This window comes from Nannocystis bainbridge, from assembly GCF_028368995.1.
Classification (GTDB): Bacteria; Myxococcota_A; Polyangia; order Nannocystales; family Nannocystaceae; genus Nannocystis; species Nannocystis bainbridge.
In genome coordinates, this window is sequence record NZ_JAQNDL010000003.1 from 230,292 (window position 1) to 345,634 (window position 115,343).

81 protein-coding genes (2 of these 81 cut by a window edge) are annotated in these 115,343 nt (G+C 71.3%); 43 read left to right on the top strand and 38 right to left on the bottom strand.

Going from position 1 to position 115,343, the window contains the following annotated elements; all coding sequences use genetic code 11:
* Nucleotides 1-1,059, top strand: partial view of an ATP-binding response regulator gene (locus POL25_RS26385; RefSeq protein WP_272088964.1) — the 3' portion only. It extends 900 nt beyond the left edge of the window; only the last 1,059 of its 1,959 coding nucleotides appear in the window; the start codon falls outside the window, past its left edge; its stop codon occupies nucleotides 1,057-1,059.
* Between the two features lie 14 nt (nucleotides 1,060-1,073).
* On the opposite strand, the gene POL25_RS26390 is transcribed toward POL25_RS26385, so the two are convergent.
* On the bottom strand, nucleotides 1,074-2,018 hold the full coding sequence (locus POL25_RS26390; RefSeq protein ID WP_272088965.1) for an SMP-30/gluconolactonase/LRE family protein: 945 nt from the start codon (nucleotides 2,016-2,018) through the stop codon (nucleotides 1,074-1,076).
* A gap of 226 nt (nucleotides 2,019-2,244) precedes the next feature.
* Here POL25_RS26390 and POL25_RS26395 point away from each other — a divergent pair, with 226 nt between their 5' ends.
* Nucleotides 2,245-3,633, top strand: coding sequence for a cytochrome P450 (locus tag POL25_RS26395; RefSeq protein WP_272088966.1), 1,389 nt, complete (start codon nucleotides 2,245-2,247; stop codon nucleotides 3,631-3,633).
* Here the strand turns inward: POL25_RS26395 and POL25_RS26400 are convergent.
* Complete coding sequence (locus POL25_RS26400) at nucleotides 3,606-4,451, bottom strand: HAD family hydrolase (RefSeq protein ID WP_272088967.1); 846 nt, start codon at nucleotides 4,449-4,451, stop codon at nucleotides 3,606-3,608. The two genes, POL25_RS26395 and POL25_RS26400, sit on opposite strands and share 28 nt — an antisense overlap.
* Between POL25_RS26400 and POL25_RS26405 the strand changes: the two genes are divergently transcribed.
* Together POL25_RS26405 and POL25_RS26410 are read left to right on the top strand one after the other, a co-directional pair.
* Complete coding sequence (locus POL25_RS26405) at nucleotides 4,450-6,090, top strand: prenyltransferase/squalene oxidase repeat-containing protein (RefSeq protein ID WP_272088968.1); 1,641 nt, start codon at nucleotides 4,450-4,452, stop codon at nucleotides 6,088-6,090. The two genes, POL25_RS26400 and POL25_RS26405, sit on opposite strands and share 2 nt — an antisense overlap.
* Before the next feature lie 154 nt (nucleotides 6,091-6,244).
* The gene (locus POL25_RS26410; RefSeq protein WP_272088969.1) at nucleotides 6,245-6,733 is read left to right on the top strand and encodes an efflux RND transporter periplasmic adaptor subunit; all 489 of its coding nucleotides are present in this window, start codon (nucleotides 6,245-6,247) and stop codon (nucleotides 6,731-6,733) included.
* An 82-nt stretch (nucleotides 6,734-6,815) separates the two neighbouring features.
* Here POL25_RS26410 and POL25_RS26415 read toward each other — a convergent pair whose 3' ends face one another.
* A complete protein-coding gene (locus tag POL25_RS26415; protein WP_272088970.1) occupies nucleotides 6,816-7,499 on the bottom strand; it encodes a DUF899 domain-containing protein in 684 nt (227 codons plus the stop codon).
* A 393-nt stretch (nucleotides 7,500-7,892) separates the two neighbouring features.
* Here POL25_RS26415 and POL25_RS44535 point away from each other — a divergent pair, with 393 nt between their 5' ends.
* From POL25_RS44535 to POL25_RS26430, 3 genes are all read left to right on the top strand, one after another.
* The gene (locus tag POL25_RS44535; RefSeq protein ID WP_272088971.1) at nucleotides 7,893-9,098 is read left to right on the top strand and encodes an HTH domain-containing protein; all 1,206 of its coding nucleotides are present in this window, start codon (nucleotides 7,893-7,895) and stop codon (nucleotides 9,096-9,098) included.
* A gap of 9 nt (nucleotides 9,099-9,107) precedes the next feature.
* Nucleotides 9,108-9,791 carry an NHL repeat-containing protein gene (locus POL25_RS26425; RefSeq protein WP_272088972.1) on the top strand — a complete coding sequence of 228 codons (684 nt, stop codon included), beginning with the start codon at nucleotides 9,108-9,110 and terminating at the stop codon, nucleotides 9,789-9,791.
* A gap of 190 nt (nucleotides 9,792-9,981) precedes the next feature.
* The gene (locus POL25_RS26430; protein ID WP_272088973.1) at nucleotides 9,982-10,719 is read left to right on the top strand and encodes a hypothetical protein; all 738 of its coding nucleotides are present in this window, start codon (nucleotides 9,982-9,984) and stop codon (nucleotides 10,717-10,719) included.
* Between the two features lie 90 nt (nucleotides 10,720-10,809).
* On the opposite strand, the gene POL25_RS26435 is transcribed toward POL25_RS26430, so the two are convergent.
* From POL25_RS26435 to POL25_RS26450, 4 genes are all read right to left on the bottom strand, one after another.
* Nucleotides 10,810-11,760: a hypothetical protein gene (locus POL25_RS26435; protein ID WP_272088974.1), complete on the bottom strand. Its 951-nt coding sequence runs from the start codon at nucleotides 11,758-11,760 to the stop codon at nucleotides 10,810-10,812.
* Nucleotides 11,761-11,890: 130 nt separating this feature from the next.
* Nucleotides 11,891-13,366: a hypothetical protein gene (locus POL25_RS26440; RefSeq protein ID WP_272088975.1), complete on the bottom strand. Its 1,476-nt coding sequence runs from the start codon at nucleotides 13,364-13,366 to the stop codon at nucleotides 11,891-11,893.
* A gap of 108 nt (nucleotides 13,367-13,474) precedes the next feature.
* A complete protein-coding gene (locus POL25_RS26445) occupies nucleotides 13,475-14,077 on the bottom strand; it encodes a hypothetical protein (RefSeq protein WP_272088976.1) in 603 nt (200 codons plus the stop codon).
* A 128-nt stretch (nucleotides 14,078-14,205) separates the two neighbouring features.
* Complete coding sequence (locus POL25_RS26450; protein WP_272088977.1) at nucleotides 14,206-15,312, bottom strand: hypothetical protein; 1,107 nt, start codon at nucleotides 15,310-15,312, stop codon at nucleotides 14,206-14,208.
* A 650-nt stretch (nucleotides 15,313-15,962) separates the two neighbouring features.
* Between POL25_RS26450 and POL25_RS26455 the strand changes: the two genes are divergently transcribed.
* From POL25_RS26455 to POL25_RS26470, 4 genes are all read left to right on the top strand, one after another.
* Nucleotides 15,963-17,447 (top strand): M23 family metallopeptidase, encoded by a 1,485-nt coding sequence (locus tag POL25_RS26455; RefSeq protein ID WP_272088978.1) that lies wholly within the window; start codon nucleotides 15,963-15,965, stop codon nucleotides 17,445-17,447.
* Nucleotides 17,448-17,691: 244 nt separating this feature from the next.
* The gene (locus tag POL25_RS26460) at nucleotides 17,692-18,588 is read left to right on the top strand and encodes a hypothetical protein (RefSeq protein ID WP_272088979.1); all 897 of its coding nucleotides are present in this window, start codon (nucleotides 17,692-17,694) and stop codon (nucleotides 18,586-18,588) included.
* Nucleotides 18,589-18,900: 312 nt separating this feature from the next.
* Nucleotides 18,901-20,592 carry an RCC1 domain-containing protein gene (locus POL25_RS26465; RefSeq protein WP_272088980.1) on the top strand — a complete coding sequence of 564 codons (1,692 nt, stop codon included), beginning with the start codon at nucleotides 18,901-18,903 and terminating at the stop codon, nucleotides 20,590-20,592.
* 465 nt (nucleotides 20,593-21,057) lie between these two features.
* A complete protein-coding gene (locus POL25_RS26470) occupies nucleotides 21,058-21,684 on the top strand; it encodes a CAP domain-containing protein (protein WP_272088981.1) in 627 nt (208 codons plus the stop codon).
* Nucleotides 21,685-21,762: 78 nt separating this feature from the next.
* On the opposite strand, the gene POL25_RS26475 is transcribed toward POL25_RS26470, so the two are convergent.
* Nucleotides 21,763-23,004 carry a metallophosphoesterase gene (locus tag POL25_RS26475; RefSeq protein WP_272088982.1) on the bottom strand — a complete coding sequence of 414 codons (1,242 nt, stop codon included), beginning with the start codon at nucleotides 23,002-23,004 and terminating at the stop codon, nucleotides 21,763-21,765.
* A gap of 343 nt (nucleotides 23,005-23,347) precedes the next feature.
* Nucleotides 23,348-24,472 carry a mechanosensitive ion channel family protein gene (locus tag POL25_RS26480; RefSeq protein WP_272088983.1) on the bottom strand — a complete coding sequence of 375 codons (1,125 nt, stop codon included), beginning with the start codon at nucleotides 24,470-24,472 and terminating at the stop codon, nucleotides 23,348-23,350.
* A 306-nt stretch (nucleotides 24,473-24,778) separates the two neighbouring features.
* On the opposite strand from POL25_RS26480, the gene POL25_RS26485 reads away from it, so the two are divergent.
* The 3 genes from POL25_RS26485 to POL25_RS44540 all read left to right on the top strand — a co-directional run bounded on the left by POL25_RS26485 (nucleotide 24,779) and on the right by POL25_RS44540 (nucleotide 29,349).
* Nucleotides 24,779-27,841 carry an ATP-binding protein gene (locus tag POL25_RS26485; RefSeq protein WP_272088984.1) on the top strand — a complete coding sequence of 1,021 codons (3,063 nt, stop codon included), beginning with the start codon at nucleotides 24,779-24,781 and terminating at the stop codon, nucleotides 27,839-27,841.
* Nucleotides 27,838-28,245, top strand: coding sequence for a response regulator (locus POL25_RS26490; protein ID WP_272088985.1), 408 nt, complete (start codon nucleotides 27,838-27,840; stop codon nucleotides 28,243-28,245). The genes POL25_RS26485 and POL25_RS26490 overlap by 4 nt, the downstream gene beginning before the upstream one ends.
* 270 nt (nucleotides 28,246-28,515) lie before the next feature.
* Nucleotides 28,516-29,349: an EamA family transporter gene (locus tag POL25_RS44540; RefSeq protein ID WP_272088986.1), complete on the top strand. Its 834-nt coding sequence runs from the start codon at nucleotides 28,516-28,518 to the stop codon at nucleotides 29,347-29,349.
* A 246-nt stretch (nucleotides 29,350-29,595) separates the two neighbouring features.
* Here POL25_RS44540 and POL25_RS26500 read toward each other — a convergent pair whose 3' ends face one another.
* The 3 genes from POL25_RS26500 to POL25_RS26510 are packed head-to-tail and all read right to left on the bottom strand — an operon-like array spanning nucleotide 29,596 to nucleotide 35,781.
* Nucleotides 29,596-31,074, bottom strand: coding sequence for an Ig-like domain-containing domain (locus POL25_RS26500; protein ID WP_272088987.1), 1,479 nt, complete (start codon nucleotides 31,072-31,074; stop codon nucleotides 29,596-29,598).
* Nucleotides 31,075-31,127: 53 nt separating this feature from the next.
* A complete protein-coding gene (locus tag POL25_RS26505) occupies nucleotides 31,128-32,798 on the bottom strand; it encodes an RNA polymerase sigma factor (protein ID WP_272088988.1) in 1,671 nt (556 codons plus the stop codon).
* Nucleotides 32,799-32,820: 22 nt separating this feature from the next.
* Entirely contained in the window at nucleotides 32,821-35,781 is a 2,961-nt protein-coding gene (locus POL25_RS26510) for a carboxypeptidase regulatory-like domain-containing protein (protein ID WP_272088989.1), read from the bottom strand.
* Between the two features lie 476 nt (nucleotides 35,782-36,257).
* Here POL25_RS26510 and POL25_RS26515 point away from each other — a divergent pair, with 476 nt between their 5' ends.
* From POL25_RS26515 to POL25_RS26525, 3 genes are read left to right on the top strand one after another with little or no spacing between them, the layout of a single operon-like run.
* Nucleotides 36,258-37,700 (top strand): serine/threonine-protein kinase, encoded by a 1,443-nt coding sequence (locus tag POL25_RS26515; protein ID WP_272088990.1) that lies wholly within the window; start codon nucleotides 36,258-36,260, stop codon nucleotides 37,698-37,700.
* Nucleotides 37,701-37,715: 15 nt separating this feature from the next.
* Nucleotides 37,716-39,482 (top strand): protein kinase family protein, encoded by a 1,767-nt coding sequence (locus tag POL25_RS26520; protein WP_272088991.1) that lies wholly within the window; start codon nucleotides 37,716-37,718, stop codon nucleotides 39,480-39,482.
* 6 nt (nucleotides 39,483-39,488) lie between these two features.
* Nucleotides 39,489-41,204: a serine/threonine protein kinase gene (locus tag POL25_RS26525; RefSeq protein WP_272088992.1), complete on the top strand. Its 1,716-nt coding sequence runs from the start codon at nucleotides 39,489-39,491 to the stop codon at nucleotides 41,202-41,204.
* Between the two features lie 9 nt (nucleotides 41,205-41,213).
* Here POL25_RS26525 and POL25_RS26530 read toward each other — a convergent pair whose 3' ends face one another.
* Nucleotides 41,214-42,878: a hypothetical protein gene (locus POL25_RS26530; RefSeq protein WP_272088993.1), complete on the bottom strand. Its 1,665-nt coding sequence runs from the start codon at nucleotides 42,876-42,878 to the stop codon at nucleotides 41,214-41,216.
* A 262-nt stretch (nucleotides 42,879-43,140) separates the two neighbouring features.
* Between POL25_RS26530 and POL25_RS26535 the strand changes: the two genes are divergently transcribed.
* Nucleotides 43,141-44,904 (top strand): serine/threonine protein kinase, encoded by a 1,764-nt coding sequence (locus POL25_RS26535; protein WP_272088994.1) that lies wholly within the window; start codon nucleotides 43,141-43,143, stop codon nucleotides 44,902-44,904.
* 14 nt (nucleotides 44,905-44,918) lie between these two features.
* On the opposite strand, the gene POL25_RS26540 is transcribed toward POL25_RS26535, so the two are convergent.
* The 6 genes from POL25_RS26540 to POL25_RS26560 all read right to left on the bottom strand — a co-directional run bounded on the left by POL25_RS26540 (nucleotide 44,919) and on the right by POL25_RS26560 (nucleotide 54,450).
* Nucleotides 44,919-45,806 (bottom strand): hypothetical protein, encoded by an 888-nt coding sequence (locus POL25_RS26540; protein WP_272088995.1) that lies wholly within the window; start codon nucleotides 45,804-45,806, stop codon nucleotides 44,919-44,921.
* A gap of 431 nt (nucleotides 45,807-46,237) precedes the next feature.
* Complete coding sequence (locus tag POL25_RS45005; protein ID WP_373372114.1) at nucleotides 46,238-46,639, bottom strand: DUF6960 family protein; 402 nt, start codon at nucleotides 46,637-46,639, stop codon at nucleotides 46,238-46,240.
* On the bottom strand, nucleotides 46,617-50,081 hold the full coding sequence (locus POL25_RS26545) for an RHS repeat-associated core domain-containing protein (RefSeq protein ID WP_272088996.1): 3,465 nt from the start codon (nucleotides 50,079-50,081) through the stop codon (nucleotides 46,617-46,619). Before POL25_RS26545 ends, POL25_RS45005 begins: the two co-directional genes overlap by 23 nt.
* A 2-nt stretch (nucleotides 50,082-50,083) precedes the next feature.
* Nucleotides 50,084-50,965 (bottom strand): PAAR domain-containing protein, encoded by an 882-nt coding sequence (locus POL25_RS26550; protein WP_272088997.1) that lies wholly within the window; start codon nucleotides 50,963-50,965, stop codon nucleotides 50,084-50,086.
* Nucleotides 50,962-52,155: a tetratricopeptide repeat protein gene (locus tag POL25_RS26555; protein ID WP_272088998.1), complete on the bottom strand. Its 1,194-nt coding sequence runs from the start codon at nucleotides 52,153-52,155 to the stop codon at nucleotides 50,962-50,964. The genes POL25_RS26550 and POL25_RS26555 overlap by 4 nt, the downstream gene beginning before the upstream one ends.
* A 6-nt stretch (nucleotides 52,156-52,161) precedes the next feature.
* Nucleotides 52,162-54,450, bottom strand: coding sequence for a type VI secretion system tip protein TssI/VgrG (locus POL25_RS26560; protein ID WP_272088999.1), 2,289 nt, complete (start codon nucleotides 54,448-54,450; stop codon nucleotides 52,162-52,164).
* Nucleotides 54,451-55,130: 680 nt separating this feature from the next.
* Between POL25_RS26560 and POL25_RS26565 the strand changes: the two genes are divergently transcribed.
* Complete coding sequence (locus POL25_RS26565; RefSeq protein ID WP_272089000.1) at nucleotides 55,131-56,222, top strand: MBL fold metallo-hydrolase; 1,092 nt, start codon at nucleotides 55,131-55,133, stop codon at nucleotides 56,220-56,222.
* A gap of 100 nt (nucleotides 56,223-56,322) precedes the next feature.
* Here the strand turns inward: POL25_RS26565 and POL25_RS26570 are convergent, their stop codons facing one another.
* Nucleotides 56,323-58,071, bottom strand: a complete 1,749-nt coding sequence (locus tag POL25_RS26570; protein WP_272089001.1) for an FG-GAP repeat domain-containing protein — start codon at nucleotides 58,069-58,071, stop codon at nucleotides 56,323-56,325.
* 435 nt (nucleotides 58,072-58,506) lie between these two features.
* On the opposite strand from POL25_RS26570, the gene POL25_RS26575 reads away from it, so the two are divergent.
* A complete protein-coding gene (locus POL25_RS26575; RefSeq protein ID WP_272089002.1) occupies nucleotides 58,507-60,444 on the top strand; it encodes a M23 family metallopeptidase in 1,938 nt (645 codons plus the stop codon).
* A 37-nt stretch (nucleotides 60,445-60,481) separates the two neighbouring features.
* Here the strand turns inward: POL25_RS26575 and POL25_RS26580 are convergent, their stop codons facing one another.
* Nucleotides 60,482-61,870 carry an FHA and sigma-54 interaction domain-containing protein gene (locus POL25_RS26580; protein ID WP_272089003.1) on the bottom strand — a complete coding sequence of 463 codons (1,389 nt, stop codon included), beginning with the start codon at nucleotides 61,868-61,870 and terminating at the stop codon, nucleotides 60,482-60,484.
* Nucleotides 61,871-62,097: 227 nt separating this feature from the next.
* Here POL25_RS26580 and POL25_RS26585 point away from each other — a divergent pair, with 227 nt between their 5' ends.
* From POL25_RS26585 to POL25_RS26610, 6 genes are all read left to right on the top strand, one after another.
* A complete protein-coding gene (locus POL25_RS26585; protein ID WP_272089004.1) occupies nucleotides 62,098-63,069 on the top strand; it encodes an ADYC domain-containing protein in 972 nt (323 codons plus the stop codon).
* 61 nt (nucleotides 63,070-63,130) lie between these two features.
* Entirely contained in the window at nucleotides 63,131-64,138 is a 1,008-nt protein-coding gene (locus POL25_RS26590) for an ADYC domain-containing protein (protein WP_272089005.1), read from the top strand.
* A gap of 3 nt (nucleotides 64,139-64,141) precedes the next feature.
* The gene (locus tag POL25_RS26595) at nucleotides 64,142-66,862 is read left to right on the top strand and encodes a serine/threonine-protein kinase (RefSeq protein WP_272089006.1); all 2,721 of its coding nucleotides are present in this window, start codon (nucleotides 64,142-64,144) and stop codon (nucleotides 66,860-66,862) included.
* A 422-nt stretch (nucleotides 66,863-67,284) separates the two neighbouring features.
* Complete coding sequence (locus POL25_RS26600) at nucleotides 67,285-68,256, top strand: ADYC domain-containing protein (protein WP_272089007.1); 972 nt, start codon at nucleotides 67,285-67,287, stop codon at nucleotides 68,254-68,256.
* 98 nt (nucleotides 68,257-68,354) lie between these two features.
* Complete coding sequence (locus tag POL25_RS26605; RefSeq protein WP_272089008.1) at nucleotides 68,355-69,842, top strand: alpha/beta hydrolase family protein; 1,488 nt, start codon at nucleotides 68,355-68,357, stop codon at nucleotides 69,840-69,842.
* Between the two features lie 221 nt (nucleotides 69,843-70,063).
* Nucleotides 70,064-70,783, top strand: coding sequence for a helix-turn-helix transcriptional regulator (locus POL25_RS26610; RefSeq protein ID WP_272089009.1), 720 nt, complete (start codon nucleotides 70,064-70,066; stop codon nucleotides 70,781-70,783).
* A 9-nt stretch (nucleotides 70,784-70,792) separates the two neighbouring features.
* On the opposite strand, the gene POL25_RS26615 is transcribed toward POL25_RS26610, so the two are convergent.
* The 5 genes from POL25_RS26615 to POL25_RS26635 all read right to left on the bottom strand — a co-directional run bounded on the left by POL25_RS26615 (nucleotide 70,793) and on the right by POL25_RS26635 (nucleotide 74,921).
* Nucleotides 70,793-71,743, bottom strand: a complete 951-nt coding sequence (locus POL25_RS26615) for an NADP-dependent oxidoreductase (protein ID WP_272089010.1) — start codon at nucleotides 71,741-71,743, stop codon at nucleotides 70,793-70,795.
* A 259-nt stretch (nucleotides 71,744-72,002) separates the two neighbouring features.
* On the bottom strand, nucleotides 72,003-72,794 hold the full coding sequence (locus tag POL25_RS26620; RefSeq protein WP_272089011.1) for a hypothetical protein: 792 nt from the start codon (nucleotides 72,792-72,794) through the stop codon (nucleotides 72,003-72,005).
* Nucleotides 72,795-72,796: 2 nt separating this feature from the next.
* Nucleotides 72,797-73,564, bottom strand: coding sequence for a hypothetical protein (locus POL25_RS26625; RefSeq protein ID WP_272089012.1), 768 nt, complete (start codon nucleotides 73,562-73,564; stop codon nucleotides 72,797-72,799).
* Complete coding sequence (locus tag POL25_RS26630) at nucleotides 73,561-74,301, bottom strand: ABC transporter ATP-binding protein (RefSeq protein ID WP_272089013.1); 741 nt, start codon at nucleotides 74,299-74,301, stop codon at nucleotides 73,561-73,563. Before POL25_RS26630 ends, POL25_RS26625 begins: the two co-directional genes overlap by 4 nt.
* A complete protein-coding gene (locus tag POL25_RS26635; RefSeq protein ID WP_272089015.1) occupies nucleotides 74,298-74,921 on the bottom strand; it encodes a TetR/AcrR family transcriptional regulator in 624 nt (207 codons plus the stop codon). Before POL25_RS26635 ends, POL25_RS26630 begins: the two co-directional genes overlap by 4 nt.
* A gap of 193 nt (nucleotides 74,922-75,114) precedes the next feature.
* Here POL25_RS26635 and POL25_RS26640 point away from each other — a divergent pair, with 193 nt between their 5' ends.
* The 4 genes from POL25_RS26640 to POL25_RS26655 all read left to right on the top strand — a co-directional run bounded on the left by POL25_RS26640 (nucleotide 75,115) and on the right by POL25_RS26655 (nucleotide 79,903).
* On the top strand, nucleotides 75,115-75,573 hold the full coding sequence (locus POL25_RS26640; protein ID WP_272089016.1) for an SRPBCC domain-containing protein: 459 nt from the start codon (nucleotides 75,115-75,117) through the stop codon (nucleotides 75,571-75,573).
* Entirely contained in the window at nucleotides 75,570-76,721 is a 1,152-nt protein-coding gene (locus POL25_RS26645; RefSeq protein ID WP_272089017.1) for a phytochelatin synthase family protein, read from the top strand. The genes POL25_RS26640 and POL25_RS26645 overlap by 4 nt, the downstream gene beginning before the upstream one ends.
* A gap of 34 nt (nucleotides 76,722-76,755) precedes the next feature.
* On the top strand, nucleotides 76,756-78,555 hold the full coding sequence (locus POL25_RS26650; protein WP_272089018.1) for an acyl-CoA dehydrogenase: 1,800 nt from the start codon (nucleotides 76,756-76,758) through the stop codon (nucleotides 78,553-78,555).
* 133 nt (nucleotides 78,556-78,688) lie between these two features.
* Complete coding sequence (locus POL25_RS26655) at nucleotides 78,689-79,903, top strand: PAS domain-containing protein (RefSeq protein WP_272089019.1); 1,215 nt, start codon at nucleotides 78,689-78,691, stop codon at nucleotides 79,901-79,903.
* Between the two features lie 56 nt (nucleotides 79,904-79,959).
* On the opposite strand, the gene POL25_RS26660 is transcribed toward POL25_RS26655, so the two are convergent.
* Nucleotides 79,960-80,376, bottom strand: coding sequence for a Rid family hydrolase (locus tag POL25_RS26660; RefSeq protein WP_272089020.1), 417 nt, complete (start codon nucleotides 80,374-80,376; stop codon nucleotides 79,960-79,962).
* Nucleotides 80,377-80,878: 502 nt separating this feature from the next.
* Here POL25_RS26660 and POL25_RS26665 point away from each other — a divergent pair.
* On the top strand, nucleotides 80,879-81,991 hold the full coding sequence (locus POL25_RS26665) for a vWA domain-containing protein (RefSeq protein WP_272089021.1): 1,113 nt from the start codon (nucleotides 80,879-80,881) through the stop codon (nucleotides 81,989-81,991).
* Between the two features lie 36 nt (nucleotides 81,992-82,027).
* On the opposite strand, the gene POL25_RS26670 is transcribed toward POL25_RS26665, so the two are convergent.
* Nucleotides 82,028-85,549, bottom strand: coding sequence for a LamG domain-containing protein (locus POL25_RS26670; RefSeq protein WP_272089022.1), 3,522 nt, complete (start codon nucleotides 85,547-85,549; stop codon nucleotides 82,028-82,030).
* Between the two features lie 450 nt (nucleotides 85,550-85,999).
* On the opposite strand from POL25_RS26670, the gene POL25_RS26675 reads away from it, so the two are divergent.
* From POL25_RS26675 to POL25_RS26690, 4 genes are all read left to right on the top strand, one after another.
* Complete coding sequence (locus POL25_RS26675; protein WP_272089023.1) at nucleotides 86,000-86,590, top strand: RNA polymerase sigma factor; 591 nt, start codon at nucleotides 86,000-86,002, stop codon at nucleotides 86,588-86,590.
* Between the two features lie 67 nt (nucleotides 86,591-86,657).
* The gene (locus POL25_RS26680; protein ID WP_272089024.1) at nucleotides 86,658-87,323 is read left to right on the top strand and encodes a hypothetical protein; all 666 of its coding nucleotides are present in this window, start codon (nucleotides 86,658-86,660) and stop codon (nucleotides 87,321-87,323) included.
* A 173-nt stretch (nucleotides 87,324-87,496) separates the two neighbouring features.
* Nucleotides 87,497-92,401: a DNA topoisomerase 3 gene (locus tag POL25_RS26685; RefSeq protein WP_272089025.1), complete on the top strand. Its 4,905-nt coding sequence runs from the start codon at nucleotides 87,497-87,499 to the stop codon at nucleotides 92,399-92,401.
* A gap of 179 nt (nucleotides 92,402-92,580) precedes the next feature.
* Entirely contained in the window at nucleotides 92,581-93,270 is a 690-nt protein-coding gene (locus tag POL25_RS26690; protein WP_272089026.1) for an SMI1/KNR4 family protein, read from the top strand.
* Nucleotides 93,271-93,272: 2 nt separating this feature from the next.
* Here the strand turns inward: POL25_RS26690 and POL25_RS26695 are convergent, their stop codons facing one another.
* A complete protein-coding gene (locus tag POL25_RS26695; protein WP_272089027.1) occupies nucleotides 93,273-93,818 on the bottom strand; it encodes a hypothetical protein in 546 nt (181 codons plus the stop codon).
* Between the two features lie 174 nt (nucleotides 93,819-93,992).
* On the opposite strand from POL25_RS26695, the gene POL25_RS26700 reads away from it, so the two are divergent.
* Entirely contained in the window at nucleotides 93,993-96,209 is a 2,217-nt protein-coding gene (locus POL25_RS26700) for a CapA family protein (RefSeq protein WP_272089028.1), read from the top strand.
* Between the two features lie 33 nt (nucleotides 96,210-96,242).
* Here POL25_RS26700 and POL25_RS26705 read toward each other — a convergent pair whose 3' ends face one another.
* The 4 genes from POL25_RS26705 to POL25_RS26720 all read right to left on the bottom strand — a co-directional run bounded on the left by POL25_RS26705 (nucleotide 96,243) and on the right by POL25_RS26720 (nucleotide 99,672).
* Nucleotides 96,243-97,463 (bottom strand): serine/threonine-protein kinase, encoded by a 1,221-nt coding sequence (locus POL25_RS26705; protein ID WP_272089029.1) that lies wholly within the window; start codon nucleotides 97,461-97,463, stop codon nucleotides 96,243-96,245.
* Between the two features lie 65 nt (nucleotides 97,464-97,528).
* Entirely contained in the window at nucleotides 97,529-97,765 is a 237-nt protein-coding gene (gene rpmB / locus POL25_RS26710; protein WP_272089030.1) for a 50S ribosomal protein L28, read from the bottom strand.
* 529 nt (nucleotides 97,766-98,294) lie between these two features.
* Nucleotides 98,295-98,978: a hypothetical protein gene (locus POL25_RS26715; protein ID WP_272089031.1), complete on the bottom strand. Its 684-nt coding sequence runs from the start codon at nucleotides 98,976-98,978 to the stop codon at nucleotides 98,295-98,297.
* A 118-nt stretch (nucleotides 98,979-99,096) separates the two neighbouring features.
* Nucleotides 99,097-99,672 carry a hypothetical protein gene (locus POL25_RS26720; RefSeq protein ID WP_272089032.1) on the bottom strand — a complete coding sequence of 192 codons (576 nt, stop codon included), beginning with the start codon at nucleotides 99,670-99,672 and terminating at the stop codon, nucleotides 99,097-99,099.
* Nucleotides 99,673-99,854: 182 nt separating this feature from the next.
* Between POL25_RS26720 and POL25_RS26725 the strand changes: the two genes are divergently transcribed.
* Nucleotides 99,855-100,808 (top strand): C13 family peptidase, encoded by a 954-nt coding sequence (locus POL25_RS26725; RefSeq protein WP_272089033.1) that lies wholly within the window; start codon nucleotides 99,855-99,857, stop codon nucleotides 100,806-100,808.
* A 359-nt stretch (nucleotides 100,809-101,167) separates the two neighbouring features.
* Here the strand turns inward: POL25_RS26725 and POL25_RS26730 are convergent, their stop codons facing one another.
* Nucleotides 101,168-103,909 carry a serine/threonine-protein kinase gene (locus POL25_RS26730; protein ID WP_272089034.1) on the bottom strand — a complete coding sequence of 914 codons (2,742 nt, stop codon included), beginning with the start codon at nucleotides 103,907-103,909 and terminating at the stop codon, nucleotides 101,168-101,170.
* 64 nt (nucleotides 103,910-103,973) lie between these two features.
* Between POL25_RS26730 and POL25_RS26735 the strand changes: the two genes are divergently transcribed.
* The 3 genes from POL25_RS26735 (at nucleotide 103,974) to POL25_RS26745 (ending at nucleotide 105,986) form a co-directional block, all read left to right on the top strand.
* Entirely contained in the window at nucleotides 103,974-104,204 is a 231-nt protein-coding gene (locus POL25_RS26735; RefSeq protein ID WP_272089035.1) for a thioredoxin domain-containing protein, read from the top strand.
* A gap of 12 nt (nucleotides 104,205-104,216) precedes the next feature.
* Nucleotides 104,217-104,540 (top strand): peroxiredoxin family protein, encoded by a 324-nt coding sequence (locus POL25_RS26740; RefSeq protein ID WP_272089036.1) that lies wholly within the window; start codon nucleotides 104,217-104,219, stop codon nucleotides 104,538-104,540.
* A gap of 120 nt (nucleotides 104,541-104,660) precedes the next feature.
* Nucleotides 104,661-105,986 (top strand): outer membrane protein assembly factor BamB family protein, encoded by a 1,326-nt coding sequence (locus POL25_RS26745; RefSeq protein WP_272089037.1) that lies wholly within the window; start codon nucleotides 104,661-104,663, stop codon nucleotides 105,984-105,986.
* A gap of 42 nt (nucleotides 105,987-106,028) precedes the next feature.
* Here POL25_RS26745 and POL25_RS26750 read toward each other — a convergent pair whose 3' ends face one another.
* Together POL25_RS26750 and POL25_RS26755 are read right to left on the bottom strand one after the other, a co-directional pair.
* Nucleotides 106,029-107,624, bottom strand: a complete 1,596-nt coding sequence (locus tag POL25_RS26750) for a PAS domain-containing sensor histidine kinase (RefSeq protein ID WP_272089038.1) — start codon at nucleotides 107,622-107,624, stop codon at nucleotides 106,029-106,031.
* A 129-nt stretch (nucleotides 107,625-107,753) separates the two neighbouring features.
* Entirely contained in the window at nucleotides 107,754-108,740 is a 987-nt protein-coding gene (locus tag POL25_RS26755; RefSeq protein ID WP_272089039.1) for an SMP-30/gluconolactonase/LRE family protein, read from the bottom strand.
* Nucleotides 108,741-109,325: 585 nt separating this feature from the next.
* On the opposite strand from POL25_RS26755, the gene POL25_RS26760 reads away from it, so the two are divergent.
* From POL25_RS26760 to POL25_RS26770, 3 genes are all read left to right on the top strand, one after another.
* Nucleotides 109,326-109,883, top strand: coding sequence for a hypothetical protein (locus POL25_RS26760; protein WP_272089040.1), 558 nt, complete (start codon nucleotides 109,326-109,328; stop codon nucleotides 109,881-109,883).
* Nucleotides 109,884-111,244: 1,361 nt separating this feature from the next.
* Nucleotides 111,245-111,628: a Co2+/Mg2+ efflux facilitator ApaG/CorD gene (gene apaG / locus POL25_RS26765; RefSeq protein WP_272089041.1), complete on the top strand. Its 384-nt coding sequence runs from the start codon at nucleotides 111,245-111,247 to the stop codon at nucleotides 111,626-111,628.
* A gap of 111 nt (nucleotides 111,629-111,739) precedes the next feature.
* Nucleotides 111,740-112,534 carry a hypothetical protein gene (locus tag POL25_RS26770; protein WP_272089042.1) on the top strand — a complete coding sequence of 265 codons (795 nt, stop codon included), beginning with the start codon at nucleotides 111,740-111,742 and terminating at the stop codon, nucleotides 112,532-112,534.
* A gap of 129 nt (nucleotides 112,535-112,663) precedes the next feature.
* Here the strand turns inward: POL25_RS26770 and POL25_RS26775 are convergent, their stop codons facing one another.
* Together POL25_RS26775 and POL25_RS26780 are read right to left on the bottom strand one after the other, a co-directional pair.
* Nucleotides 112,664-113,440, bottom strand: a complete 777-nt coding sequence (locus tag POL25_RS26775; protein WP_272089043.1) for an alpha/beta fold hydrolase — start codon at nucleotides 113,438-113,440, stop codon at nucleotides 112,664-112,666.
* 117 nt (nucleotides 113,441-113,557) lie between these two features.
* Nucleotides 113,558-115,343 carry the 3' end of a tetratricopeptide repeat protein gene (locus POL25_RS26780; protein WP_272089044.1) on the bottom strand. 5,987 nt of this gene lie beyond the right edge of the window, so only the last 1,786 of its 7,773 coding nucleotides appear in the window; its start codon lies beyond the right edge, outside the window; it ends in the stop codon at nucleotides 113,558-113,560.

A 115,343-nucleotide genomic window follows, 5' to 3' on the forward strand; every position in this document is an offset into this window, starting at 1 on the left:
GCGCGGCTCAGCGACTTCAACCACCACGCCGGCGACCAGGCGATCGAGGGCGTCGATTGCGTCGATTTCGTGGTCGCCGACTCGGGCATCGGCATGACGCCCAAGCAGATGGAGCGGCTGTTCGAGCCGTTCTCGCAGGTCGACGACACCGGCGGGCGCCGCTTCGGCGGCTCGGGCCTCGGGCTTGCGATCAGCCGCCGGCTCGCGCGGGCCATGGGCGGCGAGCTGCGGGCCCGCAGCGAGATGGGCCGCGGCTCCTCGTTTCGCCTGTCGCTGCCCTCGGACAGCACCGCCGCAGCGCGCTGGCGCGGCCTCACCCCCGAGCGGCAGTTCGCCACCGGCGAGCGCGGTCAGCTGCCGATCGTGTTCGTGCTCGGGCCGTCCGACGCGTTCGGTCGCCAGCTGCGCGACCAATTGGCCGAGGTCCAGCTCGACATCGTCGTCGAGGCCGACCTGCGCCGCGGCGTCAAGTTGGCGCGCGCGCTCGGGCCCTCGCTGTTGGTGGTCGAGCTCAACGTCGGCTCGCCGGCCACCCTCGTCGCCCTCGGCCAGCTCGCGCGCGAGCCCAGCCTGCAGGAGGCCGACGTGTTGGTCTACCTGGTCGACGAGCCGGCCCAGTTCGGCTGCCTGCTCCACTGCGACGGGGTCGTCAGCGCCCCGCTGCAGGCGCTGCAGCTGCAGCGCCTCGTCGAGCGCCTGTCCCCGGGGACATCTCAGCCGCTGCACCTGTGGTCAAACAGCGCCGGCCTGCTGCAGGAGGCCACCGAGATGATTCGCCACACCCGCCGGCTCGCGGCCGCCGGCGGAGGCCTCGATGCCAGCGAGCTGCACCTCGTGCACCTGGCCGCGCCGGGGGCCTCGTGGGGCCTCACCGCCGCCCGCCCCGACGCGGGCACCGGCGGGCCCGCGGTCGTGCTGGTCGCGCCCGACGACCCGCGCGCCGTCCCGCCGAGCTTCGCCGCCGAGATGCGCGCGCTCGTCGAGCAGACCGGCATCCCGCGCCAGGAGCTCGCGCGCGAGGTCAGCAGCGCGCTCGTGTCGCGCATGACCCGCGAGTGACCCGCGAGGCACGCTCACAGCAGCGGCAGCCCCTTGTGCTTGACCGGCAGCTTCAGCAGCGCCGGCTTCGGCGTCCCGGGGAAGATGCCGTAATGGCGGGTGATGGCGAAGCTCGCCACGTACAGCGTCTTCTTGCTCGCGTGCGTCGCCCCGAACACCAGCGACGACGGCGCGTCGAGCAGCCCGCCCTCGGCGATGATGTCGATGTCGCCGTGCTTGTCGATCGCCACCAGCCGGTCCTGCCCGTTGACCGCCACGAACAGCGTGCCCTTGTCGTCGAACGCGAGCCCGTCGGCCCCGGCCAGCGCGTCGTAGTCGTCGGCCCACACATCGATGTCGCCGGGTGAACCGTCGCACTCGACCTCGACGCGGAGGATCGTCCCGTAATCGAGGTTGCTGACGAACAGGTGGTTCTTGTGACGATCGAAGGCGATGCCGTCGACGCCGAAATGCGAGAGCACCAGGTACGGATCGTCCTCGTTGCCCGCGAACGCAGCGTCCTGCAACCACACCTCGGGCGTGCCGTCCTCGTCGATCTTCCAGATCCGCGCGTGCAGCGGATCGGTCACGAACAGCCCGCCGTGGTCGTCGAACGCCAGATCGTTGGGGTAGCCGGTCGGGTCGAGGGTGGCGTGGGTCGTCACCCCGCCGTCGGGGTCGACGCGGAACACGAACGCGACCGGCGGCACCGGCGAGATGCTGCCGGTGGCGACAAAGAGGTCGCCGTCCTCGCCGAACTTGAGCCCCGCCGCCAGCACCCCCGGCGGCAGCGGCAGGGTCGCGAACACGCTCACGTGGCCCCAGGGGGTGATCCGCTTGATGTGGGCGCCCATGGACGCGTAGATGTTCCCGTCGGCATCCGTGGTGATCGACTCTGGCAATTCGCCGAGGCTCGGGTCGAACTTGGCGACTGTCGAAAGCTTGCCGCCCGCCGCCGCCACCCCCGGCGAGAGAGACATGAAAAGTCCTACGGACAATAAAACGAACAGGCTTCGACCCATGACAAATCCCCCCATTGACGACCGGGCTTGTAGTGAAACAGTACGCTGTCAAGGATCAACAAGAACACCGTGAAGGACGCACTGCGATGATCGGTGGGCGCGACGGCGAGCGCGGCGACGACGCGCCACGGATTTCGCGAAAGGATAGTGGGTCGATCGGGTGCGGCTTGCTATCCTGGCGACGATGACACGCTCTGGAATCGTCGCTCACCTGATGCGGCGCACCGCCCCCGGGCCGCGCGGCGGCCTCGTCCTCGGCAACCTCGCGGAGGTCGCCCAGGGCCGCATGTTCGAGCTCCTGCAGCATATGTGGCGGGCCCACGGCGACATCAGCTGCGCCCGGGTCGGCACTCGACTGGTGTATCTCGTGGTCCACCCCGACCAGATCCAGCATGTGCTCGTGACGCGCCGGGAGAACTACACCAAGGCGTCGCACCGCGCCCGGCCGCTCATCGGCGACGGCCTGCCGGCCAGCAACGGCGAGCTGTGGGCCCGCCAGCGCAAGCTGCTGACCCCGCGGTTCCAGGTCGGCGCCCTGCCACAATTCGCCCCGCCGCTGCGCGGCGCCATGGAGCGCCAGCTCGGCCGCTGGCAGCAGGCGGCCGCCCGCGGCGACGAGCTCGACCTCGCCGACGAAATGATCGCCCTCACCCTCGACGCGATCCTCGGCTCGCTGCTCGGCGAACGGCTCGACGACGAGGAGGCGCGGCTGCGCGCCGCCATCCGCGACGCCGTCGAGTTCGTCGCCGCCAGCAGCCAGCTGTTCCGCATCCCGCTGTCGTGGCCGACCCGGCGCAATCAACGTTTCCTGGCCGCCCTCGCGGTGATCGACGATTTCATCCTGCAGGCAATCGCGGCCCACCGGGACCGCCCCGCCGACGATCCTGACCTCCTCACATTCCTGCTCCGCCACGTCTCCGCCGATCCGCAAGCGCCCGACGCGGCGCGGCTGGTGCGCGACGAGGCGGTCAGCCTGCTGCTCGGCGGCCACGAATCGACCGCGCAGGCGCTGACATGGTTGCTTTATTGCCTCGACCTCCACCCGGAGGCCAGGGCGCGGGTGATGAGCGAGGTCGATACATTCGGCGACGCCCTGCCGACGGTCGCCGACCGCCAGCGCTTCCCGTTCCTCGCCGCCGCGGTGCAGGAGGCGCTGCGCCTGTACCCGCCGTTCTGGGCGTTCCCGCGCCACGTCGCCGCGGACGACGAGCTGGGCGGCTACCTCGTGCCCGCCGGCGCGACGGTGATGCTGTGCCCGTACCTCACGCACCGCCACCCGGCCCTGTGGGACGCGCCCGAGCGCTTCCAGCCCGAGCGCTTCCTCGGCGGCGTGGCCCAGGGCCGGGCGCGGGCCGCCTATCTGCCGTTCGGCTACGGCCCGCGGACCTGCATCGGCAACCACATGGCGACCACCGAGATCGTGCTGGCCACGGCGGCGATCCTGCGCCGCTTCACCGTCGAGCGCGTCCACCACGCCCCGGTCGCCCCGGAATTCTCGACGACCCTGCGACCGCGCGGCGGGATTCGCGTCAAGCTGACGTCCCGTCAGGGCGCCAGCGCCAGCTCCAGCTGATCGAGAACATTGATACGATCGACCTGTGGCCAATTGTTGCGTCGTGCGATTGCCGACAGGGGCGGCCCCGCCTCGAACACCAGGGGCCGACCGACGGCGGCGAGCACCTCGCAGTCGCCGGGGCCATTGCCCAGCGCGAGCGACCGTGACAGCCCGGCGCCGCGGGCCGCCGCGAATGTACGTAACAATGTCAACTTGCCCCCGCGCGCCCCGGGCATGCTGTAGCATTGACCAGTGTAGCGACCGGCGTCGACCGTGAATCGCGAACCATCACAGTCGGTTACGCCCAGGTCCGCGGCCAGCAGCGCGACGATCTCGTGGGGACTGGACGACACGATATAGGGAGTTACCCCGACCTGCTCGAGCCGCGCGATCAGCGGGCGCACGAAGGCGAACAATTCACCGCGCAGCCGCTGCCACGTCGCTCGCGCCAGAGCCTCCAGCGCGGCCTGCTCCGCGCCCGCCAGCGCCGCCGCGTAGGCCGCGGTGCTGCGGGTCACCATCTCCGGGAAATCGATGGATCCAGCCCGATGCTGGCCGACCGCGGTCATCACCGCCGCCATCGCGTCGGCCCGCCCGAGCCCGTAGCGGCCCATGTCGTCGAGCAGCGCGAGCCCGATCGACCGCGGGTGCATCGTACCGTCGACATCGAGGATCGCCACGCGCCCCGCGGGTTCGTCGTACGTCATGCCGCGATCATAGCGGAGCGGCGACGCATGCTCCAGACCCCAGACACGCGGGCCGCCGGATAATTCGTCGGTCCGCGCGATGGTCGTTGATCGTAACCAATAATTCGAGTAGCTCTGATCAAAGGTCATGCTCACCGGAATTGGCGTGCTCGAACAGATCGAGCCGGCGCTAGAGCGCGCCGTGCAATTCATGCTCGATCATCGCTTGCCCGACGGGCGCCTCGCGGCCGGCTGCGCCGGGCGGGCCCTGGAGAGCGCCCTGGCGTTGCACCTGCTGCGCACCTGCGGCCACGGGCCGGCGCTCCAGGCCGAGATCGCGGGCTTCTGCCGGCGCTGGCTGGCCGATGACGACGATGAGTCGAGTCATGCCAGTCGGCTCGACCGCACGCTTTCGCGCATCCTCTGCGAGCTGGTGGTGCACGGCCGGCTCGGCGCCGAGGGCCTGGTCGCGCTCCAGCAGACCCTGGCCGCCTTCGATCACCCCACGCTTTGGCGCAAACGCGTGCTGGTCGAGGTGCTGCTGGTCGAACTCGGGGCACTCCCTCCGGGTCCGGCCGTGTTGCCGCTCGCGGTCGTGCGCGCCGAGTCCTCGCATCTGTGGGTGACGATCCTGCTGGCATCGATTCGCGTGCTCCAGCTGTGCCAGTCGGGCCGCGCCGACGAGGTCGGCGACGCCGAGCTGGCGCCGATCCTCGGCGCCCAGGCGACCGACGGCAGCTGGGAGCAGCACGTGCTCGTCACCATCGTCGCCCTGCTGGCGCTGACCCGCCTCGGCCGCGCCGCGCCGCACCGCGCCCTCGGCCTCAATTTCATCGCCGGCCAGCTGCGGCCCGGCGGCGGCGTCCCGTTCATCACCAACGAAGACGTCTGGGTCACCTGCCTCGCCGGGCTCGTGCTGACCGAGGCGCGGCGGCCCGCGCACGAGCTGCAGCGGTGCGAACAATTCCTCGTATCACAGCAGCAGCCCGACGGCGGCTGGGCCTACGCCGAGGGCGTGTCGCAGACCGACGCCGACGACACCAGCATCACCCTGTCGCTGCTGGTCCGCCGCAATCCGGTGATTCATCGTCCCAGCATCCGCCGCGCGGTCGCCCACCTGCTCGCGCTGCAGAACAGCGACGGCGGGTTCCCCACGTTCGTGCGCGGCGCCGCCTCCGAGGCCGAGATCACCGCCAAGTCGATCACCGCCCTGCGCGCCAGCCACATGGCCCCGCCCGGGGTCCTCGAGGCCGCGTGGGCCTGGCTGGCCCGCGCCCAGCAGGCCAACGGAGGCTTCCGCGGCGAGTGGAAGCTGTGCGCCACCTACCCCGCCTTTCACGTGATCAACGCCGCCGCCGGCGAGCGCCACGGCAGCCACGGCGCCGACATCCGTCGCCGCTGCGTCGGCTTCCTCCGCGGGCTCCGCCGGCCCGACGGCGGCTGGCCGATCCACCCCGACGACGACCGCAGCCACGTGCTCAGCACCGCCTACGCCCTCGGCGGCCTCGCGGCCTGCCCCGGCAGCCTCACGTCCGGCGAGCTCTACGCCTCGGCCCAGGTCCTGCTGGCCGGGCAGGGCCGCAGCGGCGGCTTCACGGCCGAGGCCGACTCGCTCGGCCCGCGCCCCTTCGTCTACGACGTCCCGCTGCTCGCCACGCTCTACAGCGTGTGGGCGCTGTCCCGCGTCCGCGACCAATTGTCCGGGCGCGCGCACGAGGTCCCGTTCGGCGCGCTCGCACCGCGGCTCTCGCTCCTCAGCCACGACCGCGCCTGGATCTCCACCACCTGAGGCCAATGCTTACAGTCCCGCAATCGTGTGGGATCGCCCCGTACTGACATGAATTGTCCGTCATGCAGGCCCGCTCGCCGTCACGCGGCGATCGGCGGCGACGTCGTATGCTCGAGTTTCGCCGGGCGTGTGCCAGCTTGAGATCCTGCTTCTCATGTCTTCGCTTCGCCGTGAGGGCGCGCTGTGGGTCGTCGCCGACGTTTTCGAGGCCGACCTGCTGCAGGTCCGCTCGGGCACCTCGGTCAAGCTGCGCTTCCCCGCCGACCCGGAGCCGATCGCCGGCCGCGTCGTCGGCGTCGGCGGGCTGGTCGACGTCGGCCAGCGCCGCGCCCCCGTCTACATCGCGCTCACCGACGAGGCCGTCGCCTCGCGCAACCTCACCCCCGGCATGTTCGTGCGCGCCGACATCACCGGCCCCGTCGGCGTCGGCGTCACGCTGCCCAAGCAGGCCGTCCTGATCAAGGACACCGACACCGCGACCGCCTACTTCGAGGTCGAGCCCGGCACCTTCGAGGCCCGCCACGTGGTCCTCGGCCACACCTCCGGCGACCACGCGCAGATCGTCTCCGGGGTGAACCCCGGCGAGCGCGTGGCCGTGGCCGGCGCGCTGCTGATCGGTCAGCAGCTGGCGTCCCGGCCCTGAGGCCTGTCCGTTCGGGCATGTCGCCGAGGACATGCCCGTTCGCGCATGCCCCTACGGACATGTCCTCAGCGACACGTCCGTCTCAAGGCGCGTCGTAGCGATCGTGGTGGCGCACCCACGCCATCGGTTCCGCCAGCCCCTCCTCCTGGCGACCGAGCGGCGTCAGGTCGAGCATGTGGTAGGTCCCCATCAGCACCTCGACGCCGCGGCCGTACGACGAATAGGTGTGATAGACGGCCTCGCCATCGCGCACGAACGCGCTGATGCCCGGCGCCTCGGGGTGCGGGAACGGCCTCGTCGCGTAGTTGTAATCGACCGCGGCCAGCTCGGCCGGCGCGAACGACACGTGAAAGTCGTAATTGAAGCGGCTGCCGGCCGACGACACCCACGGGAACGTCCAGCCCATGCGCGCGCGAAAAACCAGCAGCTTGGCCAGCGGCGCCCGCGAGACGGCCACGAACGCGGTGTCGCGGGCGGCCAGGTGGGCCACCGTGCCCGACAGATGATCGCCGATGAACGAGCAGCTCTTGCAGCCCGCCTCCCACGCCGGGTCGAACATGAAGTGATACACGACCAATTGCTGCTTGCCGGCGAACAGCTCGACCAGGCTGCGCTCGCCGTCGGGCCCGGCGAACGCGTACGGGGTGTCGACGCGGACCCGCGGCAGCGCGCGGCGGGCCGCGCTCAGGGCGTCGCCCTCGCGGGTGTACGCCTTCTCGCGGGCCAGCAGCTCGCGGCGGGCCGCCAGCCAGACTTCGCGGCTCACGACATCAGTGTTCACGGGGTTCATGACGTTCTTCCTTTCGCGGCTCGGACGAGGGTCGCAGCGCGGGCGAGCGGATCGCTCGCACCACCCACGGACTCAGGGCAGCGCCGAACCCGGTCGCGGTGGCGACGGTCAGCGCAATCGATTGCCAACAGGCGGGACACATGACGACTGTGTAAAACAACCCCGCCCGCGCCGCCCGTAACATTCATGGCGCGACCGCCTCGCGCGGCCGGCCCCGGCCCTCGTGACAATCACCGCCCGACGCCCCGCGCCCTCGTGACATTGTCTCGCCCGCCCGCCCCGCGGCCCTCGTGACATTGTCCCGTCCGCTCCCGCCTTCACCGCCGCGGCCCTCGTGACATTTCCCGGCCGACGGCCCATCCTCGCCGCGTGTCCTCCCTCCTCGACGCGGCTCGCGCGCTCGCCGGTGGCGACCCGCTGCGCGCCCTCGCCGGCGTCGGTCGCGACGACAGCGCGCGCGGCCTCACCCTGCGCGGCATCGCCTACGCCCAACTCGGCGACCTCGAGCTCGCGCGCAGCGCCCTCGAGCTGGCGGTCACCCGCGCCGACGATCCGCTGCTCGTCGCTCGCGCCCGCGCCGCGCTCTGCGAGGTCGAGCTCGGCAGCGGCGCCCCGGCGGCCGCCGCCAGCGCCGCCCGGGCCGCCGCCGACGCCCTCGAGCGCCTCGGCGACTCCCGCAACGCCGCCATGCAGCGGCTCGTCCTGGCCCGCGCCGAGGTCCTGCTCGGCCGCCTCAACGAGGCCCGCCGCGTCGCCGGGGCCGTGCTCGCCCGCGACCTCGGCCCCGACCTGCGCGCCGTCGCCTCGCTCGTGCAGGCCGAGATCGCCGTGCGCGCGCTGGCCCCCACCGACGCCAGCGAAGCCCTCGCGCGCGCCCGCGAGGCCCTGACCCTCGCGCCCCATCAATTGCTCGCGCGCACCGTCGAGGCGCTGGAGCACGAGCTGGCCCGCCCGGTCGCCTCGGTCTGGCGCGCCGGCGCGACCTCCGAGGCCGACCTGTTCGCCATCCAGGCCCTCGCGCGCGGCCACGTGCTGCTCGTCGACGCCTGCCGCCGCCTCGTCCTCGCCGGCCGCGTCACCGTCCCGCTGGCCCGCCGCCCGGTGCTGTTCGCCCTCCTCCTCGAGCTCGCGCGCGCCTGGCCGGCCGCGCTCGCGCGCGACGAGCTGGCCGCCCGCGGCTTCGCCGTCCGCCGCGTCAACGACTCGCACCGGGCCCGCCTGCGCGTCGAGCTCGGCCGCCTGCGCAAGCTGATGGACGGCCTCGCCGCCGCGCCCACCGCCCGGGCCGACGGCTACGTGCTCGACTCGCAGCGCGAGGTCGTCATCCTGACGCCGCCGACCGACGACGAAACCGCCCGCCTCGGCCTGCTGCTCGGCGACGGCGCGGCGTGGTCGGCCCAGGCGCTGGCCGAGCACGCCGGCGTGTCGCGGCGGACCGCCCAGCGGGCCCTGCAATCGCTCGTCGAGCGCGGCGTCGTGGTCCGCACCGGCAAAGGAAAAGACATCCGTTACACCCGCCCCGGCGCCCCGATCGCGTCACGGATGTTACTCCTCGGCCTCGTCCCGGCCGGCTAGACCTGCTGCATGCGACAGGAAGTCATGACCCGCGACAATCACGACACTCGCCACCACGCCGCCGAGATCGTGCGTGAGCACGTCCCGCTCGACGACGGCCAGATCCACGGCGTCACCTTCGACGGCAAAAAGGTGTGGTTCGCCCGCGACGGCGAACTCGTCGCCTTCGACCCGGCCGCGAACGCCGTCGTGCGCCGCTTCACCGTCCCCGGGGCCGACGCCGGCACCGCATTCGACGGCCAGCACCTCTATCAGCTGGCCAAGGGCGAGATCCTCGTCATCCGCCCGAGCGACGGACAAATTGTCAGGCGATTGCCCGCCCCCGGCAAGGGCGAGGACAGCGGCATGGCCTGGGCCGACGGCTATTTGTGGATCGGTCAATGCTACGGGGCGCGGATCCACAAGGTCGACGCCACCACCGGCGAGGTCGTGAAGACCCTGGCGTCGGACCGCTTCGTCACCGGCGTGACCTGCGTCGACGGCCAGCTGTGGCACGGCGCGGCCGCCGACGACAAGCCCTGCGAGCTCCGTCGCCTCGGCCCCGACGGCGCGCCGGAAGAGGTCCTGGAGGTGCCTGTGGCCATGATCGCGGGGGTCGAGGCCGCCGGCGAAGCGGGCGCTTTCTGGTGTGCGGGCGAGCAAGGAAAGCTGCGCCTGGTCCGCCGCAAGTCCGAAGGCGACGCCGCCGTGTGAAGTCACGGCAGATAAATCAATTGCCCCCAATTGAAATCTCGCATGATTCCCGGGTGTGTGTGGCGGGCCTGACAAGGTGCTACCGATTTCGGGCTTGTGAAGCCAGGCGCTGATCCGCAGCGCCGTCGGCGAACACTCATTCCATGGAACCCACGCCGCTCCGACTACGGGGCGAGACCATGGAGACATCATGCGTAGAATCATCGCTACTACCATTCACCGCCTCGTTATCGGCCTCGTGCTCGTCGCTGCCTGCGACGAAGGCATTATCGACTCCGGGCAGCACGCCACCCCCGCCTCGCTCGCTTGCGGCGGCGCCGTCGGCTTCGAATGCCCAGCCGGCCTCGAATGCATCGACCACAGCGGCGCCGCCTGCCACCCCGAGCAGGAGGGCTCCGATTGCTCCGGCATCTGCGAGCCGATCGATGGCCTCTGCGGCGGCTTCGCCGATGTCGCCTGCGACGAGGGCTGGATCTGCGTCGACCTCGCCGACGCCTGCGACCCCGCAATGGGCCACAGCGATTGCCTCGGCGGCTGCCGCCCGGCCCCGCAGGAGCCCGACCCGCGCCCCGAGCCCGATCCGCGCCCCGACCCGCGCCCCGAGCCCGACCCGCGCCCCGACCCGCGCCCCGAGCCCGAGCCGCGCCCCGAGCCCGAGCCCGAGCCGCTGCCCGAGGGCCTCTGCGGCGGCCCGACCCACGGCGAATGCGAGGAGGGCTGGGTCTGCCACGACCTCGCCGACGATTGCGTGCCCGCCCGCGGCGACAGCGATTGCCTCGGCGGCTGCCGGCCGCTCGAGGTCGACATCGAGCCCGCCCGCATCTACGTCAGCCACGACCGCGAGGAGTGCGCCGTGGTGCAGTTCGAGTGCGACCCGGACGAGCGCCAGTTCTTCGAGGAGTCCGGCTGCGGCTGCGAGAAGCTCTGACCGGCGCGGCGGCCTCACGGCCGATGATCACACATGTCTATTGGGACATGTACAATCATCGGCGAGTCTGCCCGCCCAGCCGACGACGGCTCAGCCCGGCTCGAGCGCGTGGCAGCAGCCGGTCTTGCAGTACTGGTCCTCGGGGCAGTCGCTCTGGCCCTTGTCGTCGATCTCGCACGGCTGGGCGTCGCCCTCGCAGGACGCCTCGTCGCAGCCCGGCGGCGGCTCGGTCTCGCCGAAGCACACCTCGCACTCCTCCGGCTGGCACTCGTCGTCGCAGTCGAGGTTCTTCGTGCACAGCTGGCACGAGCCGATGTCCGACAGCGCGCAGTCCAGGTCGCCGAGGAAGATGTCGTACGTCATCCCCTCGACCACCACGGTGCAGCAGCCGAAGCAATCGCAGCCGTTCGGCACCTGACACTCGTCGATGCACTGCTGCGGCTGCTCCTGCGGGCAGTTGTTGAAGTTCTCGTCGTACGGGCACTTGTCGCCGCCCGGGCTCTTCGGGTCGCACTTCAGGTCCCACGCGCAGTCGCCGTTGCCGCCGCCCGAGTTGCCGTCGAAGAAGCAGTCCTGCTTGCACGGGTCCATGTTGTCGCCCGGCAGGCCGGTGGCGAACGTCTCCTCGCGGTCGTCGCACGGCGAGACGCACTCCGGGTCGGCCTGGTCGACCAGGCCGTCGCCGTCGTTGTCCATGCAATCGCCACAGGCGTAGAGCGTGCCGTTGCACAGCAGCGGCACGCAGGCCCCGCCCCCGGTCGTCGTCGTCGTCGTCTCGGTCGCCGTCACCGGCCCCGTCGAAGCATCGGTCGTCGAGGTCGAGGTCGTCGTCGTGCTGGTGCCCGTGGTCGGCCCGGCCGTGGTCGGCTCCGCCGTCGTGCCCGTCGTGTCCTCCGTCCCGGAGGTCGGCCCCGCGGTCGTCACCGTCGTGATCTCCGACGCTGTGCCCGTCTCGCTCGCGACCTGCGTCTCCGTCTCGCCTTTGCTCGGGCTGTTGCAAGCCAGCAGCGCACACACTCCGAGGATGTGTATCGTTTTCATGCGAGGATCCTGGCGTCAGTCACGATAAAACGCAAATTCATTGTTTCGCCGGAGCACCGGCGGCGGTTCACAATAGATATATCCGCACGACGGCCGCGCCGCCGTGCTCCGCCGCGCGAGCGGCCTGCGATCATTCGACCACGAACACGCCGCGCAGATCCTCGGTCGCCGACAGCGGCACGCCCTTGCCGTCGAGCGAGACGGCCCGGAATTGATAGTACAGCCCCGAGGTCAGCGCCGGCCCCTCGTACGGCACTTGCACCGTCGCGCTGCCCGACACGCTCGGGACCATGGCGTCTTCCCACACCAGCTCGCCGAACACGTCGAACACGCGCACGAGGTAGCTCTTCTCGCTCGAATCGTCGGCGAACTCGAACACCGGCGCGGCGCTGGTCGCCGTCGGCGCGGTCTCTCCGGGCGCGACGACCGCGAGCGCCTCGGTGATCTTGAACCCCGCGTCGACGGTCACCGCCTGGCCGGCCGCGACCGTCACCTCCTGCAACTCGGTGCCGCCGATCGAGGTGTCCGGGTCGCGCACCAGCCGGTCGTTCTCGAACGCGGCCAGCACCTTGTACGTGCCCGCGGGCACGCCGGCGATCGTGAAGTCACCGGTGACGGCGGGATCGAGCCCCGGGTCCGGCGCCCGCAAGCCCAGCGGCACCGGCCCGCGCTCGAGCGTCGGGTTGAACACGCTGACGGGCACCAGCACCACGCTCGTCACGCTGTCGCCCGGGGCGTTGACGATCTGCACCGACCCGGAGACCGCCCCCAAATTCTCCTCGCCCTCCGCGCTGGCCGTGAGCGCGACCGCATCGAGGTCCGCCGTCGCCACGCTCGCCGTCGCCGCCGCCAGCTCGAGCCCGCGGCGATACCCGCGGATCGTCGCCTCGCCGGCCTGCACGTTGAAGATCGTGAAGTCCCCCGACCGATCGGCCACCCCGTACTGCGCGACCGCCTCGCCGCTCACGCCCTCCGCGACCACCAGCGTCCCGCCCGGCTGGACCCCGCCGACCGTGCCCGTCACCGTCACCCCGCCGCGCAGCGCGTCCGGCAGCATCACCAGCCCGACCGTCGTGAGCGGACCCTCGATCACGTGGGCCGCCCGCGCCTCGTCGTATTCCGCCTCGTCCGCGTGGATCGGCAGCGCCACGCGGATCCCCGACGGGAACGGCAAGTAGTCGCGCGCGAACGCCTGCAGCGTGTAGCTCGCGTCGCTCGCCAGCTCGCCGTCCGGGAGGCGCGGCGCCGCGACCTGCAATTCATAGCGGCCCGTCGCGTCGGTCTCCGCGACCTCGCCGAGCGGCGCCCCGGTGCGGTCCAGGCCGTGGACGAGCGCCCCTGCCAGCGGCTCGCCGGTCTGCAGATCGATCACCGCCCCGTGGATCTGCAGCGGCTCGCCGCACACCCACGCGTCGGCCTCGCCGGCCACCGGATCGCAGGCGAACCCCTCGGCGCAATGCGGACCGTTCGCCGCCGCGGGATCGACGATCGGATCGCAGGGCCCGCCCTTGACCGAAGGATCGGTCACGTCGAGCTGCTTCTCCGCGCAGCTCACGACACCGAACGCGAGCAGCGCCCCCCACCTCAAAATTTCAATCGTTCGCATCGGGATTGGACCTCTCCTGCGACCGCGATGGCGGGCCGCGCCGCGCGCCGCCCCGTCGGGTCACATCCTGGGTTTCGACCGACGCGCGAGCGCCGGTTCCAACGCTCCTCACAACATGACGTCGATCGCAAACACCCCGTAGTCGGAGGTCGCAGTGCCGGTCACATGAATCGTCCCCGCCCTGCGGCGAATCGTCCCGTCCGGCGCCTCCTCGGTGTCCCCCGTGATGTCGACGTCGAGCGCGACCACGCCGGCGAGCTCGCCCGTCATCACGAACTCGCCGCTCAAATTGCCCGTCAGCGTGCCGTCCGGCAGGTCGCGCAGCTTCAGATCGAAGGCGGCCGGCCCGCCGTCGTAGGCGACCTCGACCATGCCCTCGACCGGTCCGTCCGAGTAATCCTCGAGCGTGACCTGCAGATCCATCCCCTTGTTGGCCGACGCACCCTGGTCGACCTTGCCGCCGACGATCATCGTCCCCGACAGCGCGCCCGCGGCCGTCTGCTCGGGGATGTTGGCGCTCGAGGCCGCGTTGAAGCCGGCGAAGCCGAGCTCGATCGCGCGGTCGACCGCGCGGTCGAGCCCCAGGTAGGCGCGCCGCGCCGCCTCCGGGTCGGCCACCCCGACCGCCGGCGGCTGACAACCCACCACCAGCCAAGAAAACATCGCGCAGGTCGCGGCGCGCGCGAGGATTCGTCGAGAGAACGAGGGCATGTTCTATTCGCTGGGACAGACCTGTTGGCCGAGATTCCAAGCGGATCCACCCGCACCCGCTTCGATCTCCAGGGGGTTCCTCTGCATGCGCAGGACACCCGCGTTTCGCCGGCGCCAGCCGCGCCGCCTCAGCCCGGCGGCACGAACCCGTCACACGCCTCGGCGATGCCCGCGATCGCCTCGTGAAAGAACATCTGATAGTTCTCGGCGCAGATCTGGCCCACGCTGCCGTATGTGAACAGCTCGGTGAATGCGATGAGGCGCTCGCCGACCTCCGCCGCGTCCTCGCAGGCCGGATCCTTCGGCCCGATCAGCGACAGCACCACCACGTTCGACTCGACCCCGCCCTTGAGCCCCGTGATCGCCTCGAACCATTGCGGCGGATCGCCGGCCGAGCCCTCCTCCTCCTCGTCGGTGATCAGCACCAGCACCAGCAGCGCGTCCTCGCGGACGAACTGCTCGTTGCACCCGCCGGGCCCTGCCAGCTCCGGCCCGAGCGCCGCCAGGGCCGCGTCGATCGGCATCTCGTCGCCGCTGCCGTCGATCCCGACCTGGGCGGCGCAGGTGAAGCGCGTCGGCAGATCGTCGGCCTCGGTCATGAAGCGATGGCCGCTGACGAACGGCCCGCACTCCGCGTCGCTCGCCCCCTTGGCGCCGGTCGTCTGCGTCACCAGGGCCCCCAGCGTGTCGGCGCAGCCCGGCTCGTTGTGCTCGTAATCGTCGGTCGTGACCACGCCGAGGTGCAGGCTCTCGGCGTCGGCGAGCTCTTGCTGGATCTCGCTGACGAACGTCGGGAAGCTGGCCACCAGGTTGACCTGCTCCTGCTTCATGCTGCTCGAATTGTCGACCACGAACAGCAGATCGATCTTGACGCACGGCTTGTCCGCCTGCGGCTCGCCCGGAGCCGGCGAATCGCCGAGGTCGAACTTCGGCCCCGAGTCGTCCGGCTCCTCGCCGCCCGCCGGCGCCTCCTCGGGCTCGCCGGGGTCGCCGCTGGAGCCCGTGCTCGCGCCCTCCGGGCCCGTGGAAGCCGGTTCGGGCGCCTCGCCCGTCGTCGACGACGACGATACGTCGGCCGGGTCCCCCGGTGAGGCCGTCGTCACCGCCCCGAGCGAGCCGCCCGCCGTCGCCGAGTCCCGCCCGCCGTCGTCCCCGCAGCCCGCGATGAAAAGACCGACGCTCACTGGCGCCACCAGAGCCGCGCGACGGATGAATTGTCGATTGCCACGATTCATCAGACCACCTCCACTCCCCACAATCCGTCGCGCGCCGTCCCGCGGTCAACGCCGCGGCCTCGACGCCCGGAACGAGACCGCGCCCCGGCCCAATACCTACATAACTTTTAAGACATGTCCTTTCAGCCATATCCTACCATGCCTCCCGGCGGCGAGCCCGGCCCAGCGGCCCGTCCTCCGCGGCGGCCCGAGCGCTTGCTTTCGCAGTCCTTGAATGAAGACCACCAAACCTGGACACAAACCCCGCGGAACCTCACTTTGAATCCAGGTTCTCACCGCTCGCTCCGGCGTCGGCGCGCAACGGCCGCCGGGCGGAGGTTCAATCGATCGCACCCTCGCCCCGCAGAGCCCGCTCCGGCGTGACCGCGACCATCGATCCGCCACGCATTGCACATACGACACCGCCCACGGCAGAGGTTCGCCGCCAGCCAGCCCCTGCAGCGCAGGGCCCTCGCCGCAATCACCGGTGAATCACCCTGTCCTCATTCACCGCTGGGCACTTCCCCGATCTGCGGCTTCGCCCCGGTCCCGCGAAGCTGTCTTTCATCGGCTCCGCGTCACGCTGGCCCGGCCGAGGGGGCCGGACCCCGCTGCGCGCCCGACCACGATCGCTTGACCTGCGGCCGCGGCCTCCTTCACCCTGGCCCTCCATGCCCGCTCGACCTGCCCGCGCCCGCGAGACCCGGCTCGCCCTCGCTCGCCTCGCCGCCCTCGCATTGGTGGCAGCGCCCGCGGCCACCGCCCACGCTGCCGTCTGTTATCAGCTGCCCTTCCCCAACCCCAACCTCTCCGACGGCTGGGGCAGCACCTGTTGCGGGCGGACCAGCCCGCACCGCGGCGTCGACTTTCCCCAGGGTGCCGGCACCCCGATCCCCGCCGTCGCCGACGGCGTCGTCGTCGTCAATCAGTGGTCCGGCTGCCTCGGCAACGTCGTCGTCCTCCAGCACGGCGACGGCATGTTCTCCGGCTACAGCCACATGATCGCCGGCTCGCCGCTCGGCATCGGCGCCGCCGTCGGCAGGGGCCAGCAGGTCGGCCAGGTCGGCAACACCGGCAGCTGCTCGCAGGGCGCCCACCTCCACCTCACCATGGCGCCCGCCGCCAATGGCGTGTTTCAGGGCACCACCGTCGACCCGTACGCCTACATCATCGAGCGCCTCGAATGCAACCTCGCCCCGATCGGCTACCTCGATCAGGCCGGTTGTGACGACATCGTCGGTTGGTCGCAAGACCCTTCCGCGCCCGACGCCGTCATCCCCACCCACCTCTACTTCGGCGGCCCTGCCGGCGATCCCGCCGCCGTGGGCATCGCCGTCGACGCCGACGTGACCCGCGACGATCTCTGCATGGCGATCGGCTCGTGCCAGCACGGCTTTCGCATGCCCACGCCCCTGAGCGTGCAGGACGGCCAGCCGCGCCCCGTGCACGCCTACGGCATCGACACCCAGGGCGGCGCCAACCCCGAGCTCGGCTCGAGCCCGCAGGTGCTCGAGTGTCCGCTGCCGCAGCTCCGCGGCGTGCGTCGGCGCGTCGCCGACCTCGAAGTGTTCGGCGCCTGGCAGTTCTCCGCCTTCACCGACCTCGTCACCCTCACCGACGCCCAGGTCGAGGTCTTCGCGCTCAGCATCGACATCCCCGCCGCGCCGACCCTCGCGCGCGCCGACGACGGCAGCCCCGACGTCTGGCTGCTCGACGGCGAAGGCCTGCAGCGCCGCCGCCACGTCCCCGACCTCGCCACCGCCGCCGCCTGGCACCTCGCGCTCGACACCGCCGCCCTGTGGCCCGCCGCCGACCTGCTCGCCCTGGAGGAGGCCCCGCCGCTCGGCGAGCGCCCCACCCTCGTGCGCGGCGATCGTGACACCGTGTGGCTGCTCGACGTCGACCTCGACCCGGCTCCCGCCGGCACCGGCAGCGACAGCGCCGGCGAGCCGACCACCAGCGACACCGGCACCAGCGGCACCGGCGACGAGCCCGACACCGGCACCAGCACCGGCACCCCCGGCCCGGCCACCGCTGGCCTCCCGCCCGGCTTCGGCAGCGAGGACGGCTGCGCCTGCACCACCGGTTCGCGCCCCGCCCCCGCCTGGCTCGGCGCCTTCGTCCTGCTGCTCCTGGCCCGCCGCCGCCGCGCCTGAGCGGGCCTGCGGCGATCTGTCCCGAAAGACAGCCCGCCACCGCTGCGACCCGAGGCGTTCGCAAGGCTCCTCGCGCCCGCGACTTCGCGCCGCATTGGGGCCTCCCGAGCAGGAGTGAATGGCCGAGCGCCGACGCCGCTGCGCACGCTCGCCACACCCGATGCGATCGGCAGCACGCGCGGCTGCGGGCCCGCGCGCGGGCCATCACTTGCCGCGCTCGCGGCCGTCTGCCAACCTCCGACGCATGCATTGTCTTGGTTTGAATTATCGTCGCTTCACCCTGCTTGCCTGCGCCCTCGCGCTCGCCTGCGTGCCCAAGGGGCCAGGCGGCGACGACACCACCGCGGCGACCTCCGAGACCTCCGAGACCTCCGAGACCTCGTCGGCCACCACCACCCTTACCACCACCACCATCACCACGACGGCCCCCACGACCACCGACGCCACCACCGAGACCACCGGCGGCCCCGAAGCCATGTGTGAAGTCGATGGCAGCGAGAACTACCCCGACGAGGGCATGTTCGCCGTCTTCCCCGAGGGCGACGTCGACGAGCCCTGCACCCTCGCCAGCGCGCTCGAGGTCGGCAGCGCGCTCGAGCTGACCCTGCAATGCCCCGACTTCGCCGCCCAGTTCGGCGGCGATTTTGTGGTCCGCATCGAGCACGGCCCGCGGCCCCAGCCCTCGCCGCCGGCGGGCAGCATCCTCGACGTGTTCGCCACCGGCTTCGACCCCGGCTATCCCTTCACCAGCCACGCCTGGCTGTCGCTGCGCCACGACGGCGCCTTGCTGTACGCGGTCACCCAGGGCGAGGCGCTGCTGTCCGAGGTCGGCGACCCCGCGGCCTACGAGCCCTTCACGTTCACCCGCCTCGACGACTGCCCCTTCGTCGACGGCGTCGACACCGGCGTCGTCGACGCCACCCTGCTCTGCCAGACCATCGCCCGCGCGCACCTGCAGGTGCTCGTGGGCGGCGACGAGGCGCTCGTGATGTCCGAGGGCGAGACGACCACCGTGCTCGCCGACGCCGTCCCCTACGCCATCGACCTCGTCGCCCTGCGTCGCCTCAAGGACTGCTACATCGAGCCGCCCGCCGACGACTTCCCCCGCTACGACTTCGCCATCGCCGCCCAGGCCGAGTGACCGCGCGGCGCCGCGGCGCCCTCGTCATCACCTGTCCCTTCGGCCATGCCCCGCGCGCGCCGGAGCGGACCTGTCCGTTGGGACATCCTCACGACCTGTCGTTTACGACATGCCCCGCGGGGCATGTCCGAAGCGCCATTCATTCCAGGATCCGGTCAGCCGTCCGAATTTTGAAAATGAAAGCCAAAGTTGATGCTACCTCACGCATCCCCTACCAGCCTACCCGCCCCGGCCCGTTGACCCGTCTTTTTGAAAACTGATATCAACAGCTCGAACGCGAAACCGTGCACCCCTTCGCGTCCGGGGCCCCTCATGATCGTCCGTTCGACCACCGTCCTCCTCACTGCTGTCGTCTCGCTCGCCGCCTGCGGCGACGACGGGTCCACCAGCGCCAGCGACACCGCGGGCACCACCGACACGACGGGCACCACCGACACGACCGGCACCACGGTCACCCCCGGCACCACCGACGACGATCCGACGACGGTCGCGCCGACCACGACCTCGGTCGACACCACCGGCCCGGACACCACCACTCAGCCGGTCACCTCCACGACCGACGACACCACCACGACCGACGGCACCACCACGCTCGACACCACGAGCGACACCACCACGCTCGACACCACGAGCGACACCACCGACACCACCGGCGACACCTCGACCTCGACCGGCGCCGTCGACGAGACCCCGCCTTCCGTGACCCTCGCGCGTCCGTTCGACAACGTCTACGTGGCCAGTCGGCGGCTCATCCTCACCGGCGAGGCCAGCGACGACCTCGAGGTCGTCGCCGTCGAGCTCGTCGTCAACGGCGAGGCCCCGGTCGCGCTCCCGATCGGGCCCGGGCCGGTGCTCGAGTTCAGCGCCGACGTCCGCCTCCGCCGCGGCTGGAACTCCCTGCAGTTGATCGCCCGCGACGCGGCCGACAACACCGGCAGCAGCACGCGCCACGTCCACCTCGGCGTGCCGGTGGCCGCCGGCGGGGCCCACTCGCTCGCGGTCGTCGACGGCGCGGCCTGGGGCTTCGGCCGCAACAACGAGGGCCAGCTCGGCGCCGGCGACCTCGTCGATCACCACCTCCCCACCGCGATGATGGGCCTCGACGACGCGGTCTCGCTGTCGGCCAACCTCAACCACTCGCTGGCGGTCCTGCCCGACGGCAGCGTCAAGGTCTGGGGCCGCAACGACGAGGGCCAGCTCGGCCAGCCGCCCCCCGTCGACGTCGCGGTCCCGGCGACCCTCGCCGGCCTGCCCGAGGTCGTGCTCGTCGCCGCCGGCCAGCGCCACAGCCTCGCGCTCACCGAGGACGGCCACGTGTGGTCGTTCGGCTTCAACAACGCCGGCCAGCTCGGCCGCGCCGGCGACTCGCTGCCCGCCGTCGTGCCCGGCCTCGAGGACATCGTCGCCATCGCCGCCGGCGGCACCTACTCCGCCGCGGTCGACGGCACCGGCGTCGTGTGGGCGTGGGGCAACAACACCGACGGCCAGCTCGGCGACGGCATGACCGTCGACTCACCTGTCCCCAAGGCCATCTCGATGGTCGACGCCGTGGCCGTCGCCGCCGGCAAGGCCCACACCCTCGCCGTCGCGCCGCTCGGCAGCCTGGCCGCCTGCGGCCTCAACGTGTCCGGCCAGCTCGGCGACGGCCTCAGCGCCGACAACGTCCTGCTGCCGGTCGCCGTGCCCGAGTTCGCCGACCTCCTGACCGTCGCCGCCTCCGGCAACCTGTCGCTCGCGCTCGCCGGCGACGCCCAGCTGTGGGCCTGGGGCCAGAATTTCTCCGGCCAGCTCGGCCTCGGCGACAACGCCGATCGCCCCGCGCCGACGATCGTGCCCGGCCTGCCGCCCGTGCGGGCGATCGCCGCCGGCCTCGCCCACACCGTCGTGTTCGACGAGAACGGCGGCGTCTGGGCCTGGGGCCTCAACTCGTTCGGCCAGCTCGGCAAGGGCGACGCCGGCAACCCGACCAACAGCGCCGTGCCGCTGCAGGTCGCCCTGCCCTGATCCGCCGCCGCGGCGCGAGGCCGGCGGGTCACCGCCGGCCTGCTCCCGTCTCGCCGCGACCACCGGCCGATGCACGCCTCTGCGAGGTCGCGGCCCCGCGCTCCGCGATCGAGCCGAGCGCGACGCCGCCGTCTCTGCCACATGTCCCGAAGCACAGATGCACGAATCTCCGCCAGCTCCGCATTCGTGCATACGCCACAGTAGGCGCGAGTAAGGCGAATCGCCTACACGCACCCCGGAATGCGGCGCGCAAATGCCACTGGGCCGCTCTGGCCTCACCGCGTTGCCTCGCGGCCTCACCAGACCGCACGCCCCGAATAGACATAGGTCTTTTGGGACATATTCTCGCTCGTGATCGCCAAGAGCGGCGTTCTGCGGCCCGCGCGATCGCCGGGGCGCGCCCACGCCCGCGGCGCCGGGTGCACGCCCGGCGACGGCCGCGTCCTGGATGATATAGATGCAAGCATGCACAACACCCCGCGCATTCTCGCCCTCCTCGCCCTCCTCGCCCCCGTCGCCTGCGACGTCGACGACGACACCGCGAACGCCGTCGGCGAGGGCGTCATCGGCATCGGCATCGAATCGACCGAGTTCGCCGAGCTCGACATCGACGAGCTGACCGACGCGACCGACCCCTCGTTCGCCTGCAGCGACGCCGGCTGGAACTCGTCGTGGGCCACGCTCGAGGACCAGGTGCTCACCCTCGTCAACCAGAAGCGCGCCGCGGGGGCGGTCTGCGGCGGCGTCACCAAGCCGCCGGTCCCGGCCCTCACCGCCCAGGCCCAGCTGCGCTGCGCCGCCCGCAACCACTCGAAGGACATGGGCGACAACAACTTCTTCAGCCACACCGGCTCGAACGGCTCGGCCTTCAGCGCGCGGATCACCGCCGCCGGCTACGTGTGGAAGGCCGCCGGCGAGAACATCGCCGCCGGCTACGCCACCGCCGCCGCGGTCGTCAACGGCTGGATGACCAGCACCGGCCACTGCAACAACATCATGAACGGCAACTACAAGCACCTCGGCATCGGCTACTACAACGCCCCGAGCTCGACCTACAAGCACTACTGGACGCAGGACTTCGGCAAGAACTGAGCCCGCCGCGGTCCGCTCTCGGGGCATCGCCGTCCACCCGGTGGATCGGCGGTGCCCTCATTCGTCGCCGCGCCGCCCTCAGCCGACGTCGAGCTCGATCGTGAAGGTCTGATCGGACCCGGTGAGGTACTGGTCGTACCACGGCGAATAGGTGCGGACGTGCATCGTCCGCCCGTCGGGCTCGAGCTCGAGCAGGCGCAGGTAACCCTCGCCGCCGAGGTCGCGGTGCTGATAGTTGGAGAGCATCTGGTGCACCACCCGGCCGTGGTCGTTGACGCTGGCCAGGTAGCCGGAGCCGTCGCCGAGCACGTGGCCGTTGAGCGTGAGCACGAAGCGGTGCTGGCGGACCAGCTTCTGCCACAGCTCCTCGCCGTCGTTGACCCCGCCCGCCGTGCCGTAGCCGTGCGGGTTGTAGGCCTGCGGGTGCGCGCTGTCGTTGTGATCGTAGCGGCGGTCGTTGTGGTTGAGGTACGCGTGGGTGACGAGGATCCCGAGCCGCTCCGGGTACAGCGACATCACGTCGTTGGCCCACGCGATCACCTCGTCGCGCGGGCCCCACTCGAGCAGCAGCGCGACCCATTCGTGGCCCGCGGCGTCGAACAGGTGGAACGTGTTGTCCAGCTTGCCCGCCTCGTACGACCCGCCGAAGCTAGGCATCAGCTCGCTGTCGTCGAACGAGAACCACTTGTTGAGCAGCGTCTCGCGCGTCGAGGCGTTGCCGTGCGGCCCGTAGTCGTGGTTGCCGGGGACCACCCCATACGGCACCAGCCCGTCGAGTTCGGCCATCGCCGCGCTGGCCCGCTTCCACTCCGAATCGACGTTGTTGTGGACCATGTCGCCGAGGTGAAACGCGAAGACGATGTTGCGCTCCACCGCCTTGCGGGCGATCCATTTGGTCTGGGTCGAGAACACGCTGGGGTAGCGCAGCGAGTAGTACTGCGTATCCGGCAGGACCGCGAAGGTCGTCGAGCCCTCGACGAACAGCGGCAGCGACGGCGGCCCCGGCGGCCCCGGCGGCGGCTCGGGCTTCGGCTCGCCCGGCGGCAGCGGCCCGTCCGGCATCGTGTTCAGCGAGCAGCCGGCCTTGACCTGGCTGACGAACTCCGCGTCGCGCGTGCTGACCAGGTCGGCGTCGACCTCATGGTTCGGCCACACCTCGCACGCGCCGCGCGGATCGTCCGCGTCGCCGCCCTCCTCGCCCTCCTCGTCCATCAGCGCCGGCGAACCACCGGGATAGTCCTGAAGCATGTCCTGACACGCGACGAGCGACAGGGCGGCGGTGACGAGGCCGAGGTACCCGCGACGAGGAGCATCCACCATGTCCCGATCGTACCGGCAACGCCGCCCGCTCCGCCGCGCGTCCGCTGGGATTCACGCCCTCACGCCTCGCAGACACGCTGTCTCGCGCGACAGGTTACTGTCACGAGAGGTGCTCGCCGCGGCGATCCTGCGCGACGTCGGCGAGCGTGCGTCGCGACGATCGCCGCGATCGGCGAGCGCTCCCCTCGGCGCTCGTCGACGAAATTCTCTCGCGCCCCTCGCTGCCTGACCGCGACGAAAGACGCCGCAGACTGTCTGCATCGATTCGGCGCAGCCGAGGTCGTGCATCGGAGATCTGCGCTCCCGCCTCGCCGACCGGGCGCTTGCAGCGCCAGCGCGGAAATCAGCTCGCCGGGCTCGCCGGCTCGGTCGGGTTCGCGGGCAAGCCCTCCTCCGGCGGCACCACGTAGAGCGTGCGGCTGGGGAACGCGAACTCGTAGCCGAGCCCTCGCATCTCGCGGAGCAGCTCGAGCAGCAGCTGCTGGTGGAGCGCGACGAACACCGAATAATCGGCGGTGGTCACCCAGTACACGACCTCGTATTCGATCGCCGATTCGCCGAGGTTGACCAGCGCGGCGCGGTCGAGGCGGACGTGCTCGCGCCGCTCGACGGCCGCGCGCAGCAGGTCGGGCAGCCGCTCGAGCAGCTCCTGCGGCGTGGTGTAGACGACGCCGATGCGCAGCACGACCCGCCGCTCCTGCATGCGGGTGAAGTTCTGGATCCGGCTCGACAGCAGGTCGTTGTTCGAGAGCACCAGCTCCTCGCCGCCAGAGGCCGCGAGCACGGTGCTGCGCATCCCGATCCGCCGCACCGTGCCCGACAGCTGGCCGACCTGGATCGAGTCGCCGGGGGCGAACGGCTTGTCGACGATGATCGAGACCGACGCGAGGATGTCGCTCAGGACCTTCTGCACCGCCAGCGCGATCGCCACGCCGCCGATGCCGAGGCCGGCCACCAGCGCCGTGATGTCGATGCCCATCGCCGACAGCGCCACCAGCATCACGATCGACCAAACGATCACCAGCCCGACCAGGCGCAGCAGCGCCTGGGCGATCGGGGTGACCTGCGGCGACGCGCCCTCGGCGTGCACGTGGCGCGCGAACCGGCGGTCGACCAGATAGCGCACGATCGTGCTGGCCCAGATCCCGCCCTGGACCATCCCGCCGATGATCAGCGCCACGTGGATCCGGTGGTCCCACCGCTCCGGCAGGTCGAGCGTCACCGACGCCAGGCGCATGCCGATCAGCGTGAAGAACCACCCGCGCGTGCGCTCGATCAAGGACGCGAGCGTGTCGTCGACGTCCGACTCCGTCCGCACCGCGTGCTTGCGCAGCCGCCGGGTCGCCACCCGCCGCACCAGCATCAGCGTCGGCGTCAGCGCCACCAGGATCACCGCCGCGGCCAGCCACTGCAGGCCCGTAATTCCCAGCCAGGTCCGCTCCAAAAGCGATTCGACAGCCTCTACCATGGCGCGGCGAGCATAGCCGAATTCGCCGCGCGCGCCACGCCTGCGCGCGTGCGTGAAGCGTCAGAGGACATGCCTTTGAGGACATGCCCGAAAGAGCATGCCCGAAGAGACATCCGGTCTGGCGCCGACTCGGTCTCCGTATACGGGCCGGCGGGTCGGCGCGGGGCCCTCGTCGCGCGCCGGCGCGGGGTGCGGCGAACCCGCGGGCGCCGATGCGGAGCCCCCGCGCGGCCTCTGGCGGGGGGCTACGCTGTTTTCGCGAGCGGGACGGAGGAGCCGGCGGCGCTCACGTATCCTTGTCCCGCCGTGATCCCGGGGACAGAGCTGGCGGAGCTGCTCGACGACGGCCTGCTGGTCGTGTCCCACACCGGCGAGGTGCGCTCCGCCAACCCCGCGGCCGAGCGCATGCTCGGGGCGGAGCGGTCGGCGTTGCTCGGGCGCGACCTGGCGTCGCTGCTGCCCGGGGCGCCCGAGGGCGCGCTGCACGACGCCTGCGCCGGCGCCCGCGAGTCCAGCCTGCGGGCGACCGACCGCCGCGGCTTCGGCCTGGCCGTGCGCGTCGTCCCGCGCGCCGCCGACGCGTGGGTGTTCCTGCGCGGCGAGGTCGACCCCACGCCCGCGCCGATCACCAACGCCGACGTCGTGCGCACCATCCTCGACCACGCGCCGGTGGTCCTGTTCGCCGTCGACGCCGACGCGACCATCACCCTGAGCGAGGGTCACGGCCTCGCCATGCTCGGCCGCGCCCCCGGGGCCAACGTCGGCCGCTCGTGCTGGGACGCCTACCACGACGTGCCGTGGATCCTGGACAGCGTCCGCAAGGCCCTCGCCGGCGAGCCGGTCACGATCGTCGGCGAGCTGCGCGGCCGCGTGTTCGACGTCCACTACGCCCCGGTCCGCGAGGGCGCCGGCGACGTCACCGGCGTGCTCGGCGTGGCCCTCGACGTCACCGAGCGCGAGCGGGCGATGGAGAAGCTGGCCTCGCAGCGCTCGGTCCTCAAGTACCTGCTCGCCAACGTGCCGCAGGCGATCTTCTGGAAGGACCGCCAGTGCCGGTTCCTCGGCTGCAACCAGAAGTTCCTCGAGCACACCGGCCTGACCGACGAGCGCCAGCTGCTCGGCAAGACCGACCACGACATCTGGGCCAGCCCCGAGGAGTCCGATTTCTTCCGCCTGATGGACGAGCGGGTCATGTCGAGCGGCGTGCCGATCCTCGACATCGAGGAGCCGCTGCGCCGCCCCGACGGCCGCCAGACCTTCATCCTCACCAGCAAGGTCCCGCTCCGCGACGACGCCGGCCAGGTCACCGGGCTCCTCGGTATCTACGTCGACATCACCGAGCGCAAGCGCATCGAGCTCGAGAGCCAGCGCGCCAAGGAGGCCGCCGACGCGGCGCTGCGAGCCAAGAGCGAGTTCCTCACGGTGATGAGCCACGAGCTGCGGACCCCGCTCACGCTGATCCTCGGCCCGCTCGAGGCCCTGCTCGCCGACCCGGCCGAGCCGCTCAGCCACGCCGCTCGCGCCTCGCTGTCCCGCACGTGGCGTAACGCCGCCCGCCTCGGCCGTCTCGTCGACGACATCCTCGACTATCAAAAGCTCGAGGCCGGCAAGATGAAGGTCGTGTGGGAGCCGGTCGACGTCCACGACCTCGTCGAGGACCTCGTCGCCGACGCCGAACCGGCCGCCCGCAGCGCCGGCATCACCCTGCGCCACGACCTCGCGCCCGACGTGCGGACCGTCCCGCTCGACCCGCGCATGTTCGAGAAGATCGTCCTCAACCTGCTCGGCAACGCCCTCAAGTTCACGCCCGCCGGTGGCACCGTCACCGTCTCGCTCGAGCGCGCGGACGACGGCCAGCTGCGCCTCGAGGTCGCCGACACCGGCCCCGGCATCGCCCCCGAGGAGCACGAGCGGGTGTTCCAGCGCTTCCAGCAGCTCGACACCGCGAGCAGCCGCAAGCACGAGGGCCTCGGCCTCGGCCTCGCCATCGTCCGCGAGTTCGCCGAGGCGATGGGCGGCCGCGTGCGCCTGTGCAGCGAGCTCGGGGACGGCGCCTGCTTCGTCGTCGAGCTGCCGATCGACGCCGACCGCCTGGCCCGGATGGGCCCGCCGCAGACCCGGACCTCGCGCCTCCCGCTGCCGGTCGAGCCCGCCGCCCTCGAAGCCGTCGAGCCTCCCTCGCCCGCGCCCGGCCGCCCGCGGGTCATCGTCGCCGAGGACAACCCCGACATGCGGGCCTTCATCGCCGCGGTCCTGCGCCCCGACCACGACATCGTGCTCACCGTCAACGGCGCCGAGGCGCTGGCGGCCGCCCGCGAGCGCCGGCCCGACGTCATCGTCTCCGACATCATGATGCCGGAGATGGACGGCTACGAGCTCGTCACCCGCCTCAAGCGCGCCCCCGACCTGCGTGACATCCCGGTCATCGTCCTCAGCGCCAAGGCCAGCCGCGAGGAGACCGTGCGCGGCCTCGAAGTCGGCGCCGACGACTACCTGCCCAAGCCGTTCGCCCCCGCCGAGCTGCGCGCCCGCATCGGCGCGGCCCTCCGCTTGCACCGCGTCCACCTCGAGATCGTCGCCCAGAAGCAGGAGCTCGAGCAGACCCTGCGGATCCTCGAGGAGACCCAGGACCAACTGGTACAGTCGAGCAAGATGGCCGCCGTCGGCACCCTCGTGGCCGGCCTGTCGCACGAGCTCAACAATCCGGTCGCTATCATTCGCATGAGCGCGCAGATGCTGCTGCGCCGCGGCTCGCGCGACCCATTCGTACGCCGCACGCTCGAGCGGATCGAGCGGCACTCGCAGCGCTGCGCCGGCCTGGTCGAGGCGCTGCTGGCCTACAGTCGCCGCCGCCCGCAGGTCGCCGAGCGCTGCGAGCTCGGCCAGGTGCTCTCGTGGCTGCTGGAGCTCGCCCGCCCCGAGGCCCTGGAGCGAGGGATTCGCCTCGTCGCCGAGTTCGTGCCCGAGAAGCTGCCCGCCCTGGTCGTCCACCGCCCCGCGCTCGAGTCCGCGCTGCTGAATGTGATCGGCAACGCCGCCGACGCCACCGGTCGTGGTGGTATCATCGAGGTCACGGCGCGCGCCGCCACCGGTGACGACGACGTCGAAGGCGCCGAGATCCTCGTCCGCGACAGCGGCGTCGGCATCGCCCCGCAGGCCCTCCCCCACGTGTTCGAACCGTTTTACACCACCAAAGCCCCGGGCAAGGGCACCGGCCTCGGCCTGCCGATGACGCAGAAATTCGTCCAGGCCCACGGCGGCTCGATCCGCGTCGACAGCGAGCTCGGTCGCGGCACCGCGGTCCGGATCTGGCTCCCGCTGGTCCCGTCCGGGCCCTCCGAGCCGCCCGAAGCCCAGGAGGCCCCGTGACCGCCGTCGACGCCGGCGGCGCCACCGAGGCCTGCGCCATGCCGCGGGTGCTGGTGATCGACGACGAGCGCGACATGCTCGAGATCCTGCAAGACTTCTTCGAGAGCGAGGGCTACTCGGTGCAGGTCGCCGACAGCGGCGAGCGGGCCATCGAGCTGTGTCGCCGCGACAGCTTCGACGTCGCCATCACCGACATGCGCATGCCCGGGATCGACGGCCTCCACACCCTCATCGGCCTGCGCCAGCTCGACCCCCGCCTGCAGGTCATCGTCGTCACCGGCTACGCCTCCGACGACACCGAGCAGCGCTGCCGCAACGCCGGCGCCTTCGAGTGCGTACAAAAGCCGGTCGACCTCGACACCCTGCTGCGCCTCGTCGGCGCCGCCGTCCAGGCCCGCGACTGAGCCCCGAGCCCGGCGAATCACCGCCGCCCTGGCCCGCGACCGAGCCCTCCGCGCCCGGCGAATCACCGCCGCCCTGGCCCGCGACCGAGCCCTCCCGCGCTCGGCGAATCACCGCCGTCTTCGCGGCCCGGCGACCGAGCCCTCCCGCGCTCGGCGAATCACCGCCGTCTTCGCGGCCCTGAGCCGCCGCCTGCCCATTCGCAGGTCGTGGCGCGCCCCCTCGCCGCCGGCCCGTGGCGGACGCCGTGGCGAGCGACTATCGTCGCCCGCGTGAGCGACACCGACCTCGCCTATGGGCTCGTGCTCTTGTCGGGCGTCCTGCACGCCACCGTCAACGCGATCCTCAAGGCCGGCAGCGACAAGTTGGTCGGCCGCGCCCTCATCGACGCCGCCAGCGCCGCGGTCGTCCTGCCCGCCCTCGCCTTCGTCCCGCTGCCCGCGGGCGCGTGGCCCTGGCTGCTCGTCTCGCTGGTGATTCACCTCGTCTACCTCTATTCGCTGGTGCGCGCCTACGAGGTCAGCGACTTCTCGGCCGCCTATCCGGTGGCCCGCGGCAGCGCCCCGCTGCTCACTGCGGTGGTCGTCCTCGGCGTGTTCCACGAGCCCGCGCGCCCGCTCGAGCTGGTCGGCATCCTCGCCATCGGCGCCGGCATGCTCGCCATGGGTTTCGGCCGCCACCTCAGCCGCGCCGCGCTCGGCTGGTCGCTGCTGACCGGCGTGTGCATCGCCGCCTACACCGTCATCGACGCCTCGGGCGTGCGCGCGGCCCCGTCCGCCGCCAGCTACATCGCCTGGCTGTTCGTCCTCCACGGCACCGTCATCAGCACCGTGTTCGCCGCCATCCGCGGCCGCGGCGTGCTCGCGGTCGCCCGCGAGCAGTGGCGGCCCGGCGTCGTCGCCGGCGTCCTCAGCATCGGCACCTACGGCCTCGCCCTCGCCGCCTATCGCCTCGGCCCCACCGCCCCGCTGTCGGCCCTGCGCGAGACCAGCATCCTCGTCGCCACCGTCATCGCCGTCGTCTGGCTCAAAGAGCGCGTGACCCCGCTGCGCGCCGCCGCGGCCGCCGCGATCGCCCTCGGCGCGGCGCTGATCCTGGCCGCGTGAGCGCGCCGCCGATGGCATGTCCTTCGAGACATGCCCCCGAGAACATGCCCCCATGAACATGCCCTCGGGGACATGCCCCAGAGCACCTGTCCTCGCAGACATCAAGCCGAGCCGCGCTCCGGTCGCGCGAGCACTCCCGCGACGCTCGCCCCGAGCCGTGCCGTCACAACAAGCTCACGGGACGCGGTGCAATTCGAAGACCGCCCACGGGCGGATGGACGACCTCGATCTGGTTGCGGCATCGACCTATCGCCGACGACCCCGCCCGCGCCGCCCCAGCAGCGGCGCCAGCAGCCACCATCCCGACGCTCCCGCCCGGCCCTCCGTCGCGCACGCGCAGCCGCTCTCCGCCATGTCCGTCCCGGCCGTCGCCGCGTCCTCCACCGCCGTACTCGACGCATCCCCGCTGCTGCTCGCCTCTCCCGAGCTGCCCGCCCCCGTCACCACCTCGCCGCCCGTGCTCGAGCTCGTCGGCTCCGGCCCGCCGCTGCTGCTCGTGCTCTCCTCCCCGCTGCTGCTGCTGCTCCCCTCTTCCGGCCCATAATCATCCGCCACGTCCCAGAACCCGTCGTCGTTCACCGGCGGCGGCCCCATCGCCCCGGTCGAGAACGTGAAGCTCCAGCCCGCCAGCGCCTCGCCGTGGATCGTCTGCACCCCGGCATCCACGGTCACCACATACACCTCGTCGGCCAGCAGGTCGCTCGTCGGCTTGACGTGGACCACGTGCGAGTCGCTGCCATAGAACAGATCGATCTCGATCGGCACCTCCACCGCCGCCGAGTCGACCACATGGAACTGACTCGCGCTCAGCGTCGCCTCGTCGAGCCCGCGCGCGAACACCACCGAGATCCACGACTCGATCGACGCCGCCGCCGTCGCGTGCCCGCTCGCCCCGTCGGCCGGGAATGTCCAGAGCACCGACCGCGGCAGCGGCTGCTCGTGGATCAGCGCCCAGTTGCTCTGCCAGTAGCGGCGGGCGATCTCCGCCTCGCTCGGCGGATTGCCCGGGACCGCCGGATCGTCGTCGTGCGCCGCCGCCCACGGGAAATCCGCCTCCGCGTCCGCCAGCCCCTCCGGATCGGCCGCGATCGCCGACACCGCGTGGATCGCAAACCCGACCAGCCCCACCTTCTGCCCCATGCTCCCGCCGTCGATCGCCTTGCCCACGATCGACTCGAACAACGGAAGCAGCGCCGCCGTCGGCAGCCACAGCATCGGCACCTCGCCCGGCCCCTTCGCGCCCGCCCACATCACGTCCGAGTCCTGGTCGAACTCCGCGTGGTCCTTCGCCTCGTAGAACCGCGAGCGCTCGAAGAACATCGCGTCGTACGTCTGGTCGGCGATCCCGTGCGACGTCATCCCCAGGTAGAACGCCAGGTGCAGCCGCGCCTCGTCCGACCACGGCGGCGCGAAGTTGTCGCCGATCCACCGGCGATATGCCTCCTGCACCGGCTCCCAGTGCGACGATTCCCCCGCCGCTCGCTCGTCGGTCGTCGCCCCCGGCGTATAGCCCCAGTCGGGGAACATCGTCCCGGTGAACAGCGCCTGCCGCAGCGCCGGGTCGCCGACCAATGCCCGTAGCGACCCCTCCGGCGGCACCAGCTCCGCCGCGGCCTTCGAGATCCACTGATGCGACACGTTGCCGTTGGCCGTCGCTACCGCCGGCCGAAGCGCCGCACACACCACCCCGAGAGCGAAGAGCCACGATCGTCGCCGACGCGCCATGCCCGGAAATTACCCGACCTCGCCCTCGCTCACCAGCCCTCGCTCGCCGACCTTCACTGCCGGGCCGCGGGCGGCGGGTGCTTCTCCTTCGACGAAATCCAGTCGCAGTCGGCCCCATAGAACGTGATCACGGACCCATCGCTCCCGGCCGCCGTGCTCTTGATGCTGCCGTCTTCTCGCACCCGCCCGAAGCACATCGCCGCATCGACCGTGAGCGGGTGGACCGCGCCGGCCGCCAGGTGAATCTTCGGCGCATCCGGCGGCGGCAAGTCGAGCTCGCACGGCAGCACCACCACCTCGATGTCCATCGCGCACGTGTTCTTCAGCTCGGTCTGGACCGACTCGCCGATCGCCGCCTCCTCGATCGAATCCCCGGTGCGGGCGCACTCCTGCTCCCGACACGGCCGCAGTCGCCCGCCTTCGTGGACGAACCAAAACCCCATCATGCCGGTCGGGATCCCCATCTGCGGCCCGTGGGCGTACATGGCCCGCACCACCCCTTCTCGCGTCGCCCGCATCCGCAGCGTGATCGTCCGCTTCTCCTCCGGTCCCAGCGTGAGCGGCCACGAGCCCGGCCCCTCGACCCGCGTCAACCCTTCGAGCTCGACCCAGCCGATCCCGTCGTCGATCTCGCCCGCCGCCGGTCCGTCATAATCGATCGCCACCTCGAGCACGTCCTCGCTCGTGCGAGCTCGCAGCGCGTGCTTCCACATCCTCCCCGAGAGGTTCGCCGAACCGCGTGGTCCCCGGATCCACTCCGATGATTCTGTCGCGTCCGATCCCCCTGCAGCAACCTCCCCCGTTCGTGCCGCCGAGCCCGCCGGATCGGCCTCTCGCGCCGGCACGCCGGCCATCCTCGCCTCTCTTGGCAATCGCTTGCTCGCCCGCACCTCGCCGCCTTCCGCGACCGTTCCGGCCTCCGCATCCCTACAACCGCGCAGTGCCAACATTCCCCCCGCGCTCGTCGTAATCAACGTCAGCAGCACCAGCGGCGTCGTGAACGCCGCGCTACTGCGCAGCGACGGCTCCCCGAACAGCGGCAGCCACGACCACGAGCGCCACCGCTCCCCTCGCCGCCGCGCCAACCTCTTTTCAAAGCTCTCCTTCGCCACCCGCAGCCGCGCATACACCGTGCTGAGGTTGACCCCCAGCTCCGCCGCGATCTCCGTCCCGCGCAGCCCCTCGATCTCCGACAGCACGAACACCGCCCAGCGATCCGGGTCCAGCTCGCCCAGGAACCCCTGCAGCTCCGCCAGCGCCTCCTGCCGCGCAGCCCAGCCCTCCGGGTCCGGCCCCGGCGCTGCCACCTCCGCCTCGTCCAGCACCCCCGGCGCCCGCACAGCCCGCTCCCGATGCCTCCGGGCGATCTTGCGCGCCACTCCGGCCATCCACTGCCGCAGCGAGAACCGCGGGTCGTACGCCCCGATCCGCCGCACCAGCACCTCGAACACGTCCTGCACCGCGTCGTCGAGCCCCGCCTCCGGCACCCCCAGCCCGCGCAACCGCCCGCGCAGGTACGCCTCGTGACGCGCACACGCCTCGCTCAGGGACTCACTCGGACGGCTCGGCAGGTTCTCGTTCATGCAGGCTCCTCGCCCCCCTCCTTGCAGGCAGCCCGCCAGGATCGTAACGAAAAATGCACCCCTCCGCCGCGCACTTTCGCCCCTCAGGCTTCGCATGAAAAATGGCGGCTCCACCGCCCTCCGCGCCCCGGCGACCATCATTCATCAGGCGCTGACCTCCCATTCACTTCATCGCATCCGCCACCACCTCGATCGTCGCGCCGCGCCCGAGCCCCAGCTTCACCGCCGTCCCTGCCGGTACTGCTGACATTTCCTGGAACAGATATCCATTCGCCCCTGTCACGTCCTGCCCATCGACGCTCACGATCTCGTCGCCGATCTGCAGCCCTGCGCGCATCGCCGGCCCGCCCGGGCGCACCGACCCCACGATCAGCTTCGCCTCGCCCGGCTCCGTCCCCGGGGCAGAGGGCTGCACCCGCAGCCCCAGGTCTCCCGGCGCCTCGTTCTCCGAGCGGCGCTTCTTGGCGATCCGCAGCGGCGGCAGCTCGACCGACGTAGCTCCTGTCGTCGGCAACTCGAGCGCGATCGACGACCAGCCGTACCCGTTCTCGACCCAATCTTTCGGCAGCACCATCGCGTCGACCGGGCCGGCCGCCACCTTCTCGACCTCGAAGCGGCCCTCCGCGTCCGAAGTCTGCCCGCGCGGCGTTTGGTCGTACGGCGTGAACATCTGCACCTGCCCGCGCGCGCGGATCCGGACCTCCATCCCCGGCACCGGCTGGCTCGACGCGGCGTCGATCACTCGCCCGCGCACTGTCAAGAGTGGCAGCAGCTCGATCTGCACCTCCGCCCGGCCGCCCTCGCCCACGCTCGTCTTGGCCGAGCTCGAGCCCTCGGCCGCCTCCACGATCACCCTGTAGTCGCCGCGCGGCACCTCCGGGAAGCGAAACACACCACCTGTCCGAAAGAACCTGTCACTGCTGCGCCAGCCCGTGCTCGGCTCGTGCAGCGACACCTCGAATTTCTCCGGCGCGCCCCCGCCCTGGATCCGCACCGTCCCGGCGATCGACCCAGCGTCCGCGATCTTGATCTCCACCTCGTTCCCGGTCGCCACGTGCTCGACCGAGCCCTCGCCGCCGCCGCGCCGCTGGGCCACCAGCGTGTACTTCCCGTCGCTCAGCCCCGACAGCTCGAAGCGGCCGTCCTGGTCGGTCAGCTTGCGCGTCTCGGCCCCGAAGAACGACCACCGCGAATCGCGGAGCGCGTCGCCCATCCCTGCCGCCGGGCTGTCGCTCTCGCGCGTCGCCTCGACGAACGCGTCCGACAGCGGCCCGCCGGCGGAGTCGACCACGCGCCCGCCGATCCGCCCGTGCTGCGACTCCACCACCAACTGCACCTCGCGCACCTCGCCGGTCGCGATCGTCACCGCCGTCCCTTGCACATCGTCGTCGGTGGTCCCCGGCGCCTGCAGCGGCACCCAGCCCTGGACCGCCTGCACCCGATACGAGCCCGCCGGCACCTGCTTCAGGCGGAAGCTGCCGTCGTCGAGCGTGCGCGTCGTCGGCAGCTCCTGCTGCTCCCCGCGCAGCGTCACCTCGACGCCCTTCACTGCCAGCCCCTCGCTGTCCTTCACCGTCCCGCGCAGCTCGCCCGTCGCCGGCAGCGTCAGCAAGATGTCCTCGAGGTCCTGTCCCGCAGGCAGCTCGACCTCCAGCGGCGGCTCCGGGCGCGGGTGCTCGTTCGACGACGCGCTCACGCGATAGCGGCCCGGCAGCAGCCCGAGCAGCTCGAAGCGGCCATCGTCCGCCGTGCGCTCCGACCACGCCCGCGTCGCCTGGGCCCGCGGCGCCGACGGATCGGGCTGCGGCTCGGCGCCGACGTGGAGCCCGCGCGCACCTGTCCCTCCGGACAGCACCACCCGACCGCGGATCGCCTGGCCCGGCTGCACCTGCCAGCGCAGCCCGCGGATCGCCGCGTCGACCACCGCCACCGGCGCGTACGTCGGCTCCGCCACGTACGTGTCGCACTCGACCTGCGGCTCGTACGACCCCGGAAGGACCCCGCGGATCCGCACCAGCCCATCGGCCTCGACCTCGCCCGCGCGCGACCCGACCGCCGTGTCGGTGATGCGCACCCACCCTTGCTCGCATGATTCGCCGCCCGCGACCGTGACTGTCCCTTCGACCAGGTACGCCGGATGCGCCCGGATCACGATCGGCTCCGAAGTCTCACCCAGCCCCAGCACCGCGCTCTCGGCTCCTACCCCATAGGCCTCGTCGTGGAATGCCTCGAGTCGGTACGCCCCCGGCTTCAAGCCCTCGATGCGGAAATTGCCGTTCGTATCGCTGATCGCCTCCGCGGAGCTCTCCATGGGTTTCACCGCGAGCACGCTCGCGCCCGCCACCGGCGCCCCGTCCTCCGCTCGCACCACGCGACCGACCAGCACCGACTCCGGCGTCAACGCGATCTCGAACGTCATCCCTGGCGCCACGCCCATCATCCAGCCGCGCGCGTAGCCATCGGCGTGCGCCTCGAGGTACGCCTCGCCCGGCGCCACCCACAGCGTGAACCGCCCGTCCGCCCCCGTACGCCCGTGGGCGAAGCCCGACGACACCTGTGCCCCCTCGAGCTCGCCGCCGCTGAGGTCGCGCACCACTCCCTTGAGCTCGACCCCGCCGGCCAATAGCACCACATCGACCTCGCGCGTCTCCTGCCCCGCGCGCAGCGTCACCAGCGTGCGCGCGCGCTGGCCAGGACCCGCACGATACTGCCCCGGCACATGCCCCGCCGCGCTCGCGTGGACGAATTGTGGCACCGGCAACAACCCCTCGACGCGATAGCTGCCGTCGCCCGCGCTCGTCGTACACGTGCGATTCGCCTGCTCCTTGCTGTCGAGCCCCGACGCCGAGCTACCCACACAAACCGTCGCCCCGCCGATCCCACGACCGTCCGCCTCGCGCACGCGGCCCGAGATCGCCGCCCGGTCCACCAGACGCAGATCGAGCCGCCCCGGCCCCGCCCCGTCGACGCGCGGACCGTTTGCAAACACCGGCCCACCGCCGTCCGGCGCCTCCTCCGGTCCCGCGACCTCTTCGCGGCCCCGCACCGTCCACCACCACCCCAGGAGCAGCGCGATCACCCCGATCGCAGCCGCAGTCACGAACTTCCGTGTCGTTTGGGTCATGTCTGAAAGGTCCTGTCGCAGCCGCCTTGCACATTTGTCCAGCCCTGGCGTGCCGCAGCACCGCGACCGTATCACGGACTTCATCGCCTGGCTCGCGCACCACGCAGCGCCGCGGTGCGGCCTTCACGCCTGTCGGCCCCATTCGCCGCTCTCCGCTGCGGCGCAGTCCTCGATCCTCGTCCGCGAGACGGGCAACCGTGCGGCCAATCGACAGACCCGGCATCCGATGCCAATGACATCGCGGCCTGACGCGTCACTCCTTCGCACGCATCGCCGAGCATTTTCGCCCGAGCCGTTCGTCCGGCGCTGTATTCGCGGGTAGGCAAGCGGACAGGAAGCTCATCCGTCGTCCCGCTCGGAACGCCGCTCCCGAGCCGACCGAATCCGCCCGCCGCGAAAATGGATTGATCACCTCGGCGAGGCGGCGCAAACTAGGCCCAGGCTGGAGCTCTCGTTATCGTGGGGGATGGGCGGCCATGAGTGAAGACATCGATATCCTGCGTCTGCGCGGAACCACATTAAAGGGCACGTATGCCCTCGATCGCGCGGTCGCAAGAGGCGGCTTCGGCGTCGTCTATCGCGGCCGCCACCTCTCGCTGCACAAAGAAATCGCCGTCAAGGTGTTCTGCCCGCTGGCCACTCCCGAGGCCTCCATCGAGCAGGAGGCCATCTCGCACTTCTTCCAGGAGATCAAGATCCTCTCCGCGCTCGAGCACCCGGCGATCGTGCGACCCTACGACTGCGGGACGATCAGCCTGCCCGAGCGCGGAAACGTGCCGTGGATGGCGCTCGAATGGATCGAGGGCCGCACGCTGGCGGAGCTGTTGCGCCAAAGCCCGCGCGTCGAGTGGTCCCCGCGCGACGCGCTCGAGCTGTTGAGGCCGGTGATCGAGGCGCTCGCCGAGGCCCACGCCCACGGCATCGCCCACCGGGACGTCGCGCCCAACAACATCATCGTGTCTGAATCCGCCCACGGTCGGCGTATTCGTCTGATCGACTTCGGCATCGCCTGTATTCGCCCCGCCTACGAGGAGCCCGCGGCGCCGGAGGACGCGCCCACCGGCTCGGTCCTGATCGCCCACTCACCGAAGTACCCCGCCCCCGAGCAATTGCTGCAGCACCGCACGGGCACCTTCACCGATGTCCACGCGCTCGGGCTCATCCTCTATCACCTGCTCACCGGATACCTGCCCTACCCCAATTCGGCCAGCGACGCGGAGCACGGCGCCTGCGCCTTGCGAAGGCCGACCCCTGGGCTCGTCGGGCTCGACGTCGGCGCCTGGGAGCCGGTGCTCTCGCGCGCCGTCGCCATCAATCCGCGCGACCGCTACGCCACCGCCCGCGAGCTGCTGGAAGCGCTCGAGCAGTCGCTCGCCGCCGCCGTGCCCGCGCACGACGAATTCGAGGTGGCCCTGCCCGAGAACTGGCGCGTGGTCGAGGTGACGCCGTCGACGGTCCCGATCCTGCTCAACACCCCGGAGTTCACGGTGATCTTGCATCCTGTCGCCCTGAGCGCCGGCGAGCTGCGCCACGGGTTCGAGGTCCCGATCAACGCCGGCCTGTCGTGCAAGCTCGTGCTGCAGCGCTACGCCGAGGTCTCGCTCGCGCTGACGGTCGTCGGCCACCCGGGCGAGCGGCCCGGGCTCTACTCGAACCCCAACGGGGTCGGCTCGCGCCTCACGCGGGCGATGCTCGACCCGGGCGCCGAGAAGCTCGTCTATTGCGGTCAGCGGGACTTCGGCCTGCGCGAGGTCATCTGCTACGCCACCCAGGCCAAGCTCGGCGAGCGGCTCTCGATCGACGTCACCCGCCTGAACCTCACCGTCTGCTTCGCCACGCCGGTGCGTGACTTCATCGTCCTGCAAGTCGACGAACCGGAGCTGGCCCGCGCCCACCTCGCATGTATCGGTATCACCTGAGAGATCGACGACAACATGGCACAACCGACAGACACCTCCGTGGCGAGGGCCGCCGCGTCCGCGCAAGCGGCCCTCCCTCCCGAGGCCGCGATCAGCCGCGAGACGGTCGACTCGCAGCTGCGTTACGCCTTTCGCATGACCCGCAACCGCGGCGGGCTATGGGTCCCCGTGGAGCTCGGTCAGGGCAAGTTCGCCCGCGTGCTGTGTGGCCAGCAGCAGATCGGCAATCAGCCGGCCCGCAGCGTGGCGATCAAGATCTTGCACAGCCACGCGACGCTGGCCCACGAGCGCCTGTTCTCCACCGAGATCGCGCACCTGCGCAAGCTGAGCGACGCCGACAACGTCAACGTCCTGCACATCCTCGACGTCCTGCAGCTGCGCCCGCTGGTGCTGTGCGGCTGCGGCAAGGTCTATCACCCGCGCTGCCCCAATTGCGGGCAGGAGCTGCTGACCCGCGTCGACCTCGACGCGCACCCCGGCCTGCAGTGCAACGCCTGCAAGTACGTGCTGCCGGCCAATCGCGTCATGGACCGCGTCCAGGAGCTGTCGTCGGCGACCGCCCGCACCTGCTGCCAGGACAAGGCGGTCGAGGGCCGCGGCACGATCATCAACTTCGTCCACCGCGACGTGATCGTGATGGAGCACCTGACCCTCGGCCTCAAGGACTTCGCCCGCCGCCGCCGCGAAGAGGTGATGGACCAGTGGAAGAAGAAGGGCGGCGAGACGACCGCCCTGGCCCTGGCCTCGAAGTCCGGCTGGATCGAGCGCATCGGCGCCCTGCTGCCGAAAAAATGGCTGCAGCGCCGCACGTCCGAGCTGTTCGAAAAGGCGTTGCTGCTCGAGAAGGTCCTGGCCGTCGTGCAGCTCGTCGAGGGCGTGGCGTGGCTGCACGGCGAGAAGCGCATCATCCACAAGGACCTCGCGGCCGACAACATCATGGTCCGCTTCTCGGGCATTCGTAACAGCAAGTCCAACTGGCGCGGCGAGCATCGCCCGGAGATGAACGTCAGCGACATCCTCAACGACCTCACCGGCTACCCCACGTTTCGCACCCTCCTGATCGACTTCGGCCTCGCCGACGAGGCGACGCCCACGCGCTCGTGGTACGACGACGACGAGGCCACCGGCCAGAACAAGGGCCCGTTCCTGTCGCCCGAGGCCAAGAACCGGCGCCAGGACGTCGGCCTCGATCAACCGCTCGCCTTCTCGGCGGAGGACAAGACCTTCGTCATCCCGCCGGAGATGCGCGGCCTGTCGCTGCCGCTCATGCCCGGCGATCTCATCAGCCACTCGCTCGACGAGGAGCACGTGCACGACCTCAAGATCGAGGCCGTGCTGGACAACGGCAAGGTCGCCAAGTACACCGGCGTCGCCCCCGAGGTCCAGGACTATCGCCGATGCATCGTCGAACGGCCCCTGCTCGAACCCCACGACATCTTCGCCCTCGGCGCCCTGTTCTACTTCCTGCTGTCCGAGGACATGACCCGCATGGAGCCGCTGCACGCGCTGGTCTACACCGCGCAGGAGAAGCGCCGCCCCATCGACATCGGCGCCCTGCGCGGCCTCGACCTCTACCCCGGCGTGCGCAAGGCGATCCGCTCCGCCTTCTGGCAGGACGAGCTTATCGTCATCATCCTGCGCGCAATGACCCGCGGCCTGCCCGGCAGCTACGCCAAGACCCGCATCGACCGCGGCTGCGAACCAGCGCAGCGGTTCCTGCTCGAGATCAAGCGCCTTCACCACAAGATCCAGCGCGACATCGTCTCGACGTTCTGGCGGTGAACAAGGATGCCTGAGCTGTTCCCGCCGCCCCTCGGCACCGTCATCGCCGGCCGCTTCGAGCTGCTGGCCCCCCTCCGCGGCGACGCTGCGGTGTTGACATTCCTCGTCAAGGACTCCCAGACCGGCAAGCGCCGCGCGCTGACGCTGTTCGACCCCGCCCTCGCCACGGCGACGGTCTGGGCTGAATACCACCGCCTGTGGGCCGCCGCGGGGGAGGCCAAAACTTCGGGTCTGACGCTCCCGCCGCAGGTCCCCGCGACCTCGCCCGAGCCGCCGCACGTCGTCGACGATCCTCCCGCCCATCGCGGCCTCGATCGCCTGCGCACGCAGGAGGGACGAATCCCCTGGCAACGCGCGCTGACCCTCGGCGAGCGGATCGCCGCCGTCCTGCACGATGCATTCGAAAGGACCGGCGCCGTCCACCGCGCGCTCACGCCGTCGCGCTGCACCGTCGGCGAGGGCGATACGGTCGAGGTGCTCGACTTCGGGTTCGCGGAGATCGAGCTCGCCGGCGAACAGCCCGAACAGGTCGAGTACCGCGCCCCGGAGCAGGCGAATCACAAGGGCGACTCACGCAGCGACGTGTTCTCCCTCGCCGCCATTGTTTACGAGCTGATTTGCGGTACCTGCCCCTCGGCCTCGCCGCCGCTGCTGAGCTCACTCGCCTATGTGCCTCCGGCCGTCGAGCGCCTGCTCGACAGGGCGCTCGCTGCCGATCCCGAGCAACGCCCCGCCGACCTCGCCACCATGCGAGCCGCCCTGCGCGAAGCGCTGGGCCTCCCTGCATTGTCGGTGAGCAGGCCAGCGACTCCTGCGAGTCCGCCGCCGACAGCCTCGCCGGCGGGGGCCAACGATTCACGCCTCGAGTCGCCGTCCACCCACCGACCCGAGCCCCAGCCAGTCACCCCGAGCCCCAAGCCCTCTCCCGTGCCTGTGTCGCGTCCGCTCGCGAATCGGGCCGCGCCGCACAAGTCGGTGCAGAGCCCGCGAGCGAACCTCTCCCGGCAACAACAAGCCACCGACGATCCACCCAACGATCGAACCGCACGACTCCCGCCGAGGCCGGCCCAGCAAGACACCACCCTGGTCCTCTCCAACAACGAGGAGGCCCCCACCGAGCGCGTGCCAATCTTCAGCGCGCGGCCCAGCCGACCGGCCGAACCTTTCGGCGAGCGAACCGAGGTCTTTCAAAAACGACTCAACCACGTACCGCCTGAGGAGCGCACCGAAAAGCTCCCCGCAAGCGCCTCAGCCCCCGATCGAACCGAGGTCCTGAGCCCCTCGCCCGCCGGACAGCCATCGCCCCTTCCCGACCGAACCGAAGTTTTGAGCCCCCGGCCTGCACGAGAATCGTCACCGCCTCCTGGCCGATCTGAACCGCGGGCCGACCCTCGTCTCGCCGCAGATCCTCGCCCGCAGCCGAGGTCGCCCATGGAGGGTGATGAAGAGAGGACTGCCGTCATGGTTCGAAACCGAGGCCCGGTCATCCAGGCCCCGCCGTCTTCGCTCGAACCAACGATCGGGGCCATTCGCGTCCACAGGCCCAACCCGCCTCGGCAAGCTCAAGCGTCACAGGGCGACCGCCCCTCTCCGCCGAGCGCCGAGCCCTCCTCTCCCCAGATGCCGCCCTCAAACGAATTTTTGCGGACGACCCTGCTCAAGGTCAACCTCGTGCTCGTCCTCCTGCTCCTGGTCGGCCTCATCGTCTGGGCGCTGGCATGACCGTCGAGGTCACGGACGTACGAGCAGCAGGAACGAATCGTACGCCTGTTTGGACGCCCCCTGGTGCTCGTCATCGGTTCCGACCTCGACGCTGTCCTCTCCCACCGCGAGCTCGCCGATGCCGCGCGCATAACCGAGGAACACGACCGCGCTGTCGTTGGCAGTGACGTACGTGGCCCCGCTCTTCTGCGTATCGGACGTGTGCTTGGCGCGAACATGCCACGTCACTTGTGACGACAGCGACAACGGGAGCCGCGCGGCGAAGAACGTCTGATTCAGCGAAGTAAGCTGCAGATTCCGAATGTCGATAGTCTTGTCGAAACGACCGGCAAGGTAGAATTCCGAGGGGCCGGCCGGCTCGACGCCGAACAGGTACCCGCTGCCCCAGATCGTCGGGAACCACTCGGCGTGCGTGCAGGAGCCGCCGCCGTCGAGCGCAGCCCAGGCGAAGGACAAGCCGCCGGGGAGCTCGGCCGGACTCACCATCCCGCACGTCCCCAATGCCTCCGCGGATCCGCCGGTGGCGAGGGCCGTCAGGATCTTCTGGTCGGAAACGGCGGTGTCGAGCACGACCTCGTTGTTGCTTTCGCTGCCGAACACGCGGCACCAGTTCCACCGCGTTTCGGCCGACGCCCAATCTGCCGGATCTCGGCTGACCTCGGCGACGAACCCGTGGCGATTATTGACGACTCCGCCGTCGCACGGTCCCCACTCTGCGGCCGCCGTCGGATCCTCCGGGATCAGCACGGTCCCCCCGAGGATCATCGTCGGTTCACCGGGACGCAGCGTCAGACTGCGAGCAGTTGTATTGCGGCCGAGTTCGCCGGAGCCTCCACCGACGCAGTGCGACTCCTCGGGCAGACTCAGCGAGGTATTGAACTTCGACAGCAGAATCCCTGTCGGTTTCAAGGGAGTCGGGGCGTAGCACATGCCCGCGACGAACACCTCGTCCCCGTCGACCGCGATGTCCATCCCGGCCGCGGCCTCAGCGTTCAGCAACACCCCTTTCAACGGCTGCCCGTCAGCGTCGAAGCTGACCACGAACGCGGCCTCCGGCATCGACGGCTTCAGGCTGACCGTCGAGAACGAGACCGATCCGCGCAGCCGACCCGTGATGTAAGCGCCTCCGGCGTCGGCAGCGATCGCTAACCGGTACTGCTCCGGCTTGTACTCCTCGAGCGCGAGGTCCGTGCTCTGGCCGTGTCGTGCCCATTGGAGTTTACCGTCCGGACAGAACTTGTAGACGAACGGCACCTGCGTGTCGGAAGTCGCCATCGTACTGCCATCGAGCAGGAGCTCGCGGTCGAACTGCCCGACCACGTAGATGTTCCCCTGTGGGTCGAGCGCCGCCCCGTGGAGCACCTGCGAGCGGGCTCCCGAGAACTTGACGAGCCGGATCAGGCTGCCCGACTCGCCTGGCGCCGGAGCGCCACACCCCCCCTCGTCGGGTCCCGCCGTCGTGTCGGACGCCGCCGAAGTCACGTCCCCCGTGGTCTCGGTCGACCCGGTACTCGTCGCACTCGACGTGGGCGTCGAACCGGTCGACTCGCTCCCCTTCGAGGTCGTCGTCGCGCCGCCCTGACTGTCCGAGATACCGTAGGTATCGAGAGTACATGCGCAAAACAGCGCGAGGTGGCTCCCCACGAGCGGACGCACCCGACGGCGGAATCGCATACGGCGGCCAGGATACACCAGCGCCACCCGTGGTCCATGGTCCGGCACCGGCGGCTTCGGTCGGCCGTGATCTCGGAAATTTACCCGCGGTCGGCGCCCATTCGACAATCCTTCCTCCGCTCTGCCGCATGCCGCAGGCGCGCCCGGACGGCCCCCTCGTTCCTCATCGCCATGCGGTGAGGTCGCATGTAGCGCCGTTCATCTTTCCGCATCCGCCGACGCTCTGGAGAGGGACCGCTCGTGCCCGCTACACTGTCGGCCGGTGAGGACGACAGACCCGGCGGAGGCACTGATCGGCGAGCTCGTCGACGACCGTTATCGGCTCCGTCGGAGGATCGGCCGCGGCGGGATGGGAGCGGTCTATGAGGCGGACGCCGTCCGTCTCGGTCGCCTGTGCGCCGTCAAGGTGCTGCTCCCCGAGTTCACGCGCGACGAAACGGCCATGCAACGCTTCCGTCGCGAGGCTCAGGTCGCGTCGCGCGTCAAGCACACCCACGTCGTCGACATCTTCGACACCGGCACCACGAGCGCCGGCCTCGGCTACATCGCCATGGAGCTGCTGCACGGCGAGAGCCTCGGCACGACGCTCCGTCGAGAAAAGCGGCTCCCCTGGCCGCGTGCGCGGCACATCGCGCTGCAGATCTGCCGCGCGCTGGCGGCAGCGCACGCACGCGGGGTGATCCACCGCGACATGAAGCCGGACAACTGCTTTCGGCTGAGCCGGGACGGCGACCCCGACTTCATCAAGATCCTCGACTTCGGGATCGCCAAGCTGACCGACGCCGACAGCGCCGAGCTCCGCCTGACCGCCAGCGACTCCTTGATCGGCACCTATTCGTACATGGCGTACGAACAGATCAAGGGTCTCGACCCGGATCACCGCGTCGATATCTGGGCCGTCGGCGTCATCCTGTACGTCATGCTGACCGGGGTGTTGCCGTTCTACGGTCAGAACGAGCGGCAAGTCTTCTCCGCGATCCTCCTGCAGGAACCCACGCCGATCCGCGAATTGCTCCCCGGAGTCGATGTCCCGCCGGAGCTCGAGGCCGTCGTGGCACGCGCCCTCGAGAAGTCGCGCGACGCCCGATTTCCCACCGTCGATGCCCTCGCGCGAGCGCTCGAGGACGTCGGCCGGCCGAAGTCCCCCGCAGCGAGCGCTCTCCAATCCGTCGCGGCGACCGCCTTCACCCCTCTCGATGACGACGCGCAGACGCTCGACAGGGGCCTTCCGGCGCGATCTCTCACCCGCGTCGCCGCACCGGCGGCGCCTCCCGGGCGACCGGGTGCAGCCGACATCCCCGAGGACACCGCCGACAGCGGGCGCAGAGCTCTCGTGCCCTCCACCGATCCGCTGGTCCGCGCCGAGGTCGCGCGAGCGGCCGAATCCAGGGGCACGGCGCCTGCCCGCTTGCCCGACCTCGGCGCCGCAGAGGCCGAAGAGGCCGCACCCGGCCGGATCGCCCCCCTCGTCGCCTCGTCGGTCTTTCTGACCCTCGCATTGTTCGCAGTGGTCTTCGCGCTGATATCTGGCTCCTTCTTCGCCGAGCCTTCACCCGCCCCCGCACCCGAGCAGGCACCGGAGCCCGCGCAGCCGCCCGCCGCGCCCGCCCTGGTGACTGCTCCCGAACAGCCGAAGACTGTCGACGCGCCCGTCCCCACGCCACCGATCTCGACGCCTCCGCCCGCGGCCGCCGACACGCGTCAATCCAAGGCACGCGGGAAGAAGCCCGCGAAACGACCCGCCGTCGACACCAAGGCCACAGCCGCGAGCGAGCTCGCCAAGCTGTGCATCAGCAAGCCGATCCGCGACTGCTTCGTGGAGAAGCAGAAGCAGGACGAGGAGATGAAGGTGAGCTTCCAGCTCGATCCCGCGACCGGCGCCGTGCAGCCCATCTTCCCGCTGCTACAACACAAGACTCTCCTCGCCACCTGTCTCGAGGGCAAGATGAAGACCTGGCGGCTGCCGAAGGCCGGCGCAGGCGAGGCGCCCCCGACGCTCTCCTGTATCCTCAATCGCCAGCGCTGACCGCCGGCAGCCCGTCAAAAGGCGAAGCCGAGAGATACGTTCACCCCGCCGCGCCAGGCGGGAGCGACCCCCACGCTCGTCCCGTGGCGGCGAAGCAGCGCCGCCGCTCCCGACGACTTGCGTCGCTTGCCGGCGAGCACCGCCGCGAGCGCGATCGTCGTCGCACCCAGGACCCCGGTCATCACTCCGGTGACGATCGCCGCCGTGCCGAGCCCCTCCCAGCGCTTGCACGCGACACTCACGTCGCTGCCATCCATGCTTCCGTTCGCCTCGCTGCACATGTCGTCGTCGACGCCGTGAGCGACATCGTTGCCAGGGTCGGCGTCCTCGTAGCTGGCGACCGCCGCGTCATAAATCCGGTTGTAGGCTGCGCCGCGAAACGGCGCCTTGTAACGAGACAGCCCCGTCCCGAGGCTCACCGCCAGCAGGGCCGCCGTGAAACCGGCCGAGATCGCCAGACCGACGACGAGACGACGCTCGCCTGGCTGTTTCGTCGCATCCGTGCGCGCCTGGATCGCGATTGCAGGCTCGGCGGCGGCCGGCGTCTCCCGCTCGGCACACCCGCGCTGGGCGCTCGCCCGCTCGAGCCCCTCTCGCAGCCCGGACATGCCCACGTACTCGTCCGAGTTCTCGGCCCCGGCCCCATACACGGCCAAGAGACCCTGCAGATACTCGTCCGCGAGCTCGAGCCCCGCCCCTGCGAGCCCGCAGTCGTCCGGCTCGGCACGGAACGCCTCGCTGTACACGTTGGCCGCCCGGACGGCCAGATCGTTTCGCCGTCCCCGCGTGTCCCGCCGCTCCGGCAGCCGCCTCAGTTCGTCCGCGAGTCGGACCGCGGCTTCTTCGAACTTGTGCTGCTCGACGAGCACCTCGATCTCGCGGTCGAAGTCCTTCGGAGCCACCACCGCAGCCCGAGCGAGCGAAGGACTGCCGAGCTCGACGGACAGCGCGAGCGCGAGGAGGCTGCGGAGCAGAGGTCGCGGTGAAGGTGCGCTGGGTGTTGCCTCCGACAATGTCGCTCCGGATGCCAGGGTAGCAAACTCGCTTTCGCGCGGGAAGCTCGTCGAGACCGACCATACCGAACAGCTAGCGAGAGCGCCGTCAATCACGTGGACTGATCGTCCATGCGAGTGCAGGCTCACCTGTGCACACTTCGAACGAGCCCAAGCAGAGATTTTGTCGACGCCGCCACAGCCACCGCTCCGCAGTCTCCTCGTACCCCAGTGCCGACACCTCCAAGTGTCGGCCGCTTGCTCGACCAGGCGCCGCCCCCCGATCGCGCCCTGCGCCGGCCGACTTGGGTCGTGCAATCCATGACCTGGTATGGTCGAGCCTATATAAAGTCGGACTCCCAAAACCGGCTCTTGTTCAATTTCCCGCCAATCGTCAAGTGGTACATGGGCAGGCGTTTTTGGAAATGCCAGCGAATATCTGTAATATATCCGCGCCGGCCGTCCCGGAGTTCCACCTCCGATCCAAACGCTCGCAAGGGCACGTCGATTTTCTTAAACAGGCTCGGGCGTCCGCGAAACTCGTAATCCCCAGACCTGAGCGTAAGAAATTCCTCATCCTCGTTGACAACCTGTAGAACACGATTTCCAGGTGTTTCTTTCCGAACCGCATCAAGATCGTCGGGGTGGATCAGATTTGGTCCATGCTCCTCGAACCACTGATATAAACCCCATTGTGCACAAATTTTTGACACCTTATTGCTACTTTCGGTAGTAGGGCACATAACCCTGGAAGTTTCGATGAAAGGCACCTGTAGGGAGATTGCTGAACGCTTCTTCGGCAGCTTTGAGAGCCCCAGTTTTTGGTTTGAAATGTCCGGAAGCGTTGTCGACCGAAAAGATTCGCCCTCCGCGGATATCGACGATTCCTGCAGCTTGCACCCTCGGATCTGCACCGCCGATGAGAGTTGGGTGGGGCATGCGTTGACCTGCCCGAGTGCCAATTGTGATGGCGCCATGTTTATCTACGACGTACATGAATTGCCCACTTGTGCGACTGTCTCCAATCTTTCCGGTTGCAGAAAGAAGATCTGTGATCTTTACCGCCGTCGGGTTCTTGATGTACTTACCGTTGACCAGGACACCAGCAGCTTCGTCCGCAGCTTTTGTCGAGGGGTCCACGGACGATAATTTATCGCCTCCCGCTGAATATGAATCCAGCGTACTCGAAGTAGCTGTAGCATCAGCATCCTTGCGCTCAGGGCAATCTTCTCCCTCGTGCTCCTTTCCACAAACGCTACAAGTATCGAGCCCGCGCGGGTCGAACTGCACCAGCGGGCAACACGTATACGCATAGAGGTTGAGCCCCCCGCCCGTCCCTGCCGGGTCTTCCTCGAGATACCTCCCGAGCTCCGGGCTGTAGTACCGGAACCGGTTGTAGCAGAGCCCAGTCTCCGCATCATAAAGCTGCCCCGCAAGTCGGTGCGAGACCTCGAGCTCCCCCTCGGCTTTCGCCAGCCCGTACGGTGCCAGCTCGGCCGACCACACTCGCCGCCCATCACCATCGAGCGCCGCGACGGGCGCACCGCGCTGGTCGGTGACGAGGTAGTGGAGCTTGCCGCTGCCTGGCTCGGCATCGACCGAATCATAGTCGATCATCAGCCAGGGCGTCAGCGAGAAGTCGTCGACGTAGACGTGCACTCGCAGCCGGCCGCTGCTGTGGAGCTCGGCGGCGAGGCGGTCGGTGTCCCAGAAATACTCGGTCCAGGCCGCGCCGAAGGTCTTGCGGACCCGCCGCCCCAGTGGGTCGTAGTCGGCCGTCCACGGCGCGTCCAGGCCCTCGATCGCCCGCAGGCGGTCGAGCGCGTCGCGCTGGAAGCGCAGCGAGCGACCGTCGCGCTCCCACTCCGCCACGTTGTTGCGACCGTCGTAGCCGAGGCTGCCGCCGTTCGCCATCACCAGCTGATTGCCCGGCCCGATCGCCGCCGCCGGCAGGTGCGGCGCCTCGACCAGGTTGCCGGCCGCGTCGTACCCGTACGCCTCGCTCGCGCCATCAGGCCGCGTCACGCCCGCGAGCTGGTGCGCCGCGTCGTAGCGATAGCGCGTCTCGCCGCGCTCCGAGTCCTTGACCGCCAGCAGGTCACCCTCCGCCGAATAGGCGAATCGCCGCCGCCACGGATCTTCGTTGCTATCGACGGGGAACAGGTGCTTCTCGCGCACATGCCCGCGCGAGTCGACCTGCGTCAGCTCGCGCGCCCCGCAGGCGAGGTGCCGCGTGACCACCCCGTCCGACTCGAGCACCAGGCGATGCACGTTTCCGAGTGGGTCGGTGATCTCGAGCGTGCCGGCGTCGACCCGCTGATAGCGCGTCGTGAACCGCCCCAGCACCGTCGTCGCCTGCAGCCGGTCGGCGAGGAACGCGTGCTCCACCCCGCGCCCGTCGCGGAAGTCCTTCCGACGCCGCCCCAGCCCCGTGTACGCGAACTCGAGGGTCCGCCCCGACCACTCGATACGCGCGAACTGCCCCGCCGGCGTATAGGCGTAGCGATGCTCCTCCCCATCGGCGAGCCGGCGCACCGACTTCAGGCTGTTCTCGCCGTATTGATAGGACACCAGCAGCTGGCCGCGCGCGTCGTGCTTCGCCGTCAGGTTGCCCGCGCGGTCGTACTTGTACGATTCGACCAGCTGCTCGTAATGCCGGACCTCGGTCAGCGCGTCGCGCAGGTCGTAGCGATAGGTGTGACGATTCCCGGCCGGGTCGGTGACCGCGGCGATCTGGTCGGTCAGCGTGTACTCGTAGCGGATCGTCCGCCCGAGCGGGTCGCGGGCGAGGTTGCGCAGATTGCCGCCGGCGAACTCGAACTCGTAACGCCCGCCGTCGTGGTCCGAATACCAGCGCACCCAGCCGTTCGGGGTGTACGCCCATCGCCGCGGCGACGGGGCCGCCCCGCGCTCTTCCACCAGCAGGCCCAGCTCGTCGCGCCGCACCTGCGCCCGCGGGTCGCGCTCGGGGAACACATGCGAGTAGATCGAAGCCCCACCCGTCAGCAGCGGCCCCAGCCCCGGCGACGCCAGCGGCGCGTTCTCGAGGATCTCCGCCGCCAGATCGCCGAGCTCGAGCTCCGCCGGCGTGCGCGGCACCCGGTGCGGCAGCGGCCCCGACGGGCTCTCGACCGGCCGAATCCCGCCGTGCGCGGTGCGCCAGGCGACGATCTCGCCGGCGGCGTCGTACACCGCGCTGCGGGTGTCGCCGCCTGCGTCTGTCTCCTGGGTCAGTCGACCCGAATCGTCGTACTCGAAGCGGCGGATCCCGCCGTACGGGTCGATGATCTCGGTGATCGACAGCGACCCGTCGTAGCGATAAAGCCAGGCCCCGCCGTCGGCCCGCGTGACCTCGGTCGCCAGCGCCTCGGGCATGTAGCGCAGCTTCACCTCGCCGTTGCGATCGTGCCCGCGCGACAGCACGCAGCGGCCCGCGCCATCATAGAAGTACTCGAACTTGTAGCCGCAGCGATCGACGCGGGTCAGCATCCGGTGCGCCGCGTCGTAGGTGAACCGCTGCGCATGCCCGTAGCGATCGGTCGCTGCCAGCAGGTCGCCCGTATCGCCGTACTGGTAGCGCATCAGCGCCAGCGGCTGCCCCTGCGCCCGCTCCGGGTGGCGGGACAACCAGATCGTCTGCACCCGATCGCCCGCGTGCTCGATCGTCACCACGGTCACGCCGGTGGCGTCGCTGAGCCTTATCAGTCGCCCGCGCGCATCGTGCTCGAGCGCGATCGAACCTGTCTCCCGGGACACCCTGTGCGGGCGCGCGACCGCGGCCGGGTCCGCGACCGCGAACGCGTACTCCGTCCCGTCCGGGTCCTGCAGCACGAAGCCGCGGCCCACCGGCCTCAGCAAGAAGCGCGCGCACTCGCTGACCTCGTCGGCGGGCGCGAACGGGAACAGCACCGTCTCGCCGTTCGGCTGGGTGTAAAGCCAGCCGTCGACCACCGCCCGCAGTGTGCGATCGTACTCGTGGGTGTGGCCATGGCCGAGCGGGCCGTCGCTCAGGTCCAGCGTATTGTAGTAGCGCCGCCAGACGATCGCCCCCGCCTCCGGCGATGGCCCGAGCGGCAGCGTGAACTCGGCCGCGACATCCGCGAGCGCACCGGTGACGACGTCGACCGGATCACCGACCCATCGCAGCCCCTGGCTCGCGCCGCACCGTGGAGTTTGCCCGTCCATCGTCATTTACAAGTCGAGGGGCCCTGCTGATCGCCGTCGTTCTTGCCGCGTCGGCTCGGCGGCATGTCGGCCCGCGAAAGATGACGCTGGGCCATCGCCACCCCGCTCGGCACCGGAAAGCCGCCGATCAGGACGTTCGGCATCCCGAACAGCAGCGCGCCGACCGGCGGCCCGATGCACGGGTTCTTGCCCAGCAGCATCCCGAACGCCATCGTCGCCGCGTCCATCGCCAGCTGCGCCGCTCCCATCGCGGCCGACAACGCATAGCCCTCGGCGACCGCCGGATCTTCGGCGTTCGCCGAATCGACCGCGTCGGCGACCACCCCGACGGCCTGGGCGGCCATGCCGACGTACGGCATCACCTGCACCACCTTGTTGGCGGCCGCGGCGACCGTGGCCAGCTTGCCCGGCTTCATCCGCGTGGGCGCGGGCCAGCAATGCATGGTGACATCGAACATGCGCGCGGCCCGGGCCCCGCCGATGAACACCTTCGACGAGCCGGTGAGGATCTCGAACCCCGGCAGCGGCGCCCCGAGGCAGGTCGGATTGATTCCGACGTCGCCGGCGCGCGCGGCCGGCAACCCGTTGATCAGCACCGACACGCAGCAGCCGAGAGTCACTGCGCCGATCACCGGCAGCGGCGTCGGCAGCGGGATATGGGCGTGCGGCAGCCCGACCGCGAGCGAGCCGATCGTCGCCGCCGGGAACTCGGGCCACACCTGCGCCAGCGCGGCCGTGGCCACCGCGAACGTCTCGTTGAACTTGTCGACCGGCGCGTTGATGGTCGCCATCACCGTGCCGATGCCCTCTTGCAGCACCCGCGCCGGGTTCTTCGGCGGCTCGGGCGGCTGCTTCGGCGTCGCCGCGAGCGACACGCGGCTCATGGCGAACCCTCCAGGAACGCCGCGATCTCGCGCCCGAGCGCCGCCGGCACGCGGCGCTGACTGCTCGACAGCCGGGGCCGCAGCTCGGCCAGCAGACCCGCGTGGGCGAGCTCGCGGGCGACCTGCGCCGCTGCCAGATAGCTCCTCCCAGCCGCCTCGTGGGCCCCGCGCAGCTCCTCCAGCCGGCCGCGCCACTGCAATGCGTGCACGTGGCTGGGCGCGTCGGGGATCGCCATGGCGAGCCGCTGCGCGCCGTCATAAAAGGTCTCGGCGTCGGCGCTGCGGCCCTGCTCGAAGTACAGCCGCGCGAGGTTCTGCGTGACCGCGAGCAGCAGCAGCGCCGCCCCGGTCTTGCTCGCCGGCACCAGCGCGCGCTCGTACCACGTAACCGCTTCTCGGCTGTCCTTTCGGGCAGCCGCGACATCACCGAGCCCGCTCAGCGCCAGCGCCGAGAGCACCGGGTTCGCGGCCGCCTCGGCCCACGAGTAAAGCTCGCGGAAGCCGGCGATCGCCTGGTCGTGGCGCCCGCTCGCCGCGTCGATCGCCGCCGACTGCAGCAGCGCCTGGGCCCGCCGCTCCGGCGGCGCCTCCGGATCGCTGGCCTCCTCGGCGACGCCCGACGCCAGCGCCGTGAGCGAAAGATCGACCGCGAGCGCGCGACACAGCCGCGGCAGCTCGCCGAGCGCCGCAGTCGGCAACGCGTGCACGAAGATCCGCAGGCGATGGAACCACGGCGGAAAGCCCGGCTCCGCCGCGACCAGGCCGCGCATGAACGCCTGCGCCTCGGCCTCGTCCTCGACCGTCAGCGGGACGAGGATGACGACCAGTCGCGGAGGACATGTCCTTTTGGGCAGGACCCGATCGCGCGTGAACTCGAGCGTCGACCGCACCCGCGCGACCGCCGATCGCGACGGATCGGAGCACGCCGCCGGCAATGCCAGCGCAGCATCACCCGAACACGAGCGGGCGACCGCCAGGCACACCTCGGCGATCGTCGCCGCATAGGCATCGGCCGACACGAACGCGTGCGGGACCGGCAAGAACACGTCGGCCGACCCGGCCGCGAGCTCGTGCAGCGTCGCGTGCACCCACGGCAAGAACTCGTGCTCGGCCCGCAGCACGCACATACCGTGCTCGTGGCCGGTGATGAAGCCGGCGAGGTCTTGCCCGAGTCGCTGGAGCGTGCGCATCGGGCCTCAGTTGATCTTGATCAGCGCGCCCGAGATCGTGTGCATCCCGATCGCCGAGCTCGTGATCTTCGGCCCCGAGATCGTTACGCCGTCGGCCTTGATCGTGATCGCGCTCGCGCCGACCTGCAGCGTGATCTCCTCGGCGCCGGTCAGCACGATCTTCTTGCCCTGGACGTCGACCGTCTCGCTGCCCACGGAGATGGTGTTGACCGCGAGGATGTTGACAGCGTCGCTCGACGCCAGCGTCGCCTTCTCCTTGCTGCCCATCGTCAGCGTCGAGGTCGCCGACACCAGCGCCACCTCCTTCTTGCCGGACAGGCTCAGCCTGGCCGTCTGCGACGCCAGTGCCACGTCCTGCAGCGCCGTCAGGCTCATCGTCCGGGTCTTCGCCGTGATCGCCACCGCGGCCTGGGCCGTCGCCGTCAGGTCGGCGGTCTCGGCGGTCAGGCTGATCCCCGTCTTCGCCGTCAGGCCGATGTTCGCCGTCTGCGACGTGCCCGTGATCGCCTGCTTGACCGTCATCGTGTGCGTCCCGGACTCGACGGTGAGCGAGCTGTCGCCGGACTTCACCGTCACGCTGCGGTCTTGCTCGATCGTCGTCGTGCTCTTACCGGTGCTCACCGTCAGCGACTCGTCGCCCTCCGTCACCGTCACGCTGCGGTCGCCGGTGATCGTGAACGTCTGGTTGCCGCCGACCGTGAACGTCTGATCGACCGTCACCGCGCGGCTGTTGTTGTTCAGCACGACCTCGTTGAGGTCCTTCTGCGCGTGGAAGAACACCTCCTCGGAGCCCTTGCGGTCCTCGAAGCGCAGCTCGTTGAAGCCGCCGCCGCCGGGCGAGCTCTCGGACTTGATGGTGCTCTTGGTCTTCTCGTCGGGCAGCGGGTACGGGGTCGCGTTCTCGCCGTGGTACACGCGGCCGGTGACGATCGGCCGATCGGGGTCGCCCTCGATGAAGTCGACCAGCACCTCGTGGCCGATCCGCGGGATGAACATCGCCCCCCAGCCCGCACCCGCCCAGCTCTGCGACACCCGCACCCAGCACGACGAGCGCTCGTCGTGCTGGCCCTGGCGATCCCAGTGGAACTGGACCAGCACACGGCCGTGCTCGTCGACGTGGATCTCCTCGCCCGCCGGACCGACCACCGTCGCCGACTGCACGCCGCGCACGACCGGCCGCGGCGTCATCCGGGGCGGCCGCAGCGGCACCTGCTTGTCGACGCACACGAACTGGTTGCCGTAGTGGAACGAGCCCTCGGCCGCGTCCTCGTCGAGCGCCTGCGTCTGCGTGCCCTGGTGCGTCACCTGCATGAGCACGCGCGGGCCGTTGAGATCGGCGCGCCGGTGCCCCTCGACCGCGAACACGTGACCCGGCACCAGGCGCATGCAGTCGCTCGCGCCCGACGCCTGGCGCCGCATCAACTGCAGCTCCTCGAGCCGGATCTTCGCCAACGCCTGGCCCTGGTGCGGCCCGCCGGCGCTCGGGTCCTGGAACTCGCCGGGATAGTCGTAGACCTCGAGGTCGACGTCCCGCTTGCCGCTCGCGTCGGCCTCGGTCTTCTGCGTCGGCTTGTGGAAGTTGAAGTCGCGCAGCGACACCTTGCCGGGCCGCACACGCTCGACCAGCCGCAACCCGCTGACGTGTTCGCGGTCGCGCAGCTCGCCGCTCTCGTGGTTCCACACCGCCGTCTCGCCGACGATCGGCGGGTGCGCCTGCGCGTGATCGGTGAGCACCATCGTCGCCCGCGACTCGCGGTGCTCGAAGAAATAGTGGATCCCGTCCTCCTCGAGCAGCCGACAGACGAACGCCAGGTCGCTCTCGCGGTACTGCACGCAGTAATTACGCGGCCCGTAGGCCGCAGCGAGCTCGAAGCGAAAGTCCTCGCGGCCGAGCCCGGCATCCTTGAACACCGCGGCGACCACCTCGGCCGTGGTCTTGTTCTGGAAGATCCGCGACCCCTGCCGGTGCAGCAGCCGCCACACCCGCGGCACCAGCACCAGCTCGTAGAGCTGATAGCGCCGTGAATCGCCGATGTACTCGACGCTGGCGATCTCGCCGTGGATCAGGCGCGGCGGCCCCAGCCCGTCGAGCTGCAGCGTCGCCGCCTTGCCGATCATCTGGGCGAGATCGAGCTCACCGCCGGCGAACTCGACCGTGAATTCATAAAGCTCGCTGACGGCCTCGCGTCCGCTGAACCGGACCACCCGCGGCAGCTCGGCGACCCCGTCGACGACCAACGAGAACGGGGCTCGACCGCCGAGCAGCGTCGAAACGACGTTGGACACGCTATTCACGGCGAATACCCCTACCGCGCATCATGCTTCGGCCTTCGACCCCATCGAACTCTTTTAAGAAGATACGCCCGGACGGACCGGGAATGCAACGAGTTTGCGGCGACGAAACGACGATTTGCGGAAAGCATGGAGGACCCCAACGAGAGTTGGGTAGCGCATGAGCGCGCACGCCCGACTCGCAATGCCTGTACGAGCGCGTGCGAGCATGCGATCCGCGGTCCCCGCCGGCGAGATGCGTCGTGAGCGAGACCGCCCGCCGCCCCCGCGTGCCCCTCGCCGCAGCCCCGACAAGGATCGCGGCTGAGCCGCCGCCGTGCAGTCCCGATGCTTTGAGGGTCGCACGGCGACTCCCTGCAATCGCCCATCGCAATGGCCTGATCGTCACTGCGACGATTGCATCGATTCGTCCGATGAGCAGGGGCAATCCATGGCATTTCGCACCGTACGCCCAGCCCCTCATCGCCCGCACCGAGACCACGCTCCCAGGGACACGGATCGTCGCCGAGCGGTTCGGCAACCTCAAGAGCTACCCGGACCCCGGACCCCGGACCGCCCCGGACCCGCGAGGCGAGGCCTCCTCGCCGCATATCCGGAGATCCCCGCAGACTTCACGGCGACCCTCGTGGCGCTCGCGAATCAGTCCACGGTTGCGTGCCTCGGCGAGGCTGGCGTACGTTCGCATGATGCGAAAGCTCTGGACTCCTCTGCTCTGTATCCTCGCCTGCGGCGGTGAGGAGCCCGCCGCCAGCGACGGGACCTCCACCGGCTCCACCGCCACCACCACGACCTCCGGCACGGCCGCGACCACGACCGAAGGCCCCACCACCCCCACCTCGACCAGCACCACCGCTCCGGAGCCGCTCACGACGACCAGCACCACCGCTCCGGAGCCGCTCACGACGACCAGCTCCACCTCGACGACCGACGGCTCCACCACCGCCGACACCACCACCGGCGTGCAGGAGTGCGTCGGCGAGCTCCCGGCCCACTGGATCGACGGGACCGACTGCGGCAGCGAGACGCAGGTCCAGATCCATCAATACTCCGCCGACACCTGGATCCTCCGCCAGTCGCTGTGCACCAGCTTCGAGGGCCCCTTCATGATGCTGCTGTTCGGCTCGGAGCGCGCGCTCCTGCTCGACACCGGCGACGGCGACATCCCGATCGACGACATCGTCCACGACCTCGTCGACGACTGGTCCCAGGCCCACGGCGGCGCCCCGATCGAGCTCATCGTCGGCAACACCCACGCCCACGGCGACCACGTCGCCGGCAACAACAGCTTCGTCGGCGACGCCGGCACCACGATCATCGGCATCGGCGAGGCCGCCGTCCGCCAGTTCTTCGGCATCGACGGCTGGCCCGAGCAGATCGTCCAGTACGACCTCGGCGGTCGCGTCCTCGACATCGTCCCGCTGCCCGGCCACGAGAAGGCCCATATCGCCGTCTACGACCCCGCCACCGGCGTCGTCTTCACCGGCGACACCCTCTACCCCGGCCGCCTCTACATCGCGGACTTCCCGACCTACGTCGCCAGCGTCGGCCGCCTCGTCGACCACCTCGCCGACAAGGAGGTCTGCCGCGTCCTCGGCGCTCACATCGAAATGACCAACACCCCCGGCGAGGACTTCGATTTCATGCAGCCCTCACACCCCGACGAGCACCCGCTCGAGCTCGACCTGGCCCACCTGATCGAGCTGCGCGACGCCGTCGAGGCCATGCAGGAACCGATGATCGAGGTCCACGACGACTTCATCGTCTACCCGCTGTGAGCCGCGAAAATCGATAGACGACGCCGCGTGATCCTCCCTCGCGGCCGAAGCGACGAGGCAGTGTTTCGCGGCGGAGTCGTATCGACGCTCGGCCCGCGAATCACTGCGGCGGGATGCACACCTCGCCGCCCGCGGCGATCTGCGCCTGCGTGCGGTAAGTGTTGAGCTTCTCCCAGTGCGGCGGCTCGAATTGCGGGATGGTCCCGTCCTCGCGCACATTGGTCACGTGGTAGGTGTGCTGATTCCAGATCCGCCGCCCCTGGACCCACCGGTCCTGGACATCGCGCACCGCCTGGACCGTGAACGGCACCACCCCGCCGTTGAGCAGCGTGTTCGACACCACCAGGATCTCCGACGAACCGTCGTTGTCGATGTCGGCGACCACCGGATACTCGATGATCGTGCCCGACAGGTGCGGCGTATCCATCAACGGCGAGCCCATCTCGTCGAACACCCACACCGTGTGCTCGTCGGCGTAGATCGCCTGGGCCTTGCCGCCGCCGATGAAGTCGAACGCCGTGCCGCCGGCCTGGCCGCTCTGATCGATCACCATCGCCTGCCACAGCAGCGACTGGTCGGTCTCGTAGACCCCGTAGAAGTTGGGCGCGCTGATCCCGAACTCGGGCTGGCCGTCGCCGTCGAGGTCGTGGATGTTGATCGGGCGGCTCAGGTCGTTCTGGCCGTTGGGCGTGAAGCTCCACGTCAGCGTCCCGTCGTGCTGGCGCAGCTCGATCTTGTTGTCGAGCGCGAGCAGGACCTCCGGCTGCGGGTCACCGTCGAGGTTGGCGACCTGCGGGAAGATCCACCCGAACTGATTGGTGTCGTACCACGTGCTGCCGTCGGCCCGGAACGCCGCGCCGCCGACCAGCACCTCGAGGCCCGGCTGGCCGTCGAGGTCGGCCACCGCCGACGCGTTGTACGACGAATCGTTGCCGCGGCTCCACACCTCGATACCGTTGTGGTCATACAATTTGCCGCCGGCGATGATCTCGACGTCGCCGTCCTGATCGATGTCGGCCAGCGCGATCGCCCCCGACTGCGCCCCGCCCCAGTTGGTGTTGCTCTTCCACTTGACCTGGCCGTCGTGCTCGAACGCGATGAGGCGCCCACCAGCGCCCGGCTCCATGGCGACGATCTCGGCGATGCCGTCGCCGTCGATGTCGCCGGCCGCCGGCGTGCCGCCGAACTGCACCAGCTCCGACGCGTAGAAGTGGACCGCCCCGGTCGCGCCGTCGAGCACGTAGAGCCGCGACGGCGGCACGTCCGAGAGCTGGTCCGGGCCGGCGACGACCACCACGTCGGGGATGTCGCAAAGATCGATCTCACCGTCGCCGTTGTCGTCGGTCAGGTTGATGACGAGCGGCATGACGATGCAGTTCTCGAACCCCGGCGGGCCGGTGAACGTCCACTGCGCCTCGGGCTCGAACGCATCCGGCGGGGCCTTGTCGGTGCAATCACCGATCGCATCCATGTCGTCGACGACCTTGCACGACGACGGCGGCGCGCCGAAGTCCGGATCTACCGCCATGTCGAACTTGACCGCGTCGGTCGCCGAGACGTCGGTGGTCGAGCTGGTGCCCGCGGACGTGTCGGTGGTGTCGGTGGTGCCGGTCATCGTCCCGCTCATCGTCCCCGGCGTGCCCGTCGAGGTCTCGCTGTCGCTGTCCGAACCGCCCTCCGTCGGCGCCGTCGAGGTCGGCGTCACCGTGGTCGGACCGGGGCTCGTCGTGCTCACCGTCGTCGTCGCCGACGCGCCCGCCGTCGCCTGGCTGTCGTCGCCACAGCCGGTGAAGACGAGCGCGAGCGAACCGGTGGCGAGGGCGTGAACGACGGACGTGCGGGTGGACATCGCCGGCCATCGTACACCACGCCGCGCCCCTCGCGGTCCGCGCTCGCGGCCTCGCACGAAGCGCGCGCGCGAACCGTGGCCTGTCCTCGCCGGCGGATCCCTCCGTGAGCGGTCGCCCTCGCGTGAACCGCTGCACGATGGGTTCGTCTTCGCCCCCGCGCGGCGCTCGAACCCGAGCGACGACGTGTGCCGCGATACTGCCCGGCCCGCTCTTGCGCGAATCCGCCGGCGACATCGCTCCCGGCCCCATGGGGGCCCCATGGGGCCCCATGGGGCTACGCCCGCGTTTTTCGGCCAGCTCAGCGGGGGCCATCCGCGAATCTCCACGCGATTTCATGGGTGCGGAGCTTGCTATGGCGAGCGCAGATGCTTTCATCGATCCGTCTATGCGCTTTGCACATTCATCGGAGCACGCTGCTCGCAATCATCCTCGGTATGGGCGCGACCGCCTGTGAGATCGAGGGTCAGGAGCTGCTGGCGGAGGACGACCTCCAGATCGACACCGACGCCGCCGGGCTCCACGCCGACCTCGCGCTCGAGGACGCCGTCGAGCCGCAGGCCGCGGGCAGCTACCCGACCTGGCAGGTGTTGGCCCCGTTCCGCCTCGACGACCTCAAGCCCAACCATTACCCGACGATCTTTGCGAACGCCGACAAGTGGCACGACATCGTCATCAACCGCTACGACGGCGGCTGGACCGGGCAGCGGCCCGGGCTGACCGGCGAGACCAACAGCCTGGGCTGGGGCGTGCCGGTCTACGCCGGCGTCGACGGCGAGGTGATGAGCTGCTGGCGCACTGCCCCGTACGACGCGGCCTACGTCGACGTGCAGCACAAACTGGCGATCGGCGGCAACTTCATCACCATCAAGACCAGCGACGGCAAGTGGTTGTACTACGCCCACCTGGACACCAACTCGATCCCCGCCGAACTGTGCCCGAATGTGAGCACCAACGGCGGCTACCTTCAGGTTTGTGACAAGCCGAACGAGCCCTGGGACTGCGAGGTGTGCGACGACAACGGCGGCAAGCAGTGCTCCCTGGTCGAGACGTACATCCCGGCGGGCAGCCGGCCGCAGGTGCACGCGGGCCAGTTCATCGGCCGGACGGGCGCGATCGGCAACGCCGCCATGGCGCACCTGCACATGGGCGCGGGCACCATCAACACCGTCGGCGGCATCGATCGCATGGTCCAGACCGACCTTCACATCACCTTCGAGCACAGCTGGCACGCGCCCGGGCCCGGCGAGTCGCCGCCGATCGCCTGGACGGCCTCCTCGGGCATGAGCCTCCCCAACGCAGTGACCACCGATCACACCCTGATGTGGTTCGGCGGCAAGCGCGAGGAGACCTACTCGGGCACCTACCGGCTGGCCAAGTACGGCGGCGGCGTGGGCACCGACCTCCTGTGCCACGACACCGACAGCGGCAACCTTTACACCGACGGCGATGACTCCCCGGTCAAGTTCGGCGGCACCAACTGGTCGCGCACGGCCAACTTCTGCAAGGGCGATTCGCAGCGGCTGCTCACCGGCGATTTCGACGGCGACACGCGGTCGGACCTGCTGTGCCACGATCTCGAGACGGGCATCATCCAGATCGACTACGGCGCCTTCAACACGGTCTCCGGCAACACCGAGTTCAACGGCGTCAATTTCACCAGCGTGAACGGGTGGTGCAACGGCGACACCCAGCAGCTCATCGTCGGCAACTTCGACGACGACACCAAGGACGACCTGCTGTGCCACGATCACGCCGACGGCCGCCGCTGGCTCGACCGCGCGAATGACGGGTTCGCCGGCACCAATCATTCGTTCGGGACCGGTTGGTGCTTCGGTCACTTCGAGCGGCTGCACGTCGGCCGCTTCGACACGACCTCGGCCGGCGACGACCTGCTGTGCCACAACACCTCCACCGGCGCGATCCAGATCGACGCCACCCCCAGCAACGCCCAGATCGCCCTCGGCACGCCGATCTTCGGCGCCACCGACCAGACCACCGGCCCGTGGTGCTACGCCCGCGGCCAGCGGCTGTTCGCCGGCGATTTCCTGACCGGCTCGTGGCTCGACGAGCTGGTCTGCCACGACAGCGACACCGGCAAGACCTTCATCAACGTCCCGACCTCGAACGCCAGCTATCCCGGGACTTCCTCGGTCGGCGCGGTGAGCGGGTTCTGCACCGGCCCGTACGAGCGCCTCAAGGTCGGCGACATCGACGGCGACAACGCCGACGATTTGCTGTGCTTCGACCGGGTCACCGGCGAGCGCTCGATCGACTACGCCGCCTGGGAGAACAGCGTCGGCGGCGTGTTCGGCGGGGTCGACTGGACCTCGACCGGCGCCTGGTGCCACGACCCCGATCAGTCGCTCCACTGATCGGGCACCGACGCGCGGGCCTGGTCTGCGCGTCGAATCAGCTCTCGGCCGGCCGCTCGGGCACCGCGATCGCGTACATCCCGAGCCAGCGCGTGATCTGCTTGCGCTCGCACTCGTAGTGCTTCGCCGTCGCGCGGATGCTCCAATCGTTGGCCATCAACGTCGCCAGCAGCGCCTCGCGGCTCGGTCGCGGTCGCGGCCGCCGCGGGGCCGCCCTGGCGCCCGCGGCCTCCGGCTGGGTCGACGCGATCGCGGCGGCGACGGACGCCGCACCTGCCCCGAAGGACAGCAGGTCGGGCCACGGGTCGGACTCGCGCCGCTCGCCCTCGATCCCGCACGCGTGAAGGAAGCGCTGCAGGCCGCGCAGGTTGTCCGGCCAGGTCTGCCGCAGCAGCGCCTCGGCGACCGCGGTCGGGAACTCGAGCGGCGCCGGCGAGACCCGGCTGCGCGGGGCACACCAGGCCCGGTGGAGGCGATCGATCCACGCGATCAGGTCGGCCCGGCGCGCCCGCAGCGGCGGCACGTGGACCTCCCACAGCGCCAGGCGGGCGTACAGGTCGCGGCGGAACTTGCCCTGCTCGATGTCGTCGACCAGCGAGCGGTTGGTGGCCGCGATCAGGCGCACGTCGACGCGGTGGCGCTGCGTGCTGCCGACGGCGACGACCTCGCCGAGCTCGACCGCCCGCAGCAGCTTGGGCTGGAGGTCGAGCGGCAGCTCGCCGAGCTCGTCGAGGAACAGAGTCCCGCCGGAGGCCGCGCGGAACATGCCGCCGTGCTCCTGCGTCGCCCCGGTGAAGGCCCCGCGGGTGTGCCCGAACAGCTGGCTCTCGATCAGCTGCGGGCTGAGGGCCGCGCAGTTGATCACCACCAGGCTGCCCTGGCGCCCGCTCAGGCGGTGCAGCTCGGCGGCGATGTTCTCCTTGCCGACGCCGGTCTCGCCGAGGATCAGCGCCGGCGAGCGGTCGGGCCCGGCGCGACCGATCGCCTGCCGCAGCTGCCGCACCGCCAGCGAGTCGCCGGGCACCGCCTCGTGCGACACCTGCGGCGTGTCGCGCAGATCGGCGTCGCGGCGCTCGTAGACCGCCAGCACGTCGCCGAAGCGCAGCACCGCCTGGTCCTCGAGGTAGAAGGGCAGCGCCTGGATCGCCTGGCCGTCGACCCACGTGCCGTTGCGGCTCTCGAGGTCGGCGACGCAGTGGCGGCCGGCGGCCTGGTCCCAGCGGATGCTGGCGTGCTGGCGCGACACCGTCTTGTGGGCCGCGACGATCGCCCCCGGCGCGCCCGGCTGGCGCCCGAGGACCGCCGGCGCCTCGTCGAGCGGGTGAGCGCCGGCCAGGCTGCGCGGGTAGACGACGACCAGCCGGGCCGTGCGCGGTGGCGCGCAGATTCGCGCAGCCCGCTCCGTGGACACGGTCTCGTCCGGCATCGACGGCGGGTTTTCGGGATTGCGCGAGCCCATGGGGCGGTCGGCATGGTGTCCCATGCGGCCGCACCTCGGCAAGCCCGAGAAAACGTGGTGAAGTCGCGCGGCACCCCTAAAATCATTGAAGATTTGTCGAGGCACGGCGGTTGCTCAACCGGGTTTCACAGGCTCCCGGAGCCAGCAATCCACCCGTTCCTTGTCACATCGGAGAAACTACTATGTCGCTGTTCATGATTGGCTTCCGCCTCGCCCCGCTCGCCCTCATCGGCCTCTCCGCTGTCGGCTGCACCGAGGTGCCGAGCGAGGACGACCTCGAGTTCCGCACCACCTGCACTGCATGCACCTTCAACTCGCCGCACATCGACAACGCCCCGATGCCGGAGCTCGCCCTCGATGGCGAAGAGAACTCCGCCGGAGTGAAGCTGATCGCCCTGCGCGACACCCAGACCACCGTGGATTACGAGGTCGGCACGGACTCTCAGGAGGATCTGGTGGCCCGCGACGGCAACCTCAAGGTCGCCATCGGCCCTGCGCTGTACGGCTGGGAGCTCGTGCTGGAGAAGGACGGTGTCGAGAAGATCGCCACCATCACGGGGCACGGCGAGATCGAAGCTTGGTCCGACAACGGCCGACCCATGCCCACGTACGCGATCTCTTACCATGGCCTGGTCGACGGCGCCTGGGGCCACTGGAACGTGTGCCCTGAGTTCGTCGGCAGCCCCGAATCGCCCGTGTTGACGATCATTCGCGGTCAGACGTACGACCGCGAGGACAAGCGCGTCGACCTGATCGACTCCGACTGGGTGACCTTCGCGTGTGTCGGCGAGGCGGCCTTCAAGGCCAAGGCCCTCGGCTACTCCCAGGGGCGCAGATTCGCCGGCACCAACGCGCCGGCCACCCGCGGGCAGCAGGACGCGACCCTCAAGATGATCACCGCCGATTACTGCGGCACCGGCCACAGCTTCACGGCACCGAATACGGCGCTGCACTGGGAGAACCGGGCGGGTACCGTCACCATTCCGATGGGGACCGTGACCGGCCCGCTCGAGGCCGTATGGGGCCCGGACGGCGCCCTGTGCCTCGACAATCCGCGCCACACGACCAAGGCGTTGGTCGAGGCGGAGTGCGGCTACCCCATTCCGTCCTGCGCGGGCTTCGACTACACCGGGCCGTGGGAGTGGAAGACCTTCAAGAAGCTATAGCCGGCAGCAGGCGCCCGGAGCCGCAATCCACCCCGTTCCTTGTCACCTCGGAAATACTACCATGTCGCTGTTCAATGTTGGCTTCCGCTTCGTCCCGCTCGCCCTCGTCGGACTCTCCGTCGCTTGTACCGCCCTGCCGGACGACGCCGACCTCGAGTTCCGCACCACCTGCACTGCCTGCACCTTCAACTCGCCGGACGTCGACGACGCGCCGATCCCGGAGCTCGCGTTCGACGGCCAGGAGAACTTCGCCGGTGTGAGCCTGATCGGGCTGCGCGAGAACGTCGGGGGCCGGATCTTCGAGTTCGATGTCTACAACGACGAGATGATCGCCCGTTATGGCAAGACCATCGTCGAGAGCGGCGGTGGACTCGTCGGCTGGCAGCTCTTGATGGAGCGGGATGGCCAACCACTGATCGCCAGAATCACGGGATACGACGCCGCCGCCGAGGGGCTCACCGACGACGGCCAGCCCCTGACGGCGTACGCGATCGCTTACGACGGCCTGATCGGCGGCGTCCCGGCCTACGCAATCAACGTTTGCCCGGAGTTCGCCGCCACCGCATCAGAGCCGGTCTTGACTATCATCCGCAGCCAGACCTACGACCGCGAGGAAAAGCGCGTCGACCTCATCGATCCCAATTGGGTGACCTTCGCCTGCAAGGGCGAGGCCGCCTACAAGGCCAAAGCCCTCGGCTACAGCGAGTCGCGCATTTTCCCCGGCAGCAGCGGGCCGGCCACCCGCGCGCAACAGGACGCGACCCTCAAGATGATCACCGCCGACTACTGCGGCACCGGTCACAGCTTCACGGAGCAGGGTACCGAGCTGCACTGGGAGAATCGGGTCGGGTCCGTCACGGCGACGCCCGGCCCCATGGACCCGATCGAGGCCGTGTGGGGCCCGGACGGCGCGCTGTGCCTGGATGAACCGCGCTACACGACCAAGCTGCTGGTCGAGGCGGAGTGCGGTCACACCTTTCCGTCCTGCGCGGGATTCGACTACAGCGGGCCGTGGGAGTGGAAGACCTGGAAGAAACTGCCGCCCCCACCCCCGCCCCCCCAGCCCTAGCCCATGGCCCACGAGGACAACCCGGTCACAGGCACGTCCACCTCGCACGGCGAGGTGACGCAGGACGTGGTTCCCGCGCCCGCTCGCAACCTGGGCGGCGTGGGCCCGCTGCCGGCCAAGCTCGGCCGCTATCACGTGCTCGGTCAGCTCGGCGCCGGCGGCATGGGCGTGGTGCTCACCGCCTACGACCCCGACCTCGATCGCAAGGTCGCGCTCAAGCTGCTGCGCGCGCACGGCAACGCCGGCTCGGCCGGGCGAATGCTGCGCGAGGCCCACGCGCTGGCCCGCCTCTCGCACCCCAACGTGGTCCAGATCCACGACACCGGGGCGATCGACGGCCAGGTCTTCATCGCCATGGAGTTGGTCCGCGGCGTCGACCTGCGGACCTGGCTGACCCAGCCGCGCCCGCTCGTGGAGGTGCTGCGCGCCTTCGTCGACGCCGGTCGCGGCCTGGCCGCGGCCCACGACGCCGGCTTCGTCCACCGCGACTTCAAGCCCGAGAACGTGCTGCTCGGCGAGGACGGGCGGGCCCGGGTCGCCGACTTCGGGCTGGTCCGCCTCCACGACGAGCTGCCCGACGAGCCGGTGAATTCGCCCTCGACGCGCGGCGCCCTCGGCCACTCGCTCACCGTCACCGGCGCGCGCCTCGGCACGCCCGGGTACATGTCGCCCGAGCAGCACCTCGGCCTCACGGCCGACGCCCGCAGCGACCAGTTCAGCTACTGCGTGGCGCTGTGGGAGGCGCTGCACAGGCAGCGACCGTTCGCCGGCGACAGCCCCGAGGCGATCGTCGCGGCGGTCCGCGCCGGCCGGCTGCGGGCGCCGCCCCGGGGCTCCCGCGTGCCCGCCGAACTGAATCGGCTGCTGCAGCGCGGCCTGGCCTACGACCCCGAGCAGCGCCACCCGAGCATGCACGCGCTGCTGGCCGCGCTGACCGTCGATCCGGCCCGCAGGCGCCGGCGCTGGCTGCTCGGTCTCGTCGGGGCCGGCCTGCTCGCAGCGGTCGCCGGCGTGTGGCTGAGCGGCGAGGCCGAGCCGTGCGCCGGCGGCCCGGAGGCCCTGGCGCCCACCTGGAACCCCTTGCGCCGCCAGGCTGTCGCCGAGGCGCTGACACCGAGCTCCGACCCGGCGCTGCCGCGATTCGTGCTCGCGGGCCTCGACGCTTACGCCGGCGAGTGGCTGACGTCGCACCGCGACGCCTGCCTCGATCATCGCCGCGGCGAGCAGTCGAGCGCGCTGCTCGACGCCCGCATGCACTGCCTCGATCGCCGCCGCCAGACCCTCGCCGCCGTCGCGCGCCTGCTCGTCGGCGAGGCTGGCGACGTCGACGCAGGCCGCCCTGGTCGCGCCGAAGCGGAGCCTCCGGACGCCGCGCAATTGATCGCCCGCATGCCGGCGATCTCCGCCTGCGCCGATCCGGCCGTGGTGCTCAGTGAGGCTGCCGTTCCCGAGGATCCCGCGCTCGCCGGCGAGGTCGCGGCCGTCGCCTCGCGGCTGATCACCGCCCGCGTGCGCCATGACGCCGGTGACCTCGAAGGCGCCCGCGCCCTCGCCGAGGACGCGCTCGCCCGGGCCCGCCGCGCCAAGTTTGCACCGATCCTCGCCGAGGCGTTGCTGGTCCAGGCCCGCATCCACTTCACCCCGCAACAGTGGGAGCTCGCCCGTCCCGCGCTGGACGAGGCGCTCGTTCAGGCCGTGGCAGCACGCCGTGACGACCTCGCCGCCGAAGCCATGGCACGCCTGCTGTTCGTCGACGGCGTCCATCTCGGCCGCACCGCGGAGATGCTGCGCCTCGCGCCGTTGGCCCTCGCCATGGCCGCGCGGGCCCCGGAGCCGCACGCCGCCCGCGGGTTGGCGCACAACAATATCAGCGTCGTGCAGACGCTCTCGCACGAACGAGAGCGGGCGACCTTGTCGATGAAATCCGCCGTCGAGGAGATGCTGGCTGCGCCCCACACCGACCCGATCGAGCTGGCCCACGTGTTTTTCAACGCGGCCGTGATGACCGCTGCTCCCGCGCAACGGCACGCCGGCCTCGACCGCGCGAGGGCGCTGCTGGCCGAGCGCCTCGGACCCCGTCACCTGGTCACCCTCGACGCCCGGATGGCCGCCGCGAGGTTCGAGCCCGATTTGAAGATGGGTGCGGCGCAGCTCGACGAGGTTTGTCCGGAGTATCTCCGCGGCCACGGCCGCACGATCACCACCTGCGCGTCGTGCTTCAATCTCCTCGTCCACCTGCAGATGTATCTCGGCGAGACGACGCGCGCCCTGGCCAGCGCGGAGCAAGGCCTCTCGTGCCACGCCCGGCCCTTCACCGACCAGGACGCCAGCCTGCGGGCCAAGGCGCAGGCGTTCATCGCCGTGCACTCGGGCCACCCGCTCGCCGCGCTCGAGCACCTGAAGCAGGCGCGCCGGTGGCCCGATTCGCTGCAAGGGGTCCCGTGGATCCGCCCAGAGCTGGCCGAGCTCGACCTGATCCGCGGCCGTGCGCTGCTGCTGCTCGACCGCCCCGCCGAGGCCACCGAGGCGCTCGAGCAAGCCATGCCGGGCTACGCCATCTTCGTGGACCGCCCCGAGCTGCTGACGCCGCTGCTGCTCGCCGAGACGCAGACACTGCTCGCGCGGGCCCTGCTGGCCGCCGAGACGCCCGACCACGAGCGCGCCGCCCAGTTGACTGCATCAGCCCAGGCGACCCTCGCAGCCCACGGCGCGGTCGTGCCCTGAGCGCCGCCGGGTGTTCCCATTCGCGCGAGAGCAGTCCCTCGGCGACCACGATCGACGCTCATCAGCCTCGCCAGACGCACCTCCCCGTGTCCTCGACCTCCACGCCCCTTCCATCCCTGACGCTTCGCATCCCGCGCGTCGCGCATCACGTCGTTCGATTACCGACACCAGGCATACCGTTCGTCCGGCCCCGCCTCTCCTGCTCGCGCTCACGGCCGCGCGGTTGAACGGACCATGCGCGAAGGCTCGCATCGTCGCGCAATCCAACTGGCGGATTCGCTATCGCTCCAGAAAACACGAGCAGGTCGTGCGGTGACTCGAAAATCATGGAAGATTGTCGCGGCACGCAGGGTCCTCCATCCGGCTCCACAGGCTCCCTGCATCAATAATCCACCGCTCCTCGTCATCTCGGAGAACTCACCATGTCCCTGTTCATAGTCGACTTTCGCCATGTCCCGCTCGCCCTCCTCGCCCTCACCGTCGCCTGCACCGAGATTCCCGGCGAAGACGACCTGCAGTTCCGGACCACCAATGACACCACCCCCCTCAACTCACCCGACATCAACCACGCCCCGGTCCCGGAGGTCGCGCTCGACGGCCAGGAGAACTTCGCCGGCGTGACCCTGGTCGGCCTGCGCCACCTCGAAACCTCCAGCCAGATCTTCCAGCTCGACACGATCGACGACGCGTTGGTCGCCCGCGACGGCTCTTCCATCATCGCCAGCGGCAGTGACCTCCTCGGCTGGGAGCTCGTGATGGAGCGGGACGGCCACGAACTTATCGCCACCATCTCGGGGTATTCCGACGACATCGAGGCCCTCGCCGACGACGGCGAACCGCTGACAGCCTACGCGCTCTCCTACCATGGCCTGAAGGACGGCGTCTGGGGTCAATGGAACGAGTGCCCGGAGTTCGCCGCCAGCCCGGACTCTCCCGTCTTGACCCTCATCCGCGGCCAGACCTACGACCGCGAGGACCGGCGCGTCGACCTCATCGATCCCGACTGGGTGACCTTCGCCTGCCTCGGCGAGGCCGCCTTCAAGGCCAAGTCGCTCGGTTACAGTCAGTCGCGCATCTTCCCCGGCACCAGCGCCCCGGCCACCCGCGCCCAGCAGGACGCCACCCTCAAGATGATCACCGCCGACTACTGCGGCACCGGCCACAGCTTCACCGAGCAGGGCGTCGCCATCGACTGGCAGAATCGGGCGGCCAGCGTCACGCCCGCCGCCACGCCGGGCGACCTCGAGGCCGTGTGGGGCCCGGACGGCGCGCTGTGCCTCGAGGAGCCGCGCCTCAGGCCCCGGCAGGACGTCGAGGCGGAGTGCACCATCCCGAGCTGCGCCGGCTTCGACTTCACCGGCGCGTGGGAGTGGAAGTCCTTCCACAAGCCCTAGCGCGTGCGCGCGCAGATCGCCTCGCCGTGACCCGCGCGCGAATGCAGAGCCCCCGCGCTGCGTGACTCTCGCCGGCGAGCCCGGTAGAGTCGGGCCCCATGCAGCGCCCTGCTGTCATTGCGTTCTCCAGGCTCCGCCCTGCTCCCGCCCTCGCGCTCGCCCTCGCATGTTGCGGCGGCGATCCTGCCGATCCCACGGCCAGCGCGGGCACGGACCCGTCGAGCTCGACCGGCGATCCGACCACGCCCACCGACGCGAGCACCACCACCGCGTCGACTACCACCGCGCCGACCACCACCGACGCCACGACCGGCGACACCGCGCCCGCCGGCGAATGGCAGTTCGTCACCCTCGCCGAGCAGACCTTCCCGCTCAACAGCACCCAGGTCACCGTCGAGTTCATCCGCGCCGATCGCCCTGATGGTGGCCGCTCCTACCTGCTCTACCAGCACGCCCCCGGCGCGAACGCCCCGCTCGTCATCCAGACCCAGCCCTACGCCGGCATCGACTGGACCGGCGAGGAGGTCGACGCGCGCTGGGCCGCGCTCGGCGACGGCGCCCACCCCGACATCGACGCCCCCGACCCCGACGCCGGAGACACGATCGCCTATCAATGGCAGGACCCGGCCCAGGCCGTCGGCTCCAACCTGGTGTGGGCATTCAACGGCTTCGCGGTGATCCACGCCTACGGCCGCTTCTACGCCGGTGGCGACCTCGCCGACGACGTGCTCGACGCGGTCGCCCCCTACGCGTTCGCGCGCACGCGCCCCGGCGAACTCGACCTCGAGCGAATCGGCGCGCTCGGCACCAGCTGGGGCGGCATGATGGCGCTGTTCGGCGCCAGCCAGGCCCCGGCCGACGCCGCCCCGCGCATGGTCGTCCCGATCTCGGCCCCCTCGGACTTCGCCGATCTATGGACCTGGTCGACCGACACTTTTTTAAATCTCTCGCTCAACCCCGCCATGGTGTCGGGCTTCTATTCGCCGTACTGGCGCCGCGCCGCGCCGACGATCGGCACCCCGCCCGCCGGCCCGGCCGCCAATCCCTACATGCATTCCGGCCTGTGCCCCGGCCTGCCCGGCACCCTCGTCGTCCCCCACGACAGCTGGGACGCGATCATCCCGGTCACGCAGACGCAGGACCTCGCGGCCGCGTGCGCCAACGTCGAGCCGATCTACTGGCCGCGCGCCACCCCGCTCGATCCGAAGACGGCGACGATGACCCACGGCCCGTTCGCCGCCGAGGGCCTGGTCCCGAGCGTGCTCATCTACACCTACGCCGCCCTCGTCCTCGCGCTCGCGCCCCCCGAGGCCCCGACCGTCTATTCCGTGGCGAGCGGCCCCTCGCTGGTCCTCCACCTCGAGCTCGTGCTCGCCGCCCAGCAGGCCGGCGAAGACGTGGCGTGGATCGTCCCGCGCCTGCGCGAGCTCGCCGACCCGCGGCTGCAGACATTGGTCGCCGAGACCAATCAGCTCCAGCCCGGCGCCGAAGTGCTGGCGAGCGCCGTCAACCAGGTCTGGGGCACCGACTTCGACGCCGACGGCCTGCGCGCCCAGCTCGAGCTCGGCCTGCCCGACCCGCCGTGACGAATCATCACATGTCCTGAGGGACATCTCATCCATGCCCCGCGGCCGGCTCGCTCCCGGCCGCGAGCCCTGCCAGCGCCCAGCTCGAGCTCGGCCTACCGTGATCCATCATCACATGTCCTGAGGGACATCTCATCCACGCCCCGCGCCCGCTTCGCTCCCCGCCGCGAGCCCTGCCATCGCCCGGGTTAGCAGCCTCGCCCGGCCAGAATCGGTCACATTTGCCGCGCGAGCCCGTCACCGACCGCCTCGACCGCACTCTCGGCCTGCTCGCCTCCCGGCCCTCGTGGACGGCGCGCGAGCTGGCCGACGAGCTCGGCGTCTGCGTCCGCACCGTGCGGCGCGACCTCGTCCGCCTCGCGGCCCGCGGCGTCGCCGTCGAGGCCGAGCGCGGGCGCGGCGGCGGCGTGCGGGTGCCGGCGCGCTCGGGCCTCGGCCGCGTGCAGCTCGGCGCCGAGGAGCTGCTCGACCTCTTGCTCGCGCTGGCCCTCGCCGAGCGGCTGCGCTCGCCGCTGCTGCTGACGACCCTCGGCGGGCTGCGGCAGAAGCTCGCCGCCGCCTTCCCGCCCGAGGAGCGGGCCCGGATCGCCGGCTTGCGTCGTCGGATCCTCGTCGGCCCCACCTCGGCCGCCATCACCGCCTCGTGGAAGCCGCCGCGCCCCGCGGTGCTGCGCCCGATCCACGAGGCGTTCTTCCATCAGCGCGCGCTCGAGCTGACCTACCGCGCCGGCCAGCGCTGCACCATTCGCGTCGTCGAGCCGCACTACCTGCTGCTGAACTGGCCCGCGTGGTACCTGCTGGTCTGGGACCACCTGCGCGGCGCCGTCCGGGCCCTGCGCGTCGATCGCATCGAGGCCGCGGACCTCACCGACGCCACCTTCCGCGTGCGCAAGGCCGAGGCGATGGTCGCCTCGCTGGGCGACATCTTCGCCCAGCTGTAGCCCCGGGCGTCACGCCCCGAAGTCGAGCACCAGCCGCCCGCGCACGCCGCCCGCCTCGAGCAGGCGATGCGCCTCCGCCACCTCCGCGGCCGGCAGCACCTTCGCCACGCGCAGCGTCAGCTGCCCGTCCTCGACTTGCTGGCGCAGGCGATCGATCTTCGCCGTGTCGGTCAGCCCCGTGCTGACGAGCACCGGGTGCGCGACGATGCCGCGCTCGGTCGGCCCGCTCCACCCGCGCACCGTCACGATCCCGCCGCCGTCGCGGATCGCCGGCAGGATCTGCTCGTGAAGCAGCGCCGCGTCGATCACCGCGTCCACGCCTCCCGGCGCGACCTCGCGGAACCGTCGCGCCAGATCGTCGCCGCGCTCGACGATGACATCGGCCCCGAGGCGCTCGACCAGCGCGCGATCGGCCGGCGACGCGTCGGCGATCACCCGCAGCCCGTCGGCCTTGGCCAGCTCGATCGCGTAGCCGCCGACCGCCCCCGCCGCGCCCGTCACCGCCACTGTCTGCCCCGGCTGCAGCGCCAGCGCGTCGAGCCCCAGCCGCACCGTCAGCGCGTTCATCAGCAGCGTCGAAGCGGCCGGCAGGTCGCTGCCCTTCGGCACTGGCACCACCGACGCCGCCGGCGCCACGATCTGCTCCGCGTACGCCCCCTTGTGCGGCCCGAGGTACGAGACGACCGCGATGACCTCGTCGCCGACCTTCAGCCGGCCGTCGCCGCCCGGTCCGACCGCATCGATGATCCCGGCTGCGTCCATCCCCGGGATGTACGGCGGCGGCGGCACGTTCGGCAGCAGCCGCGCGATCTCCCCCGAGCGCAGCAGCACGTCGGTCGGATTGACCGCGGCCGCCCGCACGCGGATCCGGACCTCGTTCGCCCCCGGCTGCGGCGACGGCAACGTGACGATCTTCAGGACCTCCGGTCCACCGAACTCTTCGACGACGATTGCTCTCATGCGAAAGGTGATAGTCCCCCGCTGCCGCCGCGACAAGCCGCGCGGCCCTCTCGCGCGCGACCCTCACGCTTCGCCTGGGCGACGTCCGACGCATCCGACGCGCGCATCGTCGAGACGCCGCCGAACTCGTCCCTCGCGCGCGGGCGAGGGGCGAGACCCGCAGCGCACCGCCGCGGCGGAGGCGCGCGCAGCGGGGCGACGGCGAGCCTCTAACATGTCCCGGAAGACATATCCTTTTGAACATGACCTCAAAGACACATCAAAGCGCATCGGACCGCTCGAGCCACGCGCCCGCCGCCAGCACCAGCGCCACCGCCAGCGGCAGCGCGATCAGCAGCGACAGCGGCCCGAGCCACGCCATCGTCGCGTCGTGCCACAGCAGGTTCGGCATCACCAGGCTCAGGGCCAGCGGGTGCCTGGCGAACGCGTCGGGCCGATACAGCAGCACGGCCGTCGGCATCGAAGTCCCGAACCACGCCGCGCACGCCACCAGCAGGCCGGCGAACGGATCGCGGATCTTCACGAACACCAGCTGCAGCGCCGCCAGCAGCACCACCACCACCGCGGTGAGGAACAGCCCGCTGCCGAACGTCCCCGCCGGCGTCACGCTGCTGCCGGCCTCGCTGTCGCTCGCGATCGCCGCCGCCATCGCCGCGGAGCTGACCACCCCGACCGCCGCCGTCCACCCCAGCACCGGCGTCGCGCGGGCCGCCACCAGCGCCGCCGCGCGCACCGGCTTGGCCAGCAGCAGCTCGAGGCGATGCTCCTCGCGCGCCAGCAGCACCACCCCGAGCGAGCCTGCCAGGCCGACGAAGAAGGTCGGGAAGTACACCGCCATCAGGTCGTTGAGCGCCAGCACCGCGGCCATGTCCTCGAGGGCGAAGCCCGCGCGCATGAACCCGATCGCCCGCTCCGGGAGCAGCGGCAGCAATTGGTGCGTGAACACCACGCCGCCGATCCCCACCAGCATCATGATCAGCGGCCCGCGGCGCGGCGCGAACTGCCACTCGCGGCGCACGTGGCCGCAGAAATCGAGCGTCGAAGCCACCACGGTCACACCTCCATTTTTCGCACGAGCCTCGCGCCCGCCGCGATCGTCACCGCGGTCCATGCCAGCAGCGCCAGCATCGGCGGCAGCAGCACCGCCGGGCTCAACTGCTGCAAGTTCCCCATCGCCAGCGTCCCCAGCGTCAGCGGATTGGCCAGCGTCAGCGCGTACCAGTCCGGCTGGTAGAACCCGACCAGCGCCAGCCCGACCATCACCCCGAGCAGCATCCACGCCACCAGCGCGCCCGCCCCGCGCCGGCCCACTGCCACCATCACCGTCGCCGCGAACGCGGTGGCGAACACCGCCGCGCACGCGTGCAGGCCCATCGCCGCCAGGAACGTGCCCGCGCGGAAGCCCGCGATCTGGCCGTGAAACCACGCCACCGCCGGCACCTGCGTCACCGCGTAGAGCGTCAGCATCACCGCGCACGCCGACACCGTGCGGATCACGAAGTAGCGCCCCAGCGTCAGCGGCTTGGCCGCCAGCAGCCCCAGCACCCGCGTGTCGCGCTCGCGCAGCACCACCCCGCTGGCCAGGATCACCGGGACGAACGCGATCACCTTGTTCATCACCAGATCGATCCACACGAACATGAACAGCGCGAACGGATCCTCGTCGGCGAGCCACGCCGCGATCACCTCGCGCACGTGCGGCGGCGGCTCGGCCAGCAGCAGCGGGACCGCCAGCACCGCGTAGATCATCAGCGCCGCCGCCACGTACGTCTTGCGCTCGCCCAGCGCCGCGCGGTAATCGAGCCATTGCAGGCGGGTCATGACGCGTGCCTCCGCACCAGCTCGAGGTAGAGCTCGTCCATCGTCGTCGCCCCGTGCTCGCGCTTCAGCGCCGCGATCTCGCCGCAGGCGATCAGCCGCGCGTGGTGCATCGCCGCGACCCGGCGGCACAGCGTCTCGACGTCTGACAGGATGTGCGACGAGAACATCACCGTGACCCCCTGCTGCTGCGCCAGCGCGCGCAGGTGCTCGAGCAGCTCGTGGCGGCCGAGCGGGTCGAGGCCCGAGGTCGGCTCGTCGAGCAGCAGCACCCGCGGCTCGTTGATGAGCGCCTGCGCCAGCCCGACCTTCTGCGTCATCCCGGTCGAGAACCCGCGCAGCTTGCGGTCGGCCACGGCCTCGAGGCCGAAGCGCCGCAGCAGCGCCTCGCCGCGGGCCCGCGCGGTCGCCCGCGGGATGGCGAACATCGCCGCCACGTACTGCAGGAACTCGCGCGGCGTCATGTCCGGCGGCAGCGCGTACGAGGCCGGCAAATAGCCGCACACGCGCCGCACCTCGAGCGTCGCGGCCACGACGTCGTGGCCGAGCACCGCGGCCCGCCCGCCGGTCGGCCGCGTCAATCCCAGCAACATGCGCAGCGTCGTCGTCTTGCCCGCGCCGTTGTGGCCCATGAACCCGAAGATCTCGCCCGGCTCGACGGAAAAGCTGACGCCGTCGACCGCCTGCATCGCCCCGAAGCGCTTGCCCAGCGCCTCGACCAAGATCGCACTGCCACTCATGACTGCCTCCTCGCCTGTTTGCGTCTCGTCGCCTTGACCGCGGGCCCCGGCTTCGCCGCCGACTTCGGCGGCGCGGCCAGGCCCGCGAGGAACAGCTGCACCAGCCCCTCGAGCACGCGCTCCTGCGACACGCTCACGAGCCCGCTGGTCAGCACGAGCTGCTGCGGCGCCGAGCGCAGCACGCCGAGCGCGAACGGCACCGTCTCGCGGTCGACGTCGGCGCGGATCTCCCCGAGCGCGACGCCCTCGTCGACCCAACCCCGGATTTGCTCGAGCTGCGCCCGCGCGGCCCGCCCGTCGTCCTCGTGCGAGCCGATGCCGAGCGCCCGCAATTCCGGGTCCTCGCGCATCAGCCGGCCGAACAGCGGCTCGCGGGCGTACTGGCGATAGGCGAACCGCAGCGTCTCGCCGAGCCGCTGCAGCGGCGACGCGATCGCCAGCACCTCGGCCGCGAAGCTGCGCCGGATCGCCGTGAACGTCTCGTCGACCACCGCGCGCAGCAGCGTCTCCTTGTCGGCGAACTCGAGGTAGAGCGCCCCCTTGGCGCACCGCGCCTCCTCGGCCACCGCGTCGAGCGTGGTGCCCTTGAAGCCCCGCTCGGTGAACTGCCGCTTCGCCACGTCGAGGATCCTCCGCCGCCTTGTCGGGTCGCGCGCTGCCATGAAAATCATCCTGGCTTAAATGACTGCCAGAGTCAAACCAGTCATTTTGAGGACGTCATCATGAGCAAAATCGCCCCGCCTCGGCCCCTCCTCCCCCCATTCTCGACTCCCACCATTCGCCCGCTCCCTTTGCCCGTGCTACGTATCGCGCGTGAGCACGACCGAGATCACGTTTCACATCCGGGCCCCGCGCGCGGCCGTCTATCGCGCCCTCCTCGACGCCGACGCCGTCGCCCGGTGGCGCGTCCCGCCGGGCATGACGAGCCGCGTGCACAGCTTCGAGCCGCGCGAGGGCGGCGCCTTCCGCGTCTCGCTCACCTACGACGCGGAAGGCCAGGCCGGCAAGACCTCCGCCCATACCGACACCTATCACGGGCGCTTCGTCGAGCTCGTGCCCGGGCGGAAGATCGTCGAATCGCTCGAGTTCGAGACCACCGATCCCTCGCTGCAGGGCACGATGACGATCACCACCACCCTCACCGACGCGGGGGACGGCGGCACCGATCTGCGGGCCACCCACGCCGACCTCCCGCCCGGCGTGGCCCCGGCCGACAACGCCACCGGCTGGCGCGAATCCATGGCCCGACTGGCAGCGCTGGTCGAACCATGACCGCCCCCAGCCTCTACCGCCGGCCGCTGCCGCGCGAGCTCGTCGCCTTCGCCTCGCCCGCGGGCAGGGCCCTGTTCGACGCGGCGCGCGCGGCTGGCGGGCTCGAGTCGTTCTTCCCGCTCATTGAACAGTTCCACACCCAGGCCGATCCGGCCTTCTGCGGCCTCGGCACCCTCGTCGTCGCCCTCAACGCCCTCGGCGTCGACCCGGGCCGGCTGTGGCGCGGACCATGGCGGTGGTTCAGCGAGGAATTGCTCGACTGTTGCAGCCCGCTCGAGCGCGTGCGCGCCGTCGGCATCACCCTCGACGAGTTCGCCTGCCTGGCCCGCTGCAACGGCGCCGCCGCCGAGGTCCACCGCCCTGATGCGTCCTCGCTCCTCGAATTCCGCGCCGCGATCGAGGCCGCCGCGCGCAGCGTCGTCGATCCGGCCCTCGTCGTCAGCTACGACCGCAGCGCGCTCGGCCAGACCGGCGCCGGCCACTTCTCGCCGATCGGCGGCTACGACCCCGCCAGCGATCACGCCCTCGTGCTCGACGTGGCCCGCTTCAAGTACCCGCCGCACTGGGTCCCCGTGCCCGCCCTCTACGCGGCCACGCAGGCGCCCGACCCCGCGACCGGCCGCCCGCGCGGATGGGTCACCCTGCGCCGCAACGCCCGCCCGCCGAGCCTCCTGTTCACGGCCCGCTGCGTCGCCGGCGGCGGCTACGAGGCGTTCGCCGCGGCCCTCGCCGCCGTCACCACGGCCCTCGCCACCGCCTCCGCGCCCGACCTCGATTCCGTCTTGCGCGCGCTCGGCTCGGCCCTGCCCGGCCTGCCCCTCACCATCGAGCGGCGCCCGCTGGTCCTGTCCGAACAGACAGGTGAAGCCGAGGCCCTGCTGGCGGCCCTCCGCGGCCTGCCGCTGCACGCCCGCGTCGAAGCCCTCGGCCCGCCGTGGCCGGCCGACGCCGTCACCCTGCTGCTGCTCGCGCTGCCCGCCGAGGCCTGGTCCGGCCTGACCGCCGAGGCCCGCGCCGAGCTGCAGCCGCTGCTCGACCTCGAGCGCCTGCCGCCGCCCGTGCGCATCGAAGCCGAGCACGTCTGCCGCCAGCTCGCCGACCTCGGCGCCCTGGCCCGCCGCCCGGCCTGCGGCGACTGCTGCGAATGATTCATGGGCCCCGGCCTGCGCTATCCTGCCGCGCGTGACCGCCGGAAACCCGCTCCTGTCCGACCGCGACGTCGCCTTCCAGCTCTACGAAGTGCACGACGCCGCCGCCTTGCTGCGCCTGCCGGCCTTCGCCGACCACGACCGCGACACCTTCGACCTCTTCCTCGCCAACGCCCGCAGCCTCGCGCGCGACGTGCTCTACCCGGCTTACCGGCCTATGGACGAGGCGGCCCCGAGCTTCACCGGCGGGCGGATCCACGTCCACCCGCGCATGCGATCGATCTGGCCGCGGCTGTGCGAGCTCGGCGTCATCACGGCCTCGCGGCCGCTCGACGTCGGCGGCCAGCAGCTGCCGCGCACGATCGCCTCGATGGCCGAGGCCTACCTGATGGCCGCCAACCTCGGCGCCTACTGCTACGCCGGCCTCACCGCCGGCGCCGCCCACCTGATCGAGGCGTTCGGCTCGGATGACCTGAAGGACAGGTACATGCGGCGCATGTACGCCGGCGAGTGGACCGGCACGATGGCGCTGACCGAGCCGCAGGCCGGCAGCAGCCTGGGCGACATCCGCACCCGCGCGGTCCTCCGCGACGACGGCACCTACGCGATCGAGGGCGGCAAGATCTTCATCTCCGGCGGCGACCACGACATCGCCGACAACATCGTCCACTTGACGCTCGCCCGCATCGACGGCGCCCCGGCCGGGATCAAGGGCATCTCGCTGTTCGCCATCCCGCGCCTTTACCCCGGCGAAGGCGGCCTGGTCGACAACGACGTCAGCACCGCCGGCATGATCCACAAGATCGGCTGGCGCGGCCTGCCGAGCCTCGTCATCAACTTCGGCGAGCGCGGCGGCTGTCGCGGCGAGTTGGTCGGAATCCCCGGACATGGCCTTTCGTACATGTTCCAGATGATGAACGAGGCCCGCCTGATGGTCGGCCTCAACGGCGTGGCGACCGCGGCGGTCGCCTACCACGAATCGCTGGCCTACGCCCGCGAGCGCCGCCAGGGCCGCGCCGCCGGTCGCCGCGACCCGCACGGCCCGGCGGTGCCGATCATCGAGCACGCCGACGTCCGGCGCATGCTGCTGCGCCAAAAGGCGATCGTCGAGGGCGGCCTGTCGCTGCTGCTGGCGACCGCGCGGCTCGCCGACGTCGCCCACCACGGCGACGACGAGGACGAGCGCCGCCGGTCGGCCCTGCTGCTCGATCTGCTGACGCCGATCGCCAAGAGCTTCGCCGCCGAGCGCGGCTACGACAGCAACGCGCTGGCGCTGCAGATCCACGGCGGCTACGGCTATTCGAGCGAGTACCTGCCGGAGGCGTGGCTGCGCGACCAGAAGCTCAACAGCATCCACGAGGGCACGACGACCATCCACGGGCTCGACCTGCTCGGACGCCGCGCGCTGGCTCCTGGAGCCCTGCAGGCGCTCGGTCGAGAGATCTTGCAGACATGTTCGCAAGCGCAGGCGGCCGGCGTGGAGCTCGCCGACGTCGTCGCTATGCAAGAGGCTGCCGGCGCCGCCGTGGCCCTGATCGCCGAGCTCGCAGGCCGTCACTCCGCCGACCCCGAGCGGATGCTCCGCCACAGCCATGACGTCCTCGACATCTTCATGACCGTGACCGTCGCCTGGCAATGGTTGCGCCAGGCCACCGCGGCGCGCAGAGCCCTGTCTCAGGGGCCGTCGTCGCCAGCAGACAACGCGTTCTATCTCGGCAAGCTGCAGGCCGCCCAGTACTGGCTGCGCACCGAGCTGCCGCGGGTCGCCCCGCTCGTGCGCCTGTGTCGCGACGAGGAGGACTCGTACGCGAACACCCGTCCGGAATGGTTCTAGCGCGCCCACGCGCGACGCGTCCGCCTGAGGGCCGGCCCGACACTCCGTTGCCTATGCGCGCCGACTCACGCGCACGGGCGCGGACGGTGACAAGCTCGGGGCCCCGCGGCACACTGCCCCCGCGAACTCGAGCATGCCCACCGTCCAGCAACTCGTGGCCGAGATCGCAGCGTTGCGCGCCGCCAACGCGTCGCTGCAGCAGGCCCACGCCGAGCAGCGCCGGCAGCTGTCGCGCACCGCCTCGCTGCTGCGCGCGCTCGCCGAGTACGCGCCGATGGTGCTGTACGCCAAGGACCTCGAGGGCCGCTTCACCCTCAGCAATCGCCTGCACGCGACGCTGCTCGGGCGCACCCCGGAGCAGGTAGTCGGCAAGCTCGAGGCGGACCTGCTCGACGGATCGGTGGCCGCGGAGATCCAGCAGGTGATGGACGAGGTGATCCGCACCGGCACGCCGAGCGTCAGCGAGTTCGAGATCCCGATCGACGACCGCGAGCGGGTGTTCCTCGAGCACATCTTCCCGCTCGGCCGCGACGACGACCCCGACGGCCACTCCGGCGGCATCGGCGGCGTCGCCATCGACGTCACCGAACGCAAGCGCGCCGAGGAGGCCGTGCGCGTGTTCGAGGCGCTGGTCCACCACTCGCCCGACGGCGTGCTGGTGCGCCCCAACACCCCGACCGCGCCGATGTTCTGCAACCCCGCGCTGCGGCGGATCCTCGCCCTCCCGCCCGACGCCACCGCCGAGGACGCGGCGTCGATGCTCCTCGACATCGTGCCCGGCACCACCGAGTTCATGCGCCTCGACGGCGCGCGCGTCGACCTCGAGCTGACCATGTTCGCGATCCCCGGCGCCGCCGGCGGACGCGGCGCCCAGGCCACCCAGGTCCGCGACGTCACCCGCCTGCGCACCGCGATCCGCGAGCGCGAGCAGCAGGACAAGGTCATCCGCCAGCAGCAGGCCGAGCTCATCGCCGAGATGTCGGCGCAGGTGCTGCCGCTGGCCCCTGGCGTGCTGATGCTGCCGCTGATCGGCACGCTCGACGAGGCGCGCTCGCTGCACGTGCGCGAGTCGGCGCTCGACGCGATCGTCCGCCACCAGACCCGCGTGATCATCCTCGACCTCACCGGCCTGCGCGCCGTCGATGCGACCCCGGCCGGTCACATCATTCAGCTGGTCGAGGCCGTCACGCTGATCGGCGCCCGCACGGTCCTCACCGGCATCCAGCCGGCCACCGCAGCCGCCCTGGTCGACCACGGCATGCAGCTGGACGGCTCGCTCATGGTCCTGGGCACCCTGCAAGACGCCATTCAGGTCACCCTGGCGATGGCCCGCAAGCGCCGCCGCTGAGGCGACGCGCCGGACCTGTCCCGCGGGACATCTTTTATTTTTTCACACGGCCCGCCTCAGCGGGCGCACCACAGCTCGTACTCGACCAGCATGTGGTCGATCGACAGCGCCTCGACCACCCGCAGCGTGCCCGCGGTCGGCTTCGTCACCTCGCCGGCCAGGAACTCGGCGATCACCGCGAAGATGGCGTCGAACGAGGCCCGCGGGACCGCGCGCGTGAAGGTGTACTCGATGCGCACGATGTCGCCGACCCCGTAGCCGGCGCCGGCGAGGAACCCCGGCACCTGCTGAAAGATGAACCGCGTCTGCGCCACGGCGTCGCCGGGGAACTGGATCACGCCGTCGGCGTCGTGCGCCCCGATGCCCGACGCGAGGTACAGGTCGGAGACGTTCTTGAGGTTCATGCCCCAGCTGAACAGCCGGCTGAAATCGGGGCCCTTGGCGTACGGGTACGCGGTCTTTTGCAGCGCCATGAGAGTCGCGCCCGTCTTAGCAAGAACCCCGCGCCGAACCCAGTCCCCATCGGCGCCCACGACCACAAATCATCGTACCGACATCACCGCACGTCGGCGCCAATGACAGCTGTCCGCAGAGCTCAATGACAGCTGTCCGCCAGCTCCCCCCGCGCGGCCGGCCGCATACTGCACAGCACGTCCTTGCATGAATCAAACGTCTCACGTATCGACGGCGGAAAATCTCATGCGCGTCCCTGTGATGATTCAGAGCCTAATGCCTATAGTGGAAGTCTCTCCGCCGACCCGTCCGATCGCGCCGCGCGCCCGCGCCCGCCGGTGCTGGCGACGCGCACGGACCGCCGCAGCCGAGTTCGTGCAGCGCTCCACGGATTGCTCGCCACCCGGCCACCGCGGCCACGATCGGGGTCGGGCGTCCGCGCGTGACCTCCGGGACGCTGTCGCCGCCGCGCGGGGGACCCCGCTTGCAAGCGCTTGGCTCCTGGTAGTACCGTGATTCTTCATGCGCGCCCTCGCCCTGACCCTCATCACGCTCGGCGTCCCTTGTCTCTCCGCGTGCAGCGACGACGGCGGCGGCGGAGGCACCAATGCCAGCGCGGGGCCGACCCTGGGCGGGCTCAGCAACCTGACCCTGCCAGGCGACACCTCGACCACCGGCGGCACCGACGGCACGGGCACGAATCCGACCACCACCACCGGCGTCACCGACGCCAACCCGAGCGAGCCCGCGACTACCGACGACAGCGGTTCCGCGCCCAAGTTCGACATCGGCGAGGCGCCCGACGGCGGCCTGCCCCCGGTCGACACCGGCTGCAAGAAGGTCGACCTGCTGTTCGTCATCGACAACAGCGGCAGCATGGCCGACGAGCAGATCAACCTCGTCAACAGCTTCCCCGACTTCGTGTCGGAGATGCAGACCCAATTGATGAACACCGACAGCTACCACGTCGGCGTCGTCAGCAGCGACAGCAACGTCTATAACGGCGCCGGCTGCCAGATGTACGGCGGTCTCATCAATCGCACCGGCGGCGCCAGCTCGAGCAACGCCACCTGCACCCCCTACGCCGGCGGCAAGAACTGGATGAGCGAGACCGACGACCTCGGGTCCAAGTTCGCCTGCGCCGGCCAGGTCGGCACCGGCGGCGACGGCAACGAGCAGCCGATGTACGCCATGCTGCAGGCGGTCCAGCCGCAGTTCAACGGCCCCGGCGCGTGCAACGACGGCTTCATCCGCGAGGACGCGCTGCTGGTCGTCGTGCTCATCACCGACGAGGAGGACGACCACGAGGTCCAGGCCTGCCAGCAATTGCCGCAGTCGGGCTCGCCCGGCGAACCGGGCGATTGGTACACCGGCCTGGTCGCCGCCAAGGGCAATGTCGAGACCAACATCGTCGTCCTGTCGCTGATCGGCCCCGTCAATCCGACCTGCCCCGCGCTCGACAAGTGCAACGGCGGCATCACCGGCGCCGAGCTGTCGTCGCGCATCGTGCAATTCACCGAGATGTTCACCAACGGCTTCGTCGGCCAGATCTGCGCCCCGTCGTACAAGCAGTTCTTCTCGCAGGCGATCGGCCTCATCGACGAGGCCTGCGAGAACTTCATGCCCCCGGGCTGACGCGCGCCGCCGGGCCGCGCGTCGGCCCGACCGCGCTCAACCCATCGCCGTGTCGGCGAGGCCGTAGCCCATCTCCGTCAGGTCGCAGGCCAGGATCGCCACCGCGCAGCTGGTCGTCAGCGCGTTGGCGGCCTGGATCCGGCTGTTGTCGACCCCGTCGAGCAGGCGGTAGAGCCCGCGCAGGCTCCAATTCGCCATGCGGAAGCCGATCTGCGCCCAGAACTCGTCGCCCGCCAGCTCGCCCTGGGCGAACACGACGATCGCCGTCGCCAGCTCGCCGCTGCCGATCACGACCTCGACCACCGCGTCGATGGCCGCGATCACCGCCACGCCTTCGGGCCAGCTGATCGCCCACGCGGTCGAGCCGACCATCCACAGCCCGCCGCACAGCGCCAGCACCCCGTGCGTGACGCCGAACCACCGCGTCTCCGCGTCCTCGAACGCCGCCGCCGCGCCGATGTCGAACGCCGCCGCGACCACCGACGTCGCCCCCCCGATCGCGCTGAACGTCCACACGCTGACGAAATCACCGGACCACTCGCTCGCGCTGCGGGCGATGAACAGCGCCGAATTGACGAGGCTGATGCCGAACTGCGTCCAGCGGATCGCCTCCTCTGCCTGCGACCTCGTCGATTTCTGCTGCGACCCGGTCGACTTGTGGCCGCCGCCCGTCAGCACCGCCGGCACCGCCCCCACCAGCGCGATCAGCCGCAGCATGTCGAGCTTGCGCCCGCGCAGGATCGCCACCTCGATCACCTCGGTCAGGTACGGGACCGTCAGGCGCGACGTCAACGTGCTGCGGGCCATCCCGCCGAGGTCGGCGGTGCGATCGGCGATCCACCCCGCCGTCTCCGTCGTCACCGAGCGGCCCGCCGCCCACATCTTGGGCGGCAGGTCGAGCAGCGCGTCCATCGGCGTGGCGAGCACGTCGCGCCCCTCGAGCAGCGCCTTCGGCAGCGCCGCCGTGGTCGCCTCGCGCTCCGCCGCGGTCGTCGTCTCGTCGAGCTGCGTCGGCCCCTGCTTGCCCTTCGGGTCGTCCGCGAGCTTCGGCCCCGAGCCGGTGAACGCCTCCTCGATCACGTCGACCAGCCATTTGAGCTCATCGAAATCGGGCATCTCGAACCCGCCGACGCCGAACGCCCGACCGAGCGAATTGCCGGACAGCCCCGACCGCACCGGCCGCGCCACCAGCTCGTCGAGCAGCGCCGGGATGTCGCGGATCTGCTCCGCGTAGCCGCCTACTTTGGCAAACTGCTGCTTCGCCAGCTCGTACAGCTCGTCGGACTTGGCGAGGAACTTGTCCCAATTGAAGAGCATCGCCAGGAACTCGATGAAGTCGCGCAGCGCCGCGCCGATGCGCTGCAAGAACGCCTCGATCGCGCCAGCGACCTCGAGCGCACCCGCCACGATCGTGCGGAACATCTGCTTCGAGCCGTCGACGACTCGCTCGCCGACCACCATCACCGCGCCCCACGTCGTCTTCGTGCCGTCGATCGCCAGGTCGCGCGCATCGAGGATGCAGCTGCGGATCGCCTGCTCGCCGGCCCGCACCGCCGCCCCTGCGGCCTTGTTCGCCAGCTTGGCCGCGTCCTCGGCCGCCGAGATCGTCAGCTTCGCCACGTCGCCGCCGAGGTCGACGACCGCGGAGCCGACCGCCGCGCCCGCCTCCTCGACCACGCCCCAGACCTCGTTCCACGACACCTTCTGCCCTGTCTGGATCGACGCCGGCGCCCCGGTCGGCAGCGCGCCCGCGGCATCGCGCATGAACTGGGTCACCGCCTCGCTGGCGTCCTTCCCCATGCTGCTCTTCAGCACCGGTGACTTGCCGGGCGGCGGCTGCTTCAGCGCCGCCACGCTGAGGCGCGCCAGCTGCTGCTGCGCCGCATCGGCCGGTCGCACGATCGTCCAGCAATCGGCGTCCATCCCGGCTGCGCGGATCCGCAGCGTCGGGCAATCGAGCGACTTGGCCGCCAGCACCCGCACGCGCGCCCGCCCGCCGTCGCTGACGCGGACCCTCATGGTCACGTCCGGCTTCCACGCCTCGATCCGCAGCTTGCCGCCGTCGCTGCGGACCACCGTCACCGGCGCGTCGACGCGGACCTCGACCTCGCCCGCGAGCTTGCTCCCGCCGGCGCCGCGCGGCTCGATCGCCACCTCGTACACCGCGCAGCGGACCAGCGAGCCCTTGACCGTCCCGTACTCCCCCGCCGTCGGCACCTTGAGATCGATCTCCCCGATGCCGAAGCCGACGTCGATCGTCTTGTTGGGGAACAGCGACACCGGCAATTCATCGAGCAGCAGCTTGCCGGCCGCGCGCACGTGGACCCGCCGCGCGTCGTGCAGCGCCCGCAGCGGCAGGCCCTCGCCGTCGCCCTGCGTCAACCTGCCCCTCGGCCGCGCGTGCAGGCGTCGCGGCGCCGCGTCGATCGCCAGGCCCTCGGCCAGCGTGTCGAAGTGATAGCAGAGCACCAGCTGCGGCTCGTCGCCGCGAGCCCGGCGCAGCCGCAGCGCGCGTACTTCCTCGAGCGAGCGCCCGCCCTGCCACACCCGCAGCTCGGCGAGCTCGCCCAGGAAATCCTTGCCGATCGCGCCGCCCCTGCGCCCCCCTTCGCGCGCAGCCGCCAGCGGCGCCGCCTGCTGCTCGTGGACGACCCGGCCGTCGACGAACACTCTGCACATTCCGCCGCCGTCGACCGACACGCACAGGTGCTGCCATTCGTCCCCGCGCACCGCCCCGGGCACCTCGATCCGCGACGACCCGACCTTCGCCACGAAATCGACGCGCACCAGCCCCTTTTCCGGCTCCAGCGAGACCTGGAAATGCTCCGGCCCGCCGAGCGCCAGCAGCGACATGCCCGGCCGATCCTTCCGCGGCCGGACCCACGCCTCGACCGCGATCCCCCCGGTGAAATCCGCCGTCACCGCCGGCAGCTCGGCATGATCACCCTTCTCGTCCCACACCAGCGCGCCCGGGCTCGCGCTGCGCAGCGCGTCGAGCTCGGCGCTCTCGCTCGTCTGACCCGCGCCCACCAATTGCCCGTGCCGCTGCAGCGGCCCCGCGTCGCGCACCGCGGCCCCTTCGAGCAGCCCGGCGTAATGCGCCAGCGGCCCCTGCGGCGCGGCCCCCGGCGCTCGCTCCTCCGCCGTGCGCACCCGCGCCAGCAAGCGCACGTCGGCCAGCGTGAACCCGGGCGAGCCCGGATCGGCGAGCCGGATCGACGGCGTCGCCGTGAGCTTCGGCAACGTCCCGACCGCCGCCCGGGGCCCGTCGACGAAGATCGCCGCCGTCCCGTCGGCCGCGAACTCGACCGCGACGTGGGTCCACCGGCCCGCCGTCATCGCCCCCGGCGCCACCAGCTTGAGCACGCCCACGCGCAGCTCGAGCGCCCCGTTCGCCGTCATCACCAGGAGCGGCCCGCCCTCGCCCCAATACCACACCTGCCCGCCCTTGCCCGTCGGCCGGACCCACATCTGAATGCTGAACCCCGCGCCCGCCTCTGCCGCCGAGACCCCGGGAATGTCGATATACCCCTTCGCCGCCACATCCATCACCTTCATCGTCGACTCCTCCGTTCCAACCGTCGCCAGGTCTAGCCGGTTCGCCGCCGCCGCGTCGGCCCATTCCTCGGCGCTCCATCCTTCCTCCACAATGCGCACAGCCGGCCCACGATCGCGCTCCATGCTCCCTCCACAATGCGCAATCACGGCTCCGACGCGCGGTCACGGACGCGGTGATTCCAGCGGAGCCGGGGGGAACGCCCCTGAGGCCGACCGTCACCACGCTCTCGGGACATGTTCGAATCGACATGTCCCTTGCGCCAGCCACAAACTCACCGCGACGGCCGCCCTCGGCTCGGCGAAGCTCTTCTCCCGGCCGGGTCGGCGTGTCGACCCCGCTGCCCGGACCCCGCCGCCCCGCTCCGCGATCGGCGACCGCGCGTGGTCCGCCGCGAGCTCGTGACTTCGCGCCCGTCACCTTTTCCGCGCCGGCCCGTACCCTGCCGACAGATGCAGCTCCCCTGGCCGCTGCGCGACGAGCTCCACGCGCGTCGCCTCGCCCGCGCCCGCGACGGCGACGGCGAGGCCTTCCGCGCGCTCTACCGCGACCTCTACCCCGACGTCGTCCGCTTCGTCGCCCGCCGCGTGCCGGTCCGCGCCGACGCCGAGGACCTGGCCGCGCGGGTGTTCGTCGCCTTCGTCGAGCGGCTCGGCGACTTCGACCGCGCGCGCGGCAGCGTGCGCGGCTGGGTGCTCACCTTCGCCCGCAACGCCGTCATCGATCACCTGCGCAGGCGCCGGCCCGCCGCCGCCCCCGAGCTGCTCGACCTGCTGCCGAGCGACGCCCTCGGCCCCGAGAGCGGCCTCCTCCAGCGCGAGCAGCTCGGCCAGCTCGCCGCTCTCGTCGCGGAGCTGCCCGCCGACGCCCGCGAGCTGCTGGCCCTGCGCTTCGCCGACGGCCTCCGTCACCGTGAGATCGCCGAGGTCCTCGGGCTGCAGGAGGCCGCCGTCAAACAGCGCGTCTCGCGGGTCCTCCGCGACCTCCGCGCCCGCCTCCGCCCCGCCGCGGGCAAGAAAGGAGCCGAAGGTGCCCTGGCTTGATCGCCTCCCCGCTGCGCTCCGCCGCCTCTACCGCGCCGGCGCGCCCGAATCACATGTCCTTAAAGACATGTCCGTTCCACCACTGTCTTTGGAACAGGACCTCATGGCCAGGTTCGCCCGCCGCGCCCCGGCGCCCGCGCGGCCCGGCCTGGCCGGGTTCGTCCGCGGCCACCGCTGGGCCCTCTCGACCGGCCTGGCTGCGATCGCGGTCGCGGCCGCCTGCCGCATGCCCTCCGACTACGACCGCGGCTTCGGCGCGACGGTCTGGTGCGAGGCCGCCGTCGCCGACGTGCACGCCGGCGATCGCCTGCGCGCCGTCGCCGACCGCCTGCAGGAGCGCGCGGGCGCCGAGCAGGTCACGGTGCGCGTCCACGCCGAGCACGACGACCTTGCGACGATCCGCATCGATCTCTGGGGCGAGGCCGCGACCGGGGTCGACGACGCCCTGCTGACCGAGCTCGCCGACGTGCCCGAGCTGCGGCTCGATGGCTGCCGCGTCGAGCCCCTGGTCGAGACGGTCCACGGCACCCTCGGCGGCCGCCTCGGCCTCGAATGGTTCGACCTCGAGCTGCTCGACCGGGACGACGCCGAGGCCGCGCGCGCCGAGATCCTGGAGCGCCTCGAGGCCCGCGGCCTCCGCGGCGACGCCCAGGTCGAGATCTTCGACGACGGCGCCGGCCGCCGCGAGGTCACGATCCGCATCGAGGCCGAGGGCGAACTCACCGAGCCCTGATTCTTTTAGAGGGGACATGTCCGAAAGGACATGGCGGCAAGGCCGCTGCGGGGCTCTGCCCGCGAGGCCCGGGCCACGGTCACACGCCAGCCCGCGCCGGCCCGCAGCGGCGCGCCGATCGGCATGTGCTAAGGTCGCGCGCGCCCGGGTCTTCCCCCGTTGCCGCGCCGTCCGTGACCACCGCCGTCATCGCCGAGAAGCCCTCCGTCGCCCGTGACATCGCCGCTGCGCTCGGCGTCACGGGCCGGCGCGAGAACTGCTTCGAGGGCAACGGCTACCTCGTCACCTGGGCCATCGGTCACCTCGTCGCCCTGGCCCAGCCGCACGAGATCGACCCCGCGTGGAAGCGCTGGAGCCTGTTCACGCTGCCGATGCTGCCCCGGCAATTCCCGCTGGTCGTCCTGCCCGACACGAGCTCGCAGTTCGCCACCGTCAAGCGGGTCATGCTCGACCGCTCGGTCACGCGGATCGTGTGCGCCACCGATGCCGGCCGCGAGGGCGAGCTGATCTTCCGCTACATCTACGAGGCCGCCGGCTGCAAGAAGCCGGTCAGTCGCCTGTGGATCTCGTCGCTGACCCGCGAGGCGATCCTCGACGGCTTCTCGCGCCTGCGCAGCGGCGCCGAATTCGACGACCTCGCCGACGCCGCCCGCGGCCGCAGCCGCGCCGACTGGTTGGTCGGCATGAACCTCTCGCGCGCCTACAGCCTCGTGCTCGATCAGGACATCTCGGTCGGCCGCGTGCAGACCCCGACGCTCGGGATCCTCGTCGCACGCGAACTGGCGATCCGCGACTTCGTCCCCGAGGACTACCGCGAGGTCGTGGCTCGCTTCCAGCCGCGCGTCGACGCCACCCCGCGGCCGGGCGCCTACGAGGGCACGTGGTTCCGCCCGCCGGCCCCGGGCGAGGCCGACGACGAGCCCGCCAAGCGCAAGCGGCTCCCGGCCGACGGCATCGAGGCCGCGGCGATCGTCGCCCGCGCCTTTGCTGGTCAGGCTGCCATCGCCTCGCACAAGGCCGAGACGCGCAAGATCCCCCCGCCCCTGCTTTATGACCTCACCGATCTGCAGCGCCACGCCAACCGCCTCTATGGCATGAGCGCCCAGAAGACCCTCGACGTGGCCCAGGCGCTCTACGAGCGGCACAAGCTGATCAGCTACCCGCGCACCGACAGCCGCCACCTCTCGACCGCCATCGCCGCGACCCTCGAGGGCGTCGCCGCGGCCGTCAGCGGCCGCTATCCCGGCCTCCTGGCCCCCGGCACCGGCCAGCGCCCGCTCGGCCGCCGCTTCGTCGACGACGCCCGCGTCACCGACCACCACGCCATCCTGCCCACCGCCAAGTCGGCGCACGAGGCCAACCTCACCGCCCTCGAGCAGAAGATCTACGACCTGATCTGCCGCCGCCTGCTCGCCGCCTGGCACGACGACTATGTCTATTCGGCGACCACCGTGATCACCACGATCACCACCGCGGGCGAGCCCACGATCGTCGATCACTACGAGAGCCGCGGCACCGCCGTGCAGCAGCCCGGGTGGAAGGTGCTCGAGGTCGGCCACGGCAAGCCGGCCAGCAAATCGCGCAGCAAGACCGGCGGCGCCGAAACCAGCGAGGCCGACCCCGGCGATCAGGCGTTGCCCGCCGGCCTGGCCCGCGGCCAGCCGCAGCAGGTGCTCGCGGCCGACATCGTCGAAAAGCAGACCCGGCCGCCCCCGCGCCACACCGAGGCCACCCTGCTGACCGCGATGGAGACCGCGGGCCGCACGCTCGAGGAGAAGGAGCTGTCCGACGCGATGCGCGACCTCGGCCTCGGCACCCCGGCCACGCGGGCCCAGATCATCGAGACCCTGCTGCGCCGCGAATACGTGGTCCGCGACGGCAAGGCGCTCGCGGCCACCGAGAAGGGCATTCACCTGATCTCGGTCGTCCACCCAGACGTCAAGAGCCCGGCGATGACCGGCGAATGGGAGGCCAAGCTCAAGCGAATGTCGCGCGGCGACGGCGACCTGCCGACCTTCATGGCGGCGATCGAGTCATTCGTCTCCGAGGTCGTCGACCGCGTCACCACCGGCGGCCAGCCGCTCCCGCCGCCGCCAGGCCCGGCGCGTGAGCAGCCCCCGCCGGCCATCCGCAGCAAGCCTCGCCGCGAGCCCCCGGGCGCCCCTCCGCCCGCCTCGGCGGATCCTTCGCAAGAACTCGCCGGCGATGATTTCGCAGCCCCGCCGACGTCACGCCGCCGCGCCAGCGACTCGGGTGATTCGCCCCCCGCGAGCCGGCGCAAGAGCGCAGCTCGTAGTGACGCCGCGGGCGACGGTCGCGCCGCGCCGGCCGCTCGCCGAGACGATCCGGGCGAGCACGAGGAGACCTTCGCAACCTCGGAAGTCATCGCCCCCGCCTCTCGCCGCGAGACCGCGAGCGACCGCTTCGATGCCCCTCCCGCGACCGCGCCTCGCCGAAAGACCGCCAGCGACCCCGGCAAGCCTGCCTCCGCGCCTGCGTCGCGCTTCGCGTCTGCCAGCGACCTCTTTGGTGCCTCACTCGCGAACGCGCCGCCCCAAGGATCCGACGCCGCAGATTGCTCGGCTGTCCCCGCGTCTCGCCCCGCAGCGACCGGCGACCCCTTTGATTCCTCGCCCGCGAGCTCGCCGCACCGCGAACAGGCGCGCGATCCCGCCGCCGACCGCTCGACCGTCCCCACGTCTCGCCGCGGAGCCACCGGCGACCTCTTCGCTGCCTCGCCCGCGAGCGCGCCGCGCCGCGAACACGAGCGCGACACCGCGGCGCGTACCTCTCGCCTCGCGGCCACGGGCGACCTCTTCGAACGCGCGCGTGACTCCGCAGAGCCCTCGACGGTCCGCACCGCTCGCGGAACCACCGGCGACCTCTTCGATACCAACCCCGTGCCCGCCCCTCGCCGCGGGCGCGACAGTGACTCCGCAGAGCGCCCGCCTGCCCCGGCGGCCGCGACCGACGACCTCTTCGCCGCAACGACCTCGTCCCGCCGCAAGACCGCGAGCGAGCGCGCCGCGGCTCCTCCTGCGTCGGCGTCTCGCCGTGCGACCAATGATCGCACCGAGCTCGCATCACGTCCCGGCCCCACGTCGGCCCGCCTCGACGCCCCGACCGCCCCTCACGACATTCCCGCGAGCGCGTCACGCCCCCGCCCGGCCAGCGAGCCATCGACCTCGTCACCGCGTCGCAGCGCCGACCCCGAGTCGCCGCTCTCCGCCCCCGCCGACCTGCGCGCCCTCCTGCGCGCGCGCTTCGGCTTCCCCGACTTCCGCCCCTACCAGGAGGCCGTCTGTCGCACCGCCACGCTCGGTCGCGATCTCCTGCTCGTCATGCCCACGGGGGCCGGCAAGTCGCTCTGCTATCAGCTCCCGGGTATCGCCCGCGGCGGCACCACGCTCGTCATCAGCCCGCTCATCGCCTTGATGGAAGATCAGGCCGGCCGACTCTCCGCCCAGGGCTTTCGCGCCGAGCGCATTCACTCCGGCCGCAGCCGCACCGAATCGCGGCAGGCCTGCCTCGATTATTTGGCGGGCAAGCTCGATTTCCTGTTCATCGCCCCCGAGCGCCTGCGGGTGCCAGGATTCCCGGAGATGCTCGCCCGCCGCACCCCGGCGCTGGTCGCCGTCGACGAGGCCCACTGCATCTCGCAATGGGGTCACGACTTTCGCCCCGACTATCGCATGCTCGGCCAGCGGCTGCCCGCCCTGCGTCCGGCGCCGATCATCGCCCTCACGGCGACCGCCACGCCCACCGTCCAGGACGACATCGTCGCCCAGTTGGGCCTGCGCGACGCCGGCCGCTTCATCCACGGCTTTCGTCGCACCAACATCGCCATCGAGGTCATCGCCCGCAACCCGGGCGAGCGCGCCGACGCGATCTGCGAGCTGCTGTCCGAGCGCGCGCGCCGGCCCGCGATCGTCTACGCCGCCACCCGCAAGAGCGCCGAGGAGCTGGCGCAGGCCCTCGGTCCGCGGCTCGCCGCCGCCTACCACGCCGGCATGGGCAACGAGGACCGCGATCGCGTGCAGTCGGCCTTCTTGGCCGGCCAGCGCGAGATCATCGTCGCCACCACCGCCTTCGGCATGGGCATCGACAAGGCCGACGTGCGCACGATCGTCCACGCGGCGCTGCCCGGCAGCCTCGAGGGTTATTATCAGGAGATCGGGCGCGCCGGCCGTGACGGCGGGCCGGCGCGAGCGGTGCTGTTCCACGCCTACGTCGATCGCAAGACCCACGAGTTCTTCCACGAGCGCGACTACCCCGAGCCGCGTGCGATCGAGGCGATCTTCACCAAGCTGCCGCGCACGCCGACCGCTCGCGCCGCCGTCAACAAGAGGCGCAGCCGCGCCGGTCGAGAGGCGTTCGAGCGGGCGCTCGAGAAGCTGCTCATCCACGGCGGCGCGATCGAAGCCAACGACGAGATCAGCAAGGGCGCGCCGACCTGGAAGGCCGGCTACGCCGCCCAGCGCGAGCACAAGCAGCTCCAGCTCGAGGGCATGGCCCGCTTCGCCGAGGGCCACGGCTGCCGGATGGTGCGGCTCATCCGTCACTTCGGCGATCAGGAGGACCGCGGCGAGGCTTGTGGGATCTGCGACGCCTGCGCCCCCGATCGTTGCATCGCCCAGGAATACCGCGCCCCCAGCCCGAGCGAGCAGGTCCACGTCGCGCGCCTGCTCGCGGCGCTGTCGCAGGGCGACAGTCAGGCCACCGGCCGGCTCCACCGCGAGACGTTCCCCGACGACGAGATCGATCGCCGCTCCTTCGAACACCTGCTCGGCGGCCTGGTCGCGGCCGGCCTCGTGACCCTCGAGGAGGCGTCGTTCACCAAGCGCGGCAAGGCCATCCCGTTCCAGCGCGCGACGCTGACGCCCGCCGGCAAATCGCACGACATGACGGTCGCCGGGCTGAAGCTGCCGAAGGCGGCCGCGGCCAAGAAATCGAAGGCGACGACCTCGCGCCGCCGTGCGGCCCGTCCGGCGGTCGCCAAGCGCAAGACCGCCAAGCGCAAGACCACCAAGCGCAAGACCACGACCAAGCGCAAGCGTGCGCCGGCCAGCGACGATTGACGGCAGGTTCCATGTGTTCCAAGGCGAGGACGTGACGGTGATGACCCGTCCGGGCCAGGCGTCGTTCGCCGCGAATTGCCGCCGGATCGAGCCGACCCGCACCGCGTTCGCGGGGTGAATCGCGCACCGACCCCTGCTGTGCAGAACGGCGCTGCACGGTTCACCCTGGGAGGGATTCATTGTGCCGGCGCCGCCTCGGCGACACGGTTGACAGCCGCTCCTGCGGAGCGGATCCTCCTGCCCCCAAACCTCCCTCGACACGATCGCAGATGCACGACCACGATTGGCCGACCCTCCTGCGCGCAATCAGCGAGCGCCTGTTCGAAGTCACCGACGAGGATGCCCGCGAGGCGGCGTGGTTCGCCGCCGCCGAAGGCGACACCGAGCGCGAGGCGCTCGAAGCCCGGACGCGGACCGCGTCGCGCTGGCTGGGCTTCCCCGGCGCCACCGAGGAGGAGATCGCAGCGCGCGAGCGTGAGCTCGGGGTCCGGTTCCCCGACGACTACCGGTCGTTTCTCCGCGCCAGCAATGGCTTCCTGAGCATGGCCGGCTTCCCCTATGGCATGTGTTCGTTGAGCCCCGTGCAGCAGGTCGGCTGGTTCCGCGACCTCGACAGCGCCGGACGGCTCAAGGCCTATCGGCGCGACTTCGCCGATGCCGATCCGGATGCGCTCCCCGACGATTGGGCCGTCCCGTTCGAAGAATTCGAGCGGACGCTGCTCATCGGAGAGAGCGACGGCAACGAATGCATCCTCCTCCTCCCGCCCGGCCCCGACAACGACTGGGAGCTGTGGACCTACGATCCGGAGGCGGGCTTCGGCGGGGAGTCGTTTCGCGCGCTCATGGAGCACGGACTCCGCCACGAGTAAAATCAGTGGACTTCTTCCTTGTCGATCTTGACCTCGATCCGGCGGCCCTCGGCGCTGTCCTGGATCTGCACGTCCACGTGGCCGTCGACCCCGTCGGCTTGCAGCTGCTCGAGGATCTCCTGCTTCGCCGCCTCGGGTGACAGCTCGTGGCTGACCTCGATCACCGGCAGGTCGGCCGGGCCGCCGATCGCCGGGGCTGTCGTGATCGTCGCGTTCGCCAGCGCCGGGAAGTTCGCCTCGAGGTCTGCCGTCAGCGCCGCGCCTGGCGGCAGCGAGGTTGCGAACAGCTCGATCTCCAGCGACGAGCCCGCCTGATCGTCCCGCTGCAGGCGCACCGTCGTCGCGCCCGTCTCCACCGCCTTGCCCTCGAGGTGCTTGGCGATCGCCTGGGCCGTCGCGTGGTCGAGGTCGGCGTCCGCGATCTTCACGGTGATGCCGGGCATCTCGGCGAGCTCCGCCGCCCGGGCCTGGACCTCCGGGTCGGGTTGGCAGGCCATGGCTGCGAGCGAGGCGAGGACGAGGGCGAGCGAGGCGATGGTGGTGCGCATGAAGTCTCCGTTGCCTCGCTCTACGGGCCGCGCAGAAAAAGGTGACAGTCGCTCGCTCGCCGCCGGCCCGGGCGAGATCGCGCCGCGCATCGCCGCGGCCAATCATCACACCATCGAGCCCACCGCCGCTCGCTGGTCGCGTCGGCGCCGCGATCCATCTTGATCGCAAACCTCATGGATCTCTCGAAGTTCGCGCGACGCTCCGGCCCGCTGGCGTTTGCGATGACGATCGCCGCCCAGGCCTGGACAGCCCACGCCGCCCCGGCGCCGACCCTCGCCGCGGCCGCCGACGAGACCCTGCGGCTGCGCGGGCGGGTCCTCGATCGCCAGGGCCGTCCGCTCGCCGGCGTCACCGTCGAGGCGTTCGACTTCGCCGCGCCGGTGCAGCGGCCCGCCGTCGTCAGCGGGCCCGACGGGCGCTTCGCCGTGCCGGACCTGGCCCGGCGCTCGCTGCTGCTGCGGCTCAGCCACCACTCGCACTACGTCGAGTGGATCCCGCTCGATTTGCAGCGGCCGGCGCGGGTCACCACCGTCGACGCCGGCGCGCTCGTTTTGACCGCGCGCCGGTCCGGGCGCGTGCGGCTGATGTTCGTCGGCGACACCATGTTCGGGCGCCGCTTCGTCGACGCCGACGAGGACGGCGTCGAGGGCGAGGCCGGCGACCTGATCCGCCCCGACTCGCGCACCGCCGACGCCGCGCGGGTGCTGCGATTCGTCGGCGACGTCCTGGCCTCCGCCGATTACACCGTCGCCAACCTCGAGTGCGTCGTCACCGATCGCCCGGACACGCCGCACCCCTACAAGCCGTACGTCCTGCACTCGCACCCCGACACGATGCGCGGTCTCGTGAATGTCGGCGTCGACGCCGTCAGCTCCGGCAACAATCACGTGTTCGATTTCCTGGCCGCCGGCGTCAGCGACACCCTCACCGCCCTCGCCGCCGCCGGGCTCGACGACACCGGCGCGGGCGCCAGCGAGAGCGCCGCCCTCGGCACCGCGATCGCGCGCACGCTGAACAAGGTCGACCTCGCGCTGCTGGGCCTCTCGCACATGCGCTTCGACGGCCCCGACCTCGCGGCCTACCGCCTCGTCGCCGCCGATCCGGCCAAGAGCGGGGCGCTCTACGCCTCGGCGGACAACCTCGGCCAATTCCTCGCCGACGCCGGTGAGGCGTTCGCGGTGCCGATGCTGCACGGCGGCGACGAGTACGCCCGCTATCCGACCGCCGACATGCGCGCGCTGTTCGTCGCCGCGATCGAGGGCGGCGCCGGCCTGGTCGTCGCTCACCACCCGCACGTGCTGCAGGGCGTCGGCGTGGTCGACGGGCCCGACGCGCCGCGGTTCGTGCTCATGTCGCTCGGCAATTTTTTGTTCGACCACACCCGCCACGACACCGTCGACTCGGCGATCGCCGTGGTCGACGTCGAGGCGCGCGCCGACGGCGGCCACGACGTCGCGCGCGTCGAGCTGATCCCGCTGCGCCTCGACGGCTACGTGCCGCGGCTGCTCGCCGGCGCGGCGCTGGCCCGCGTCGGCCGCTCGCTCGGCCACCTCTCGACCAGCCTGCCCACCCATACTCGCGACGGTCTGCGCGGCGCCGTCGTGTTCCCCTCGCGCCACCGCGTGCTCGCGTTCGCCGACGCGAGCCACTACCGGGTCACCGACACCCGCGAGCCGGTCCACCTCGCCGTGCTCGGCCGCGACAGCGGCGCGGTGACGTTCGCCCGCCGCGGCCCGGCCGACAGCCTCGCGCGCGTCGACACCGAAGTGCCCGCCGACATCGTGCTCGGCCGCGACCTCCTCGATCACGGCGACTTCGAGGACCTCGACGTCGACGGCGAGGTCGGCGACGCCTTCGGCTGGGACCTGAGCCCTGCCGCGTTCGTCCAGGGCCGCACCGTGCGCCACGGCGTGCGCGCGGCGGTCCTGCGGCGCGCCGTCACCGACGCCGACACGACCTCCCTGGTGACCCGCCGCCGCGTCCCGATCGACGGCGACAAGCCGATCACGATCCGCGGCTACCTGCGCGGCGAGGCGGCCGGGGCCGTGGTCGTGCGCGCCCGCTTCTTCGCCGACGACGCCCTGCTCGCCGAACAGGTGGTGTTCACGCAGAAGCCCGGCAGCTACGACTGGGCCCGCTTCTCCACCACCGTCAGCCCGCCGCCGGGCGCCCGCGGGATGCACCTGTCGTTTCGCCAGGATCGACCGGCGCGCGGCACCGGCGTGGCCTTCCTCGACGACGTGGCCGCGATCCAATGGGAGCGCACGGTCGCGGCCGGCGAGGCGATCCCGACCCCCAACGACTGGGACTTCGTCCGCTTCCGCGACGTCGCGCCGAACACCACCCGCCTCGACGCCGTGTTCACCCACCGCCGCTACGCCGCGAACTGAGGCGCCACGCCGCGGACCGAGGCGCAGCCGCGCTCACGTGCGCACGGTCGGGGCTGGGCCGTGCCAGGTCGGCGCTTCGCTGACGCGGAACACCTCGCGCAGCTCGCTCGCGCTCTGGAACCGGCGCGCCGGGTCCTTCTCGAGCGCGCGGAGGATCAGCGCCTCCCACTCGAGCGGGATGTCGGGGCGGAGCAGCCGCGGCGCCGGCACCGGATCCTGGCAGTGGGCCAGGCCGAGGGCGATCGGCGACGGCGCGCTGAACGGCGGCCGGCCGGTCAGCGCGTGGTAGAGCATCGCCCCGAGCGCGTAGATGTCGGTGCGGGCGTCGACCTGGCCGCCGCGGACCTGCTCCGGCGCCATGTACTCGGGCGTGCCGACGACCATGTTGGTCGCCGTCATCCCCGACTCGGCCAGCGGGCGGGCGATCCCGAAGTCGATGATCTTGACCTGGCGATCGCCCGCGAGCAGCACGTTGGCCGGTTTGAGATCGCGGTGGATCACCCCGGCCGCGTGGGCCGCCGCCAGGCCGTCGCACAGCTGCTCCGCGATCGGCCGCAGCTGCGCGGCGGGCAGGGCCCCGATCCGCTTGAGCCGGGCCGCCAGGCTCTCGCCGGCCACGTACTCCATCGAAAGGAACAGCAGCCCGTTCTCCTCGCCGAGGTCGTGCAGACGCACGACGTTGGGGTGGGAGATCCGCCTGGCCGTGCTGGCCTCGCGGCGCAGGCGATCGGCGGCGCTGGGGTCGAGCAGGCCGAGGCCGGCGACCACCTTGAGCGCGACCTCCTCGCCGAGCTGTTCGTCGCGCGCGAGGTAGACCGCACCCATGCCGCCGGCGCCGAGCAGGCGCACGACGACGAAGCGATTGGCGACCCGCTGGCCAGGCCGGACCTGGCCGGCGATCAGGCTCTCGGCCTCACCGGCCGCGGCCGAGACCGCCGCGCGCTGGGCCGGCGCGGGCCCGAGAGCGGCGATGCTCTGGGTCGCGACCGCCAGCCGCTGCAGCTTGGCGTTGAGCTCGAAGTCGACGTTGCAGACGATGGTCTCGAGCGACTGCACGCGCTGCTCGAGGATCTTTCGCTCCTCGACCAGCGCCTTGCGCTCTTCCATCAGAGCCTTGAGCTGGCCGGCGTCGCCGCCCTGGCCCGACTCGAGCTCCTTCATCCGCTGCTCGTGCTTGAAGCGGAGGTACTTCGGGCCGAGCAGCCCGAGGACCACGCTGATGAAGAAGAAGATCGGGACGAGGACCTCGGCCATACGCTCTTCTTCTTACATCTCCGCTCCGGACAGCGGGCGAGCGGGCGGCGAATTGCCGCCGGGGCTCAGACCTTCTCGCCGCGGGCGCGGAGCTCCGCGACCACGATCTCGATGCCCCGCTTGTCGATCACGCGCAGGCCGTGGGCGCTGACCCGCAGGGTGACCCAGCGGTCCTCGCTCGGCACGAAGAAGCGCTTGCGGTGCAAGTTGGGGATGTTCCGCTTGTGCGTGCGGACGTGCGAATGCGACACATTCATGCCGCCCTGAGGGCGCTTCCCGGTGACCTGACAGACTTGCGACATAAAGCGGCCTTGTGCGTTGGAGGGGCGGGAAAGTAGCCGCGGGCTCCCGGGGGTGTCAAGGGAACTCCCGCCGCCCCGCCGCCCGCGATCGCGGCCCGGCCCTCGCCCCGGCCGCGGCGCCCTGGCCTGGACCCCTGGCGCAGCAGACGCTCGAATCTGCCGCTTTGGGCCGCTCCCGGGGCTTCCTGGGGCTCCCGGCGGCCTCGCCGCCCGTGCGCTAGCGCTCGCGCCACTGGCGCCTTGCTGCCGCTGGCCGCCGCCGAAACGAATGGCCCTGATTTAACGCCGACCGGCAGGCGGGCAGATCTTGCTGGATCGCGGCCGGCCGAACGGCCCTGCGCCGGGCGGACGCCTACAGCGCACGCGAGGCGCCGCGATCTCCCGCGAGCGCCGGCGTCGAGATCTGCGCGCGGACCGCCTGCACCGGTGGACATGTCCCACGGGACATGTCTGAAAAACCACGTACGAAAGGGCACGTCCCGCAGGACATGCCCTTTCGTTCATGCGTACGAATGGACCGGGTCAGGGCTCAGGGCGCGGCGCCCTCGTCGATCCACTGCTCGACCAGCGCGATCTTGTCGGCGGCGAGCGGCGGGCCGCCCTTGGGCATCTGCGCCGGGTTGCCGTTGAACGGGCCGTCGCCGCTGGTGCCTTTGAGCTTGGCCAGGAAGTACGACGCGGCCGCGTCGCCGGGCGCGATCCGCTTGAAGCCGGCGGCCTGGGTCGAGTCGACGTCGACGATCGCCGTATAGGCGGAGGCGGCGTCGGAGAACGTCAGGCCGCCGCTGCCCTGGGTGTGACAGCCGCAGTTGCCGGCGATCGCGGCCGGGAACACGTCGGTCTCCCAGCTGAGGCCATCGCCGGTGGTGGTCGTCGTGGTCGTCTCCGGCTCCGTCGAGGTGCCGGGCTCGGTGGTGGTGGTCCCGGGCTCGGTGGTGGTGGTCCCGGGCTCCTCGGTGGTGGTGCCGGGCACGGTCGTCGAGTCCGTGTCCGTGGCGGTGGTGGTGGTCGTCGTCGTCGGCTCACCCGTGGTCGGCTCGTCGGTGGTCGACTCGGTCGCCGTGGACGTGCCGTCGGTCGTCGAGGCCGTATCGTCGGTCGTGGTCGTGCCGGGGGTGACGTTCGCGTCGGTGGCATTGCCGTCGTCACCACAAGCGACGAGCGGCAAGGTCAGCAAACTGAAAGTGAAAATCAATTGAAGCGAGTTCTTCATCGCGGCGGGACACTATCACGAGTCTCCGCAGCCAGAAGCGCCGACCGCCGCGCTCGGGGTCGTCCCGAGCGCGGCGGTAGGCCACTTCATTTGCGACGTCTGAGGTCGCACGCACCCATCAATCGTCGAGCGCGCCGGCGGTGATCCACGCCTCGATCTTGTCGAGGTCCGCGTCGCTCAGCGCGGCCGCGGGCGGCGGCGGCATGGCGGTACCGTTGCCGCCCACCTCGACGTGCGTGTTCTTGATCTTGTGCCACAGGTAGCTGTCGTCGGGCTCCCCCGCCGCGACCAGCTGCATCGAGGCGAGCTCGATCGACTGCTGGCCGACGAGCTCGCCGTACGAGTCGCCGGGGGTGATCACGAACCAACCGGAGGCCGAGCCGCCGGCCACGTGACAGCCCGTGGTGCAGTTGGCGTCCCAGATCGGTTGGATGTCGGTCTCGTAGCTGATCGCGACCGGGTTGGTGGTCGCCGTGTCGGTGTCTTCCGTGGTGCTCGTGCCGTCAGTGCCGTCGGTACCATCGGTGCCATCGGTGGTGGTCGTCGGCTGGTTGGTGTTGTTGGTGGTCGCGTTGGTGCCGTCGGTGGTGGTGTCGTCGGTGTCCGAATCACCACCCCCGTTGTCGCCGCACGCGGCAGCGGCGAAAATCATCACGGCAAACGAGGCCTGGCGGGCGCTCGAAATCCAGGGCATGGAAACACTGCTCATAGCGCAACAATCGATACCATTTCATCACTGGCGTGATCAAGCGTCCAATCGCGGATGGGGCGAGAAAGCCCCAGGGCGCTCCCCGAATCATCTTGCCTTCAAGACAGGCTCTTCGTGACAGGTGGCTGCGGAGAGCCCGCGAGTGGCCCGTGCTAACCTCGCAGTCCGTGAGCCTCCTGCGCGCATTGCCGGCGATCGGGCTCGCGCTCGCGCTCACGGGCTGCGGGGCGCCGCTCGCATACTCGCGCTTCGTCGCCGAGACGCCGTACAGCACGGCGCCGCTGCCCGCACGCGCCCACGTGTTCCTGATCGCGGGCGGCTCCGACGTCGCCAACTTCGCTGCCGAGGTCGCTGCACAGCGCGAGCTGCTGCGCACCCGCGGCGTGCAGGCCGACGAGATCGCGTGCTACTGGGCCCAGCCGACGCGGGAGGCGTTCCGCCGCGACCGTGCGCAGTACCGTCGCCTCGCGGCCGCGCTCGTCGACTGTTACCCGGCCGCCACGGCGATCGTGCGCGAGCACCTGGCCCGCGCGGCCGCGAGCGAGCCGCCGTTCCTCTACGTCTACGTCAGCACCCACGGGCTGAGCTCGCTGCTGCCCCCGGATGTCCCGAAGGACCTGCTCGAAGCGCCAGATGCGGCGATGCTCGACCAGTACGCGCTGCAGCTGGCGGCCGGGCCGGGCCGCGGGTTCCACCCGGCGTTCCTGATGGCGGCCCGCCGCGCCGGCGCGCCGACCGACGACCTGGTGTTCTCGCCGGGCATGCTGGCCCGCGCGCTGCAGGCGTTGCCCGCTGCGACGCCGAAGGTGGTGGTGCTGCAGGCCTGCCACGCCGGCGGCTTCGCCCCCGCGCTCGCGCAGGTGCCGGGCCTGGTCGGCCTGGCCGCGGCCCGCCACGACCGCACCAGCTTCGGCTGCGACCCCGGCCCCGACATGACGATCTTCGGCGCGATCTACATCCGCCTGCTGGAGCGCCGCCTCGGCGAGCCCGCAGCCCTGCCCTCGCTCGACTGGCACGCGCTCTACAAGCAATTGCAGGCCGAGGTCACCCGCGCCGAGGCCGCCCAGGGCGCGACGCCGTCGCTGCCGGTGCTGCTCGAGAGCGCGGCGCCGGAGCCGTAGCGGCGCCGCGGACAGGTCCTCGAGGACATGTCCTTCGGGACATCTTCCTTAAAAAAACGGCGCTCGTCATGACAATGCCCGAAGGACATGTGCTTTCGGCCAGCCATGCGATCCGCCCGCGCGGCCCGCGGTCGCAGCATGGCCCGGAGGACATGCCCGATCGGTCAGCCTCGCGTGCCCCCGACGCTCGCCGCGCTCACGACCCCAGCCGATGCGCCGCGAGCCGGCTGGGCGCCCGCGAATCGAGCGCCGCCGCGCGAGCCGGACGGACCTGTCCCGAAGGACATCCTCGCTCGCGCCGGTCAGCCACGCCGCTGCTATCGGACTGACCTGTCCCGAAGGACACCCTCGCTCGCGGCTCAGCCCTGGCCGGCGATCCACGCCGAGATCGCGGCGGCGAGGGCCGTCTCGCCGCCCGCGGACGCCTCGCCGAGGGCCTGGCGGGCCAGCGCCACCGTCTGCGCCCGGCTCTCCGGGCCGGTCTCGCCGGCGGCGGCGTCGGCGGCTGCGCGCGCCTTGGCGAGGGCGAAGCGGGCCAGCGCGACCTGGGCCGGCGCGCCGGCGCGGGTCGCCAGGCCGAGCGCGCGGGTGCACGCGCCCTGGGCCGCGGCGTGCTCGCCGAGGGCCGAGTCGACGGCGCACAGCCACGTCAGCGGCTCGACCAGGCGCGGATGGTCGGGGCCGAGGCTGTACTCCCAGGCCGCCAGCGCGCGCCGCAGATCGCCGGCCGCGTCGGCCCACCGCTGCTGGGCGGCCGCCGCCAGCCCGCGGCCGACCAGCGCCGGCGCCATGTCCGGGTGGTCCTGGCCGTAGATCTTGGCGTAGATGGCGAGCGCGTCGTCGTAGCGCTCGCGGGCCGCCGCCGCGTCGCTGCGGGCGCGCGCGAGGTCGCCGGCGACCACGTGGACGCGGGCCCGGCCCGGGTGCTCCGGCGGCAGGCGGGCCGTCGCCAGCTCGTGGGCGCGGGCGACGTGGCTGGCGGCCTCGCGGTCGCGACCGCCGCGCTGACAGGCCGCCCCCAGGTCGAGCAAGATCGGCAGCAGCCGCGGATGATCGACGCCGAGCAGCTCCTCGCCGCGGCGCAGCGCCGCCGCCAGCTCGACCCGCGCCGCCTCGGCGTCGCCCTCCTGCAGCAGCGCCCGGCCGTAGCGACCGCGCGCGCTGGCCTCGCGGCGGCCGTCGTCGCCGAGCCGCTGCAGCGCGGCCGACAGGCGCGGCCACAGGCGACGCGCCTCGCCGCGGCGGCCGAGGTCCTCGCACTCGACGCCGAGCTGCAGGGTCAGGGCGTCGGCCGCGACCTCGTCGTGGCGGCTCGCCTCCGCCGCCCACAGCGCGTCGGCCAGCCCGCGCGACGCCGCCTCGGCCCGCCCCAGCGCCCGCTCGATCGCCGCCCGCCCGTACAGCGCCTCCGCCCGGGCCGGCAGCCACGTCTCCTCGTCGGCCGCCAGCGCGCGCGCGATGTCCCACGCCCGCGGCGCGTCGCCCAGCGCCAGCACCGCCCCCGCGTGGTCGAGCTCCGCCCGCAGCCGCTCGACCAGCGCGCGCGGCCCGTCCTCCTCCGGCTCCGGCACCGCCGCCGCCAGCCGCCGCGGATCGTCGCAGTCGCGCGGGGCCGGCAGGCCGTCGAGCGCCGTGCCGGCCCGATCGAGCGCCGGGCCCGAGGCCTCGGACAGCGCCCGCGCCAGCCCGGCGAAGGCGCTGCGCCGGCGCTCGAGGCAGGCCCGTCGCCGCGGCCCCGCCGCGTCCGCGGCCGCCGGATCTGCCTGCGCGTTGCGACATGTCTCCTGGTACATGTCCCGAAGTTCTTGCGCGTGGCGATCGATGGCCGCCAGGATCGGACCGGCGAACACCGCCCCGCCGGGTCGCTCGGCCAGGGCGCGGCCGAGCCCGGCCCTGCGCGCGTCGTCCCAGCCGAGGTCGGGCGCCTCGCACATGCCCGCCGGGACAGGTGACTCCGGGCGGGCCGCGACCACCTCGTGCACGGCGAACGCGGCCCCGGCGAACGCGACCGCCAGGCCGGCGCCGAGCCAGATCCGGCGGCTCAGCCGGTGCCCCCGCGGCCGCTCGCCGAGGTAGTCGAGCAGCTCGTCCATGCCCTTGAAGCGGTCGGCGGGGCGGACGCTGAGCCCGCGCAGGACGATGCGGTGCAGCCACGCCGGCACGTCCGTGTCCTTCGGCACCTCTTGCACGCGGCCGGCCAGCACCGCCTCGCGGACCACCGGCACGCGGTCGCCGACGAACGGGCGCTGGCCGTAGAGGCCCTCGTACAGCGCGACGCAGAAGCTGAACTGATCGGTGCGCGCGTCGGTGGCCTGGCCCTGATACTGCTCGGGGGCCATGTACGCCGGCGTGCCCGTCATGCCGCCCGTGCGGGTGATCCGCATGTCGAGCAGGCTCTTCTCGGCCATGCCCTTGATCGCCTCGGTATAGGTGTCGGGGCGGGCCAGCGGGCCGATGCCGCGGCCGGCGCGGGCGAGCCCGAAGTCGCCGACGCGCACGCGACCCTCGGCGTCGATCATCACGTTGTCGGGCTTGAAGTCGCGGTGGATGACGCCGGCCTTGTGCGCCGCCGCCAGCCCGCGGCCGGCCTCCATGAACACCAGCAGCACTTCCTTCCACCCGCGTCGCCGCGGCCCGTGCGGGCCCTCGGCCGAGCGCAACCACTTCGTCAGCGTCACGCCCTTGACGAACTCCATGGCGAGGAAGATCTGGTCCTCGACCGAGCCGACGTCGAAGATCGCGATCACGTTCGGGTGCGACAGCTGGGCCATCGCCTGCGCCTCGCGCAGCAGCCGGTGGCGCGCCTTGTCGCGCTTGGTGCGGCTGATCGCGGCGGTCCGCAGCACCTTGAGCGCGACCTTGCGATCGAGGTCGCGGTCATAGGCGACATAGACGACGCCCATGCCGCCGGAGCCGAGCCGCTTCAGCACGTTGAAGCGGCCGATCTGGCTCGGCACCGGCTCGAGCTCGGCCGCGCAGTCGTTGGCCGGCTCGCCGTCGACCGGCGGCGTCAGCGGCGTGCCCATCTCGGGCGACGGGCTCACGTGCGACAGCACCGGCGTCAGCGGTGTGTCCAGTGTCCGATCGGCGGGAGAAGACACGAGTCTGGGGGCATCGTACCACGGCCCTTGCGGCCGCCTCATCGGTCCAGATAGCCTGGCGGCGATGCCCCGTCGCGCTCGCGTCTTCGCGCTCGCCGCTCACCTCACCGCCGGGATCGCGGCCTGCGCGGGTAGCCGCGGCGGTCCGGTCCCGCCCAGCCGCGCCGAGGCGCCGGCGCCGTTCGCGGTGGCCCCGGATTTTCGCCTCCCCGACAGCACCGGGACCCCCCGCGGGCTGGCGGATCTCGCCGGCCCCAACGGCCTGGTCCTGGTCACCTATCGCGGCCACTGGTGACCCTTCTGTCGCGTGCAGCTCGGGAAGCTGCAGGAGATTTTGCCGGAGCTGCAGGCGCTCGGGGTCGGGATCGCGGCGGTGTCCGCCGACGACCTCGAGGGGGCGAAGATCATGATCGAGCGGACGCACGTGACGTTCCCGATCCTCAGCGACCCCACGGGCGTGATGCTGAAGTCGTGGTCGCGCTGGGACTTCGGCAACGGCGTCGGCCTCGCCGGCACCTTCATCCTCGGCCGCGACTTCGCGCCGGTGTTCTTCGAGGACGACGGCGAGCGGTTCTACAAGCGGCCGCGGATCGATCGCGTGCTCGACGTGGCGCGCACGCTGGCGCCCTGACGTCAATCGCCGCGGACTGCTGACATTCGCGAATAGGGGCTCGCCAGCGACGGGTGCTTCGGACTGCAGGTCCGATCGCAGTCGCTGCCCGGGCTCGCCGACCCCGTGCATCCTCTTCGAATGAGCAATACCTTGATCAGAATTGCGGGGGCGCTCGCGCTGACCGCCGCGTGCGGCCCCAAGAGCGGCAACGAGAGCGACAGCACCAGCGAGACCGGCGGCGAGTCGATCACCGAGAGCACCACCGGAAGCGGGACCGCCGACCCGCCGGAGTCGACCGGCACGCCCGAGCCCACCACCGGCGAGCCCACCACCGGCGAACCGGCCGAATGTCCCGAAGGACAGGATCCCCTCGCGCCGCTGTGGAGCGCCGAGTTCGCGCCCGAGCCGTCGTCGTTCGGGTTCTACAGCGGCATGGTGCCGATGGGGCGCATGGCGGACGGGCGGATCGTCGTGGCCATGAACTTTCAGCCGTCCCAGGACCAGAGCGGACTGGCGCTGCTGGTGACCGCGCCGGACGGCGCGCTGCTCGGCCCGCAGACGGCCGCGCTGGGCACCTCGGCGGTCGAAGTCCACGCCCTGCACGTCGACGCGGACGATCAGCCGCTGGTGCTCGCCGAGCACTTCGACGGGGACGGTTCGGTCCACATGTTGACGCGCTTCGACACCGACATGGCGCCGCTGTCGCAGGCCCTGCTGCCCTTCCCGTCGCCGCACCCGCTGTTCCGGCCGGTGATGGGCGTGGGCGGCGACGTGCTGGCGATCGCGGGCCTCGACGAACAGCAGGGCACGCAGCAGATCACCAGGCTCGCGCCCGACACCGGGGCGCCGCTGTGGAAGCACGAGCTCGCCGGGCCCGCCGACCTGTTCCCGCGCCAGATCGCCGTCGGCCCGCAGGGCGACGTCGCGGTCGCGGCCCACGCCGACTTCAACGCCGACGAGGAGGACACGCTGCGGCTGTGGCGCTTCGACGCCGACGGCACGCTGCTGTGGGACCGCGTGCTCACCGTCCCGGTCTACGAGGACATCACCGCCCTGCACTTCGCCCCGGACGACCAGCTCGTCGTGCTGCGCGGCACCGTCGAGTTCTCGACGCGCGTCGAGCTGCTGTCCGTCGAAGTCGCCACCGGCGAGACCCGCTGGGAGCTGACCGTCGCCGAGCCCGAGGGCGACATGACGGCGTGGGCGCAGGACATGTTGGTCGACAGCGACCGCTTCACGATCCCCGTGTCGCGCAGCAAGTCGCATCACGACATCGCCACCAGCACGCACTCGCTCGAGCTGCGGACCGTGTCGCTCGCCGGCGAACTGCTGGAAGTCACCCCGCTGCCCGGGGTGCTGATGCCGGATGCGACCTCGTGGGTGCGCAGCCTCCGGGGCCGCTGCGGCGAGCTGATCGTGCTCGAGAGCTCCTCGAACCTGCGGCTGTTCGCGTTCGCGCCGTGAGCCGCGGCCACGCGCGACGTCCCGGCGAATGGTGGCAGTCCGTCACCCGGGCAGCAGCGGCAGGCGCACCGTGAAGGTCGTGCCCTCGCCGGGCTCGCTCTCGACCCGGATGTCGCCGCCGAGCAGGTGACACAGCTCGCGGCAGATCGCCAGGCCGAGGCCGGTGCCGCCGAACTTGCGGGCGATCGAGCCGTCGGCCTGCTGGAAGGCGCTGAACAGGCTGCCGATCTTGTGCGCCGGGATCCCCGGCCCGGTGTCGGACACCACCGCGACCAGGAACTCGACGTCGTCCTCGCGCTCGAACGCGACCCGCAGCTCGATCCACCCGCGGCGCGTGAACTTGACCGCGTTGCCGAGCAGGTTGAGCAGGATCTGCTTCAACTTGGTGCGGTCGACCTCGATCGTCCGCTGCTCCTCGCTGCAGACGATCTGGATGTGGTTGCCGTTCTTGACCGCCGCCGGCAGCACGGTGCTCTGCAGGTCGTCGAGCAGCGGGCCGAGCACGCAGCGCTCGCGCACGACCTCCATCTTCGACGCCTCGATCTTCGAAAGGTCGAGGATGTTGTTGATGAGCTCGAGCAGGTGGGTCGCGGCGCCGTGGATGCGCCCGAGGTCGCGGTGCAGCTCGGTCTCGGCCTCGCGCTCCTCGGCCAGCAGCTCGGTGTAGCCGATGATCGCGTTGAGCGGGGTCCGCAGCTCGTGGCTCATGTTGGCGAGGAAGATGCTCTTGGTCTGGCTGGCCGCGAGCGCCAGCGTCTCGGCCCTTCGCCGCTCCTGCACCTCGAGCGTGAGCTGCTCGGTGCGCTCCGCCACGCGCACCTCGAGCTCGTCGCGGGTGCGCCGCAGGTCCTCTTCGATGCGCCGGCGCGCGGTGATGTCGGTGATCGCGACCAGCGAGCCGCGGTGCTCGCCCTGCGGCCCGAACAGCGGCTTGGCCGAGACGATGGCCCAGAAGTCGGCCCCGTCCTCGCGGCGGAACCGGAAATCGAACTGGTCCTCGGTGCCCTGGCGCCGCCGCTTGAGGTTGGAGCGCGCCGCGGCGGCGCTGTCCTCGTCCATGTAATCGAAGATCCGGCGCCCGATCATGGCCTCGGGGGTGGTCGCCAGCATGGCCGCGAGCCGCGCGTTGACGAAATCGATCGCGCCGTCAGGGTCGTTGACGAGGATGCCGTCGTTGATGGTCTGCAGCAGGGTGTGGAAGTACGAGTCGTCGCGCTTGAGCTCGACCGTCGAGGCGCTGCGCACGGCGCGGACCAGGCAGAGGAAGCCGACCGGGCGGGCCTGGGCGTCGAGCCACGGGACGATCGTGTGCTCGGTCCAGCGGACCGGCGCCTGCGGCGGCTGCCAGCGGAACATCGAGGTGCACGGCGAAGCGCCGGCGATCACATCGTCGTAGCGCTCGCGGTCGTCGCCGTGGACCAGCCCGCGCAGCCCCTCGGGGTCGGCGAACAGCTCCGCCGGCTCGCGCCCCGCCAGCTCGCGCACGGCCCCCGCCAGCTCCTCGATCTGCGGCCGCGGCGCGAGTCGCACCCGTGCCAGCAGCAGCTCGGCGGCGTCCCACAGCGCAGACGCGTCAGGACCCCCGAAGTCGACGTGCGTGCGCCCGAACTGCCCCGGTAGTCCCGACCCGGCGGTCATCCGCTGTGATGATAACACCCGACGCGGCGACCGGGACGCGAAGGTCACTGCGTCGCGCGCACCCCGCCATGCCGCTGCAATCGCGCACGGCTTGCGGTCGAGCGTGCGCCGCGGCGCTGCGCCGCCGGCTCAGGGCAGCGCGAGGCCCCGGTCCGGCACCGCCAACCACGACAGCGCCGGCTGCGGTGGACCCGGATGCACGCCGAGGTAGCGATTGATGGCGAAACTGGTGACGTAGAGCTTCTTCATCGTCAACAATGTCGGCCCGAAGACCAGGCTCGACGGCGCGTCGAGCAGGCCACCCTCGGCCAGGACGGTGACGTCGCCGTCATCATCGATGCGCACCAGCCGGTCCTGACCGTTGACCGCGACGTAGAGGTCACCGTCGGCGTCGAACGCGATGCCGTCGGCGCCGGCCAGCGCCTCGTAGTCGTCGACCCAGACCTCGGGCTCGCCGGGCTCGCCGTGACAGTCGACCGGGATGCGGACGATCGTCCCGAAATCGAGGTTGCCGACGTAGAGGTTGCGCTTCCACCGGTCGAACGCGATGCCGTCGACGCCGAAGCTGTGGAACGGCAAGAACGGGCTCACCGGGTCGCCCTCGAGCGACGGATCGGCGAGCCACACCTCGGCCTCCCCGTCGTCGTCGATCTTCCAGATCAGGCCGAGGAACGGGTCGGTGACGTAGAGATCGCCGCGCTCGTCGAAGGCGAGGTCGTTGGGGAAGCCGGACGGATCGAGCGCGGCATACTGGGTGGTGTGGCCGGTGACGGGGTGGATCCGCCACACGAACGCGGCCGCAGGCGCGGGGGCGAACGAGCCGCTGCCGGCGTACAGCCAGCCGTCGGCGCCGAACTTGAGCCCGAGCATGAAGGTGCCGGCCGGCACCGGCGGCGTCGCGAGCGTCGTGAACTGGCCGCCCGGCTTCAGCTTCTTCACCACCGGCCCCATCGACATGTAGAGGTTGCCCGCCCAGTCGGCGGTGATCGACTCGGGCAGCTCGCCCTGCGCCGGGTCGAACGCCCGCACCAGCTTCGGCGCGGCCGCCTCCGCCTGACCCGCGCCGCACAGCACCGCCGCACCCATCACGATCGCCATCGTGGTTTTCATCGTCATCGTCATCACCGATCCCCCCACCGCAGACGCTACGGGCCGGGCGCACGCCGCGTCAACGCTCAATCATAAGACCATGGGAAATTCCATGCATCGGTCGATGCAATGACGTGTAGGCGCCGCCGTCACGTCGCCGCATCAGCACGAGGATGACGCGGCCCGCCGGCGACACCGGCGAGCGGCCCATGGTGCCGCGCCGCCCCAACCCGCGGACGGTGACTGCAATCGGCCTTGCACGGCCGCGCTCCCTCTACACAATGCACATTCGGCGAATCACGCGTCGTGCTTCGCCCGCGCGCGCACCTCTTTCGCCGACACGAAATCGCGGCGAGCCTCGCGGCGAAGCGCCGCCCTCGCGGCGCGCCGCTCGTCGCGGCCGCGCACCGGTTCCCGGCGCCGAATCAAGATGTCTCTTCGGACATGTCCCTTCGTCACCCACGGCTCGCCGCCCGGCCGCTCGCGCGGCTGCCCGAAGGGCCGAGCTCGGTGCCGGCCCGAGCCGCGGGCGCGCGGCCTGGCGGGCTCTCGGCGGCGAGCGGCTGCAGGGTCGTGGACGCGGGCGGCGGCGCGCTCTAGACTGCCGCGGCTATGGCACGAAGCAAGACCAGCAATTGGGTGAGCCTCGCCCTCGCGGCGACCGTGGGCATCGGCGCGTACGAGCTCGGGCTGTTCGACTGCGACAGCACCGACGGGGTCGAGCACCTCGCCAATCAGGTGTGGATCGAGCGGCTCCCGCAGAACGACCGCGACCAGATCCACCACCTCGTGCTGCTCGAGCAAGGCCGCGACCGCTTCGGCGGGTTCGGCAAGAGCTCGCAGTGGCGGCACTTCCTCGAGATCTTCGCGTGGCACCGCGAGCAGGGCCGCCTGACCCTCCACCTGCCGCAAGACCGCGTGCGCCTCGACCTCGAGGCCCGTGTGTGGGACTGCGAGGACGAGGCCCCGGCCCCGTTCGAGCTGTGCCTCGAGCTCAAGGGCCAGAAGCACACGTCGCGCTACTACAGCCGCTACGACTGGGTCATCGAGGGCGACAAGGCGCCCCACATCGAGGGCCTGCCCGAGCTGGTCCCCCACGCGGCCCCGACGCTGCCCGAAGGCTTCGAGTTCACGCCCGACGCCGACGCCCAGGCGCTGCTGGCCCACTGAGCCGCGGTCGCCCGCGAGCGCGCCCGGCGAGCCGCGAGACGGCTCGCCGCGGCGCCTGAGTCCCGTCGCCGACGCGCCCCCGCGCGACGGCTCGCCGTCGAACCTCCGCACGCTGGCTCGCGCTATGAGCGTGCCGCGTCGACCCGCGATACGGCTCGCGCGGGGCTGCCGATGCGCCCGGCGGGTTCCCCCGGCCCGCCTCGTCGAGCGGGCGGAGCAATCGCCGAGCGCCGCCGTGTGAGCCGCTCCACCGAGCCGACCTCCCGCCGGTCTCGAAAGAACATGTCTTGAAGGACCGAAACTTTCGGACATTTCCATATAGACATGCCCTTTGGGACATATGCCGACGGCCCGTCGCCCAGGCCGCGTCGGCCCCACCGCGGGGACCCCGAAGCGAGGCGATCCCTCGGGCGGGACGGTCCGCGTCGAACGGACGAGCTCGAGGACGGGCGGCCGCTGCGCGGGAGCGGCCGCCCGTCGCCACCGAGGCCGGCCCCCGAGCGCGCGTCGACCTTGCTCCGGCGTAACGCTCGTCTCTTCCCCTCAAAAAATGAAGCGAGCCGACGCGCGAGGCTGGCGCCGGCTGCCCGATCGCGGCGGAGAGGCGACCCGGCCGGCGCCGCGTACGACGCTGATTTCGCCTCGCCCCGCCGTCGAAGCAACCGGCGCCCGCGACGCGCCCGGGCTCGACCGGGACCGATCTTCGCAGCGCTGGCGCCGGGCGCGGACTCGAGGCTGCCTCGCGCCGAGTTGCCGTGACTCGGCGTGCCCGTCCGCCGACGGCCCGCGATCTCCTGACGAAAAGGACACGTCGGATCGCGGCTCGCGTGCGACAGGGCCTGCGAGCGCTTCGCCTGCCACGCGACGGCCGACTCGAACAGCCGCCGATCCTGCGGACGTTCGCCCTCGGGCGTGCCGCCGCGACAGGCCCACAGCCCACGATCGCAGCGACCCGTGCCGGGCCGGGCGCGCCCTCGCGCGAGCGACCGGAGCCCGCGCGGGCCTGCGAGTCCTTGCGAGCGTCGCGAGCTGTCGTGCCGCCACGCTGACGAACGTGAAGGGAAGCTCTCGGGGCGAAGGCGATGCGCGGCGGCCCGCACGCACGAGCGCCCTCGTGCCTCGCGGCCTCGAACTGCGCCTCGGGGGCCGCTGTCCGACCGCTTCTTCTCCGGAGAGGGCCCGGCGCCTCGCTCGGCGGGCCGACGTCGCAACTCGGGCCGCCCGCATACCACGCCGCCCGCGGCCACGTCTCGCGCGGCAGACCCCAGCGAGCGCCTCCGCCGCGAACTCGAGCGCGATGCCTGGCTCACGGTCCCCCCCCCCTTGCAAGGCCCCGCGTCGCTCGGCTAATGGGACCCCAGGTGACCCGGAGCGAGACCGAGGGGATCTGCGTCGAGGTGAAGACGCGCTACGTCGGCGGGCGTGCCTTGCCCGAGGGCGCACGCTTCGTCTTCGCTTACACAATCCGGATCTCCAACACCGGCGATGCGCCCGCCCAGCTGTGCCGCCGTCACTGGTTCATCACCGACGCGCACGGCGACGTGCGCGAGGTCGAGGGCGAGGGCGTGGTCGGCTCGCAGCCGCTGCTGCACCCCGGCGAGTCGTTCGAGTACACCAGCGGCTGCGTGCTCGAGACGCCCCACGGCGCCATGCACGGCAGCTACACCATGTTCCGCCCCAGCGGCGCCTGCTTCGAGGCGCTGGTCGACGCGTTCGTCCTGGCCGACCCGCAGGCCATTGTCTGAAGGGACATGTCCTCGGGGCCATGGCCCGAGAGACAGCAGCTTGAGCCTGTCGCCGAGCTCGCGTCCCTGACGACGCGGACGCCTGCGGCCGGGACGTGATAGCGTCGCCGCGTGCGCCTCCATGCCCTCGCCGTCGCCGCGTTGCGGGGCCACGTCGAGCGGTTCCTCCGCGCCCACGGCGTCGACCCCGGGCAGCCGCGCGAGGACGCCGAGCTCGACACCTTCACCCTCGTGAGCATGCTGCTGGCCGCGCTGGGCCACGTCCGCGCCGCCTACCCGTGGCCCGCAGGCGCGCCCGGGCCCGACCCGCCGGGCCTCCTGCCGGCCGTCGCCGCCGCCCTGCCCGCCTACCACGCGCCGCTCACCGCCGACGCCTGCGTCGAGGCCCTGCGGCGGGTCCTCGGCTTCGCCGTCGACGCCGGCCCGTGCCAGCGACGCGCCGCCCCGCCGGCCGTCTATCCCTACATGTCCTTCGAGACAGATGACTCCCTGCGCGCCGCCGACCTCGCCGACCGCGTGCTCGGCGTCGTCACCGACGACGGCTGGCTCGCCGAGCCCGCGCGCCGTGACATCGTCCTCGCCGCCGCCCTGCCCGCCAACGCCGAGCCGACCCGCTTCGAAGCGCTGGACCGCGAGCGCGCCAGCGCCCTGGCCGCCCACCTCCTCCCGGGGACCGACCGCCACGCCGCCGCCGCCGCGTTCGTCCGGCTGTTCGGCGACGCCACCCTCTGCTTCGGCCTGCACGACCAGGGCAGCGAACGACCCGACCCCTTCGCCCACGGCCACGCGTGGAGCCGCTACGACGCCCACGGCTACGGCAGCTGGGGCCGCACCCTCGTGCTCGCCGTCACCGACGGCCTCCGCGTCGCCTACCTCGACGCCCTGTGGGACGTCACCAGCGAGTGACCCGGGACATCGAGCCCGCGTCCCCGGTCGCCTCGCAGCGCGACATCCGAGGGGCATGTCTCTGAGAACATGCCCCGGAGCACATGCCCGAAAGGACATGTCCTCGAGAGCATGCCCGCGGGGACAGCCTCAGCCGAGCCCGGCCAGGAACGCCGACACCACCGCCGCCGTCTCGTCGGGCCGCTCGACCTGCACGTAGTGCCCCGCCCCGCGGAGCACGGCCAGGCGCGCGCCTGCGATCCGGTCGACGATCGTCTGGCGCAGGAACGGCGGTGGCATGAACGGATCGTCGGTCGCCACCACCAGCGTGCGGGCCGTGATCGCCCCCAGGCGATCGGCGAAGCTCAGCCCCGACCACGACTCGAAGCCCTCGGCGATGCACTTCGAAGGGATCGTCTCTCCGGCCGCCAGCAGCCGCTCGCGCGCGCTGTCCGACAGGTTCGTGCACGCCATCCCGAGGATCGTCGCCTTCGCCTCGCGGTTGTCGGCCCCGCGGAACAGCCCCGCCGCGTCGGGCGGGAACGGGATGCCCGACGCCGGCACCGGGCACAGCAGCACCTGCCCTTGCACCCGCTTCGGCTCCGCCGCCGCGATCCACTGCGCGATCGCCCCGCCCATGCTGTGGCCGATCAGCACGAATGACCTGTCCCCGAGGACATCCATCAGCTCGGTGATGTCGGCCGCGTAGCGCTCGACCGTGTAGCCCGCCTCGGGCCGGCCGGACTCGCCGGCGCCGCGCAGGTCGGGGATCACGAGCCGGAAGCCCGCCAGGTCGAGCCGCTCGGCCAGCTCGTCGTAGACCGCGCTGGAGACCATCCAGCCGTGGATCGCCAGGACCGTCCGCGGGCCCTCGCCGAGCACGCGGTAGGCGATCTGGACCTTGTCGCTCGTCGTCATCGTCGGCATAGGCGGCGATGATAAGCCGAACCGTCGCGGCCCGACACCGCGGCAGATGGGGGCGTGAAACGGCCGGAGGCGAGGGCCCGGGTGGGACCTCGCCTCCGCCGCCGCGTCACTGCCGCGCTACAGTTCGCCGATCTGGCGCAGGAAGTCGGTCGCCTCGGTGCAGTTCGGGTCCTCCATCAGCGCCTTGCGGCCCCACAGCACCGCCTTCTGGCGGTCGCCGCGCCGCTCGGCGATGTAGCCCTGGCGCAGGTAGGCCACCGCCCGGCTCATCGGCGCCGCCTCCATCAGCGCGATGCTGCGGAGCACGCGGATGGCGAGGTCGTAGTCCTCCATCTGCTCGGCCAGCGTCGCCAGGGCGACCGCCACGTCGCCGTTGTTGCGGTCGGTGTTGTGGGCCTCCTTGAGCCAGTGCAGCTCCTGCTCGAAGTTCTCCTGGGCCCCGGCGACCATCGCCTTGCGGTACTGCATGGCGCACAGCTCGGGCGAGCGGCGGCCCCTCATCGCCTCGATCGCCGCGTCGAGGATGGTGTTGGCCTCGTCGAACTGCTCGGCCGCGGCGTAGGCCTCGACCAGCAGCAAGTTGACCGCCTGATCGGCCGGGCGCAGCTTGAGCGCCCGCTTGAGCGCCTCGACGGCCGCCTCCGCGTCCTCGTCGAGCAGCAGCTCGCCGGCCTGGCGCAGCGTGACGAAGCGGGTCCCCTCGTCGGTGATCACGTCGGCCTCGGCGATCAGCAGCCGCGCGAGCGCCGGGTAGTTCTCGGTCTCCTCGAGGATCTGCTTCAGCCGCGCGCGCACGGCCTCGTTCTTCGGCTGGGCCTTGTGGGCCACCTCGAGCCCGGCCTGGGCGTCGTGCGGCCGGCCGACCTGCTCGCAGGCGTCGACCAACTGCATCGCCGCCTTGATCTGCTCCGCGCCGGTCTCGGCGGCCACCAGCCGGGTCGCCGTCTCGATCACGCTCTCCCACCGGCCCGCCGCGACGTCCATCACCGTCAGCTGGCGCAGCGCCTCGGTGTCGCCGGGCGCGTGCTCGAGCCACCCCGACAGCGCGTGGCGGGCCTGGTCGTCGGCGCCCTCCTTGCGCAGGACGTCGGCCAGCCGCAGCGTCGCGCTGCGCTCGCCCTCGCTGTCGTTGCGCTTGGCGGCCGCGCTGCGCCAGCGCTCGAGCCCGTCGATCAGATCGGGGATGAGCTCGGCGCCGACCAGGCCGTACGCCTCCTCGAGGTCGGCGGAGGCCCGGGCCTCGTCGCCGATGATCATGCGCAGCTCGGCGCGGCGGCGCAGGAACTCGACCTGCACGTCCTGCTCGAGCGGGCGCCAGTCGATCGCCTTCGTCAGCTCCTCGACCGCGCTGACGTGCTCGCCGGTGTCGCACAGGCGGGCGATGAACTCGCGCAGCAGGTCGTTGTCGTTGGGGTCGAGGGCGGCCGCGGTGCGCAGCACCTCGGCCGACTTGCCGGCGTCCATCAGCTGATCGGCGTAGATCGTCGAGGCCTCGCGCAGCAGCCCGACCGCCTGCGTCGGGTCGACCGAGCGGTCGGCCGACCCGACCAGCAGCTCGGCCAGGCGCTCGAACTCGCCGCGCTCGCGGTACCACGCCTCGAGCCGCTCGCGCAGCGCCTCGCTGTCGGGCGCGGCCTTGTAGCCGGCCTCGAGCACGCGGGTGGTCGCCTCGCGCTCGCCGAGCTTGTCGTACTGACCGGCCAGGTCGAGCGCCAGGCGGACCGCCGCCTCGCCGGTCTCGATCGCCAGCAGCCGCTCGCCGATCTCGGCCCGCTCGCGCGGGTCCGCCTCGCCCTCGGTCAGGCTCAGCATCGCCTCGATCAGCGCCCGGCTCTGCGGCGCGAAGTCGAGGGCGGTGCGGTAGACCGCCAGCGCCTCGTCGGGCTGGGTCTTGCGCAGCAGG

Coding starts and splice junctions, on each gene's coding strand:
- POL25_RS26390 (WP_272088965.1), bottom strand. CDS start 2,018: ATGTCTCTCTCGCCGGGGGTGGCGGCGGCGGGCGGCAAGCTTTCGACA.
- POL25_RS26395 (WP_272088966.1), top strand. CDS start 2,245: ATGACACGCTCTGGAATCGTCGCTCACCTGATGCGGCGCACCGCCCCC.
- POL25_RS26405 (WP_272088968.1), top strand. CDS start 4,450: ATGCTCACCGGAATTGGCGTGCTCGAACAGATCGAGCCGGCGCTAGAG.
- POL25_RS26400 (WP_272088967.1), bottom strand. CDS start 4,451: ATGACCTTTGATCAGAGCTACTCGAATTATTGGTTACGATCAACGACC.
- POL25_RS26410 (WP_272088969.1), top strand. CDS start 6,245: ATGTCTTCGCTTCGCCGTGAGGGCGCGCTGTGGGTCGTCGCCGACGTT.
- POL25_RS26425 (WP_272088972.1), top strand. CDS start 9,108: ATGCGACAGGAAGTCATGACCCGCGACAATCACGACACTCGCCACCAC.
- POL25_RS26430 (WP_272088973.1), top strand. CDS start 9,982: ATGCGTAGAATCATCGCTACTACCATTCACCGCCTCGTTATCGGCCTC.
- POL25_RS26435 (WP_272088974.1), bottom strand. CDS start 11,760: ATGAAAACGATACACATCCTCGGAGTGTGTGCGCTGCTGGCTTGCAAC.
- POL25_RS26440 (WP_272088975.1), bottom strand. CDS start 13,366: ATGCGAACGATTGAAATTTTGAGGTGGGGGGCGCTGCTCGCGTTCGGT.
- POL25_RS26445 (WP_272088976.1), bottom strand. CDS start 14,077: ATGCCCTCGTTCTCTCGACGAATCCTCGCGCGCGCCGCGACCTGCGCG.
- POL25_RS26450 (WP_272088977.1), bottom strand. CDS start 15,312: ATGAATCGTGGCAATCGACAATTCATCCGTCGCGCGGCTCTGGTGGCG.
- POL25_RS26455 (WP_272088978.1), top strand. CDS start 15,963: ATGCCCGCTCGACCTGCCCGCGCCCGCGAGACCCGGCTCGCCCTCGCT.
- POL25_RS26460 (WP_272088979.1), top strand. CDS start 17,692: ATGCATTGTCTTGGTTTGAATTATCGTCGCTTCACCCTGCTTGCCTGC.
- POL25_RS26465 (WP_272088980.1), top strand. CDS start 18,901: ATGATCGTCCGTTCGACCACCGTCCTCCTCACTGCTGTCGTCTCGCTC.
- POL25_RS26470 (WP_272088981.1), top strand. CDS start 21,058: ATGCACAACACCCCGCGCATTCTCGCCCTCCTCGCCCTCCTCGCCCCC.
- POL25_RS26475 (WP_272088982.1), bottom strand. CDS start 23,004: ATGGTGGATGCTCCTCGTCGCGGGTACCTCGGCCTCGTCACCGCCGCC.
- POL25_RS26480 (WP_272088983.1), bottom strand. CDS start 24,472: ATGGTAGAGGCTGTCGAATCGCTTTTGGAGCGGACCTGGCTGGGAATT.
- POL25_RS26500 (WP_272088987.1), bottom strand. CDS start 31,074: ATGGCGCGTCGGCGACGATCGTGGCTCTTCGCTCTCGGGGTGGTGTGT.
- POL25_RS26505 (WP_272088988.1), bottom strand. CDS start 32,798: ATGATGGTCGCCGGGGCGCGGAGGGCGGTGGAGCCGCCATTTTTCATG.
- POL25_RS26510 (WP_272088989.1), bottom strand. CDS start 35,781: ATGACCCAAACGACACGGAAGTTCGTGACTGCGGCTGCGATCGGGGTG.
- POL25_RS26515 (WP_272088990.1), top strand. CDS start 36,258: ATGAGTGAAGACATCGATATCCTGCGTCTGCGCGGAACCACATTAAAG.
- POL25_RS26520 (WP_272088991.1), top strand. CDS start 37,716: ATGGCACAACCGACAGACACCTCCGTGGCGAGGGCCGCCGCGTCCGCG.
- POL25_RS26525 (WP_272088992.1), top strand. CDS start 39,489: ATGCCTGAGCTGTTCCCGCCGCCCCTCGGCACCGTCATCGCCGGCCGC.
- POL25_RS26530 (WP_272088993.1), bottom strand. CDS start 42,878: ATGCGATTCCGCCGTCGGGTGCGTCCGCTCGTGGGGAGCCACCTCGCG.
- POL25_RS45005 (WP_373372114.1), bottom strand. CDS start 46,639: ATGTGCCCTACTACCGAAAGTAGCAATAAGGTGTCAAAAATTTGTGCA.
- POL25_RS26545 (WP_272088996.1), bottom strand. CDS start 50,081: ATGGACGGGCAAACTCCACGGTGCGGCGCGAGCCAGGGGCTGCGATGG.
- POL25_RS26550 (WP_272088997.1), bottom strand. CDS start 50,965: ATGAGCCGCGTGTCGCTCGCGGCGACGCCGAAGCAGCCGCCCGAGCCG.
- POL25_RS26555 (WP_272088998.1), bottom strand. CDS start 52,155: ATGCGCACGCTCCAGCGACTCGGGCAAGACCTCGCCGGCTTCATCACC.
- POL25_RS26565 (WP_272089000.1), top strand. CDS start 55,131: ATGATGCGAAAGCTCTGGACTCCTCTGCTCTGTATCCTCGCCTGCGGC.
- POL25_RS26570 (WP_272089001.1), bottom strand. CDS start 58,071: ATGTCCACCCGCACGTCCGTCGTTCACGCCCTCGCCACCGGTTCGCTC.
- POL25_RS26575 (WP_272089002.1), top strand. CDS start 58,507: ATGGGCGCGACCGCCTGTGAGATCGAGGGTCAGGAGCTGCTGGCGGAG.
- POL25_RS26580 (WP_272089003.1), bottom strand. CDS start 61,870: ATGCCGGACGAGACCGTGTCCACGGAGCGGGCTGCGCGAATCTGCGCG.
- POL25_RS26585 (WP_272089004.1), top strand. CDS start 62,098: ATGATTGGCTTCCGCCTCGCCCCGCTCGCCCTCATCGGCCTCTCCGCT.
- POL25_RS26590 (WP_272089005.1), top strand. CDS start 63,131: ATGTCGCTGTTCAATGTTGGCTTCCGCTTCGTCCCGCTCGCCCTCGTC.
- POL25_RS26595 (WP_272089006.1), top strand. CDS start 64,142: ATGGCCCACGAGGACAACCCGGTCACAGGCACGTCCACCTCGCACGGC.
- POL25_RS26600 (WP_272089007.1), top strand. CDS start 67,285: ATGTCCCTGTTCATAGTCGACTTTCGCCATGTCCCGCTCGCCCTCCTC.
- POL25_RS26605 (WP_272089008.1), top strand. CDS start 68,355: ATGCAGCGCCCTGCTGTCATTGCGTTCTCCAGGCTCCGCCCTGCTCCC.
- POL25_RS26615 (WP_272089010.1), bottom strand. CDS start 71,743: ATGAGAGCAATCGTCGTCGAAGAGTTCGGTGGACCGGAGGTCCTGAAG.
- POL25_RS26625 (WP_272089012.1), bottom strand. CDS start 73,564: ATGACCCGCCTGCAATGGCTCGATTACCGCGCGGCGCTGGGCGAGCGC.
- POL25_RS26630 (WP_272089013.1), bottom strand. CDS start 74,301: ATGAGTGGCAGTGCGATCTTGGTCGAGGCGCTGGGCAAGCGCTTCGGG.
- POL25_RS26645 (WP_272089017.1), top strand. CDS start 75,570: ATGACCGCCCCCAGCCTCTACCGCCGGCCGCTGCCGCGCGAGCTCGTC.
- POL25_RS26655 (WP_272089019.1), top strand. CDS start 78,689: ATGCCCACCGTCCAGCAACTCGTGGCCGAGATCGCAGCGTTGCGCGCC.
- POL25_RS26660 (WP_272089020.1), bottom strand. CDS start 80,376: ATGGCGCTGCAAAAGACCGCGTACCCGTACGCCAAGGGCCCCGATTTC.
- POL25_RS26665 (WP_272089021.1), top strand. CDS start 80,879: ATGCGCGCCCTCGCCCTGACCCTCATCACGCTCGGCGTCCCTTGTCTC.
- POL25_RS26670 (WP_272089022.1), bottom strand. CDS start 85,549: ATGAAGGTGATGGATGTGGCGGCGAAGGGGTATATCGACATTCCCGGG.
- POL25_RS26675 (WP_272089023.1), top strand. CDS start 86,000: ATGCAGCTCCCCTGGCCGCTGCGCGACGAGCTCCACGCGCGTCGCCTC.
- POL25_RS26680 (WP_272089024.1), top strand. CDS start 86,658: ATGTCCGTTCCACCACTGTCTTTGGAACAGGACCTCATGGCCAGGTTC.
- POL25_RS26695 (WP_272089027.1), bottom strand. CDS start 93,818: ATGCGCACCACCATCGCCTCGCTCGCCCTCGTCCTCGCCTCGCTCGCA.
- POL25_RS26700 (WP_272089028.1), top strand. CDS start 93,993: ATGGATCTCTCGAAGTTCGCGCGACGCTCCGGCCCGCTGGCGTTTGCG.
- POL25_RS26705 (WP_272089029.1), bottom strand. CDS start 97,463: ATGGCCGAGGTCCTCGTCCCGATCTTCTTCTTCATCAGCGTGGTCCTC.
- rpmB (WP_272089030.1), bottom strand. CDS start 97,765: ATGTCGCAAGTCTGTCAGGTCACCGGGAAGCGCCCTCAGGGCGGCATG.
- POL25_RS26715 (WP_272089031.1), bottom strand. CDS start 98,978: ATGAAGAACTCGCTTCAATTGATTTTCACTTTCAGTTTGCTGACCTTG.
- POL25_RS26720 (WP_272089032.1), bottom strand. CDS start 99,672: ATGCCCTGGATTTCGAGCGCCCGCCAGGCCTCGTTTGCCGTGATGATT.
- POL25_RS26735 (WP_272089035.1), top strand. CDS start 103,974: ATGCCCCGTCGCGCTCGCGTCTTCGCGCTCGCCGCTCACCTCACCGCC.
- POL25_RS26745 (WP_272089037.1), top strand. CDS start 104,661: ATGAGCAATACCTTGATCAGAATTGCGGGGGCGCTCGCGCTGACCGCC.
- POL25_RS26750 (WP_272089038.1), bottom strand. CDS start 107,624: ATGACCGCCGGGTCGGGACTACCGGGGCAGTTCGGGCGCACGCACGTC.
- POL25_RS26755 (WP_272089039.1), bottom strand. CDS start 108,740: ATGACGATGAAAACCACGATGGCGATCGTGATGGGTGCGGCGGTGCTG.
- POL25_RS26760 (WP_272089040.1), top strand. CDS start 109,326: ATGGCACGAAGCAAGACCAGCAATTGGGTGAGCCTCGCCCTCGCGGCG.
- POL25_RS26775 (WP_272089043.1), bottom strand. CDS start 113,440: ATGCCGACGATGACGACGAGCGACAAGGTCCAGATCGCCTACCGCGTG.